Here is a 111,011-nt window from a genome sequence, read left to right on the forward strand (position 1 = left end):
ATGCTGAGCTGGAATAAGAGCCACTGTATATCCTAGCTCTTGAAATATTCTGCCCCAATGATGAGAAGTTGCACATGACTCCATTGCTAGAGCAGTTTGCTCTGGTAGTTGGCGGACAGTATCGAGAAGCTTATCTCGCTTTACCTTTCTGTTTGATAAAATTTGTCCATTTGTACCCAGAACACACACTTGGAAGAGATTTTTCGCTATATCAATACCGACAACTTTAATAGACATACTTGTTACTCCTGCTCTTAATGGTTGTACTATTAGTTTGGCACAACGACGCTAGAAGGGAGGTGCGTCCATCACATCAAAGCCTTTTAAATAAAATCCTTCCGGGTAGGCGGAATCAACAGGGTGATCAGCCGCTTGTTCAAAACGTTCGATAAATTTGACCTCCCGTTGTGCATCCAGCGCTGCATCGGCAATAATTTTCTGAAATAGAACTTGGTCCATCAAACCCGAACAAGAGTAGGTGAGTAACGTTCCGCCGGGTTTGAGTATCTGCATTGCCAGCATATTAATGTCTTTATATCCACGGCAAGCACCAGAAAGCTGAGCTTTAGAATCAGCAAATTTAGGGGGATCCATAATGACCACATCAAATTGTGTGCCTTGATCTCGATATTCCCGTAGCAGTTTGAAGACATCTGCGTTTAAAAAAACGGCCCGTTTTTTACTGATATCAAATTCATTGATTGTTGCATTTAGCTTAGCGGTATCAAGGGCTGGTTGTGATACGTCAGCATTGATCACCCGCTTCGCTCCACCTTTCAAAGCATATAGCCCAAAGCCACCTGTGTAAGAGAAACAGTTAAGTACCTCTTTATCTTTCACATATTTCATAGATTGATAGCGGCTGTCGCGTTGATCAAGGTAGAAACCAGTTTTGTGCCCACCTACGATGTCCACACTGATTTTGACTCCATTTTCTTCGATAACCACAGACTCAGGCGGCATTTCTCCATGGAGTATTCCCACTCGTTCTTCTAATCCCTCTTTCTTTCGTACGGCGACATCGGAACGCTCGTAAATCGAGCAGTCAGGAAAGCAGTGTTTGAGCGCTGCTATAAGGTTATCTTTGTGGTATTCCGCACCTGCACTGAGTAACTGGCAAACCAGATACTGTTGATATTTGTCGATGGTGATCCCAGGTAAACCATCTGATTCTGCAGCAATTAACCGATATCCAGTGACGCCGTCACGTAAGATGAACTCCTCTCGTAACTGCTGGGCTTTCTCAATACGGTTAATGAAGAAATGAGTGTCGATTGTTTGATTGTCAAAGCTCCATACTCGAGCTCGAATCTGTGAATGAGGAGAGTAGGCCGCTTTTGCTAACCATTGGCCACTATGGCTATAAACATCAACGGTTTCTCCTAACTGTGGAGCGCCTTCTACTTTGCTGATACCACGGGAAAAAATCCAAGGATGACGGCGGCGTAGAGATTTGTCACGGTCTTTGACCAAATAGATTGCAGGAGTCATAGGGCTACATACATGTTTCAGAAAAAAGGGCGCGTATTGTCATGTAACTGATGATGAAATGCAAACAAGGATCATCACTGCTATATATTATTATAAACCATGGTTACGATACTAAGCGTATCCATTAAGGAGAACACCATGACAGTACAGTGTGACAAATTTATCGTCTCAGGGATGGTTCAAGGGGTTGGGTTTCGTTACCACACGGCACATCAAGCGCTCAAGTTAGGGCTAACGGGGTATGCGAAGAATTTAAATAGTGGTGATGTTGAAGTGGTGGCTTGTGGTGACCAGACTAAGATCAAGGCATTTTTCGAATGGCTACAGAAAGGCCCTAAAAGCGCTCAAGTGGATCAGGTTGAGCGCAGTATAATTATGCTTGAAGCGTATTATCAGGGGTTTCAAATTCTTTAGCGGTGTAGCTATGCTGACTTACAAGCATTTCGCAGGCTTGGGTAACCCTGCGAGTTTAGTCGCTTGTTTCGCTGGGCCTTTGGGGAAGAGTTTAAAGAGATACTTGCTGTTTCCTTTTTCAGGGCCGTGTGCTTTTTCCATCGCTTTGACTAACATTCGGATAGCGGGTGAGGTGTTGAACTCCAAATAAAATTGGCGAACAAAATGTACAACTTCTAAGTGAGCATCACTCAGAACAATGCCTTCTTCTTTAGCAAGTGGTTCAATCATACCTTCTTCCCATATGGTGTGATCGAGTAAATAGCCTTGTGAATCTGTTTCGACGGTTTTACCGTTATATTCAAACATAGTGAGTTGCCTAAACCGAAAGAGGGCATAGAGTAATGGAGAGAAAGAAGAAGCTCAAGGAAAAATAAAAGCCCGAAAAGGGCTTTCGGGCTTAGTAAGAATGAAGTAAATGGCGAGGAATTAATTAGTCGCGCATAATACCAAGAATGCTCAGTAAGCTGATAAACAGGTTGTAAATTGAGACATACAGAGTCACTGTGGCAGAAATATAGTTTGTTTCTCCGCCACGTACAATTTGTTGTGTTGTAAGCAAGATAGCGCCTGTTGAAAACAATACAAACATTCCGCTCATCGCCAAATAGAGCATAGGCATTTGTAGGAAAATATTGGCAACCATACCCACCAATAACACAACAAAGCCCGCCATCAACATGCCACCTAAGAAAGAGAGGTCACGTTTTGTTGTTAGAGCATAAGCAGAAGCGCCCATAAAGGCGAGTGCCGTTCCTCCTAGCGCGGTGAGAACGATATCGCCCATTCCTGCGCCAATATACATGTTGAGAATGGGGCCTACGGTGTAACCTAAAAATCCAGTAAACAAGAAGGTAAAGACGAGGCCTAAACCGTTGTTACGGTTTTTCTCTGTCAAAAACAGTAGGCCATAAAACCCGACTAACATGATCAGTAAACCCGGTCTTGGCAGGTTCATTGCCATAGAAATTCCTGCCACGACGGCTGACCATAGTAAAGTCATAGAAAGCAGCGCATAGGTGTTTCTGAGCACTTTGTTGGTTTGTAGAGCACTGTCATAAGACGAGGTGCGCGAATACATAGGACTATTCATACTCTTCCTCATAGAAGGTGGTGATATTTATATAGACAGTTATGGGGGAAAAAGTTTCCAATTTCAATCCCATACCTGCCTTTTCCTTTCTCAGAATCATAATCCAATTAAAAGGGTTATGTGTGAACAAGTTGTAACGCAATATTACCAGCTTTCTCTGTAGAACACCTAGTGATGAAGAATTTGTGCTAAAAAGTTTTGTGTTCGCTCTGACTGAGGATGATGAAAGAAATTATGAGGCGTATTTTCTTCAATAATTTCTCCTCCATCCATAAAGATAACGCGATCCGCCACTTCTTTAGCAAAGCCCATCTCGTGGGTAACACAAAGCATGGTCATACCTTCTTGGGCTAGTTCAGTCATTACATCTAGGACTTCACGCACCATTTCTGGGTCAAGGGCGGAGGTGGGTTCATCAAACAACATTATCTGAGGGTTCATACATAATGAACGAGCGATAGCGACGCGTTGTTGTTGCCCTCCGGATAGCTGACCGGGATATTTATCCGCTTGATCTGGAATTTTTACCCGCTGCAAATATTTCATGGCTTCCGCTTCTGCTTCCTCTTTCGGTATCTTTTTGACCCAAATAGGGGCTAGGGTGCAGTTTTCTAATACGGTTAAATGAGGAAAAAGATTAAAGTGCTGAAAACACATTCCCACTTCTCGCCTTACGGTTTCAATATCTTTTAAATCTTCGGTCAGCTCATGACCTGACACGAAAATTTTCCCTTGCTGGTGTTCTTCGAGTCGATTAATGCAGCGGATCATCGTAGATTTTCCTGATCCTGAGGGCCCACAAATTACAATGCGTTCTCCCTTTTTTACATTCAAGTTAATATTCTTCAGTACGTGAAAATCACCGTACCATTTATTCATGTTTTGAATATCAATGACTGGGTGGTGTTGTGTCATCATGGTTTGAATCCTTTATTCTTTATTTAGTGTTTATGACCAGTATGCAGCTTTTTCTCAAGCCAAATGGAGTAGCGAGACATCCCAAAACAAAACAGCCAGAAAACAAAAGCGACAAAAACATAGCTTTCGGTGGCGAAGCCTAACCATTCAGGATCGGTGTTTGCTGATTGTCCAATTCCCAGCACATCAAACATGCCGATGATTAACACCAGGCTGGTATCTTTGAAGAGGCTGATAAAAGTATTCACAATAGAAGGAATGCTCACTTTCAATGCTTGAGGAAGAATGACGAGGCCCATTGTTTTCCAGTAACTAAACCCCAAAGCATCAGCGGCTTCATACTGCCCTTTGGGAATGGCTTGTAATCCGCCTCGAATCACTTCTGCCATATAGGCTGAGCTAAACATGATCACGCCCAGTAAAGCACGAACCAGTTTGTCTATTTCTGTTCCATGAGATAAAAACAGCGGTAACATAACAGAAGCCATAAAGAGGATGGTGATGAGTGGTACACCTCGCCAGACTTCAATATAGATGGTGGATAAACTGCGGATGATGGGCATGTTAGAGCGCCGTCCGAGTGCGAGTAATATCCCTATTGGTAGTGAAGCGATGATGCCCACTAAGGCAATGACTAAGGTAATGAGTAGCCCGCCCCAGCGGTGAGTTTCCACCACTTCTAACCCAAAGACACCTCCATAGAGAAGAGTAGCGATAAGGCAAGGATAGACGGTAATAAAGAAGGTCCAGATTCCTGCTTTCTTTGGCGTTTTCTCATAAGCCAATAGCAGGATCAGAATTGCCAGTGAGGCAAAAAAGAGACGGGGCCTCCACAGCCCTGCTTGTGGATAAAATCCATACATGAATTGTTCCCAACGAACAGAGATAAACACCCAACAAGCACCATCACTGCGACAGTCATCACGAGTTGAACCGACCCAATCTGCATTTATAAAAGACCAATCGAGCAGTGTCCAAGCGGCACTGAAAGCAAAGTAACCTAATAGCAGGGTAAATAGGGTGCTGAGCGGCCCATTAAACAGGTTTTTCTTGAGCCAATGGATGCTTGTCTCTAATTGACGACGTGGGGAAGTATTGGGCTGAAATGGATAGGTAGTCATCATTATTTCTCCACTAGAGCAACTTTGCGGTTATAAATATTCATTAATGCAGAGGTCAACAAACTGAGCGCCAGATAAACCCCCATCGTCATAGCGATGATTTCGATGGCTTGCCCAGTTTGGTTGAGAGTGGTTCCAGCAAAAACGGAAACGAGATCGGGATAACCGATCGCCATGGCTAATGATGAGTTCTTGGTCAAATTGAGGTACTGACTGGTGAGTGGTGGCACAATGATTCGCATGGCTTGGGGAATGATGACCAATTTCAGAGTTTTACTTCTAGGTAAACCCAGTGCCATTGCGGCTTCTGTTTGACCTTGGCTTATCCCATTAATACCAGAGCGAACAGTCTCAGCAATAAATGCAGCGGTATAGATGCTCAATGCAATTAATAGAGCGACCAATTCTGGGATGATGCTTACACCACCGCGGTAATTAAAGCCCCGTAATTCAGGATATTGAAATGAAATAGGCATCCCAGATAACCCGTAAGCCAGCAGTGGTAACCCAAGGCTCATTGCTAACACGACGCGAAAGATAAGACGTGATTGAGCGGTTTTTTGGGATCGTTTTTTTCTCCAAAGTATGATGCCTACTGTGCCAAATAGACCCAGAGTGAACGCAATCAAAACCCATAGACTTTGGGGTTCAAAGGTGATGGAAGGTAAGAATAAACCACGAACATTTAGAAATACGGCTCCGCCCAAACTCAGGCTCTCCCTTGGGGAGGGTAGGGCTTGTAATACCGCGAAATACCAGAAGAAAATTTGTAATAGTAGGGGAATATTACGGAAGGTTTCCACATAAAGTGCCGCTAATCGATTCACCAGCCAATTTGAGGAGAGGCGGGCAATTCCTATCATAAACCCTAACACGGTTGCGAAGAAAATGCCTAATAGCGAAACTAATCCTGTATTGAGTAAACCGACAATGAATGTTCGTCCATAAGAATGGCTTTCATTATAATCAATTAAAGATAAACCTATGCCAAATCCAGCAGGTTGATCCAAAAAGCTGAATCCCGTGGCGATGCCTCGGGCATTGAGATTGGAAAGTGTGTTGTTGATTATGGTATAGAACAAAAAAATCAGTGCGATGACCGCAAGCAACTGAAATAAAAAAGAGCGAACGGTTGGGTTATAGATAAAACGGATTTTTCTATGTGTAAGCCTGATTTTATCTGTATTGTCGCTTATTTTAAGCGCAGCAAGGGGCTCAGGTTTCATACAATGATAACCTCAAAATCGATAATAAATAACGGGGCGGGGGAAATTCCCCACAAGAGATGAGCAGTAACCCTTATTGGGTTACTGCTTGCTTTTAAGATTAGCGAATAGGGGGTGCGTACATAAAGCCACCTGCATTCCAGAGCGCGTTGGCACCACGAGCAATTTGTAATGGGGAACCTTTTCCGACCGTTCGCTCGAAACTTTCTCCATAGTTACCCACTTGCTTGATGATTTGATATCCCCAATCATCACGAAGACCAAGAGCTTGTCCTTTCGGGCCATCAACACCAAGAATACGCTTCACATCAGGGTTTTCAGATTTAAGCATTTGATCGGCATTGGCAGAAGTAATGCCATATTCTTCGGCATTGATCATGGCAAAAAGGGTCCACTTGGCGATATTGAACCAGCGATCATCATCTTGACGAACCACGGGCCCAAGTGGCTCTTTAGAGATGACTTCTGGAAGCACCGTTGCAGAGTCTGGTTTAGAGAGATTCAGTCGAAGTGCATATAAGCCGGAAAGATCATCTGTTAAAACATCACAGCGTCCAGAATCAAAACCACGGGCCGTCTGAGCGGTAGTATCAAAAACAACCGGTTTGTAGCTCATACCTTGCGTTCTAAAGTAATCGGCTAGGTTTAGCTCAGTCGTTGTGCCTGCTTGAACACATACCGAAGCCCCATCAAGCTCTTTGGCACTATGGATTCCCAGTTCTTTTTTGACCATAAAACCTTGGCCGTCATAGTAATTGGTACCAACAAAAGTCAGGCCAAGCGCGGTATCACGATGTAACGTCCATGTGGTATTGCGTGACAGAATATCCACTTCACCAGATTGTAAAGCTGTAAATCGTTCTTTGGCGGTAAGGGGAACATACTTCACTTTCGTTTTATCTCCCAATACTGCTGCGGCAACGGCTTGGCAATATTCCACATCAATACCTTCCCATTCACCCCTTGCATTGGGGTTAGAAAAACCGGGTAACCCTGTACTTACCCCACAACTTAAAGTTCCTTGAGTTAATACTTTATTTAAAGTACCACTAGCGGCTTGTGCACTATTTATGGTAAAGGTGGAGGCAACAATGGTTGCCGCGATAAGTGTCAATTTATATGCCATGATTATTTTCCTGTCTGTTCCATGGTGATAAGCGAGTGTTAATGGTCAATCTTTTATTCTTAGTCATTAATGTGCTTTTAAAGGGGTATATGACAATCACATTAATGCTTGACCTGAGATAAGCATGGCTAAATGTTATTTACTTGTAAATAGTGCAACGGAGAACGATCTTGGTGCAACAGAGCAGAGGAAATGGAAATGCCTTACTCTTGTTTTCATTATTTAATTTGTGGTTATTATTTGAAATAAAAAACTATAAACCTAGGTAAATTTGGTGAAAAATTATTTACCATCTGGTGATATTCTCTTTTGATGCACCTTTTTTGGTAGCATCTTCTAAATGGTGTAAAAGGTAGAGATATAATGCGTTATTTCCCCTTGTTTCTTGATTTATTGAATAAAGCGGTATTAGTCGTCGGTGGTGGTGAGGTGGCATGTCGAAAAATTGAAACCCTGCTGCGTGCTGGCGCTCATGTTACGGTGGTTTCTCCGCAAATCGCCTCACCGATTCAGGTGTGGGTGGAACAAGGGCGTTGCCAGTGGGTGAAAAATTTTTATTCTTCACAGTTTGTCACGAAAGAGTATCGTCAGGTGTGGGCGACCACCGATAACCCTGAACTTAATCATCAAGTTTATCGTGATGCGACTGCGGCTGGTATTTTAGTGAATGTGGTGGATGACCAACCTTATTGTGATTTTATTACCCCTTCCATCTTGGAGAGGGGGCGAATTCAGATAGCGATTTCCAGCGGCGGCGCTTCTCCGGTATTAATTCGTAATGTTCGAGAAACATTAGAAACGGTTCTACCACACAACCTCGCACTATTGGCCGATTTTGGTGCCTCTAAACGTAATTCGATTAAAGAATATTTACCTACCGTCAATCTCAGACGTAAATTTTGGGAACATTTTTTTGCGCAAAACACCGTGAAAAATGCGACGAGTCGTGAAGCCTTGGAAACGTGTTATCGAGCGGCTCTCACGGAAGAAATCAACGAACGTGGCGAAGTCGTTTGGATAGAATATGACACAGATGTCGAGCTCTTACCCTTGAAAGCATTGCGTTATATGCAGCAAGCGGAATTGGTGTTGTTCGAGCAAGCCTGTCCCTATGAGTATATTGATCTCTGCCGCCGTGATGCTGAGCGAGAAAGTTTTACTCACCCCGGGCAACTGAATGAACGTTTAGGGGTGGCTAAACAAGCGCAACAAAGCGTCGTGGTGATGGTTCCTTCTGGCAAGCATGACTATCTATTACTACAAGGGCAAGAACGGGTATTAAAACAAGGGAGAGAAGGGTAACGAAACGGCGTTACCCTATCTGTGAATACGGTTAGCGTAGAGCAAATTGTTCAATAGCGACCGCAACGCCATCTTCATCATTGCTCAAGGTAATATGGTCGGCAATTTTTTTCGTTGCTTCCATGGCATTGGCCATTGCAATACCAAGCCCAGCATACTGCAACATATGGTGATCATTTTCTGCATCCCCCATACAAATCACCTCTTTGGCATGAATCCCCAAATGGTCGGCTATCGCTTTGACCCCGATGCCCTTATTGCTGTTTGGATTTAGAAATTCGAGGAAAAAGGCTGCACTTTGTACAATGGTATAGTCTTGATGTAATGAAGACGGTAACTGACGGATGGCGGCGGTTAATGCTTCAGGTTCGGCAACCATCATCGCTTTGATAATCGGATGATCATCTTCTAATTGTTCAAAATCCATCTCGGTAATGGCCAAATCATTAATCGTGGCTTCGACTTCAGTGTATTGGCTGATTTTAGGGGTGATTAGCCCATGAGTTTGGCTGAAAGCATGAGCATTCACCCCGAGCTCTTTGGCTAAGCGAGCGACCATTTTCGCTGAGCGACCATCAATGATCTGCTGATAAATGATATCACCGGTCCCCACGTTCTGTACTACGGAGCCATTGTAGTGGAGAACGTAGTCATCCTGTGAAGTGAGGTTTAACTCTTCCAGTTTACTGCGCATACCAGCCAGCGGACGTCCAGAAGCAAGAACGATGTGAATTCCTTGTTCCCGAGCTTTTGCAATGGCCTGTTTGGTACGTGGTGAAATCTGTTTCTGGCTATTAAGCAGGGTGCCATCCATATCAAGAGCGATCAATTTATACATGTGTTACCTAAAGTGATGGAATCAGACCAATTAAAACATGACAAGATACGCGTTTTCTATGAAAACTAAAAGTAACCTTGTACAACAATCAAGCACTGGCTCAAATTATGAAGCTGTTTTTTTCTTTTATCCGCTCGGTTTTAAATTGACCTAACGAAGCGCATCTATTAAGGTCTGCGACCTGAAATTGATAACGATAGATTAGGCCGTTGACCTTGTATAAAGTAAACGAAATATTTGAGACCATTCAAGGCGAAGGCGTCTTTACTGGGGTTCCCGCTGTCTTTGTTCGCTTGCAATATTGCCCGGTTGGTTGTGCTTGGTGCGATACTAAACAGACTTGGCAGGCGTTCGAGCAAGATCAGCGCAGTATGGAGCAAATCATCGTAAAGCAAGGTGATAGCCCGACATGGTGTTCGGTGTCTGCTGATGAAATTATTTTGCAATATCATCGACAAGGTTATTCAGCCAAACATATTGTTATTACGGGCGGAGAGCCGTGCTTTTATGATCTTTTACCCTTGACGCAGGCGTTTGAAGCTATCGGCTGTCAATGTCAAATTGAAACCAGTGGTACTTTTGAGGTTCGAGCCAGTGAGCATACTTGGGTGACCGTCTCACCGAAAATTGCCATGAAAGGCAAATTACCTGTGTTAACGTCGGCGTTACTGCGAGCTAATGAAATTAAACACCCAGTGGGAACAGAAAAAGATATCGAGCAGCTAGAGGCTTTATTAAACCAAGTTCCGCTACCCGAATCGACGGTCATCGCTTTACAACCACTGAGCCAAAAGCCACGAGCGACGCAATTATGCATTGAAGCTTGTATTGCCCGCAACTGGCGGCTATCCATTCAAACCCATAAATATCTAAATATCGCGTAGAGGATGTCAATATGAACAAAGCTGTTGTGGTGTTCAGTGGTGGACAAGATTCAACGACCTGTCTCGTTCAAGCGCTAAAAGAGTACGACGAAGTTCATGCCATTACCTTTGATTATGGCCAGCGCCATCGTCTAGAAATTGAGGTGGCGAAAAAATTATCAGCGAAATTAGGCGTCAAAGCGCATAAAGTGATGGATGTCACTTTGCTCAATGAGCTGGCAGTTAGCTCTTTGACGCGTGATGAAATTCCTGTTTCGCATGAACAGCAAGATAATGGCTTACCCAACTCTTTTGTGCCTGGGCGAAATATCCTCTTTTTAACTTTAGCCGGTATTTATGCTTACCAAATCGGTGCTGACACTATCATTACCGGCGTCTGTGAAACCGATTTTTCTGGCTATCCTGATTGCCGAGATGAATTTGTCAAAGCGATGAATCAGGCCCTTATTCAAGGGATGGCGAGAGCATTAGATATTCGTACACCTTTAATGTGGCTCAATAAAGCCGAAACATGGGCACTGGCTGATCAGTATCAAGCTTTGGAATTGATCCGCCATGAAACCTTAACTTGTTATAACGGAATCATGGGCGATGGGTGTGGGGCTTGTCCCTCTTGTGATTTGAGAAAAGCGGGGTTGGAGCAATATTTGGCAGACAAAACCGTGTGGACGAAGTCGTTGCTTACTAAGCAATCCAGTAGAAATAAGTAATAGCAGAAGTCTGTCACGATAAATAACTCATTTCCCTGTATGTAAAAACAGTGTTTTTACTTGACAAAGAAACCAACTGCACTATGCTGGATATATAACCAGTGGTAAAGGAGGTCATCTATGTTGTGGGAGACATTAGAACGAGTTAACCGCCTGCGCCAACAGGCGATGTCTGATCCAGAATTTATGGAGTCAGCAAAAAATCATGAAGAAACCCTAAAGCAGGTCGAACAAGAGTTTGAGCCTAAACGTCGGCGTAAAACCAAATCTGCAAAAGATAAAAAGCTGGCCGATATTTATAAGCAAACGGAATTTAGCTACAACCCTTCTGGTATAAAACACTGAGCATTTTACGCCCCTATATCAATAATGGGGCGTAAAAGTCTTTAATGCCTCGATGAAAAAGAGGAAGTATAGCTTCGTCCATATTTTTCGTTGTTTGAATGGTTATTTTCATCTTGCCGCTTTATTTTCCATATTCTCTTTGAGTATTACTGGCTAAACTATAAGTAATATTGATTTATCCTCCCTGAATTAACGTGTTAAGTGAATGGGATAAATCAATGGAAGGAAAGGGGGTAAACCCTCCCATCCATGGGCGTAGGGGTGATAGAGATGAAAAATAGACTGTTCGGACTGAGAAGGTTTATTGTGGTCGGGATCCTAGTGTTAGCCACTATGATTGCTTCTGGCTATTTTTATTGGCGTAGCACAGATGTCGCATTCTTATACCTACTCATGAGTGAAAGCTTAATGATGAGTTAAAAATCAGCTTTAACCACGTAGTAAGGATTTGTTGGCTTTTTGATGTGACCAAGTTTAGAGCGAACTAACTGGTTCCACAACGTTTTATCAAAATGGCCTTTAGGGATTGAAGGGTAAAGCGTGTCAACTTCTTCATAAGCATAACGCATAAACTCTTTCTTTTTTGTTTGATTATACGCGTTGACCACCAAATTGTACTGTTTCATCCATTCTTGTTTAAAGGCTCGTAAAGCTGGTTCTGCTTGTTCAAGCGGAAGCCGAGAGAGATACACTCGTTTGTAGGCTACTTTTCTATCTATCATCGTCAGCATCGTCGTTTGAATATAGCGGCCGTGATGTGTGATAGAAATATCTTGCTCCGAAAAGGGTGTTAGGCACCAGCCTTTTGGTAAGAACGCATTTTTCTTATATTGCTTATTACGTACGGTTAGAGCTTCATGTAAAACAATATCCGATGTCCCTCGAAAAGTCGCTTGCCATTTTGCAATACGCACTTGGATCGACCCCGGTAGACGGAATACATGTATAAATTTATCTTGAGTCATAGTAATACGATGATCCAGTAAGTCTATTTAACGACAAATACATCTTACCCAGTATGGTTATAATCGGGTTTTGAAATACGTTAATACTGACCTAGCCAAACAGCGCACACTCGTGGACGATTTTTATAATATATCGAGCGCGGGGGAGCTATTCTACACTGAATCGGCCCCCATGCCCAAATAACTTTTAATGGCTTAATAAGATGAGCCCACTTGGCAAAGTATCGCCAAACATTCGTTTTGATTCACCGGCTGATAGTTCACCACGGCTGTCCATCAGATGGATCCATGATGTCGGTGCTTTACACTGTTTTAACTTCTCTGTGACTTGTTGGCGAATATCGTCTCGAATATCCAGCGTTCTATCTCCAGTCTTACGGCAAATCATCACACATGCAAAAGCGATCATTGGTTCACGTTGCCAATCTTGTTCAAGCAGTTTCGGTAACCATTGTTCGACGATGTCTCGTGGAATCACCGTGTGTTGGCTAGCGTAAAGCGGAGTACGAGAGGCTAGCCGTCCGACTGCCCACCAGTGGGCTTGTTCAAATTGGTGCTGATGGTAAGCTTTATTTAAAAACCACTGCGTTAACAGAATCTTATCTTCTACCTCTAAATGCTCAAGAGAGGCCGCAAGGCGAACCATAGCTTCATATCCCATCTCTTGAGCCGCTTTTGCTGTCTGTGGGTTTTTTGTTGCTCCCGGATGAAGGTATTTAGCGATATCCGCTAGAATCGTTTCTTGCTGCTCTTGATTGAGTCCACCGGCAATACGACGCCAGAAAACCCACCAGTCACTCCAGCCTTGATGATTTTGAAATTGAATGCCTTGCTGATAAAGCCCCCACATTTGTTCGATTCGCCATGAGTCCGTGGCATCACCAAAACCGGGGCGGAGGGTAAAACCGGCTAAGCGTAGCCAATTTTTTTCATGTTGTTTTGAGCGGCGGCGACGTTTACGTCCTTGTGCTAAGGTATCAAAAAGTTGACGTAGGGTAATGAAGTCCCACTCATCGCGTTTTCCTAACCTTTTTTCAAGATCTTTGGTGAGTGTTTTAATCTCATGGCCTTCACTGCTTTTTTTATTACCACTGTAGAGGCGTGAGATCAGTGATTGACACTCCACTAGGTGAGGGGAGAGTGCGGCAGGCTCCGTTTCCAGTGCCTTTTGGTGACGTACCTCAAACTCTAAAGCCCAGCGCTTTTGATCATCGTCGATGCTGACACATTCAAGTTTTAAGGTCCCGACTTCGGTTAATTGGCAGGCAAGCTGAACGGTAACCCGTTCTTTTTGGTTTGCCTCAAGCGTTGCCCCTTCACTATCTAAGGCCACAATATAGGGAGGAAGCGGTGTAAATATATCCGGATCCACCTTGACCACGACGCCATTTTGAATTGCGGTATCTTGCGCTATTGTGTCATGTGTTGAGGTGAGTAAGTTAAAACGAACTGGCTCTCCTAGCGTTAATGAGAATCGTCGTCCGGTTAAGCGGATTTCTTGTCCTTCCTCCGTCCCTTTGGCAAGAAGGCAAAGCGCATTACCCATTTTATTTTTTTCTTGTAGATGCAGAAAATAAGAGCGGGCAGCGCCTCCGCCAATTTTCAGTTGCGCACCTCGGCGAGCTTTAGCAAAGGCGACAGCACCAAGGGCTACTGACCAGTCAGGATGTGGGTTATCGAGTAAGGTAATGGGTGATTGTCGCCAGTTTTCTAGCAGTTGTAACAGGCGTTTTGTGATCCGTTCACTATTGAAAACTCCGCCATTGAGTAATAGGCCAACCGGTATCGCAGGTTGATTAGGCTCTTTATGGCCAAGCGCTGCTATAGACACAGGCTGATGTTGATGGAGAAATTCAGCAATATGTTTGCTTATCGCGGGATCGGCCGCATAAGGTAGGCCAAATTCGACCACCGCACTTCGCCTTTTATCAGGGCGTTGTGAAAAATCCGTTAAAGGAAAGAATCCATCCAGCGCTATGCGATGAACGTCTTGCTGACTCAGTGGAATGCTTTTTGTGCCGCCCAAGAGTTTCGAGCCGCTACCCAGCATCGTAATTTTTACCTCTTGTGGTGCATTCGCCGTCAGCAGATTCTCTTTCGCCTTACGAGTTTGTTGGATGAGTTTGGTTAAGTTGGCCGCATTCAATTTTTGGGTTTGGTTTAGTCGCTGCTCTGCGAGATGAGCTAATGCGAGGTCAAGGTTATCTCCCCCGAGCATTAAATGTTCACCGACACCAATACGATTGAGTGCTAATTCACCTTGTTGAAACTGTGCTTCGATCAAACTTAGGTCTGTTGTTCCTCCCCCTATATCGCAGACCAAGATGAGAGGTAGGGTTTGTAGCTCTTGGTGTGCTGTTTTCTGATGTCGGGCGTACCAATCGTAGCAAACGGCTTGTGGTTCTTCTAACAGCCGTATTTTTTTTAGCCCAGCCAATGCCGCGGCTTCAATGGTCAGTTTGCGAGCGGTTTCATCGAAAGAGGCTGGCACTGTCACGACGACTTCTTGATTTTCTAATGGATCACTGGGATGGCGATAGTTCCATGCTTGGCGAATGTGATTAAGATAACTGGCACTGGCAATGACGGGGGAGACTTTTTCAACATCATTAGCGCCTGCCCACGGTAATACATTTGCAGTGCGATCCACCGATTGGTGCGATAGCCAACTTTTGGCACTCGATACTTGACGTCCTGCGACTTTCGAGCCTAACTCTCGTGCCCACTCACCGATAATGACGGGGTCAATATCCCCATCAACCGCCTGATGTTTCCAAGGTAAAGTGAGATCAGCACTAGAAACTTGCCCGTGTGCTGGGTGGTAACGAAAAGAAGGCAGTAATGGCTTTCTGACGACTTCACCGGGACCCACTAATTGATCAATAGGAAACAAGGTGATTTCAGATTGTGACAAATTGTCAGTGATTTCACAGAAGGCGACGACGGTATTCGTTGTGCCTAAGTCAATACCAACCAGAAAACGAGGAGAGCCCATAAGACATACCTTTCATCAGTTAAAGAGCGACATGGGTGAAGAAGCGGTATTTCCCTGTTCGACTTATGAAGGAATATGGGTAAAGTTGGTTCGCCCCAATCACGCTATCTGTGATGAGGGGCGGCTTATCAACAATACCAACCGTTAAGCATCAAGTCGTGTGGGAAACGGTTATTTTAGTGTTGAATCGGAGATGAGCTCTCTTCACGAACATCAAACTCAACATGCCATTTTTGACCATTATCAGCAGCAATGGCTTCTAAGTAGAGCGTGCCTAATTCCGTTACTCGAGCCGCGAGAGTGACGGGCACGACGTCACCTTCACGACGCCCTTCTGAGACAGGAAGTGTGACTTGAATTTCTGGTAATTCTTCTAGCTCTCCGTCATTCCAGTAGTCAAGATGCACGCCTGCTTTATCTTCTCGGCGTACTGTTGAACCAAAAAATTGGAAATTCACGGGTTGGCCAATCACCAGACCAAATGCTTGGCTCGGCACATCAACACTGGAACCTTCTTCCATACCAAAAGGAGCCACACACAGCGCTTCCATAGGAGGAGCCATACCTGGAATCGCTGGCATCGCACTTTCAATACCGACATAGTAACTGGAAGCAATTCCACCACGGATACGAACACCTTGGCCTTGACGAACCTGACCGTAGTAAGCGGCCCCGCAGGCAACCGCAAGATCAAGATCAACGCCCGTTAAGCGTTTTGCCACTTGAACATTGGCATGTGTTAACCAGCCATTAATGGTTTGTTCAAGGCGGTTTGCTAATAGGGAGGATTTCAGTACCCCGCCATTAAATAACAGCACGCTGGGCTTGATGAAATTATTCATTGAACTCGTTGACTCATGTTCCATACCCGGAATCCCCCCCACAAATGGGTTGAATTCATCACTAGGCATGGCTTCATCTTGAGCCATCGCTTGTTTGGATAAAAAGGCGGCAATATGACGGGTGATCCCTGCATCTTGTGCATAAGGGAGGCCCATTTGTGTTAATGCCCCCCGGTTGCGTTGTTGTGGATGTTGATCAATCGTTACTGTAGGAAAGAAACCGTCAACCAAGATTTGCTGCACTTCTTGCTGGGTCAATTCCGTTTTCAACGTTGTGCCGAGCAGTTTAGAACCTCGGCTTGGTACTACGATAGGAACGGAGGACAATTCGGGGTCATTAAGTAATGCCTCTTTGGCATCTCGACAAGCATGGGTCATGGCTTGAATTTGCCATGGTTGTAACGTTTTCCCTTCTTTTGCCAGCTTTATTTTTAAATGGTAAGCGAGGGCAAGATCCATATTGTCACCCCCGAGCAGAATATGTTCACCGACAGCGATACGCTTTAAGCTCAGGTTGCCTTCTTCTTCCGTGACTTCAACTAAAGAAAGATCGGTGGTTCCACCACCAATATCCACCACTAGAACAATATCACCCACACTCACTTGATGACGCCACTGTTCATGACTGTTATCAATCCAGTTATAGAGGGCAGCTTGAGGTTCTTCTAACAGAGTCAGGTGTACAAAACCCACATTTCTGGCCGCTTCTGCGGTTAAATCACGAGCCGCAGGATCAAACGAGGCTGGCACTGTGATGGTCACGTCTTGCTCTGCTAACGGTGCGCTAGGATGCGCGTGATTCCACGCAGCTTGCAGATGCTCAAGATAAAACTCTGTTGCTTTAAGTGGTGAGATTTTCTCAACTTCTTCTGGGCTTCCTGCTGGTAGGAAGGCATCACGGCGATTGACACCGCCATGACATAACCAAGATTTGGCACTAGCGACTAAGCGAATCGGAGTTTTCGCCCCAAGATTACGCGCAATCGCACCCACTAAAGCTTTCGGTTCGTTCGTCCACGGCAGCACGCGGGCTGAGGTGTTCATTTCGTGTTCATGAGGCTGATAGAGAAAAGAGGCCAACTGAGAGCGCGACTCTACCGTTCCTGGTGCGGTTAATTGTGGAATGGGCAGCACTTGCACTCGAGCTTGTTCATCTTGAGTATCAATATATGACATCACGCAGTGAGTTGTTCCTAAGTCAATACCGACACTAAATTTTGCACTGGTTTGAGTGACTTCTGGGGTTAGATTGTTCATTACAACTCTACCTCGGCAGGAGCAATAACAGAGACATCATGATGTTCGGCTAATTGAGGTAGATTCATTGCCGTTGCTTTCCAGCCTTTATGAATTAAGGTTCCAGTAAAAGGGGCGTGTCCGGTAACATTTCCTACTAAGCGGATGGTTTGAGGGTTAAAGCCTTCTTCAATAGTAATCCGGCTCTCTTCTTCTTCCATTCGGATTGGTGTAAGAGTGAGATACTCTTTGAGGACTTTTTGACCGCCGGAATGAATCACGCGTGCGGCTGCGCCAACCTCTTCATCAGAAAAGGTGGTAAGGTCTTCTTGTAAAAAATCAATGAGCCGAGCTTCTTGCTGCATAATGGACAGCAATTGCATGGCAGAATCGGTTGCCGCGGTTGCCAATTGAGATTGGACTTCAACCACTTTTTCAATCACTTTCTCTACTTCAACGATCTTTTCAACCTCAACAATTTTCTCTACCGGTTTCTCAACCTCAATGATTTTTTCAACGGGTTTTTCAATGACTTTTTCTACGATCTTGGACTTTCTGCTGATAGAGACAATCAGTAGAAGTAGTGTGGATGCGGCAAGGCCGGCATGAAGCATATCGAAGGTGGTGGGAATCATAGCTAAATCGAAGTTCATGATGAATTCTCTGTCGTGTCCATAATCAACGATAAAAGAGAGGTTCTTTTATCTTCAATAGTCAGAATTAGGTAAAAACTTGGGGCTGATACTACCATATTCAAGGGTGATCACATGGATAAATACACGCTTATCTCCACTCGTTTATTTGTTAGTTGAACTTTTAATCAAATGGATCATGGGTTTCGTGAAAAATTCGTTTTTATTGTCAATATTTGGTTATGAACCCCGTTTGTTTTGCGCTACATCAAGGGAAATCGAGTGAGTTGTATTGACGCAGCCGAAGAGAGTCGGTAAAAACACTGCAAAATTTAGTTAAGGCGGAAAGATGCCCGATACGATAAAAAAACGTCTTCCTTTATTGGTTATGCTGGCGAACTTGGTGGTGACTGGGTTTATTGTTTCTATTGCGTATTTTGTCCAGCAAAGTTACAGCTCGGTTTTGTTTAATAATTTAGCCACTCGTCAGACTCTTCTAATACAGCAGTATATTGACAATGATATTCATTTGATTGGTTCGAGCGCGAATTTCATGCGGTCTACCTCTCTACAAGGGCAGGAAAACTTCCACTTCTTTGCTGAGAAAATTTTGCAAGATTCCGAAAGTTTGATTGGTTTACAGTGGTTAAGAAGAGTAGATAAAAAGGACTATCCGGCTTATGTTGACATGATGCGTATCCGTTATCCCAATTTTTATCTTTATACACAGATGGATAACAACGTCATTCTACCGGGGTATCATCTCAACGATCGGCCTATGTATGTTGTCGATAATATTTATCCGCATACTGCCACCAATCGATCACTGCTGGGGTTTTATTCCTCACATCCTCGTTTCCAAAAGATACTGTCGATGATCTTGATCTCAAAGCAACCGGGGGTATCCGATAAGATTCGCCTGCTGAAAGATGATCAGCGGGAGTTCTCTACCCATGATGGATTACTTATTTATTACCCGGTGTTTGATCTTCAAAATGAAACCCTCTCAGGCATGGTGGTCGGTGTTATTCGATTGTCTACCTATGTTAAACGCTTGATTAAGGCAACGGTATCGAGTGAGCTCTTCATGATGCGTGTGATTGATAAGGGGTTGGATAACGATACAGACAGCTTGCTTTACTCAAGCCCTAATTGGCGAGACGAGGGGAGAATGAAGGTTAGCAGGGTCATTAATTTACCCAATCGACAATGGGTGGTTGAATTTCATTTACCAGAAGCGTTAACTTCCAATGATCGTTGGGTACTGTTTGGTTTAGGCAGTGGTGGCGTCATTATTAGTTTACTACTTGGTGTGGTGACTCTTTTATTAACTCGTGAAAAAGCTGTTCTTAATGAGATGCTCGAAAAACGAACGGCCGAGTTAAAGTTTTTGGTAGAGCATGACAGCTTAACGGGGATATATAATCGTCGAGCATTTAACCGACTTTTTCCTCTTTATATTCGGGATAAAAAAGCGTTTTCTCTGGTGAGCTTTGATATCGATTATTTTAAGCAAATCAATGATAACTACAGCCATTTAGCAGGAGACAAAATTCTGCTCGATGTCGTTCAGGTAGTGAAGACGCACTTAAATATTAAAGACGTATTTGTTCGTACGGGTGGGGATGAATTTGTCATTTTGTGTTCCATCACAGATAACGTTTCTTTGTATGAATACCTTGAGCAGTTACGGCAATTAATCGAAAAAAGCCAGTTTGAATATAACGGCCATGAGATAACCTTATCGCTCAGTATTGGGGCGGTGGTGAATAACGCCTACACCGAGCAAGAACTATTGCAAAAAGTTGATGCACAAGTGTACAAAAGTAAAGCAAGAGGGCGGAATAGTGTTTCGATTGAAGAGTAATTCACCGCTTGATCGTCGAATTTTCACTAAAAGTTCGGTAAGATGGCGCGCTTTATGTTTGGTCAAATAAGCTGGATAGAGGCATGAATCATAACCGAGTGGTGTGTTTTGACTTAGAAATGTGCTGTTGGAACGAAAATGGCTTAGGCACAACAGGCGAAATCATTGAAATTGGTTTAGCAGAAATTGACCTGACCGCTAATAAAATAGTCAAGCGTGCCCAATATTATGTCAAACCAGTGAATGATGAGATATCGGCTTTTTGTGTTGAATTAACGGGGATCACACCGCGTAAAATCGCCAAACAGGGGCGACCATTAGCTGACGTTCTGCAATCGATGGTGAAAAATTTTGGGGGCAACAATAAGATCTACGCTTGTTGGGGAAGAGATGATCGCATCTTATATAAAGAGTGTAAAAGCAAAGGGTTAGCCATGCCTTTTCAAGAATGTTTAAATTTAGCGACACTTTACCGGATCCAGCACCGAATGAAAGACAAGCGTATAGGGCATCGAGCCGCTCAAGAAGCGAAAGGGATAGTATGGGAAGGTCGTCAGCATTCAGGGTATGTCGATGCCTATAACCTTGCCAAATTAGCACTTACCATGTTGTAAACAGAATGAAACCGTATTAACGGTTGGTTTGTTGATCGACAACCAGTAATTTTGCACGGATAAACTGGCTGTGATCGACGTAAAGGAGTTCTGCCGTTTTACGAATCACCGCATCTTCTAGCGGATCAATATCACCATCACTATGAGCCACCTCCCACATGGCTTTAATCAGATCAAAACGTGTTTCTTGGCTTAAACTACGGAGTTGAGAAGTGTATTCGTAGAGTGATGCCGACTGACGAATCTGCTGTTCTGATTGAGTCACTAGCTGTTGTGCTTCTTCGGCATTAATACCTAGTAACCGCTCTAGCAGTGCCCGTTTAGCTTGGCGTTCGGTTGAGCTAATTTGGTGATCGGCTCCGGCGACTTCGCTGAGTAAACAAGCCATTGCAAAGTTTGGGCTAGGTGCTTGCTGGCTGAGATCTTGCCCATCAAGTAATTGCTTAAAAAGGGTAGTGATTGTGTTAAACATGGTCGTCTTGCCTTTGCTTTCAGTGTCTTTTTGTCTATTGGATAGTTTTATTGAGACTCAGTTCCCATTTTTCAAGCTTTAAGAAGAGGCTCTTTATCAACACTGTTTTAGATATGTTCACCTATCATCTCGATAAACTCTGCGCTGGTATGTTCATGGGCGGCAAGAAGCAAGGCCAGTAAAGCTTCAACTTTTTCTCGTTGTAGGCTCTCTTCGCGTAGTATTTGCGCAAGTTGATAGCGGATGAGTTCAAGTTCATGCTCGACAAATCCGCGGCCTTCTTCTTCTCCTTCCTCTTCTTGTGGTGCATTGTCAAACTGCAAAAATAGCAGTTCGCCATCCAACTGAGTACCGACTAATTGTTCAGGTAGCCAAAGCTCACCCATAACAATGTCTGGGTCACAGTCGCTGGGGAGATCATCTAATCGTTGTTTGAGTTCAGAAGCTTTCACAGTCTTGTCTATTTAGTCATACCTAGGGTTATTCTAGCGGCCAATGGCAAAGAAAACTAAGCTTTCTATCATCAATCAAGCATAAGAGGGAAATAATTATCAAGTGGGTGGATTATTAAGAGGTGGTGCCCGGCTTGAATGTTGGCCCTCCGAGGGTGTTACGGTGTTTTTCTCAATTCAGGCAGGAAGAGAGGGTATGTTTCCATACCCTCTGGTCGCCAATTACAACACGATTTCAGTCAATTGGGATTTTGCTGATTCAATGCCTTTTGACGCGGAATCTTCACCCATATTTAGTGCTTCTGCATAAGCAAATTGAACATCGGTCATACCGACAAAGCCTAAAATGGTTTTTAAATAAGGCGTTACGTTATCTGTTGCACTGTCTTTATGAATGCCACCACGGGTGGTGATCACAACCACTTTTTTACCTGTAATCAACCCTTGTACACCTGCTTCAGTATATTTAAACGTCACCCCAGCACGAGCAATTAAGTCAAACCAGTTTTTGAGTTGTGTTGGTATCGTGAAGTTATACATTGGCGCGGCAATCACGATCGTATCTGCGGCATTGATTTCAGCAATTAACGTGTCAGATAACTCGACGACCTTTTGTTGTTCTTCTGAAAGGTCTTCCGTTGCACGAAGTGCCGTTGCGACAGAAAAGTCCAGCACTGGGAGCGGGTTTGCGGCTAAGTCACGAATCTGTAGATCGTCGGTATCAAATTGGCTTAAATAAGCATCCAGTAATTTACTTGATTGAGAATATTCACCAAGGATGCTGGATTTTAGAGCAAGTATACGAGACATGTTTTTTTCCTTTTCTGTTTGAGCACGTTGACGGCGTGATGCTCTGTCATCATGTTGATGTGGCTATAGTAAGCCCTACGTCTGGGTAATATAAGTCGGTAAATTTGCTTAACTCATTCAAAAAATTTGAAGATAAAAAATCACCTGTGGAGACCTAAAGGTGAAGAGGTCACTTGACGATAACTCTGTGATACAATTCGCACAGTATTATAGACAAATAAGAATAGGTAACGCTTTGACTCAGTCACAGCCTCACTCAGAAGCGCGTAGCGAAGCAAACAGCGCTCACTCACTGCAACAAGCCCTCAAACAATGCTTAATCAAAGACCGTTTTCGACTCAATAAGCGGATTGTGGGGGCGAGTAAAATCCGTAAAGAATCGGCTCGTCATGCGGTATTTGATGAAATCGCTTTAGATATTGCCCGCTCTATGTTGGTGGTTCAGCAGCGCATGGAGCAAAAGATGACGATTGATTACCCTGAACTTTTACCTGTCAGTCAAAAACGTGATGAAATAGCGAAAGCCATTGCTGACCATCAAGTCGTGATTGTTGCGGGGGAAACGGGGTCGGGCAAAACCACTCAGTTACCTAAAATTTGTGCCGAGCTCGGGCGTGGAAAATATGGGTTAATCGGTCATACTCAGCCACGCCGCTTAGCGGCTCGTTCGGTGGCAACTCGAATTGCTCAAGAGATGGAAACAGAACTGGGCGGTTTTGTGGGGTATAAAGTCCGTTTTAATGATCAAATTTCAGATAAAACCCAAATCAAACTGATGACTGACGGTATTTTGCTGGCAGAAATTCAGCATGATCGTTATCTCAATCAGTATGACACCATTATTATTGATGAAGCCCATGAGCGCAGTTTAAATATTGATTTCATTCTTGGGTATCTCAAACAACTCTTGCCTCGTCGCCCAGATTTAAAAGTGATTATCACCTCGGCGACGATTGATCCTGAACGCTTTTCCAAGCATTTTTCTAACGCCCCCATCATTGAAGTCTCTGGCCGAACTTATCCAGTGGATACCCGCTATCGCCCCTTAGTTGGTGATGATGATAGCGACCGTGATCAATTGGAAAGCATTTTTGATGCGGTAGATGAACTGTGCGCTGAAGGTTTGGGCGATATTTTGATCTTCATGAATGGAGAGCGGGAGATTCGTGATACGGCTGATGCGCTCTCAAAACGTCACTTACGAGATACGGAAATTGTGCCTTTGTATGCTCGCTTATCCGCTGGAGAACAGAATAAGATTTTTCAGCCACACACGGGGCGACGTATTGTTCTTGCCACCAATGTGGCGGAAACTTCGTTAACCGTTCCGGGGATTAAATATGTGATTGACCCGGGTACGGCCAGGATAAGCCGTTATAGCTACCGAACAAAAGTGCAACGCTTACCCATAGAACCCATTTCTCAAGCCAGTGCGAATCAACGAAAAGGTCGCTGTGGGCGTGTAGAAGCGGGGGTTTGTATTCGCCTTTATTCGGAAGAGGATTTTCTTTCCCGTCCGGAATTTACCGATCCTGAGATTCTGCGAACTAATCTGGCCTCAGTCATTTTACAAATGACTGCCCTTGGCTTAGGTGACATTGATGCATTCCCTTTTGTTGAAGCTCCCGATAAACGCAATATTCAAGATGGCGTGCGCCTATTGGAAGAATTAGGCGCAATCAATATTGATGCCATTGATCCCAAAAAACGCTTAACTGAAATGGGGCGTAAGCTCGCTCGTTTACCTATTGACCCTCGTTTAGCTCGGATGGTACTCGAAGCGCCACACTTAGGCTGTTTGAAAGAGGTAATGGTCATTGCTTCGGCATTATCTATTCAAGATCCTCGGGAGTGGCCGAGCGACAAGCAACAAGCCTCTGATGAAAAACATCGGCGCTTTGTTGATGAAGAATCCGACTTTTTAACCTTGGTTAATCTGTGGAACTACCTTCAGCAGCAACAAAAAGCACTAAGCAGTAATCCGTTTCGTCGTCAGTGTAAGCAAGACTACCTCAATTATTTACGGGTTCGAGAGTGGCAAGATGTTTACTTCCAAATCCATCAAGCGATGCGAGAAATGGATTATAAACTTAACGACGAGCCCGGTAGTTATCAAGCGGTACATAGCGCAATTTTGGTGGGTTTGCTGTCACATATTGGTAGCAAAGATGCAGAAAAAAATGATTACCAAGGGTCGCGTAATGCCCGTTTCCATATTTTCCCCGCCTCAGGACTCTTTAAAAAACAGCCCAAATGGGTGATGAGTGCAGAATTGGTGGAAACGTCGAAACTGTGGGCAAGAATGGTGGCGAAAATTCAACCAGAATGGATTGAGCCTTTAGCAAAACATTTGATTAAACGCAGTTATAGCGAGCCCCATTGGTCGAAAAAACAAGCCGCGGTGATGGCTTATGAAAAAGTGATGTTGTACGGCATTCCCATTGTGGCAAAGCGGTTAGTCAATTATGGTCATATTGATGCGACTTTAAGCCGAGAAATTTTTATCCGTAGTGCTCTGGTGGAAGGCGATTGGGAAACAAAACATGCGTTTTTCAAACAAAACCGTTCACTGTTGTTGGAAGTCGAAGAATTAGAACATAAATCTCGTCGCCGAGATATTTTGGTTGATGATGAAGAGCTGTTCCAATTTTACGATCAGCGAGTGGGAACGGAAGTCGTTTCTGGTCGTCATTTTGATGCGTGGTGGAAAAAAACTCGCCAAACTCAGCCAGACTTACTCAGTTTTGAAAAAGAGATGCTCTTTAAAGGGGATGCCAGCCATGTGACTGAGCTCGATTACCCTAACTTCTGGTATCAAAATGGCATTAAGTTGAAATTGAGTTACCAGTTTGAACCGGGAGAGGACAGTGACGGCGTCACGGTTCATATCCCACTGCCTATCCTTAACCAAATTGAAGCGGCGGGCTTTGACTGGCAAATTCCGGGATTACGTCATGAATTGGTGGTGAGCTTAATTAAGTCATTACCTAAAACGTTACGTAAAAATTTTGTGCCTGCGCCTAACTATACCGACGCATTTCTAGCACGAGTTACCCCAATGGAGTTACCTCTGCTCGATGCATTAGAGAAAGAGCTGCGCCGGATGACAGGCGTAGCGATTCAACGTGAAGATTGGAACTGGGCACAAGTTCCAGATCACTTAAAAGTGACGTACCGCGTTGTTGATCATCGCCATCGCAAATTAAATGAGAGCAAAGATTTATATGCACTTAAAGAGGCTTTGAAAGAGAAAGTGCAACAAACCCTTTCACAAGTGGCGGATGACGATATTGAGCAGAAAAACTTACATACTTGGTCATTTGGGGCGTTGCCTCAGGTATATCAACAAAAGCGAGGAGGCTTTGACGTTAAGGCTTATCCCGCATTAGTGGATAATAAAGAGAGCATCGAGATCAAGTTATTTGAAACCGAGCATGAGCAGCAGCGAGCGATGCAAGCTGGACAACGGCGATTAATTTTGCTTAACGTCCCTTCACCGATCAAGTATTTGCACGCGAATTTGCCTAATAAATCTAAACTGGGATTATATTTTAATCCTTATGGCAAGGTATTAGACCTGATTGACGACTGCATTGCTTGTGGCGTTGATAAGCTGATTGAAGAGCAAGGTGGACTTGTTTGGCAACCGGAAGCTTTTGAAGCCTTAAAAGAACACGTTCGGGCTGAACTAGGGGATACGGTTGTTGCGATTGCTCAGCAAGTGGAAACGATTTTAACGACGGCTTACAACATTAATAAGCGGCTTAAAGGAAAAATCGATTTTACGATGGCATTTGCACTATCAGATATCAAAGCTCAAATGGAAGGGCTAATTTTTAAAGGCTTTGCGACAGAGTGTGGTTATCAACGCTTGCCTGATATATTGCGCTATATGAAAGCGATTGAACGGAGAATGGAAAAGTTACCGATTGATCCGAATAAAGATCGACTTCATATGTTAAAAATTGAATCGGTTAGCCATAGTTATAAAGCTTTGCTCAATAAGATACCGAAAGGGGGCGTGGTCCCTGATGCGGTGAAAGACATCCGTTGGATGATTGAAGAATTGAGAGTCAGCTATTTTGCTCAGCAATTAGGCACACCTTACCCGATTTCGGATAAGCGGATAATACAGGCGATAGATGCCTGCTAGTGGTACTTATGGTGTGTTTAATGATAAATGTATCTTTTAGGGACCTTGTTTCTTGAGGTCACTAGGGGATGACTCTATAATTTGTCGAAGGTGGTGTATCCTCCTAACTTGAAGCAGCAAGAGAGGGTGCTATGCTTACTTGTGCCACTTCAAGTTATTAGGATAGAAATAGGCTAGCATGATGCAGCCTTATAATGATAAAAGGTTTATTATGAAAAAAACTCTTCTTGCACTGGCATTGATTGGTGCATCTTCAACGGCGATGGCAGATGCACTGATTTATGCGGGAGCTTCTGTGGGGCAGTCAGACTATCGTGGTGATACCAGCACCGCTTACAACTTCCACGTGGGTACGGGTATTCTGCCTTTTTTTGCTGTTGAAGGTGGCTATAGTGACTTTGGTGACTTTAAAGTCGGCGGTCTTAAAACTTCGGCATCAACCATGTATGCTGCATTAAAACCTAGCATCGATCTTGGACCTTTACATGTTTATGCCCGCGGTGGTGTCCACTCTTGGAAAACTGAAATCGGTGGACGAAAAGATGATGATGGTATCGATGTAATGTACGGTATCGGTGCTGAATATCATGTGATGGGGCCTTTCTCTATTGGGGCGGGTTACCATCGATATACGCTTGATAAGCACGATGTTAAAGTGCTCTCTTTTAATGCGACCTTTCACTTTTTATAAAGACATGGCTTAACGCTTTTTCTCCTCAGTATTGGTTTTCTCTACCGATACTGAGGGTTTCTCATTCATCACGATTTCGTTATGTTAACCAGTGGCTGAAGGCAACTCTTGACCAGTGGGTAATAATATAGTCAATCAACGCTTGTGTTCTTTCGGGTAAAAAACGCCGTTGAGGATGTAACAAGTACACATCAGCCCCTTCCATTTGCCATTCTGGGAGTAATGGGACCAATTTACCGAGGTTCACTTCTTGGGTAATCAACCCTTTGGGTAATCGAGCTACGCCCATATCCATCAGTGTCGCATTGATGATGGTATCCAGTTCTTCAGAGCCAAGCCTAGGTTTTGGCATAAACTGAAATCGTTCGCCACTCTGGGTATGTAAAAATACCCATGCCTGTTTAGTATTAAGTGTGAGTAACGGTAAGCTAAGTAACTGTTCAGGGTGCTGAAGGTTGAGCGAGTGAGCGTAGGCTGCCGAAGCGCATAATAGAGAAGGATTACTGGCCAGTTTTCTGGCTACCCATTCAGATTGAGGTTGCGGGCCAAAGCGTAGAGCAATATCGAGATCGTGTCGTGTGAAATAATCCATACCGGCTCCGACTTGAATGTTGATATTGACTTTAGGGTGCTGTTGACAAAATTCTAAGGCGAGTGGGCTGAGTTGATGACGAATAGGAATAATCGGTGCGTTGATCACTATATCTCCCCGGTATTCACGCTTCGCCCGCAGGGCTTGATCTTGTTTGTTTTCCAGTTCGGCAAAAAGTTCAGCATAAGTATCAAACAGATGCTCTCCTTCTTTTGTCAAAACGATTTCTTTACTGTTACGAATCAATAAAATACTGCCAATATCTTGTTCAAGTTGCTGGATTCGCCGACTTAAGGTACTGCTAGAAATTGTTTTTTGCTTTGCCGCTAGGGTAAAGCTACCACAGCGAACGACCGCGAGAAAAAGTGCAAGATCATCAAGTTTCATTCTTCATCCCATTATTGCAATTAACTATCCCATTCTATCCTATTTTAGAGATATTGCGATTAGGGTATCTTGTTGGGTCTATCTCATTTTATTAGCCTAGAGGGGAATATGCCAAGCGACTCAACCTATACCGATAAGCCCAAAATTATTTTTGCTAGTGTGGCGCTGGTGATTGCTTTAGGTTCATTGGAGAAAAGTATTGTAACGACACCTCTGGCTTTAATTGGGGAAGAATTATCTGCGGGCGAATCACTCACTTGGGTGATCACTGCTTATTTATTATCTGCGACGGCTGTATTACCCGTCTATGGTAAGTTAAGCGATCTGTTTGGTCGTGTTCGTATGCTTAATACCAGCATTCTTATCTTTATGCTGGGTTCTGCGCTATGTACCTTTGCGTTTGATCTACCTACCTTAATTGGTGCTCGCGTTATTCAAGGTGTCGGAGGGGGTGGGTTAATTGCTTTGGCTTTTACTGTTATTGCCGATTCGATTCCTCCGCGTGAAGTCGGAAAATATCAAGGCTATATCTCGGCGGTTTATGCAGTATCGAGTATTGCGGGGCCTTTATTGGGTGGGTATTTTGCTGAGCATTTGACCTGGCGTTGGGTTTTTGGCATCAACTTACCTTTAGGCGTGCTAGCGCTGTTTATGGTTAATCGATATCTGCGCCACCTTAATCGACGCCGACAGAGTCGTTTTGACTGGATGGGAGCAGGCTTACTGATGATAGCCACGACCATGTTGTTATTACTGCTTTCTTCACATTCCTTTATGCCAAGTGGGTGGGGGGCATTCATCCTCCTTGTCAGTGTGTTGGGATTAATTGTGGTGGAAAGGCAGGTGAGTGATCCCATTCTTCCCGCTAGGTTGGCTCGTTTGCCAAACTACTTAATATCGATTGTGCTCATTATGGGCTCACAGATGTTGATGTTTGCACTGCTAGTCTATTTGCCGCTACAGCTTCAATGGCAGAAAGGTTTCTCGCCATCGCAAAGTGGTACCATCATGGTGGTATTTATGTTTTGTATCACGGCGGGGGCTTATGTGGGAGGGAAGCTTGTTTCAAAGCATGGACGTTATAAGTTGCAAGTCACGCTTGGTTTTGTCTTGGCAATGGCAGGATTATGGCAGATTCATTACGATGTATGGGTGAAATTTGCCCTGGGTTTTGCGGGGATAGGACTTGGCTTAACCCTACCTGCGCTGAGTGTGGTTGTTCAAAGTGTACTTCCTGCACGAGATCGCGGCATTGGTATGTCACTGTATAACTTTGGACGTGAATTGGGTGGGGCATTAGGCGTGGCATTTTGTTCTGCTCTGTTTTATTGGCGTGTTCCACAAGAAGTGATTGTTAGTGAGCAAGGGGGGAAATTAGGTGATGCTAGTTATCCTATTCTGGCTCAAGGGTTTAGCTTGGTGTATATCGGCATGAGCTTATTAGCTTTATGTGCCGTGTTATTGACACTCAGTCGTTTGAGTAAAGATGCCTTGATGGTGACTGAAAAATCGAGGTGACTTCCTCGTTTCATGTGACTGGCTCGATGAGCATGAGCGGGCTTTCCCTTGTTTTCGTTGAGCCTTTACTTGCGTTTTGGCTACTTATCAGCTTATCACATGTGGTATTTCCTTTTGCTTCGCCATGGATGGCGATATTTTCATCACTCCTTCGATCTTTACGCTATCTGGAGCATATGGTGGTGTTCTTTCATTCGCCATTCCGATAGAATTGCAGCACGATATCTTAATTAATATGACAACAATGTCTTCTTTTGTGCTAGCTTCCGCTCAATTGAGTGATTTAGAACAGCTTAATCAATTAATGTACGAGCTACATGATGAGCATCACCAATCTTCTCCAGAATACTTCAAAACAGCACAAGAAATAGAACAAGAAAAGAGTATTGCTCGTTATCTTGATGATCCTCAATGTTTGGTCTACGTAGCGAAACGCGATGAAAAAATTATTGGTTTTATCACTGGACATTTTTGTGAGCTGATTTCAACCGTCAGTAAACCTATTCTAATGGGAAGCCTTGATGAACTTTATGTTGATCCTGTTTATCGTCAACAAGGGGTTGCCCGTGAGTTGCTTCTTCATTTAGAAAAGACGTTTATTCTTTATGGGGTGAAAGAGATTTTTGTTGAAGTCTGGGCGTTTAATCAAGCAGCGCTGCAGCTTTATCAAGCGACAGGGTTTGTCCATCATATCCATTGGTTACGTAAATCTGTGCCACATGACCAGTAAAACTCACCCTATCACTGCGATTTATCATGAGAAGAGTCATGAGCCAGAAAGAAAATAAGTGTTATCAAATGGATTGGTCATGGTCTTTATTGAGCGTTATCTTTTTCCTTGTCACCTTTACCTATACCTCTGAGGCTTTTGCTTCAGAGGCTCCTCGAGGGGCTTTATGTCTCATTCGGGCAAACGATAAAATGGTGATCACTCATGAGATCATCACCCAAAAACTATCACTGCCAGGAGGCACTATCGAAAAAGGGGAGACGCCAGAGCAAGCGGCTCAACGTGAAACGTGGGAAGAAACGGGGCTGGTTGTCACCGTGGGTGAACGGCTGGGAGAAACGCCGACGGCGATTGTTTTTGATTGTGTCAGTGATTCAGAGATTGTTAAATTTCGTTATGTCAACGCGTTAGGTGGAGAGGTATTACCGTTATGGTTTGCGCCCGATTATGGGGTGGAAGTATCGGATGCTATGCTCATTCATCCTTCTCGTATCTCGGCTAGCCAATATCGCTATCCCGAACAATGGTCATTCATTGGAGAGTTTTTTACCAAGGCCACTCACCAGTCAACCCGAACGGTTGATGAATTGATTAAAGCGGCCCCTTCTTTTCATCAACTTGAGTTAGGTTGGATGCGCAGTGTGCAATATTGGTCGGCAGCATGGCCGCATTCCGTCAAAAGTGGTTTTGATTCAATATGGGTGTTGATTGCGAGCTTAGCGTCTCCGTTGCTCGGTATTGCGCTTTTTCCTTGGCTGTATTGGAAAAATGGAAAGGTATTCTGTTATAAGGCTTTTTTTTCTGTCGCCACCACTTCTTTGCTGTGCTTAGTCGCGCAGCAAGGTTTTTCTTTACCCGGTCCGTACGCGTATGCGCCAGATGTTCTGAAAGTCGCGCATTATGGTTTTGGCTTCCCAAATTTGTCGATTGCCGTTTGGACAAGCTTGGTGGTGCTTTGGTTATTAGAAAAAGACCAAGTACAAATCAACAGCACAACGATCCTTGGTGCTTTCTCTATTTTAGGGCTCGGTTTTGCTCAGTTTTATTTAGGTCGTGCGTTCATCACGGATATGTTAGTGGGAGGGGTATTAGGGCTTTTGGTTACTTGGCATATTGTGCGATTTTATAGCCAACCCGAGGTGAATATTAATCAGCTACTATGTTCGCATAAGGTTTGGTTTTCAATGACCTTGTGTGCCGCCTTATTTGTCTATCTTTGGTCTCACCCTATTTTTTTAGCCTGGCTATTGGTGCTTATTGCGGTCTCTCTCTTGGTGGTTACCGGCCATAAAGAACAAACCGAGGTCAGTCGCCCGTTTCTTATTTTGATCGCTATTATCTTATTGCTGACCAGCCAGTTACTCTCTTTGCTTGCTCATTTCGTTTCATCAAGTGGTATCGCATCGTTATTGGTACAAGTCTTTTATTATCCTATTTTAATTATGACGTTTACGCTTTTACTAAGGGTTGGTCAGTTTTTGAATAAGAGAACCTGCTAATGTTTAGAGGATAAGGTTGGCGAACAAGCAAACAATTCTTTGAGACAAAGAGGCTTCGCATAGTAATAACCTTGGTGTAATTTTACTCCTTTTGCTTTTAGGTATTCAGCCTGATAAGCGTGTTCAATGCCTTCGGCAATGATTTCAACATTTAACTGATGGGCGAGCTCAATAATGCTATTTAAGACAGGGGCATTAATGGAATCCACACCTATGGTATCGGTAAAGCATTTATCGATTTTTAGGCAGTCGAAGGTAATATCTTGCAATACAGAGAGTGCAGTACGCCCTGTACCAAAATCATCGATAGCGATAATAATTCCTGCGTTGCGTAGTGGCTTGAGCACTTGTTTGCCTTGTTCATCCAAGAGTTGACGCTCTGTTATCTCAACCGTGAGTTGGAGCCCTTTTTCAGAGAGGGTGTTTGAGCACTTAATCAATCGCTTAATATGATTTTGAGATGATAAATAACTGGGTGGAACATTAATACCGATATGCAGACCCAGCGCCGTTGGGAAAGAAGAAATATCTTGCTCGACCTGTTTCAACACATAATCGGTGAGTTTATTAATCAAACCATATTCTTCTGCTATGGGGATAAAGCTATCTGGGGTAATAAAGCCTAACTTAGGGTTAACCCAACGAATGAGGGCTTCATAGCCATGAATTTCTCCTGAATCTGTCATGACAATGGGTTGATAAACCAAAAATAATTCATGTCGTTCTAGCCCTTTTTTCAAATCATCTAACAGACTGGTTCTTCGGTTTTGAAAGTAAATAATGGAGAAAATCAACAGAGAGAGCGCGAAAAACACCGGGATAGCACTTAAAAGATAAAAAGTGATTTGCTCAGAAGCAAATTGATTACTGGCAACAACTTGTAAGGAGAAACGCTGTTGAGGAGAGGAAACTAACACACTGTGACGCTGCGTTACAAAATGGCTGTTTGGCGGGTAATAGTCATCGCCAACTTTAACAATCAGCTTTTCAATTCGGTTGTCAGCCTGATAACCCAAGTAGGCTTCTATATATTTTTGGTCCACAACCGACACCGCCCCTCGATAGGGGGTGTGTTTATCAGAATCGATGACGAGTAAGGTGCGTTTCCATGAGTTATTCGGCAAGTCAAAGAAACGCTCTTTTGTCGTCACAATACCATCTGGATAGTATTGGCTGACATCAGATTGCATTTCTCCTCGCTTGGAAGAGCAAACAATCTGTTGGTTTTCTATGATAAACATTTCACGAAGTAAGCTTTCAAATAGCAGTTCCTCTTGGATTTGATCGCAATTCTTGCTGCCATACAGAGCTTTCTTGTTCTCACTGTGCAGATCGAATATTAACGTTTCAATACGGGCAGCATAGGCATTGGCGATATTGTGTAACTGATGTTGAATACTGTCTAAACTAGAGCAATAAGCATAAATAAAGAGGAGAGGGAAAGGCAAAAGGCAAGTGATGAACACTTTTAGAAGCCATCGTTTTTTACTATTTTGCAATCCCTTTTTCATTTTTTTGTTCCGAGTTCTTAAAAATGATACGTTTTGTGTATAGGTTGCGCAGTATAGTGGATGAACCCACGAATAAAAAGCCTAATAAATGAATAGAATGCCAGATTTTATATATCTACCGGCGAGGAAATTGGAGGAAATGGCAGTGAGTCAGGCTAGAAGCGCTCTCTGCTCAGGAATATCTCAGTTTCCTTCAACACTATTCATTGCATACCCACTCGTCTAATTGCATAATCAGCGATAATTTTTAGAGGTGGGTCACACATTGTTGGGACTGAATGTAATGAGAGCATTACCGTGTTAGATGCGATGAAAACACTATACCGAAAGTTATTTGAGCTAGAACAGTGGCGCATCGGAGTGGTTGATCAGACCTTAGCTGAGGTTTTTCAACGGGGTATTCGTTCTGAGCAAGTGACATGGTTTCCTTGTCATCAATATGATTTTGTTGCCGATCCTTTTCTCTTCTCCCTCAAGGGGAAGCCTTATCTTGCTTGTGAAATTTTTAATTACTTCTCTGCTAAAGGGAAACTGAGATGCTATGACCTTAATGGACAAGAATATCCTTTTTTTGATGAGGTGAATCGAGTCAAAGGCCATAAATCTTATCCATTAGTTTTTGAACATGATGGGGAAATCTACTTAATCCCAGAAACGAGTGATCTAAACGCGGTCTCTCTTTACCAATTTGATGATCAGAAGCAAAGGTTTATCTGGCAGCGGCATTTGATTGAAGGTAAGGATTTTGTGGATACTTCTATTGTTCAAGAGGATGGCTATTGGTATTTATTCACCTCATCGGCGCAAGATCCATATACTCAACGTTTATTCGTCTCAGAAGCATTGACGGGCGTTTTTTCTGAGCATCCTCAGTCTCCCATTTGTTGTCACCGCTTAGGTGGCCGTAATGGAGGCGCCATTTTGCGGGATCATCATCAACTTTATCGGTTTGGACAAAATGGGGTGGGAGGGTATGGAAAAAGCTTGTTGGTGATCAAAATTGAGCGGTTGACGCCCACACAGTATCAGGAGTCGGTCGTTCGTGAGTTAACCGGAGTGAGCCCTTATGCTGACGGCCTACATACGTTTGCTTATTCTGGTGAACATATGGTAGTTGATGCGAAAAAGCATACCTATTTTTTGAGTAATCTTTTTAAGAAAATCGTGTTTAAATGCTTGGAACGATTGAATATTGAACGTCGCTACCACTGATCTCAATGCAGGAGTCGTGGTAGCGTTATTCTCAATCGATGAATCGGCTTGGCCAATCTGAAAAAATCGCATCCACCTGTTTGAGATGAGCAAATGCACTTGGCTCATTGACGGTATAGCACCAAATTTGATAGCCATGCTCCCGCAAATAATCAATATGTTTTTGGGTTATCCAGCGATAGTTGAGGTTGGCACTAAAAGCATTGACTTCATGCAGTACATCCTTGTCTTTGTGAGAAAGACGCTCACTCAGTACGCCGAGCCTGTATCCTGGGCAGTGTTGATGCAGTTCGCGGATAATGTCATGGCTAAAACTAGAAAGCAGCAGTTTTTCTTGGGATAAGGGGCTACGATCCAGTTGTACTTTAAGCTGGCTAGCGACTTGAGCCACGTCATGCTTATCCACTTTGACTTCAATATTGAGCCCTAGTTGGTGAGCGGCCGACAGTTCCAGCAGCTCTTGCAGTGTCATAATGGATTCACCACTAAATTGAGGTTGGAACCAACCACCAAAATCAAATTGACGTAGCTCGGCTAACGTGTAGGCATCAACCCGTCCTTTCCCATTACTACAGCGGTTAATGGTATGATCATGGCAGACAACCAAAATGTTATCTTTGGTTGGTTGAACATCAATTTCTACCCAAGACAGTCCCAAATCAATCGCCGCTTGTACGCTAACTCGGGTATTTTCGGGATGGCTTCCGGCCACACCTCGGTGGCCGACAATAATAGGAGACATAATGCATCCTTAAGCTGTTAACATCGTTGATGAAGGAACGACCATTTCGATGTGGTGATGGTGAGTTAACCGAGTGAGATCTGCCGTCACCTGATCTACAAATAGACGTTGTATTTCAGACAGTTTACCACTAACTACGGGAGCATAACGTCCTAATTTACTTTTGTCTGCCACTAACCAACATTGCTGACTTTGCTCAATAATAGCTCGAGTTAAACACGCTTCTTCTGGCGTGAAATCCAGCAATTGCCCTTTATCATTAAGCCCGCCTACACCAAAAATACCAATTTTAAGATTAAATCGACGATAAAAGTCAGTGGCGGACTCTCCAACCGTATCTTCATCCGAAGGGCGGACGGCTCCACCAGCTAAATGAACAGAAATATTGGGGTTTCGGCTCAATATTAAGGCCGCATTGAGGTTATTGGTGACTACCGTTAACCCTGGATGATCTAATAAAGCATGAGCCACATGTTTTGGCGTGGTTCCAATACCTAGAAAAATGCTACAGCCTTCAGGCAGTTCGCTCACCACTTTTTGAGCAATGCTTTGTTTAGCGGATAAATGAATAAGCTCACGATTGGTAAAAGAGAGATTATCATTGGCGCTCGGCAGGGATATCCCCCCATGCACTCGGCGCACCATTCCTTTGTCACTGAGATCATTCATATCTTTGCGAATGGTTTGCACAGAAACATCAAAATGTTTTGATAGTAATGTGCTGGATAGAACACCGTGTGCTTGTTGCAAGTATTCTAGAATTTGTTTTTGTCGGGTCGATAAGCTCACATCAATCCTTATGCAATGGCACGTTTTGTAAGAGAGGTTGGACACAAACGCTTGCCTTGCTCATCAAAGAGGTGCAAGTGGTCAAGGGCGATTGATAAGGTGAGGGGTTCATGCAGGTTTAATGGCATTTCAGGGGTGACGGCAATAAAGCCAGCTTGAGTATCTAACCCGATAATGTGTCCGTGCACTAATTGATTTGGCCCTAATGGCTCGATAACATGAATCTTTAAAGCTAGGGCCAGCTTATCTTGAACATGAGTCAGTTCCGCATGTTCAGGGCGAATCCCTAAGGTTAATGACTGTGCACTAAGCCCTTGGTATTGGGGAAGATAAACGTGTTGGCCGGCAATGTGTAAGTGACCATTTTTTAGCTGAGCGGGAAGAAAGTTCATGGCCGGACTTCCGATAAAACTGGCAACAAAGGTACTGGCTGGTTGGTGATAAACCTCCGAAGGAGTACCGATTTGTTCAATATTGCCTTGTTTGAGAACGACAATACGATCAGCCAGTGTCATCGCCTCTACTTGATCATGGGTAACGTAAACACTGGTGACCCCTAATTTACGTTGCAGTTTCTTGATTTCTAGCCGCATATGAGCGCGCAGTGCGGCATCCAAATTAGATAGCGGTTCGTCAAATAAAAAGAGTTGAGGATCTCGAACAATCGCTCGGCCCATGGCGACTCGTTGCCGTTGTCCTCCCGAAAGCTTGGATGGTTTACGGGATAAATACTCTTCAATTTTGAGGGTTTTGGCAACGTGATGAATCTTTTCTTCAATGGTTTTCTTATCGACACCGCGATTTTTTAATCCATAAGCGAGGTTATCGTACACACTCATATGTGGGTAAAGTGCATAGTTCTGAAACACCATCGCAATATCTCGTTTGGCGGGTTTTTCTGTATCGACGCGTCGGCCTGCCAAATGAATCTCACCATCAGAGATGGGCTCTAGCCCTGCAATTGATCGTAAAATCGATGATTTTCCACAACCGGATGGGCCAACAAGTACGATAAACTCACCTTGTTGGATAGAAAGATCCACACCTTTTACGGCACGGTGACCATTTTCGTAGGTTTTGACCAGTTGTTTAATTTCAAGCATCATGTTATTGGGTTCCTGAGCGGGAGTGCTTGGTACTAAATGAATTGCGGTATTATTTTTCACTTTCGATGAGTCCTTTGACAAACCAACGTTGGAAGATAACGACCACCAAAACGGGCGGAAGCATGGCTAATATGACCATGGCAAAAGCGTAGTCATAACGCGGTAAATTGGTTTCATTGATGTTATTCAGAATTTGTTTTATGCCCATCACGATGGTGTTGTAGTGTTCATCAGTGGTCATCATGATTGGCCATAAATATTGATTCCATCCCACCACAAACATAATGATGAAAATGGCGGCCATCATGGTTTTGGATAGGGGGAGTAAGATGTCGATGAAAAAGCGAATCGGCCCTGCATTATCAAGCTGTGCGGCCTCCATGAGCTCATCGGGAATGGTTTTAAAAAATTGACGGAAAAAGAAGGTCGCGGTTGCCGATGCGATCAAAGGTAGAATTAACCCGGTGTAACTGTTGAGCATCCCTAGGCTGGAGACGACTTCATAAGAAGGAATAATCCGTACTTCTAAAGGTAAAAGTAAGGTCACAAAAATCAGCCAAAACCAAGCCGTGGCATAGGGGAGGCGAAAATAGACGAGGGCAAAGGCGGCCATTATGGAGATAATGATTTTACCAATAGCAAATCCCAACCCCATAATCATAGAGTTTGCGATCATCGTACTCGCGGTAACATTTCCAGCGAAACCTAAACTTTTATTCCATGCCTCTTCGTAAATGGCTGCGGTGTGATGACCTAACCCCCATTGCAGCCCTTCACTGATAATGGTGTTTGGATGATGGGTTGAGCTGGCGAAAATCAACCAGATGGGGATCAGCATAAACAAAGCACCTGCGATCAGTATCAAGTGGTCTGATAATTTATTACTTTTCATGATCAAGCCCTGTGTTTAGTAGTGGACACGTTTTTCAACAAATCGAAATTGAATGAAGGTCAGCGTGAGAACTAACACTAACAACACCACCGATTGTGCGGAACTTCCGCCTAAATCGGCACCGACAAAACCATCCCGATACACTTTATAAACTAAAGAGGTTGTACTCCCACCAGGGCCACCATTGGTCATGGTGTCGATAACACCGAAGGTGTCAAAAAAGGCGTAGGTGAGGTTAATTACCAGTAGGAAAAAACCCGTTGGCGCTAACAGAGGGAAGGTGATGGTCCAAAAACGTTTCGTATCACTGATGCAGTCTAATGTAGCGGCTTCTTTAACCGCGTAAGAGATAGATTGCAGCCCCGCCAGAAAATAGACGAAATTCACTGCGACTTGTTTCCAGACAGAGACCAAAATCAGCGCAACAGTGGCATCAACAGGGTCGGTTTGCACACTGAATTGCCAACCAAGCTGAGCAAAAAGCTCGGTCAAAATACCGATGTGCGGATTAAACAAAAAGCCACCGATGATCCCTGCGACAGCAGGGGCTACAGCGTAAACCCACGTTAATGTCACCTTATATGAGCCTTGGCCGTGAATAATATTATCGGCTTTGACCGCCAGTAATAGAGCGATAGCGAGAGACAAAAAAGACACCAAGATGGAAAACAGCACAGTAAAACCGAGTGATGATAAGTATTCTTTGGATTGAAAAAGCATCTGATAGTTTTCAAACCAAACAAAAGTCGAGGATATTCCCCAAGGATCTTCTAACATAAAAGAGAGATAAATCGCTTTGGCCGCTGGGTAAATAAAGAAAATTGCAATGATCACGATCTGCGGTGCCAGCAAGAGATAAGGCAAAGGCGAGTGTAGAAATTGTTGTCGACGTTCCACAAGTTTTTCCATTAATAAGCCATCAGGAATAACCCCACAGAGAGCTCTGCGGGGCAATCAATATCACTGCATAGTGCGAGCAAAGCGGTTAAGCAGCCTCTCACTTTCAGTTTTCACTTTATTTAAGCTTTCTTTAACAGAAGAACGCCCCGCGAAGATATTGTCGAATTCACGATGCATCACTTCTCGAATTTGTGGGTAATAACCTAAGCGATACCCTTTGGTCCATTCCCCGGAAGGTAAACTGAGTTGTTTTACACCGACTTCAGCATCGGGGTGATCACGGTAATAGCCTGACGCTTTTGTCATTTCATAAGCGGCATTGGTGACAGGAACATAGCCCGTGGTTTGATGCCAATACATTTGAACTTCTGGGCGTGTTAAGTAAGCAAAGAAGGCGGCAACGGCTTTGTCTTCCGCTTTTGAATGGCCATTTAAAGCAAACAGAGCTGCGCCACCAATAAAGGTATGCGTGCCGTTTTTATTTAAGGATTGCCAGTAAGGTAAATAAGTGGTGCCAAAATCAAAATTGACGCGACTACGTAAACCCCCGAAAGAACCTGATGAACCCATCCACATTGCGACTTCTTGACGCTCAAAGGGGGTTTGGTTTGCATCCCAATTGCTGCCGTAATATTTAAAATAGCCTTTGTCTGACCACTCTTTCAATTTCCCAACATGCATTAACATATCTGGAGTATTCACCATAACGGTTGAAGACAGTGCTTGATAACCATTCTGCTGATCAGAGAGTGGAAGGTTATGACGAGATTTGAAGTTTTCGAACATGATCCAAGGCGTGAGAGACTGTGAAAATGCCGCATACCCTTGTGATTTGAGTTTGACGGCCAGCGCTTCAAGCTGTTCGTAGGTTTGTGGAGCATCACCTCCGACTTTCTTGAGAATATCTTTATTGTAATACAGCACAGGGGTTGAACTGTTAAAGGGCATTCCTACCATTTTTCCATTATTGTCCGCATAGAAGTTACGAACTCCCGCCAGATAGTCTTGGGAATGAAAGGAGTAACCCGAGTCAATCATAATATCTTGCACGGGCTTCGCCACACCCGGAGCATTCATGATGGTTGCTGCGCCCGCATCAAACACTTGTAAGATATTCGGGGATTGTCCTGCACGAAAAGCGGCAATGCCGGCGGTTAACGTCTCAGTGTATTCCCCTTTGTAAATAGGAGTAACCTGATAGTCATTTTGTGAGGCATTAAAATCAGTCGCCAGTTTATTGACCGTTTCTCCTAGCTGCCCACCCATTGCATGCCACCAAGTAATATTGGTAGCGGCGAAGCTAGTGCCTGAAAAGGAGACCGACAGTAGGCTCGCTAACCATAGCTTATTCATTTTTATTTCCCTTAGTGAGTTTCGAACGAGGCTGTTCTTGTTTCGTTTGATGCTATGGTGGCGGCAAAATGTGTCACATCCGTGGCTATTCCGTTGCATTGTAATGAAAGATTTATGTCACTAGGCGGTGTGGTTTATCTTGATTTTTACACGGCGAATGTCGGATGAGATAGCCTCGGACGAAAGTGGTGGGGAGTGGAACAACCGCTTCATTTGTCATTCATACTAGGGAGAGGATTGCCTTTAGTCCTTCTGTGACGTTATTAATAGATTAAATATTATTTTATTCGTCCATTTGCCTACTCGATACCTGACTGCTACTTTTTAAAATAGGCTTATATTCATTAATTCTCATATAGGCATTTCAAAGATTAAGAATGTAGCCAAATCTAATTATTAGAATAACGTCCGTTAGGCATAGGAAAATGATCAATGTTAGTGATTAGGCTTATCCCTCTGTTTATGCCTGTGCTCGTCTTGTCCGGCATAGGAATGGTTTACTCGGATCTCTCACTGTCAACCAGTGTCACTCTTTTTGTGGCTTCAATACTTAGCCTTAGCTATGCCGCTTGGAATTACGAAGCGTATATTCAGACAGTCAAATTGCAAAAAAAGCAAATTGAACATTTTTCCTCACAACAAGAGTCAGAGCTGGAATCTTTTCATTCTCTTGAACCTCTTTTTATTGAGTCTTTGCCTATTTGGTCTCGGCATATTGATTCTGCAAATCATCACTTAACGGAGTCGGTGGCTGAGTTGAGTGAGCAATTCACCCAGTTGGTTGAACGACTTTCTCATGCCTTATCATTAAAGGAAACAGGAGAACAAACACAAGATCACTCGATTCCACAAGAGATCAATCAATGTCGAATCATGCTCAATGGTGCGGTAGAAGCATTACGTTCAGGGCAAGTATTACGCCAACAAGTACTCGGTGAAATGAGAAATTTGGCTCAATACACCAGCGCACTGAAAAAAATGGCGAGTGATGTGGTGGGTATTGCCGAGAAAACTAACTTACTAGCGCTGAATGCGGCCATTGAATCGGCGCGAGCTGGGGAAGCCGGAAGAGGGTTTGCCGTTGTTGCTGATGAAGTTCGAAGTTTATCCCACCAATCCAGAGAAACCGCTAACCATATGACCGAACAAGTTAATACGATCAATTTAGCGATAGAGAAGGCTTGTGACATGGTGCATCAAGTCAATAAGGATGAAAATGATCAGATGAACCATACTGAGCAGTGTGTGGATGAAGTAATGAGCCATTTTCAGCATATGCTGCATACCTTAGAAGGGCAAACTCAAAGGTTAACCGAAGAAACCCACCAAGTTAAAGAGACGGTAACCCTCGTCATCATTCGTTTGCAGTTTCAAGACAGAGTAAGCCAAATTTTAGAGCAAATTAGCCTTAACTTGCAGGAATTGAGTGAGTCCATTGCGCTTGCTCAGCAGGATCGTAACCACCCAGTGGTCGGACAGCTCTCTCCCAAAAAATGGCTTGAAAAGATGAAAGCTAGCTACACCATGGTAGAGCAGCATCACGTTCATGGAGGAAAAAATCACCCCTCGAATGAGGAAAAATCCGTTCAATCAGATATTACCTTTTTCTAAGTAATTGAAGCCACCAACAAGGAGGTTTGAACATGAGTAAAACCATTTTAGTCGTGGATGATTCCGCTGCTATTCGGCAAGTGGTGAGCTTGTCTCTAAAAAGTGCTGGATACCAAACCATTGAAGCCATAGATGGTATCGATGCTTTGCGAAAAATTCAGGGTGTCAAAATTCATTTAGTGATCAGTGATGTCAATATGCCCAATATGGATGGTATTACGTTACTCAAAGAACTGAAGAAACAGCCTTCTACCAAGTTTACCCCCGTGATTATGTTGACGACAGAATCTGAAGCCACCAAAAAAGATCAGGGACGCCTAGCTGGGGCGAAAGCGTGGGTGGTGAAACCTTTCGTTCCTGAGCAAATGTTAGCTGCTGTGAATAAATTGATGCCAGCCTAGGAGGTGATGCATGCAGCTACTCAAAGAAAATGCCGAGCAGGTTCAGATTGCTTTGTCTGGTGAATTAACCATTTATCAAGGACAGGCATTGTATGAATTTCTTACTCCTTGGATTGAAAAAAACTGTGAGTTAGTGCTCGATATTGATCAGGTTACCGACCTAGATACTAGTATCCTTCAACTATTGCTGATGATTAATAAGGTGAAAGGGCAGCAACAGCAACGCTGTGTACTGAAAGGGGATAACCCATTACTGCACCAAGTGATTGAGACATTAGGGGCCAATAACATGGTGAGTCGGTTGGTGGTGCAATCAAATCTAGAATAAGGATAAGCGTATGGCGATGGATACGATGCTGTTAGCTGCTTTAGAGACTTATTATACCGAAAGCCGCGAGTTACTTGAGGCGATGGAACTTGATCTACTCGAGTTGGAAGCGGGGAATCACGATGATCTTTCAGAAAGGCTCAACGCGATTTTCCGAGCTGCTCATACGGTAAAAGGTTCAGCCGGTATTTTTAATTTAGATTCGATTGTCCACTTTACCCATAAAGTGGAAAGCTTATTAGAGCAATTAAGAACAACGCCATCATCACTTTCTGATGAGGTCATTGGCTTATTGTTTCGATGTCGAGATCATATGCTGCGTCTATTAGATGAAGCGCAATATCAGCAAGTTGATCATCAAGATAATGCACAAATCAGTACACTCTTAATGGCCGAACTTGATCAGCATCTCACGCCCTTTTCGGGGACGAATACGATTGAAGAGGAGAATATTGAACCGACAAACGCTCATTCTCCCAGTGCAACATCATTATCCACTTACTTCCTTTTTATCCGATTTCCAATGACCGCTTTACAAGATGGCATGGACCCGCTCTCTTTTTTCTCCTATTTGGCAAAGTTTGGGGAAATCGAGAACATTGTTCTAGATGACAGTAGGCTCCCAGATGAATGGCAAGCATTTGATCCAGAAAACCACTACTTAGCTTGGCAGTTATCTTTGGTCACCCACGCATCGGTCACTGAAATAGAGGAAGTCTTCGAATTCATTCGTGATGAAGGTGACGTCTGGGTTTTTACCGCAGAACAGTATACCCCTGAATGTATGGCAACGTTGCAACAACGAAGCCCGTGCAACCCATCGCATCTTCATTATTGTGGCCTATCTGAATTAGGTCCATGTCAGCCAACGGTGGTGATGACGCTAGATCCAACATCGCCTGTCACGGCTTTATCGAATGAAAAAGAAAAAAACAGGACGCCTAAAGCGCTTAGAGATACAAACCATCGTGATTCACAAAGCTTACGAGTTGATGCTGAAAAGCTGGATACACTGATTAATCTTATTGGAGAGCTGGTAACGGCAGGTGCTGGATGCGCTTTACAGGCCAGTCATTATGCTGATAGTGCAATGCAAGAATCTGTGTCATGTCTAAATGGGTTATTAGAAGAAGTCAGAGATGCGGCACTCAAACTCAGAATGGTGCCTGTTGGGACCACCTTTATACGTTTTCAACGTGTGGTGAGAGATGTATCGAAAGAATTAGGGAAAGAAATTCAACTAACCATTCATGGTGCGGAAACCGAGCTAGACAAATCTGTAATTGAAAAAATTGGTGACCCCTTAATGCATCTTATTCGTAACGCCATGGATCATGGTATTGAATCTCCTGAACAGCGAAAAGCATGTGGCAAACCGAGTACAGGGAATATCACCTTAAATGCTTATCATGATTCAGGAAATATTGTGTTAGAGATCAGCGATGATGGAAAGGGGCTAGATACAGAAAAACTGCGTCATAAAGCGGTGGAAAGAGGCTTAATTGATGAACAGAGTGTGCTTAGCCGAGAGGAAATCTACCAACTGATATTTGAACCGGGTTTCTCTATGGCAAAAGAAGTTTCAAATCTCTCTGGGCGAGGGGTGGGAATGGATGTTGTCCGTCGAAATATTCATGAACTACGAGGTCGGATTGAAATAGAGAGTGACGTGTTAGTGGGAACCACCATGAGATTAATTCTACCGCTGACCTTAGCGATTATTGACGGTTTTTTGGTGGAAGTGGGGCAAGAAGAGTTTGTGGTGCCGCTAGATTCTGTCAAAGAGTGTGTGGAGCTGAATCATCGTCTGGAAAAAACGAAGGAAAAAGTGAGCCATCACCTCAATTTAAGAGGGCATGTTTTACCGCTCATCGACTTACGTAAACAGTTCAATTTAAACCTTGGCGCACCTCGAAGACAAAATGTGGTTGTTGTACAAACTGGGGGGCAGATGGCGGGATTAATTGTTGATCGATTACTGGGGGAATTACAGACGGTGATTAAACCGTTAGGCCCTATTTTTAGCAATATCAAAGGGATCAGCGGTTCAACTATCTTAGGTAATGGCGATATTGCCCTTATTTTAGACATTCCGACGCTAACGCAACAAATCATTCAGCAAGAATATCAAAGATTGACCGCTTACTAGCATAAGGCTGTGGCGTGAAAGTACAGAAAACTATTTCTATCAGAGTAAGAACATGATGGTCATCACCTAAGTAAGGAATCTGGCAATGTTTAAGGATCTCTCAGTAAAAATTAAGCTCAGTTTATTAATTGGACTATTAGGCTTTTTATTAATCGGTGTTGGAGCCGCAGGATTACATGGCATGGGGAAAATGGTTGATGGACTACAAAGTGTTTATCAAGACAGAACTATCCCTATTGGTCAGTTAGGAGATATTAAAGCCCGATTTTTAAATAACCGTATCGCATTAGCGTTTGCTCAGCTTTATGACGATCAAGAAAATATCACCGCGCAAATTACGTTAGTAGAAAATAATCTAAAGCAAATTGATACTATTTGGACACAATATGCCAGTACAACGTTAACACCGGAAGAATCTCGTTTGGTTGCTCAGTTTGAACGGGATAACCAAGCTTTTGTTACTCAAGCGATTGAGCCGACCTTGGTTGCATTGCAAGCGAATGATATCGCTACGGCCACCTTGCTCGCCGCGCAGAAAGTTCGTCCTCTTTATACACCTGTGGCGCAAGTGCTTGATCAATTAATTGAACTACAAATTCAAGAATCGGCTAATGAGTACCAAAGAGAAACCGTTCTCTATGCGACGTTGCGAATGGTTTCTATCTCATCCATTGTCATTGGCCTCTTATTAGCGCTGGGGTTTGGTATTGCTCTTATTCGAGGAATATGTGTTCCTTTGGAAAGCGCTGTCAGATTATCTCAACGATTGGCTGAAGGGGATTTGACCGCAAGTATTGAAGTAACAAGTAAAGACGAAATGGGGCGGCTACTGAACGCCATGCAGCAGATGGTTAGAAAAATTTCGCAAATTGTTGGCGAAGTTAATGGAGCGAGTAATGCGTTAGCCTCTGCTTCAGAGCAAGTTTCTGCAACCGCGCAAAATTTAAGCCAAGGGGCGAGTGAACAGGCCGCTAGTGTGGAAGAGACGACATCATCCATAGAGCAGATGTCTGCTTCTATTGCCCAAAATACTGAAAATGCCAAAGTAACCAATGGTATTGCCAGTAAAGCAGCACAAGAAGCTAAAGAAGGTGGGGATGCAGTAACTAAAACAGTGGCGGCAATGAAATCGATAGCGGAAAAAATCAGTATTATTGATGACATTGCTTATCAAACCAATTTATTGGCATTAAATGCAGCGATTGAAGCGGCCAGAGCTGGTGAACATGGCAAAGGGTTTGCGGTGGTTGCCGCTGAAGTACGCAAACTGGCTGAACGTAGCCAAGTGGCTTCGCAAGAAATTGGCGAGGTGGCTAAAAATAGTGTGGCACTAGCAGAACAAGCCGGAATGTTGTTGGAAGAAATTGTCCCTTCTATCCAAAAAACGGCCGATTTAGTCCAAGAAATAAATGCGGCATCCATGGAACAAGCGACAGGTGCTTCGCAAATCAATCAGGCAATGGAACAGTTAAATAGCGTGACTCAGCAAAGCGCTTCCGCATCAGAAGAACTCGCCTCGACCTCTGAGGAAATGAGTAGTCAAGCTCAGCAGTTGCAACAATTAATGACTTTTTTTACTACAGAAAATTCTCGTGATATTCCAACCGAGAAAAAAACCAACAAGCAGTTAAAACCACAGCACGTTGCATCACTAAAGGATGATGACGATGCGGATTATGTTCGTTTCTAGGAGGCAGACATGAGTGTAGCAGCTGTAACGGTCAATGGTGAGAAGCAAAACAATGATCAGCAATATTTGACGTTTTTACTCAATGGTGAAATGTATGCGTTTGCCATCTTAAATGTCAAAGAGATTTTGGAATATGGGAAAATCACCCCCATTCCTAGAATGCCTAAATTTATTCAAGGTGTTATCAACCTTCGTGGTGAAGTGGTTCCGGTGATTAATCTTGCTCATCGCTTTAATATTGAAGTACAACCAATCACGAAACGATCTTGTATCGTGATTATTGAAGTGGAAACGGAAAATCAGCGTCAAGACCTAGGTGTCTTGGTGGATAGTGTCTCTGAAGTGCTTGATATCCCTAGTGCAGATCTCAGGGCTGCTCCTTCTTTTAGTTGCCAAATACGTATCGATTTCATTCGAGCGATGGGGCAGTTGCAAGATAACTTCGTCATCATTCTTGCTGAAGATAAAGTTCTTTCTGTAGAGGAGTTAGCCATGGTGACCAATGAATTAGTGGCGAGTTAGAGAGGAGAGTGTTTTATGCCGTTTCTTGAATCGGTTTCTCGAGAATGTTCTCTGCCTCAGAATCTCTCTGATCAGACATTTGTTCGCTACCAACGTTGGTTGTATGAAAAAGCCGGTATTTACCTCAATGACGGCAAAAAATCATTGGTGATAGGGCGGTTGAGCGCTCGTCTTCAGCAGCTTGGATTGTCTGATTGGAATGACTATTTTGATTTTTTTGCCTTATCTGCCCCAAGTGCTAGCAAAAAAGCAGAACAACAAGTGGTCATTGATTTACTTACGACTAATGAAACTTACTTTTTTCGTGAAGAGGCGCATTTTTCCTTTATTCAACAGTCCGTGATTCCGGAGTACATTGAAAAACCTCTCCGCTGCTGGAGTGCGGCTAGTTCCTCTGGAGAAGAAGCTTATTCACTGGCGATGTTATTAATGGAGCACTGTTATCAGCCTTGGCAAATTTTAGCAACGGATATTAGTAGCCGTGTATTGGATATTGCTCGTCGTGGTGTTTATCCCCTCAGCAGAAGCACCAATATTCCTCTTCATTATCTACAGAAATATTGTCTTAAAGGGGTTGGAGATAAAGCCAATGGTTTTAAAGTGAGCCGAACATTGCGCGAGAAAGTGAATTTTCAATCGGTTAATTTACAAGATAACTTAGCGCGTTTTGGTCACTTTGATCTCATTTTGCTCCGTAATGTCATGATTTACTTTGATGCACATTCTAAGCAACGGGTGATTGAGAATATTCAGCGCCAACTGAATGTCGGCGGATACTTATTTATTGGACATGCTGAAACGCTTCAGTCGGTTCGTTCTTCCTTGAAACTGCTCTCTCCTTCTATTTACCAAAAAGTTTAGTGCTACCCCAGCGTGACGATTGAGGCAGAAACACGGCTGATAAAAAATAAATGAGGGAAGTACGATGACATCTAAAAAGATAAAAGTGTTAATTGTTGATGACTCCGCTGTCGTTAGGCAAGTACTTAGCCAAATATTATTAGGGCAGCCGGATATTGAATTATTACCAGCAGCGGCCGATCCTATTTTTGCGATGAAGCGAATGCAGCAAACATGGCCGGATGTGATCATTCTGGATGTGGAAATGCCAAGGATGGATGGCATCACTTTTCTCAAAAAACTCATGGCAGAGCGTCCTACTCCCGTGATTATTTGTTCGACACTCACTGAACAAGGCGCACAAATTACCTTAGAGGCCTTACAAGCCGGGGCGTTAACGATCATTACAAAACCTAAAATGGGCTTGAAAGGATTTCTTGAAGAGAGTAGCAACCAAGTGTTGCAAGCGGTTCGTACGGCAGCCAAAGCACAATTAAAAAATTTATTCACTCTTCGACCTTCTCATACTCTTCAACCTCCGGCATTCGTTTCTGCTGGTTCTCCTTCCTCCATTAATTCATTGCTAAGCAGCGAAAAAATTGTCGTGATTGGAACCTCAACTGGGGGAACACAAGCATTAGAGTATGTATTAACTCACTTGCCAGCCCATGCACCGGGCATCGTGATTGTTCAGCATATGCCAGAAAAATTTACCGCAATGTTTGCTGAACGATTAAATAGCTTGTGCCAAATTACCGTGAGTGAAGTCAAAACGGGAGATCGTGTATTAGCAGGAAGTGCTTTGATTGCACCAGGTGGAAAGCACACTAAGTTGGTTCGAAGTGGAGCGCAATATAAAGTTGAAGTGTTTGATGGACCACCGGTAAACCGTCACAAACCCTCGGTGGATGTCTTGTTTCGCTCAGCGGCTCAGCAAGCCGGGAAAAATGCACTGGGAATCATCATGACGGGGATGGGGGATGATGGGGCGAGAGGGTTAAAAACCTTATTTGATGTAGGGGCGATGACGATTGCTCAAGATGAAGCCACCTGTGTAGTGTTTGGCATGCCAAAAGAAGCCATTGCCTTGGGGGCCGTTCGACAAATCAGCCCATTATCAGGAATCGTCAAACATATTTTGGTGCGAGAAGTGAAGAGCTTGGTATGAGAGATGGCTGAAAAATAGTGATCTACCGAAAATACAGTTGATAATGAGAGTTTTTATCAATAACATGTCACCATTCTTTCGTGGTAACAGATGATGATGATGAATTTGATAAAATCCAGCCTAATACTGCTTTCAGCGGTGTTCGTGCTGCCTTCTAACGCAAGTACACTGGATGACGCTAAAGCGATACAAAACCGCACGAATAGCCATTCAGCAACAAGTCAGAAAAAAATCGATAAAAGTTCAGCGCAAACTTTAGCCTTACAATCGGAAATTGAGCGCCTGAATGAAGAAGTGAATAATCTCACTATTTATCGAGATCACCTATCATCTTTGGTGGTTAGCCAAGAAAGTGAAATGGTCAGTCTTGAAGAACAAATTACTGAAGTCCACCAAACCCGGCAAGGTATTGTACCTTTGATGTATCGGATGATTGATGGATTAGAAACCATTATCGATCAAGATAAGCCGATTCGTCTTTCTGCCCGTCAAGAACGCTTAGCTCGCTTGAAAGCTTTGATGCCTCGCGCAGATGTCAGTGATGCCGAAAAGTATCGTCGTATTTTAGAAGCTTATCAAATTGAAATGGACTATGGCTCAAAGCTTGGTGTTTATCAAGATACCATCACGCTCACAGAAAATGATCGCATTGAAGCGGATATCCTCTATTTAGGTCGAGTGTCTTTAGTCGCTCGCAATCTTAATGGCACGCGTTATTGGTCTTGGAATCAAAACATGAAGCAGTGGCAAACTCTGCCTTCAAAAATGAAAGGTGACATTGATACGGCTTATCAATTGGCCTATCAACAAATTGCACCTACGCTACTTAATTTACCGGTATCACTTACAGCAGCGGAGGTGAAACAATGAAACTGACCCATTGTGTTTCTATGTTAGGGCTGGCGGCCGCTTTCATTTCACCGGCTTTTGCTACAACCGGGCTAGTTGAAAAAGCGCAGAGTGAAAATCGAGTTCAACGTTCGCATGACAGCCAACGTGAATCGACATTTATAAAAACAGAACAGTCACTGAGAGAGCAAAGAAATGCACTTCTTGCTCAACGTGATCGATTGCAAGAGGAAGCGGATAAACTGTCTGCTCGCTTTAGCAAAAATGAAAATAGCCTCGCTCGCTTAGAAGAAAAATTACGCCTAGAAACCGGGAGTTTAGGCGAAATATTTGGTGTTGTTCGTCAAAATGCAAAAGAGTTACAAGCCACTCAAATGACTTCAGTAACGGGAGTGGATCGCCAACATTATGCCGCTCTTGTTGACACGATTGTTGCTGCGAAGTCGCTTCCGTCGATGAAACAACTCCTCGGCTTATGGCAAGCGATGGAAGAACAGATCACCGCCAGTGGTGAAGTGAGCCACAGCTCCGTTGCGTTTATTGATGGGGAAGGTCGCCAGCAGCAAGTGGAGGCGATTCGTTTAGGGGCATTAGGGCTTGTGACCGAGCAAGGATATGTGAGTTGGAATTCCCAGCGCCAGGATGCGGTTGCGTATCAACAGCAACCGGATAATGGCCCTCGCTACTCTTCTTTACAAGCGCTACAACAAGGCAATATGGAAAACGTACTGCTTGATCCCTCTCGTGGTTTGTTATTAGAACAGCTGGCTTTTGCACCAACCATGAAACAACGACTCGAAGCGGGAGGGGTGATAGGTAACATTATCCTACTCTTACTGGGTGTAGGTTTGATTATAGCGATCTATCGTGGTATCACGCTTGCCGTGGCTCGGCAAAAAATCCAGCAGCAATTGAAAAATCCACATCAGGTTGGCAACAATCCGCTCGGTCGTGTGCTTTCGGTCTATAACAAAGAACAAACGCGTAGTGTCGAAGCATTAGAGCTGCGTTTATTAGAAGCGGTGGTCGATGAACAAACTGGGTTGGAAAAAGGGCTTTCCATGCTCAAGCTGCTGGCTGCATTAGCCCCAATGTTAGGACTACTCGGTACTGTAACAGGGATGATTGAAACTTTTCAGGTCATTACTCAGTTTGGTAATGGTGATCCTAAAGTGATGGCTGGGGGGATCTCCATGGCGCTAGTCACAACCGTTTTAGGGCTTGTTGCCGCCATGCCTTTATTGCTAGCGCACAATATGCTCAGTTCACAGGCGGAAAATATTCGTACTATCTTAGAAAAACAAGGCATTGGTTTGGTCGCTGAACAAGCCGAGCGTGAAAGTATGAATGCTGATATGAACAAAGCCGTCAGTCATGCTGCGTAAGGAATCAATATGAACCAAGCTGATAGATTCTTTTCTTTTGAAAGCCTATTTCTGCCTCTTTCGGAGTTTATGGCGCAAGGGGGAACCGTCCTTTGGTGGTTGGCTGTGGTTGTTGCCATTTGTTGGTTGTTGGTCATTGAACGCATTCTTTACTTGGCTTTTACTTTCCCGAAACAGCGTAAGCAGTGGATTGAGCAGTGGCATCAACGTAGTGACCATCACTCTTGGTATGCGCACGCCATCCGTTCTAGATGGATAGGGCAAGCGCATATTCAACTCACCCAATACTTAAACATTATTAAAGTATTGGTAGCGATTTGCCCCATGCTGGGATTATTAGGCACAGTCACTGGCATGATCTCTGTTTTTGATGTGATGGCAACACAAGGCAGTAGTAATCCAAAACTGATGGCTTCAGGTATTTCATTGGCCACATTACCCACCATGGCCGGTATGGTTGCCGCTTTAGCCGGTATGTTCATTTATGCTCGCCTTGCGAAAACCTGCCGTCTGTGTGAACTAAAACTTGAAAAATCATTAAGGAGTCAGTGATGAGACTGGGTCGACGTTCATCGAATCAAGAAGAAGCGCAAGTGGATCTCACTTCGATGTTAGATATTGTTTTTATCATGCTGATTTTCTTCATTGTCACCAGCTCTTTTGTCCGAGAATCCGGCGTTGAAGTGAATAGACCATCGGCAGCAAATGTGGCTGCGCAAAAAGATGCCGGTATTTTTGTGGCCATTACGGCCGCCAATGATATCTACATTGATAAAAGACAAATTGATGCGGAAAGAGTACAAGCCACATTAGAACATTTATTGCTTGAACAACCGGAAGCCTCACTGGTCATTCAGGCTGATGAACATGCCTATAATGGGACGGTGGTAAAAGTGATGGATGCGGCAAAAGGCGCTGGTGTAAAAAATATAGCCTTAGCGGCGGAGAAACGCGGATGATGCGTTTATTACTCGCCACGCCTTTCGCTGCGGCGATTTCCGTCGGTTTATTTGCGTTTATGGCTTGGATGGTGAATAACGATGGTCTGCGTTCGCCCCAACAGAATCAGTCACTGAGTTTTAATATGGTGATGGTTGAGCAAGAGCAAGAAGTACAGCGTCGTCAACGTGCGGTTCCCGAGCAACCCAAGGCTCCGGAGCCACCGCCGAAAGCGCCTGTTTCTAAACAGCAAAGTTCGGTAGCCAATACGTTAACTCCAACCAGTGTACCATCATTGGGGCTGGATACGGCCATTAATGGCATTGCGATTAACGCCCCAACCTTTGGTGATTTTGGTGCCAATCAGCAAGCCTTACCTCTGTATCGTGTTGAGCCGACGTATCCTGCTCGCGCTTTACAACGTAATATTGAAGGTTACGTTGTCTTGCGTTTTACCATCGATGAAACCGGCAGACCCACTGAGATTGAAGTGCTCGACGCCAACCCAAGACGAATGTTTGAGCGCGAAGCGATGCAAGCATTACGGAGTTGGAAATATCAGCCCAAACTGTTAGATGGCAGTGCAGTTACTCAGCCTGGTCAAACAGTAAAACTGGAGTTTAAGTTAGCCAAATGATCAGACGATTTATCCTTTACCTCATGTTGCTGGGTTCAACTTCATCATTAGCGACTGAGCTTAGCCCTTATGCTGCAAATAAAGCCTTGCAAGCAAACCAGTTTGCTCAAGAAGAGCGCTTTGGCGAGGCGATTCGTTTATTAGAGGAAACCCAATTCAGTCGCGCTTATGATAAGGCTTATTTAGCCCGAATGTTGGGCGTGTTTTACTGGCAAAATGAACAGCTAAAACCGGCGATAAAATCACTGAATAATGCTGTCAATAGCGGTGAGTTACAGGATGAACAGGGCTGGACAACCAGACGCATGTTGGCTGATCTTTTATTGATGGATCAACAATATCAACAAGCATTGTCTCATTATTATCAGCTCACTAAACAGGTTCCTGCCGATCAAAAAGCGCATGAATTGTGGCTAAGAATTGCTCAGGTTCATTACCAGTTACAGCAATGGAAAAAAACCTTAGAGGCGATGGCGCATTATGAACGCTTTAAACGCCCTGATGAGATCACCCCATTATCCGTCAAGTTAGGGGCCCAATTACAATTAGAACGTTGGTCTCCTGCGATTGATACACTGAAACGATTAATTACGTTAGAGCCCACGAAAAGTAGTTGGTGGTTGCAGTTGGTGAGCCTTGAACTTCGCACTGGTCAGCAAAAAGAAGCGTTAAACAGCTTAGGGCTGGCTAAATTACAAGGTGTTGAGCTTAGTCAGCAAGAATTGAGATTGTTAGCCCAATTGTATGCTCAAAATGGCATTCCAGAACGAGCGGCGCAATTACTCGAGCAGCTAGCGACGACAAACAGTGATCTTGACCTGATCACTGAGCGTGCAACTTATTGGCAAAGAGCGAAAGAGTGGGATAAAGCCATTGAAACTTGGTTGATCGCCGCTAAGAGAGAAAGTCAATATTACTGGAATGTGGCATTACTGCAGAGCCAGCAAGGGGAGTATCAACAAGCATTAGCTTCTTTAGAGCAAGTCAAAGGTCAGCAACGCCAACCAGAGATGGCCCTTGCCAGAGCGAGAGTCCTATATAAGCTTAATAAACTGGATGATGCCTTAGCACAAGCAAAGAAAGCGCATCATCTAGAGCCTTCTCAAGAAAGTAAAGGGTGGGTTAATTTCCTCTCTCAGCTTAGGGCGATCAACGCTCGGCAAACGTCTTAATGATAAAAAGGCGCAACTTATTGGGTTTGCGCCATTCTTTCCTATTTGATCAATAACTAAAACCCATTAGCGGTTTATTTCTTTTCTCTCTATTCTTGCTCTAACTGATTCATGCAGTAGAGCGATGCTCGGTTTTCATAAGATCGAATCATAGATAAAGAGGAGGCGATGGTGTCAGGTAAAAAAGCACTGGTTGTAGAAGGGGGAGCCATGCGCGGCATTTTTGCCAGTGGGGTGTTAGACGCATTTATGGAACAAAACTACCGCCCTTTTGATTTTGTTATGGGCGTATCTGCGGGGGCCTCTAACTTAGTCGGTTATTTAGCTCATCAACCCAAACGTAGCTATCAAGTGATTACCGAACTGGCTACCAGCAAACGTTTTTATAATCCGGGGAGATTTTTACGGGGGGGAAGTCTCGTTGATGTCCGATGGCTTATCGATGAAGCGAATGAGCATTATCCTATTGATGAAGAGCGTTTATTTTCATCGGTTCCTTTCTTTGCTGCGGCAACAAACATTAACACAGGTAAAGCCGATTACTATCAAGTCACACGGGAGAACTTTGTAACGGCCATTGAAGCTACCTCAGCGCTCCCTTTGGTGTATAAAAATACGCCATGTTTTTCTGGTGGGTGTTATACCGATGGTGGTGTAGCTGACTCTATCCCAGTCAAAGAAGTATATCGGCGTGGAGCCCGTGATATTACAGTGATCTTATCTCATCCTCTGAGCTATACCATGAATAAACCCAAAAGTGAGTGGATGATGAAAAAGCTTTTTGCTCGTTATCCGCAAGTCGCTAATTCCGTTGTACATCGGGCAGAAAAATACAATGGATCTCTACAATTTATTCATCATCCCCCAAAAGATGCCAATATTGAGGTTATTGCCCCGCCTGAAAATTTTGCGGTGAAACGGTTAACGATGAAAAAACCGCTATTGCAGCAGGGGTATCAGATGGGCCTAAATGCCGGGAAGCAGTATTTACAATCTATGGAGAAAAAATATGAGTTTATTTGACAAGATCATTATATTTACTTGTGATATCAATAATTATCAATCCGTTCTTGCGGGTTTAGATGCTCGCTACCAAGAAGATCGTGAACAGTGACACAGTTATTCAATGATTGAGGAACAAACAAGTCTTATCTGGTGAGAGAAGGCTCGTGGCGTATCATAAATCATAAGATCATCGCCGCATGATTTCACATACTTTTCCTTATGTATCACCAGACATTCAGTCAGAAGAGGAAAAGAAACGTGCATTTAAAACTCTCACTCATCACGCTGTCACTATTGGCTGCAACTCCAATATATGCGGCTGATGTTCAGGCTCAACGGATACCACTTCTTCAGGCCAATGAGTATCGGGAGGGGGTAGAGCTGGAGCAATACTGGCAAAGTGAAAAATTAGATGGAATTCGGGCTCTATGGAATGGCACACAGTTAGTTACCCGCACAGGTCATCCGATTTATGCTCCGAAATGGTTTACCGCTGGGTTACCTGAGTACCCCGTAGAAGGGGAGCTTTGGGCCGGTAGAGGACGATTTTCTCTGGTTCAACAAACCGTACTGGATCACCATCCATCCGATGTAGCATGGCAGCAGATAAGGTTCATGTTATTTGATTTGCCGACTTTCGAGGGGCATTATCCAATGCGTTATCAAAGATTAATTGCACTTACATCTGCCATTTCTCAAGAACACATTCAATACATTCAACATCATCCCATTACATCAGAAGCGGTACTACTTAACGATCTTGAGCAGATTTTTGCTTCAGGAGGTGAGGGGTTAATGCTCAGAAAAATAACCTCTTTCTATACGGCGGGAAGAAGTGACGATTTGTTAAAACTTAAAATACACCAAGATAGTGAAGCGCGAGTTATAGGGTATAGGATGGGAAAAGGTAAATATCAGAATATGGTTGGATCACTGATAGTACGTAATGAAGAGGGTGTTGAGTTTGGGTTAGGGAGTGGGCTGAGTGATTTTTTACGCCAACAACCACCAGAAATCGGTTGTGTGATCACCTATCGATTTAATGGGGAGACGGATTCAGGTAAGCCGCGTTTTGCTCGCTTTATGCGAGTTAAAGAATCTTGTGCCTACACTGAGACTTTTACCTTCCGTTAAGCGTTATTTTAAGCAATGCCGCGATTTATTGAGGATAATCGCGGCGTTACTTAATCATACCGCCTATTATTTGGTCGCATAGTGCATTTGAATATCATCATCTTGGTGTTGCATCCAATATAATCGTAACCCTAGCATGAGCGCAGCCGAGCTTAGCCCAACAATGAAACCAATCCAAAAGCCACTGGCACCCATTGGCTCGACGATCCAATCTGTCATGGCTAATAGATAACCCGTTGGCAGACCTAATATCCAATAAGCAATAAAGGTGCGGTTGAAAATGGCTGCCATATCTTTATAGCCACGTAGAGCTCCTGCTGCAACAACTTGAATGGCATCCACACACTGATAAATACCCGCTAAAATCAACAATTGCATCGCCATGGTAATCACTTCAGGGTTATGAGTATAAAGTAAAGCGATCTCTTCTCGGAACCAAATAGTAAACGTTGCGGTAAATAAGGAGGCGACAACCCCCACAAGCAATCCCACATTGGACGCAACCGCTGCGCCTCGTAAGTTTTCTTCGCCCAGGGTATGCCCAACGCGTATAGAAACTGCCGCGCCAATGCTCATGGGTAAAACAAAAACCAGTGAAGAGAAGCTTAAAGCCACTTGATGTGCAGCTACGACCAATGGACCTAATGGTGCGACCAGTAACGCTACTGCTGCAAAAAGCGTGACCTCGAAAAAGAGTGCGGCAGCTACCGGAAAACCGAGCTTGAATAAGCGGCGCTGAGCTTGCCATTGAGGCGGATGGAAGGCCGCGAATAGCTGAATACGAGCGAGTCGGTTCGAGGTGATCACATAAAAGAGCAACATGAGGAACATTAACCAGTAAACGATGGTGGTTGCGACACCACACCCTACGCCACCCAGTGCTGGTGCGCCAAATTTGCCATAAACAAAAATCCAGTTTAGCGGAATGTTAAAAAGTAAACCTAAAAAGCCAATAACCATGGCAGGTTTGGTCAGTGACATTCCATCGGTAAAGCTGCGTAAGGTCTGGAAAAGAAGGAAAGCAGGGACAGCAAACATCACAGCGTGCATATAACCAATGGTTTTTTCAGCCATCAATGCTTCCACATCCATCAAACCTAAAATGGTTTTTGTTTGGAATAGAACCAGAATAATGGGGATAGAGATCCATAACGCTAGGCTTATTCCCTGTTGGATTTCAAATGGAATACGTTCTTGTCGGCCCGAACCATTTAGCTGTGCAACAACAGGGACCAGCGCCATCAGTAGGCCTATACCAAATAAAATAGAAGGTAACCAGATACTTGCTGCGATAGAGACTGCGGCCATATCGGTTGCACTCACCCCGCCTGCCATCACCGTGTCGACAAAACCCATCCCGGTTTGTGCAATAGAGGCAATTAATACCGGCGTCGCTAATTTAATTAGCGTCGACGCTTCTTTTTTATAACGTTGCACTGTTTTCTCCGCAAAAACGACGCGCTGAACCATAGAAAAGGCTCAGGGTTTGGTTATATAGCTAATGAAAATGCCATAATATTATGTAGTACTAGAGAGAATGATAAAGAAATGTCACACTAAGCACCACGAAAATCTATCGGAATCACAAAATGTTTACAGGTATTGTACAAGGGACGGCGAAAATTGTCTCGATGGATAGAAAAACACAATTTCAGACACATATTATTGAATTTCCTCAAGGGCTTAGCGAGGGTTTAACCCTTGGTGCTTCTGTGGCTCATAATGGGTGTTGCCTGACAGTGACTCAAATTGATGGTCAACGGGCCGCTTTTGATTTAATGCAAGAAACATTGGCGGTCACCAATTTGGGAGCGCTTCAAGTTGGTGATGAAGTGAATATCGAGCGTGCAGCAAAATTCGGTGATGAAATCGGTGGTCACTCCATGTCTGGCCATATCAGTGACATGGCAACATTAGTTGAGATTATTGAATCAGAGCATAATAAAACACTTTGGTTTGAATTGCCGACTGACTCAATGAAGTATGTGCTAACGAAAGGCTATATTGGTCTTGATGGTTGCTCATTGACCATTGGACAAGTAGAAAAAAATCGTTTTAATGTTCACCTTATCCCAGAAACGTTACAGCGCACATTATTTGGACGACGTCAGGTCGGAGATAAAGTGAATGTTGAATATGACCCTCAAACTCAAGCGATTATTGATACGGTTGAGCGTGTCTTGATGGCTAAGTTTGGTGACAAATGAGCTTAAAAGCTTGTTCATGGACCATGTCAAACGGATGGGGAATAAGAGGGCTCTTATTCCTAGTGCCGATCAGTTAAGACTTTAATCGGCAGATCAGTTGCCTGATCCTACCTGTATGTAAGAATCCGATACATTTTGTTTATCGGATTTTTTTATGCACGTTTCTCAAGCCCTCGACATCATCAACAGCTATAAACCCAATCACGTTGAAACACTCGCAGACCTCCTGCATCAATAGTGCTTATGCGCACTGATACTGTGACGCTAAGAAAGGACGACCTTTGTGAGCATCTCAGCATCCCCCGTCAAAAGTAAGCGTAGATCCATTTTTTCACTCATTATTCATCACCAAAAATAATGATTGTCATTAAGCCTTAATGATGTATTCACATAAAAGTCACCTTCACCTTCTACCGTGTACGGACTTGTTTAAGGATGACAACCTGAGGTTTTATCAATGAAACTGCTAGCTCAATGCGTTGCACTGGCGTTAATCGCCACACCACTTGCTCACGCACAATTCTCTCTCGACTCCCGTTATAAAGATAATGATGGTGATCTGGTCGCAGATATTCCCACTAACTCATCAGCATGGATAAACCCATCAACTCTGATTTTTGCTTATACGCCAGTCGAAGATCCTGCGGTTTACGCGGATGTCTGGAAACCGTTTTTAGACCACATGGCGAAAATAACAGGTAAACGTGTTCAATTTTTTCCGGTCAATTCTAACGCTGCGCAAATTGAAGCCATGCGTTCAGGACGTTTACATATTGCGGGATTTAATACTGGTTCAAACCCATTAGCGGTAGCGTGTGCAGGATTTCGTCCTTTTGCGATGATGGCTAGAGAAGACGGCAGCTACGGTTATGAAATGGAAATTATTACCTACCCAAGCTCTGGAATAGAAAAAATTGAAGATCTGCGTGGTCGCACCTTAGCATTTACTGCAGAAACCTCTAACTCGGGATTTAAAGCGCCACAAGCGCTACTTGAAGCGAGTTACCAATTAACCGCAGGTAAAGATTATACCCCGGCCTTCTCGGGCGCTCACGATAACTCCATTTTAGGCGTGGTTAACCGCGACTACGATGCCGCTGCTATTGCTAATTCTGTTGCCAAGCGCATGATCGCAAGAAACGTGATTAACGTAGACAGCTATAACACGATCTTTAAATCTGATAGCTTCCCTACCACAGGTTATGGCGTGGTTTACAACCTACACCCTGATTTACAAGAAAAAATCCGCCAAGCCTTTTTCAGTTTTGATTGGAAAGGTACAGCGATGGAAAAAGAATTCTCTCAGTCGGGTGAAGCACAGTTTATTCCTATTACCTTCAAAGAACACTGGTCTGTGGTACGTGAAATCGATCGAGCCATGGGTGTTCAATACACCTGTCGTTAACCCTGAAACGCAAGATGATACTGATTCATCTTGCGTTTTTTATTATCAAGGCGTGGATTCATGTTGACCATCAATGGATTAACCAAAACTTATCAAACCGGTGATAAGGCCCTCAATAATGTTTCATTCAGTGTTCCCAAAGGACAAGTTGTTGGCTTAATTGGCCCTTCTGGGGCAGGAAAATCAACCTTAATTCGCTGTATCAACCGTTTAGTCGAACCCAGCGATGGGGAAATTACTCTAAATAATTTAACGGTCAATCAGCTTTCTCAAACTCAGTTACGACAAGCCCGACGCAAAATTGGCATGATATTTCAAGAATATGCCCTCGTGGATCGCTTAACGGTGATGGAAAACGTCCTTTCAGGGCGATTAGGTTATGTTTCGTTTTGGCGTAGTTTTTGGCGGCAATATCCGGGGCAAGACATTAGCAACGCTTATCGACTCTTAGATCGCGTTGGTTTAATACAACATGCCGATAAAAGAGCTGACGCCCTATCAGGTGGACAGCGCCAACGAGTCGGTATCGCTCGTGCCTTAGCTCAAGATCCAGAACTGCTCTTGATTGATGAGCCAACCGCTAGCTTAGATCCTAAAACCAGTCGCCAAGTGATGCGTTTATTAGTTGAAATGTGTAATGAACGTGGCTTACCTGCGATTATTAATATTCACGATGTCGTCCTCGCCCAGCAGTTTACTGACCGCATTATTGGTCTGAAAGCGGGTGAAGTCGTGTTTGATGGCTCTCCACAACAACTGACAGAAAGTGTATTGACCCGAATTTACGGTGAAGAGGATTGGACCAGCATGCGCCAACCCGAATCATCCTTTGATACCGAACAAACCTATCAAGCTCATCGTTCATTGGTGAATGCATGAATCAAGCACCTTATTCAACTCAATGGAGTAAACCACCGCAGATCATTAAAAGTAGCATTTGGCGATGGATAATGGGTCTTTTTTGTCTGGCCTATTTATGGCTCGCTATTGGCAGTATAGAGATTAACTGGCTACGTATTTATGAAGGTTTAGAGCGGGCACAGCGCTTTATCGCCGGCTTCTTACAGCCTGATTTTTCCACTCGCTGGCGAGATATTTCCGCTGGAATGGTCGAAAGTTTAACCATGACTTTAACTTCCACAGTGGTAGGTATTGCTTTAGCGATTCCAGTTGGGCTTGGCGCCGCTCGCAACTTAAGCCCAACTTGGGTTTATATGATTTGTCGCGCTTTTATTGCCCTTAGCCGCTCTTTACAAGAAATTATCGTCGCAATCTTTTTCGTCGCTTTATTTGGCTTTGGTGCTTTTGCTGGCTTTTTGACCTTAACTTTCGCCACGATGGGTTTTATCGGTAAATTGCTGGCCGAAGAAATAGAAGGGATAGATCCGACACCGATCGAGGCAATCCAAGCCACTGGAGCCTCTTGGCTGCAGCGAGTGAATTACGCTATTCAGCCTCAGGTATTACCACGTCTACTTGGGTTGTGTTTATACCGACTCGATATTAACTTTCGTGAGAGTGCTGTAATCGGAATTGTTGGGGCCGGTGGCATTGGTGCCACTCTAAATACTTCTCTCTCGCGCTACGAATATGACAGCGCTGGAGCCATTCTCTTACTGATTATTGCTATTGTGATGCTCAGTGAATATGCTTCTGGCTATCTACGGAAATACGTGAAATGAATCCTCTCAACTCAAGTCTAACTTGGCAATATCGTACGCCAAAGGCTCAATTATTACTTTGGGTGGGTTGGATGTTACTGCTGGCTTTGTTTATTTATTGCTGGAATATCATGACAGAACATACCATGTGGGTGTTTGTCTACGATGCTCCTCAAACCGCTGCTGATTTAATAGACAGAGCCTTTCCTCCCCGTTGGTCTTATATGGAGCGCTTGTGGTCACCATTGTGGGACACGCTCAATATGGCAACCTTAGGTACCTTATTGGGTGTCATTTTAGCTACACCACTGGCATTTTTGGCCGCCAGTAATACCACGCCCTCTAGAGTATTGGTGAGGCCGATTGCGTTGTTTATCATCGTCGCTTCCCGCTCAATTAACTCTTTGATCTGGGCATTGCTACTGGTTTCGATTCTTGGTCCTGGTCTACTGGCTGGTATTTTGGCCATTGCACTACGCTCAATCGGTTTTGTCGGTAAATTATTGTATGAAGCGATTGAAGAAACCGACCTCACTCAAGTTGAGGCCATTACGTCTACAGGAGCAAGTCGAGTTCAAGTATTAAATTATGCGATTGTGCCGCAAGTTCTACCGACATTCTTTGGGATTAGTGTTTTTCGTTGGGATATTAATATCCGCGAAAGTGCCATCTTAGGTTTAGTTGGGGCTGGAGGCATCGGCATGCAATTACAATCGAGTTTAAATGTCCTCGCTTGGCCTCAAGTCACCTTGATTATTTTAGTCGTCTTGGCAACGGTAGTCGTAAGTGAATGGATATCTGCCAAGGTCCGTCAAGCAGTGATTTAATGGGGTTAGCTCTTAATATTCAACGTTAGGGCAATAAAAAAGTGGAGAGTTCTTCTCTAATGCCGCTCACCTTAAGTGAACGGCATTAGCTCTTATTCTCTGCTCTAAGTATCATTTCAACACTAAAATATTTGTTCATCATCAGCATCGATACTAAGCTCGACGGTGTTTTTTAGCTCATTAACCGTCATATTTAAATGTATCGCGTGACAGCAAGCGGGACAGTCATCATAAAATTCTTGGCTGCCATTACTCGCATCTAAAGTGATACGAATAGAATGTCCACAATGAGGGCACAGCGCCGTTCTTTCCGTAAAATTTTTCATCTCTCTTTCCTTACTTCTGTGGGAGATAAACTAATAGTAAGCAGGTAAGTTACTTAAAGTGGAAAATTAAGTGCAAATTTTGAAGAAGAACATAGAATTCGGTAAATATTCAAATCATTAAGAGATCATATCAATGATATATACGACGACAGAAACTATCCCTGGACAGGAAATTGTCGATATTTTAGGGGTTGTGATGGGCAATGTTGTTCAATCTAAGCACGTTGGCCGAGATATTATGGCGAATTTAAAAGGTTTAGTCGGGGGGGAATTAAGAGGTTACACCGAAATGTTAACTGAAGCCCGCAATGTCGCTATTGAGCGATTATTGACGGAAGCAAGGCTCCTAGGTGCTGATGCCGTTGTTGCTGTACGGTTAACTACCAGTGCGATTACTGACGGTTCATCAGAAGTCCTTGCTTTTGGTACGGCTGTAAAGCTAAAAAAATAAATTTAGTAAGAGTGAAGCCCTATGGGTATATACACGCTTCACTCTTACTCAACGAAAAACAAGAGGTTAATTAGCCAGTATGTTTTTGATCATTGCATCTGCTTGGGCTAAATAGTGGCCACCAAAATGGTTGCAGTAATTGAGTATTAGGTAAAGGTTATAGATGTGCTTTCGTTCTTCATAGCGAGTATCTAGAGGATAGACACTCTCATAACCTTGATAAAACTCGGGTTTAAATCCACCAAATAGTTCTGTGGCCGCGAGATCACACTCTCTGTCCCCCCAATAACAAGCGGGATCATAACCGATAGGGCCTGTCACGGATTGAGCGACATTACTGGACCACAAGGCGCCATGCAGTAATGCTGGCCTTGGCATATGTGGGCCAAGTTTTTGTTTGATCAACTCGACAAATTCATCAATATCAACCAGAGCTATCCCTTTTTCTTTGAGCAATTGCAGTTGCCAGCCAATACGTTGCTCAGCAAAAAAGAGCCCCCATTTCTTATGCCAAGGGTTAGGTTGTATTACGGTGCCTAAATGATTTTCTACATCAAATCCATATTCTTTTTGTTCACCCCACTGGTGGAGCTTTGCTAACTGTTGTCCAAACAGATAACTCTGTTCGGGATCATCGAGAGGTTTAGTCGGTAGGTAGTTGAGGATAATAAAAGCGTGGTTTTTGGTTGTCCCAACGAGTATAGGAATGGGAACCGTGATGGACTGACTTTCAGCCAAAAGCCTCAAGTTATCAGCTTCCAGCTCATAGTGATGGATAAAATCACGTTGGTTAACCTTCACAAAGTAGCGTTCAGCGTCATCGGAAATTACATAGCAGTCGTGAAGTTCGCCACCTTCTAATCTCTCTTTTTCAACGATACGATAGTGGATTGATAAGGTCTCTGAAAGTTGTTGCGCAATAGCTTGCCACATAGCGATCTTCCCATCCCTATTAACGTATATCTAGTGTAGGCGATCGAATAAAAGATTTCCGATGCTAATGCACATAATTTCATCTAATTGTTGATTCCGTCGCCCTAAAACATATAAATGTGATAATTATCAACTTTCTAAGTGGGCCTTAAATACACTTTTCCTTGTACACTGAGTTTGAGATGCAATAATGATGTTTCTTATAGAGAACCGCGTCAATGGGACATAAAAGAATCTGACTGTGAGTAACTGTTCTTGTTTGGTCGAGAAAACAGTTTGTCTTCAAAGATTCTGTCGCATAAATCTGTGAAAAAGGTCGTTCATGGCTTAGTATTACTTAAGAGAACGTTGATTCTGGCAGTAAGCGGTAAAGCGGAGAAAAAAAGTGGTTGTAGATACCGACGGTTATTCAGCTCTAATTGAACATTTAGCGATGAACATGGACATTTTTACTCGTGATGGTTACACGGGCAAAGAGAGTGTTGAAGATGTCATTACTGATATGGTTGCCAGTAATATTATGGCCATATTCGAGCAAAACCCTGAACTGCATTCAAGTGTACGCTTTCAGTTACTGAAAGAGGCGGATCTTGTGGTGGATGATTTAGGTGAAGTACTGGCTGGCGTTTGGTCAAAACCAGCGACCAATGATCAGATCTTATTTCTAGATGAATATATTGCGTTGGTAAAAAATCTGTTTGACTCTGCCGTGAGCAAATATGACTGAGTTTTGATAATTTACCTCCTCACTTCTGTCGGATTATTCATCACCACCGCTGGCGGGTTTTCTATCCGCCTGAATTGCCATAGTTTAGATGCCCAATAAGGGTTATCCAGCCTCGATATGATCACACCCTGTGAGGTGGATGCATGCATAAAATATTGATTACCTAAGTAGATCCCAACATGGCGGGTTGAACGGGATGTCTTGAAAAAAACCAAATCACCATACTGAGCATCTTGATAACGAATCACTTGGCCTTGCTGGCTCTGTAAGCGCGTCGTTCTTGGTAACGAGTGTTGCCACGCTTCTTGAAATGCAATTTGTACAAACGCAGAACAATCAATTCCTGCTTTGTTCGTACCGCCAAGACGGTAAGGAACCCCTTGCCACTGTTGATAGACGGAAAATAGCGATGTTTCTGGCCATTGTGAAGGTTGCTGCCAAGTTTGATGTTTGGGGGAATAATTGGGCTGGGTCGTACACCCAATAGTCATAAACAGGGTTAATAGACTGAAATAATAATGTCTCTTCATTTTCCTACCTAAATGATTGAATCAGCGGAGCCTTATTTCTGCTTGTATCGGCGTTGAAGCTTTGGTCGATGGGCCATTTTCTTAAAAAACTAGCCAGTGGAAGAGCAGAGCGGTAGAATCGCCGCTTATTTTTATTTTCCGTGATGGTTATGAGAATTCACGCTTTTCACCGTTTGTATCAGGATCGCTTGCAACGATCAACCAAACCTTTTTTAGCCCGCGGCTCAAAAATAGCGCGTTGTTCATTTTGTCATGTCCCTTGTGAACACTGTTTATGTGAATACCAGCCAGATATTGAGACAGCCGTTGCGGTTATGCTGCTGGTGTCTGAAAACGAAGTCTTTAAACCCAGCAATACTGGGCGATTGATTGCGGATACGGTCAAAGAAACTTATGTGTATCAATGGCATCGTACGGAGCCTGATCCTCAGATGTTAGCTTTGATCTCCGATCCCGCTTTTTTCCCTGTACTGGTTTTCCCTGCGCAAACAGAGCAAGATAGAGCTCGTCAACTGAGCGCACTGCCTAAGTTTAGTGACGGTAATAAAAAGCCGTTATTGATTTTTATTGATGGCAGCTGGCGTGAAGCCAAACGCATTTTTCGTCGTTCTACTTACCTTGCTTCGCTTCCAATATTGTCTATTGAGCCTGAGCAGTTATCGAGTTATTTGATGCGAAAAGCCAGTAATGAACAATATTTGGCCACCGCAGAAGTGGCAAGTTTAGTGCTGTCATTATGTGGTGAGGAAAAAGGGGCAGAAGCATTGCGCATCTGGTTTGAAGCCTTTAAAGAAAGCTACTTATTGGGGAAATCTCGGCTTAAACCCGTGCTTGATAGACCGGCACTTAAGAGATGGCAAGCGTATCAACAAACCGTGTAAAGTGACGTGACTCGCTATATCGACGTATGGTGAGGTTTTCAGATGTAAACCCTATCGAGAAAAGAATAAACTCGGGGTTGGTCACGGACAGGTTACTGAGCAATATGGATAATATTGCCGTTTTTATTTTTTGATGATTTAACCCAAGGCTGGGTATTTTTAAGGAGAGATGAGCATGTATTATGGCTTTGATGTCGGCGGCACAAAAATTGAGTTTGGCGCTTTTGATGAAAATTTACAGCGTGTTGCCACCGAACGAGTACCGACACCCACGGATGATTATGCCCTGCTAGTGGATACCATTGCTGGCTTGATAGCAAAGTATGATGCTCAATTTGGTGTAGAAGGAAAAATTGGCCTTGGCTTACCGGGTATGGAAGATGCTGATGACGGTACCGTTTTAACCGTTAACGTTCCGGCGGCGAAAGGAAAGCCTTTACGTGCAGATCTTGAAGCAAAAGTTGGGCGCAGCGTGAAAATTGAAAACGATGCGAACTGTTTTGCGCTCTCTGAAGCATGGGATGAAGATCTGAAAGAAGCGCCTTCTGTCATGGGGTTAATCCTTGGAACAGGTTTTGGTGGCGGTTTAGTCTATGATGGAAAAATTTTCTCTGGCCGTAACCATGTCGCGGGGGAAATGGGACATATGCGTCTGCCGATTGATGCTTGGTTTCATCTTGGCAGTGAAAAAGCGCCCTTATTAAGCTGTGGTTGTGGTAACAAAGGTTGTCTTGATAACTATTTGTCTGGCCGTGGTTTTGAACTGATTTATGAACACTACTTTGCTGAAAAGAAAGCGGCGATCGATATTATTACGGCTTATCAGCAAGGGGAAGCGAAAGCGATGGAGCACGTTGAGCGCTTTATGGAGTTATTAGCCATCTGCTTTGCGAATTTATTTACCGCGAACGATCCGCATGTTGTGGTATTAGGTGGTGGCTTGTCTAATTTTGATCTGATCTATCAAGAAATGCCAAAGCGGATTCCCAAACATCTATTGTCTGTCGCAAAATGTCCAACAATCATTAAAGCTAAACATGGTGATTCTGGTGGCGTTCGCGGTGCGGCTTTCTTGAATATTAAGTAATTGGTATTTGTAAAGGTAAAAGGCTTACTAAGCAGTAAGCCTTTTTTGTGAACGAATGCTAGATCCTAATTTAAGCTTTTGGCTTTTTACCGACACCATGATTTTCTTTTGCTTGCAACGTTATCAGTCCAAAGCCTAATTTCTTAAAATAGTTGTCTCGATAATTACGGACCGCTTTCGTATCTGAGACGGCTTCTAGCTGTAATTCCATCTTCAGATACTCGGAAAGATCAATCCCTTCTGCTTCAGCAACGGCTTCATGAATATTGCGGTGTTTTTCATAAGAAAACGTTAATGTTTTCTGTTCATCTTTGTAGCTGTAAATAATGGTACGAGCCATGGGGTTCTCTATTTGCTCTTATTAATGGGCTAAATTCTGCCTTGAAGTGGGATGATTGTCACGCTTTCACCGACACTAACCTTATCAACGGCGGGTTCAATCTCAATTAAACAGTTGGCTTGGCTCATGGAACGTAAGATTCCAGAACCTTGTTTTCCTGTCGTTTTCACGACAAGTTGTCCCGATGCATTCGTGGAGTAAATACCACGGCTAAATTCTGTTCTTCCATGGCGTGATCGTAACTCTTCAGTAGCGATCGCTCGAACTTTTAATGGTTGCCAATCACTCTCACCTTGCATCTTTCGCAAGGCAGGTTCAACAAAGTTGATAAACGATACCATGACAGCCACAGGGTTTCCTGGCAACCCAAAGAAGGGGCAATGACCAATGCGGCCAAAGGCTAACGGACGGCCCGGGCGCATATTAATCCGCCAAAAATCGACCTGACCAAGCTTTTCGAGGGCTGATTTAATAAAATCTGCATCACCCACAGATACCCCACCAGAGGTCATGACCACATCCGCTTGTTGGGTTGCTTGCTGTAATGTGGTTATCATTTTATCTTCATTATCTTCGATAATACCGAGATCAACTACCTCACAACCCAGTTGGGAGAGTAGTCCGATTAATGAAAAGCGATTGGAATCGTAAATAGTATGATCGGAGGGTGAGGTGCCAGGGGGTTGTACTTCATCACCCGTTGAAAAAATGGCCACTTTGAGAGGTCGTATGATATGAACATGGCTCATTCCCAGAGAAGCAAGCATGCCCATTTCTGCTGACTGTATCCGTTGGCCAGAATGAAAGACCATTTGACCTTGGGCGAGATCTTCGCCCGCTTGGCGAACATTTTGCCCCGCTGTAATGGTTTTCGTTGTAAAAGAAACAGACAAATGGCTTTCAACGGCTTGCTCTCGCATGACGACAGTATCTGCGTTATCTGGCATTGGGGCGCCGGTCATGATTTTTACGCTTTCCCCTAATGCGAGTGGTTGTGAATAGGGGTGTCCCGCTAAGATCTCTCCCACGAGCGTGTAGTGTGAACGTCCAAGATCATCACTACGAATCGCGTACCCATCCATGGCTGAGTTGCGATAGGCAGGAACTGAAATCGGAGAGGTAATAGGGCAAGCAAGTACGCGCCCATAAGCATCTTTGATGGCAACCTTTTCTTGCTCGTGAATAGGATTAACGGCTGCTAGGATTCTCTCAATTCCTTGACTGACAGAAAGAAAAGCCGGAGAAAGCGTATCGCAGCAGACCGTTGTTGAAGGCTGACCCGAATCGCTTTTTACATAGTCTAAAATAAACTGCCCAATGGCCTCTAAATCATTGATAGACATCTGGGGAAGGGCGGTTTCGACAGGCTCGTCTGCTGCAATAGCAATAATATTGGGGTCATTTAAGTATAACCAAGGTTTCCCGACTTCTGCTCGGTGTAACTCAATTTTAGGGAAAGCAATATTTTTACATCCTTCGACTAAAATTAAATCTAGCTGTTGGCTGTCAAAGCATTGCAGTAATTCATTGAATTCAGTTTCTGAATCCGGAGTTTCAGTCATCAAAGCATATCGGTTACGAGAAGCAACCAGCATTTGTGAGGCTCCTGCCTTACGTAGGCGATAACTGTCTTTGCCGGGAATGTCAACATCAAAATCATGGTGAGCATGTTTTAGTACCCCAATACGCAGTCCAGCATGGGTTAACTTAGGTAGTAAGGCTTCAAGTAAGGTGGTTTTACCTGTTCCTGAATAAGCGGCAAAACCGAGCAAGGGAAGGGCTGGACGCTGAGTATTCATGAGTGTAATGCTCCAAATTGGGCGAGTTCTTGGGGGGTGTTCAAATTGAAAAAACAGGATGGGCTATCACTAAAATCGACATACTCTGTATGGCACTCATCGTAGAGCAAAATAATTTTACGATCGCCACGCATTAAAAACGCTTCTAATTTAGGTAAGACTCGACGATGAAAAAGGGTAAAAACGGGTTGTAGATGATGACCATCATGAGCCACTAATATTTCACTCTCTGTACTAACCGCATTGCAAAAACGTGTGACAAAATTATCACTCAGTAAGGGGCTGTCACAGGGTATAAAACCGACCCAGTCGGTTTGCGCATAGGTTAAACCGGCATGAATACCACCAAGTGGGCCTGGGTAGCGCTCAAAGAGATCGCTAATCACAGGGGCGTATTGAGCATAAAAGGCGTGGTTGCGGTTGGCGTTGATCAACACATGTTCGGCTTGAGGGGAAAGCCGCTCAAGAACATGTTCAATCAGTGGTTTTTCATTAAGCATGATCAACCCTTTATCATTCCCCCCCATGCGGCTTGCTTGTCCGCCTGCTAAAATAACCCAACTAGTTTGAGATGGAAGTAACATAAATGGTCTCTGATGGTTCGGGGATGACATGCAGTAACGGCGATTCAACTAACTGGTGGTCTTTGATCCACCACTGTTTATGACATAAATCGGTTAGTGCATTGGTTTGGTGACTGGTGATCACTAAACTGGATCCACGGTTCAATAAATCTTTCGCCATTATAACCAATCTATCGATAGATTCCTGATCTAATGAAGCGCTCGGCTCATCCATTAATAAAATCGAAGGGCTTAAGATCCAAGCTCTCGCCATGGCAACGCGCTGTTTTTCTCCACCCGATAAGACCGAGATATGTTCATTTGCCAAGCTTTCTAAGCCAACCATACGCAATGCATTGATGACCTTGCTGCGTTTTTCTTTCGCTGGCAAAGGAGAGAAACGAATGCCATAAGCAACATTACGATAAACGGTATCATCAAATAAATAAGGGGTTTGGTGTAGATAGACAACATGTTTATGGGCTCGACTGCGCAATATACGTTGCCACCACACTTGATGATGGGAGACAACGCCAGTGGTTGGTGTTAACAAACCCGCAAGAATTTTGAGTAGTGTGGTTTTTCCAACGCCATTATCGCCCTTAAGGTAGACCGCATCATTAGGGCCAAGCTCTAACGACGAGATATGAAATAAGCCTCGTTCATTAAAACGCATAGATAGCTGACTGGCAGTAAGTTTTATCGACATGGAATATCCTTTCTATCGTTTTAAATTAGGTTCGTAGATAACCTTTACCACGTAGACTTGAGAGTAAGAAGTTGAGCAGCAGTGCTAAACAAAGTAGGACAATGCCAAGTGCGACGCCTTGAGCAAAAGCGCCTTTTTGACTTTCCATCGCAATGGCGGTAGGAATGTTGCGCGTTAACCCCATAATGTTGCCTCCCACCATCATCGAACAACCCACTTCAGTGACAATCCGTGAAAATCCAGCAATGATAGCCGCACAGAGGGGAAAGCGCGTTTCCCAAACCATTGTTATCGCAATACGTGGTACGGATACTCCTAATGTCATGGCGGTTTCAACCGAACGTCGATCGCTGGATTGCAGTGCACCGTGCATCATGGAGACTAAAATAGGAAAACCGATCAGCATTTGCCCTAGAATCATGGCTTTTTGCGTAAATAACATTTGCCAATCACCCAGTGGGCCAGAGCGCGATAGCAACATATAAAGCAGCAGACCAATCACAACCGTTGGGACCGCTTGCAGGGTATTGATTAATGACAACAGTAGCCACTTTCCTCGAAAGTGACTGTAAGCAAAGAGAAAAGCAAGTGAAATCGCCGGCAGTAAAACAAGCCCAACCGCCGCTAAAGAGACACTAAAGGAGACCGCCACGATCTCCCATAGCTCAGCATCAAAGCTGAGTAATAAGGCTAAGGCTTCTAAGGTGGTTTGCCAAAGACTCATCAATAATTACTCATTCGCATTGGCCACAAAGAGTGCTTGCCCCTGAAGTTGAAAGGCGTTGATTAATGCTTGGCCTTTAGAGGTCACTAACCAATCACTGAAGATTTTTGCCCCCTGATAATTAATGCTAGGGTAACGCTCAGGATTAACTAGAATCACTTGATATGGATTAAAAAGTAGTGCATCACCTTCATATAGCATGACGAGATCCAGTTTGGTTTGATAAGCCAGCCAAGTTCCACGGTCTGTTAACGTATAAGCTTGCATTTCTGAAGCCATATTTAGGGTTGGCCCCATTCCTTGCCCTACTGAACGGTAACCTGAAAAATCGGTTTTTATTTGACTCTTCTCCCAAATATTCAGCTCCTTCTTATGGGTTCCGGAATCATCACCACGGGAAATAAACGGCGTTTGGCTTGCCGCTATGTGAGCAAAAGCTTGTTGCACATTGGGTTGGGTTGCCACATGGGCTGGGTCAGTTTTCGGGCCAACAAGAATAAAATCGTTATACATCAGCTTACGGGGCAATACTCCATGGCCTTGTTCAACAAAAAGGGCTTCCGCTTCTGGAGCATGAGTCATCACGAGATCCACATCGCCATTTTCACCCATTTTTAACGCTTTTCCCGTACCAGTGGCAATGACATCCACGGTGTAGCCTGAATCTTTTTTAAATTCAGGAAGAAGATAGTCCAACAAACCGGAGTGGTAGGTACTGGTTGTGGTGGCTAAGCGAATGCGAGGGGTGTCAGCAGCGCTTAAGGCATAACTACTACTTAACAGTAGGCAACTTGCCATCAGGCGCACGAATAACTTTTTCATTCTATCTGTCCGTTATGATTGAAAAGAAAGGAGCGACGTAGGAATAGCAAACTCAATGCCAAGATCTTTACGACAATTTTCATGTAAAAACAAAGAATAACCATGAAGAGTGGAGTGAAACCGTGACAATTTCACGCCACTAAGACAAAATGTCCCAACTTAACCTAATGGCTTATCTTACCTATTGGGTCATAATGTCCATATGAGATCGACAGAGAGCAATATGTCTTATTTAACCCACAATAAACAACCTCAGCATTATCAAGCTTTTTCCGTATTAGTGGTGGATGATGAAGTCGGTATGCAGTCCATTTTACAAAAGGCATTAAGTAAATGGTTTTCGAAAGTTGACTGTGCGGGCTGTATTGATGAAGCAGAACGATTACGCGCGACAACGCATTATGACCTCATCATTCTAGACATTAACCTTCCTGGACGTTCAGGGATTGAATGGGAAACAATTTTTATCGACCCTGATCAAAAACCTGACGTTATTTTTATGACCGGTTATGCAGATTTAGAGACGGCAATTCAAGCATTAAAACTTGGCGCCGCCGATTTTATCCTTAAACCGTTTAACCTTGATCAAATGTTGCAGGCCGTTGAGCGGTGCATGGATAAGCGCTTAAATCAGCGTATGCAATATGCATTACAGCGTGATTTTCAACGCCACAGTACCACTCAAATTTTAGGTCAGTCAGAACAAACGGAGCAGCTTAAGCAGTTGATTGTGCAATTTGCGCCCTCAAGAGCTTCCGTATTAATTGAAGGCGAATCAGGTACTGGGAAAGAGCTGGTCGCCCGTAGCATTCATGAAGCTAGCCAGCGCCAAGGGCCATTTGTACCAGTTAACTGCGGTGCGATAGCCCCTGAATTATTAGAAAGTGAGTTATTTGGACATACCCAGGGTGCATTTACGGGGGCGAAGAAACATCGAGAAGGATTATTTCGAGTTGCCAATGGCGGCACACTATTTTTAGATGAGATTGGTGAAATGCCGCTGAACATGCAATCTGCACTATTGCGAGTGTTAGAGCAGAAAGCCATTCGTCCGGTGGGCTCTGAAAAAGAGTTGCCAATTGATGCTAGAGTTGTGGCTGCGACCAACCGTAATTTACATCAAGAAGTTGAAGAAGGGCGCTTTCGTGCCGATCTTTATTACCGACTGAACGTATTAAAAATTGATGTTAGTCCTTTACGTCAACGAAAAATAGATCTTCAAGCGTTGGTCCCTTTCTTTACCCAAAAACTCTGCGCCGAACTTGCGATTCGCCCTCCTAAATGGGCCCATGAGGATATTTTAGCACTGCATAATTACGACTGGCCGGGAAATATTCGAGAGCTGAAAAATCTGATTGAGCGTAGCTTATTGCTGGGGAAGCCATTGGCGCATTACTGGCATGAGAAAGAAAACCTACTTGTCCCATCTGATGTGACAATGTCACCTTTAACCATTTCCGGCTCGACGACATTAGATGAAAACTCAAGCTCGGTGTCCCATGGCTACCCAAACCATTGGCGTTTAAAGCAGGTAGAAAAAGCGCACATTGAGCAGGTCGTTTCTCTGCATCAAGGAAATAAATCGGCGGCGGCTCGAGATTTGGGGGTCGCTCGCAAAACCTTAGAACGCAAATTCAAAGAATGGGAAAATGATGAACAAATCATGCAATGAGGATTTCTGGTGGCAGAAGTGGCAGCATCGATTCAAAACCATGGTTCGTTATCGTTTACTTATTTTAACTTCCCTGCCAATCGGCTTTACACTGATTGCTCTCATTGCGATTAGCCTTTATTGGTCTTTGCATTACACATGGCAAAGTGCACTAGTCGATGTTTCAGAACGGTTAGGGGTTGCACAAAATAGCATTACTTTACTTCAGCAAAAACAAGCGGGGTATGTTCATGCTTTTGCCGATTCTTACGATTTTCGTCAAAAGATCAAGCAAGGTGATCTCTATCATGAAACCTTCACCGAGTGGGTTCAGCAGCAGAAAAAACGCTATGAACTGGATTTTCTTTCTTTTCATGCTGTCGATACGTTAGAACAGCAGTTTCGTTATTTAGACCTGACTCGCCAAGAGTCTTTTTTTGATATTCTCAGTGAACCCGAACTGAAGCAGTTGGACTCTTCGCTAGCAATGCGAGCCCAAATCCCCATTCTTCGTCACCGTGAAATAGAGCCACGAGGTTTAGTTAGCCGAACGGTCATCCCCGTAAGAGATGATCAACAGAGGAGCATCGGCTTTTTAGATGGGGGATTGCTGCTCAATAACAGTACTCGGTTAGTTGATCAACTCCGTGATTTAATCTATCCCACCAAGTCGAATATTTTGGGGCAAACCGGAACGGTAACCCTTTTTCTGGATGATTTACGGGTAAGCACCAATGTTCCGTTAGACAGCCATGCTCAAGCGGGTAGAGCCATTGGTACTCGTGTCTCTCCTGAAGTTGCCGCGCAGGTATTGCAGCAAGGCCAGCTGTGGGTAGACAAAGCTTATGTTTATGATGCTTGGTACATTAGTGCTTATCAGCCGATTCGAGATCAATACAATCAAGTTGTTGGGATGATCTATACGGGGTATTTACTGTGGCCTTTTATTCAAACCTACCTTACTAACATTGTTGAAATGGGCAGTATGACGCTCATTTTACTGATGGTTTCAGGGCTTTTTGTCTACCGAGGATCACGAGATCTTTTCCGTCCCATTGAACGTATTCATCGAGTGGTAAAACTAGTACAGCTAGGCAAAAATCAGCGAATTGGCTCACTTGGGCTAGATGAAAAACATGAACTTGCCCAACTGGCGAAACAGTTCGATACCATGCTGGATCTATTACAGCAGCGCAACGAGCAGATTCAGCATGCTGCTCAAGAACTTGAAGAAAAAGTCCATTCCAGAACGGCCAGTTTGCACGAAAAAACACAGCAACTAGAGCATCATATCCAGCTTCTAAATCAGACGAGAAATAAACTGGTTACGCATGAAAAGCTGGCCGCACTTGGCGAATTAACCGCAGGGATCGCTCATGAAATCAATAACCCCACGGCGGTTATTTTGGGCAATACAGAATTAATCCGCTTTGAGTTGGGAGAAGAGGCAGAACGTGTCAACGAAGAAATTGAGGCCATTTTACTGCAAGTGGATCGGATTCGTCACATTACCCGCAGCTTATTGCAATACAGCCGTCATGGTGGTGTTCAAGATGAAGTCACTTGGCAGCATGTCAACCCAATCATCGAAGAGAGTATGACCTTAGTCAAAGCGGGGAGTAAGAAACGAGACGTTGAGTTTATTACTCAGTTACAAGCTCAGTGCTCAGTCGAAGTGAACCGCCACCATTTACTGCAAATTTTGGTGAATTTACAAATGAATGCGATTCATGCGATGCAAGGGCACGGGAAGCTAACGATTCGTAGCGAAGATTGGATTGAAGCAGAACAGATCCTTGGTTCAGTGATTCATGTTCAAGATGAAGGGTGTGGGATTAAACCTGAACATTTAACCCGTATTTTTGATCCTTTTTATACCACGAGAAGAGAAGGAACTGGTCTTGGACTTTCCGTTTCACAAAGCTTATTAAGCCGTGTCGGAGGTGAAATTCGAGTTCAGTCAGTGTACGGTGAAGGCAGTATATTTAGTATTTATTTACCCGAGAAAGCTGATAGCCACTTACTGATCACCAAGGCCAGTTAATACCGATAAAACCTGATTAGCAAAGCATTCGGCCTTCACTAAGAGCGAATGCTTGTTGAGCGCTTATTGATTTCCTTTTACATCAAAATCAATTTTTTCTGCACCGCTGTAAATTTCGAACCGCAATCCTTTTGCTCGAGCAATGGTGGTAATGCCAAATTGATTAGCGAGATCTAACCCCATTTGAGTGACACCAGAGCGTGAAAGTAGAACGGGAATTCCCATCTGCGCTACTTTAATCACCATCTCTGAGGTTAAACGCCCCGTGGTATAGAAGATTTTATCTGCACCAGTGTCACCTTTTAACCACAACTCCCCAGCTAAAGTATCGACAGCATTATGACGGCCAACATCTTCAACAAATGAGATCACCTGATCAGCCTGACAAATAGCACAACCGTGTACCGCTCCAGCTTTACGGTAAGTATCATTGTAGTGAGTTAGCGCCTCTAAAGCAGCGTAAATTTGCGATTGTTTCAGGCGAGTTTGCGGCACTTGATACCCTTCAAGTTGCTGCATGACATTGCCATACATCGTTCCTTGACCACAACCAGAGGTCACGGTTTTTTTCTTGAGTGCGGACTCAACCCGTTCAATGTTTTCTTCAGTAAGTACCGCCGCTGAGTGGGTTTGCCAATCAATAATGACCGATTGCAGTTTGTCTCGCTTAGAAATAAAGCTTTGATTTTTTAAATAGCCAAGCACTAGCGCTTCTGGGCGTGAGCCAAGCGTCATCAATGTGACCACTTCTTTCCAGTTTAACAACACCGTTAAAGGGCGTTCACAGGCGATAGATTTATTGAGTGGTTCACCATATTGATCGTACACAACCACATCCATGGTTTGCTGAGGATTTTCACTCGGTTTAATAATTGAAAATGTGTTGGGCACTGTTGATTCCTATCTATTCTGTTTTGGGTGTTTACTGGGGTAATTCATCGTATGCGAAGTTAAGGCAAATATCATTCCATGATGACTCTCGATGCCTTTTGCGTAGTGTGGCTCAATAATTGCTACTTTCCCTATTATACTCATTTCTTGTTATTTACATGAGGTACTGGATGACGATGTCCGTGAAACCATCACCCACAGAGAGGCCACTCAAAACCGACGTTCAATGGCCGATGGGTTGCCAACTTGTTTTACAAGAAGTCAAAGCGGGACGCTGGTTAACGATGCAATGGCAGTTAACCGGGTTTGATTTAGCGCCAACTTCTTCCCATATTGCTTGGTTTAAACTGGAATTATTTAGAGATGAACGGACAGATTATCGTTTTAACCTTAGTTCTCGGGAGCCCAAACTGTTTGTTATCTTAGAAAACATCACTGAGCCAGAACCGAAATTAGTTCGTATCACCGCTTCACAAAATGTCGCTGCTCGCTATATGGATGGTGACTATGTTGTGCTTTCTGCGCCAATGCCCCTTGCCGTACAAGCTTGGATGGAAGCGTATATCGGCCGGGAAGGTGAGTTGTTAGAATTTCGCACTAAAAAGCGCAAGGGCGCGGGGAGAGCCAGTGGCTACTGATTCTTTTTTCCATCGGTGGTCCAAACGCAAATTACATCAAGCGGAAGAAGAAAACTCTTTACCATCGACGCTTGAAAATAATCTTTTTTCGCCGCTGCCGATTGAAGAGGATGAAGTGAGGGAAACGATAGAAGCTTTGCGTGAACCCGTATCAAGTCCACCGAATGAAGAGACACTCTCTGCTCTATTACTCTCACAAGCGTCAAAAGAGATAAAGAAAAGCGCACTACGTACTCTTTTTTTCAATGGTGAATTTAACGAGCGTGATCGATTGGATGACTACGATGACGATTACCATAGCCAAACGAATTTAACGAATGAGCTCTCACAATCATTAAGAGAATGGTTTGATGATTCACAAGCTTCCCCTAAGGCTCTTACTCAGGCTCCTTGTGATAACACAGTGGCTTATCCGCAGGAAAAAGATGAGGATTCATCATCAGTTTCTCCGTTATCCTCGAACGAGGAGAGAGATGGACAGAATGTCACATGATCATTAGGGACATTTTGACCTAGTGTTCGATATCCTAGTGCGACAAAATGTCTCAGTTCTTATTTCTCGTCGGTGTAACGTTTAAAAATTAATATAAATCATAGTGTTATAGATAGTTTTTAGTTGGAACGCTATTTGCTAAATCCATGTAATAACTAAGGGCAGGCCAACGAGCCTGCTTATACATGGAAATGAGCAATGTTAAATGACTATCTACAACAAGCCACGTCACTTGCTGGGCAAGCGCGTTGGTATGCGCTACAAAATACGGTAGAGCTCAATAACTTAATTCCGCCCACGGTCAGTTATCAAAGTGGGGGACATACCTTGATTATTGGGCCAACGAGCCTCATTGAGCGTTCTGCTCAGCAGTTGTCATCCATGAATTCTCTCACTTTGCTTTCCATTGATGGTGAAGCGGGTAACTCGCCATCCCTATATTATGCCGATGCCGTTGAGATCAGTGGTTATCTTGGTGCTTTTCAGGTTCAAGTGAATAATGATGGTCAACAAGGTAACTTAGCCCATGCCGCGATTTCGCAAGATCACTTTGATATTGTTCTGGATCTATCATTAAGTGGGGTGATGAATGAAGAAGTCCCTGTACCGGGCTATTTTCCTGTGGGTAGAGGCGAAACCAAACTCGCCGAAACTTTAGAGACCATTCCGACCTTAATGGGGACTTTTGACAAACCGAAATATTTCCGTCTTGATACCGATTTATGCGCACATAGTTCCCGTGGCGTGAAAGGATGTGAACGTTGTGTCGATGCTTGTCCTGCGGGCGCATTATCAAGTGAGGGGTCGCCACAAACAGGGCATCATATACAGATTAACCCTTATCTATGCCAAGGTATTGGGACATGTGCGACGGCGTGTCCAACCGAAGCGATTCACTATGCGTTGCCAAACCCAACGGATACCCAAAAATTTATTGAGCGGTTACTCAAACACTATTTCCAAGCTCAAGGTGAAAAACCGGTTGTACTCTTTTGCAGTGAACGCCACGAAAAATACAACCTTATGGCGTTACGAGCGTTACCGGATAATGTGATTCCCGTATTTTTGGAAGAACTTCCTTCGGTGGGAATGGATACTTGGTTTGCTGCATTAGTGAATGGGGCGACTCAAGTCTTGTTCGCGGCCAGCCGTCATATGCCTGAAACGATATTGCGAGTTCTGAATCAAGAAGTCGCATTAGCCCAAGCCTTGCTCGAATCATTGGGGATAGCCAAAGAAACCATCGATATTCTTTATTTAGAATCTTTGCGTGAAAGCGCTCCCACATTATATGACCTTGATTTTGGATTGCGATTAGGTGAACTTTCGGGGAATAAACGTCAACGCTTATACCAAGCTTTAGATGCATTCGTAGAATTATTACCACAGCCGCCTGAAACCTTACCACTTACTCATTCAGCCCCTTTTGGCCGTATTGAATGTGCTACTCAGGATTGCACTCTATGTATGAGCTGTGTGGCCGTTTGTCCTACTCGTGCTCTACACCATAGTGGTGATATCCCTTCATTACATTTTATTGAGCAAGATTGTGTGCAGTGTGGGTTATGCATTTCTGCTTGCCCAGAGAAGGCGTTAACCGCCACACCAAGAATTAACTGGGATGCAAAAGAGCGCCAGTCTGCTCTGGTTTTACATCAGGAAGAGCCGGCTCGCTGCCTACGTTGTCAAAAGGCTTTTGCTCCGCAGTCGATGATCTCAATGCTACAAGATAAGTTACGTGGTCACTCTCACTTTTCCGATCAAACAGCGATTAACCGCATTGCCATGTGTGAAGACTGCCGAGTGATCGATATTTTTGAATCAATGGCAGAAAACCCTGAGCAACAACTCAATTATTAAGGTCGTGATGATGGAACAAGCAGATGCAATGCGCGCAGAAATTTATCTTCTTTTAGCTTCATTATTTCGCCGTGCTCCTAACCAAGAACAGAAAGCCTTTCTGGCGGAATTAGCGGTTGAAGAGAAGGGGGGGGCAATGAGTCAGGCATGGCAGAATGTGGTCGATGCGGCGCGTCAAGCCAACCTCAATCAATTAGAAGAAGAGTACCAAACTGTCTTTATTGGTATTGGCCGTGGCGAAGTCGTGCCTTTTGCCTCGTGGCACATTACTGGCTCTTTAATGGAAAAGCCACTGGCTGAGCTTCGTCAGCATATGGCAGAACTTGGCTTGTCACGCAATGAAGCGGTAAAAGAACCGGAAGATCATATCTCGGCATTGTGTGAATGTATGGCCTTGTTAATCACCGAAACCTCTGATCAGCAACAAGTTTTCTTTCATCGACATATTACCCCTTGGTTTGAAAAGCTAGCGACACAAATTGAACAGGCTCAACATGCCTATTTTTATCGCTCGATTGGGGCGTTAATGCAGGCTTTTTTCCGACGAGAACAAATCGCAATGACGCCATCAATGAGTATGAGTAAACACAATACTCACACCATGCGGGTAAAGAATTTAGTTAAGTAATGAGCCGTATCAGATAACGGCCAGCAGACCAGCTCATGGCGGACGACACCTTCGCCACTGAGAACGGGAAAAGGAAGCAAAGAATGAAAAAAGAACAACCTACCAATACCAGCAGACGAGATATGCTTAAAAGTTTGGCCGCTGCTACCGTCGCCGGAGGCGTCATTGCCACAGTAGGGCAATCCGCTGTGGCTGCTGAGCCACAGCCTGAAAGTCAGCCAAAACTCAAAAAAGGATATCACGAAACTCAGCATATCCGCGATTATTACGACACTTTATAGGAGAGCGTGATGAAACTGACGAAACGTTCTGAGCAGATAGAAAAACAGCCTAATACATTAGGCCTTAGCCGCCGATCTTTCATGAAAAATAGTTCACTCGCTGTGGGTGGTGTCGTCGCTGGATCTGCCCTTTTTGCTCCTAGCATGATCAAAAAAGCCCAAGCAAACACGGTTAAGCATGATGTAAAAACAGAAATTAAACGAACCATTTGTTCTCATTGTTCTGTGGGTTGTGGGATTTACGCTGAAGTACAAAATGGCGTATGGACTGGGCAAGAACCGGCTTTTGATCACCCTTTTAATGCCGGTGGTCACTGTGCTAAAGGGGCAGCATTGCGTGAACATGGTCATGGTGAAAGGCGCTTAAAATACCCAATGAAACTGGAAGGGGGGAAATGGAAGCGCCTTTCTTGGGAGCAGGCCATTAATGAAATCGGTGATGAAGTTCTAAAAATTCGTCAGCAATCGGGTCCAGATTCCGTCTATTGGTTAGGTAGTGCTAAACACAGCAATGAGCAAGCTTATCTCTTTAGAAAAATGGCTTCCTTATGGGGAACCAATAACGTCGATCACCAAGCGCGTATCTGTCACTCAACGACGGTTGCCGGAGTTGCAAATACTTGGGGCTACGGGGCGATGACTAACTCATTTAATGATATGCATAACTGTAAATCGATACTCTTTATTGGTTCCAATCCAGCTGAAGCACATCCTGTAGCAATGCAGCATATCTTGATCGCTAAAGAAAAAAACAATTGTAAGATTGTGGTGGCCGACCCTCGTCGAACTCGCACCGCAGCGAAAGCCGATCACTACGTCTCTCTACGCCCCGGAACCGATGTCGCCTTTATTTGGGGTGTGCTTTGGCATGTATTCAACAATCAATGGGAAGATAAAGCATTTATTCGCCAGCGAGTTTTTGGTATGGATGAAATTCGCCAAGAAGTGGCGAAGTGGAATCCAAAAGAAGTTGAGCGTGTAACCGGGGTGAGTGAAGCGGATGTTTATCAAACCGCGAAATTACTCTCTGAGCATCGTCCTGGTTGTGTGGTTTGGTGCATGGGTGGCACACAACACACCACAGGTAATAACAATACGCGAGCTTACTGTGTGCTTGAGTTGGCTCTGGGGAATTTAGGTAAAGCAGGGGGCGGTGCCAATATTTTCCGTGGGCATGATAACGTGCAAGGCGCAACGGATTTAGGGGTCTTGGCCGATTCTCTTCCTGGCTATTATGGTGTAGCTGAAGGCGCTTGGCGTCATTGGGCCCAAGTATGGGATTTAGATTTCGATTGGATTGCAAATCGATTTGATAATGGCACTTATGGTGGCAGTAAGCCAATGAATACCTTTGGTATTCCGGTTTCTCGCTGGATAGATGGCGTACTGGAGAATAAAGACAATATTCAGCAACGAGAAAATATCCGCGCGATGTTCTATTGGGGCCATGCCGTTAACTCTCAAACTCGCGGCGTTGAAATGAAAAAGGCGATGCAAAAGCTGGATATGATGGTAATTGTTGACCCGTATCCAACCGTCGCCGCCGTAATGAATGAACGCAGTGATGGTGTGTATCTACTCCCTGCGACTACACAATTTGAAACTTATGGCAGTGTGACGGCATCAAACCGTTCTATTCAATGGCGAGATCAAGTGATTGAACCTCTGTTTGAGTCGAAACCTGACCATGAAATTATGTATCTACTCAGTAAGAAATTGGGTTTTGCTGAGCAGCTCTTTAAACATATTCATATCGAGAACGATCAACCTTTAATTGAAGACATTACCCGAGAATTCAATAAAGGGATGTGGACCATTGGTTATACCGGCCAAAGTCCAGAGCGTTTAAAAGCCCATCAACAGAACTGGCATACTTTCCATAAAACGACGTTGGAAGCAGAGGGTGGGCCTATTCATGGTGAAACTTATGGTTTACCTTGGCCATGTTGGGGAACCCCAGAGTTGAAGCATCCAGGAACACATATTCTTTACGATACCTCCAAACCCGTTGCCCTTGGTGGTGGGACATTCCGAGCTCGTTATGGCGTTGAATTTGAAGGTCAATCATTACTGGCAGAGGACAGCTTTTCTCAAGGCAGTGAAATTGAAGATGGTTACCCAGAATTTACTGACAAACTTCTGAAGCATCTGGGTTGGTGGGATGATCTCACTGAGGTTGAAAAAGTAGCCGCAGAAGGTAAGAACTGGAAAACAGACTTATCTGGTGGTATCCAGCGAGTGGCCATTAAGCATGGATGTATTCCCTTTGGTAATGCAAAAGCGCGAGCCATTGTTTGGACTTTCCCTGATCGTGTTCCCCTGCACCGTGAACCCCTTTATACCCCACGCCGAGATCTGATTGCTGATTACCCGACGTGGGATGATAAAGACGCTATTTTCCGCATGCCAACACTGTATAAATCGATTCAGGCACAAGACAGATCCGTCGAGTATCCTATTATCCTAACTTCTGGTCGTTTGGTTGAATACGAAGGTGGGGGTGAGGAAACCCGCTCTAACCCTTGGTTGGCTGAGCTACAACAAGAGATGTTTGTTGAAGTGAACCCGAAAGATGCCAACGATCTTGGTTTCAAAGATGGCGACATGGTGTGGGTTGAAGGCGCAGAGAAAGGGCGTATTCATGTCAAAGCCATGGTTACTCGTCGGGTGAAACCGGGAATGGCTTTTATTCCTTTCCATTTTGGGGGCAAGTTCCAAGGTGAAGATCTACGCCATAAATATCCAGAAGGCACTGATCCATATGTAATAGGTGAATCAGCCAACATTGCAACTACCTATGGCTATGATCCGGTGACTCAGATGCAAGAAACCAAAGTGACTCTTTGTAACATTCGCAAAGCGTAAGGAGCGAACAAATGGCTAGAATGAAATTCCTTTGTGATACCAAGCGCTGTATTGAGTGTAATGGGTGTGTCACGGCTTGTAAAAACGAAAATGACGATGCGTTAGAGTGGGGGATTCAACGCCGCCGCGTTGTCACACTCAATGATGGCGAACCGGGTGAAAACTCCATTTCTGTGGCTTGTATGCATTGTACGGATGCGCCTTGCATGGCGGTTTGTCCTGCCGATTGCTTCGTACATACGGAAGATGGCATCGTACTGCATAACAAAGATCTCTGTATTGGCTGCGGTTACTGCCTCTTTGCCTGCCCATTCGGGGCTCCGCAATTTCCTAAACAAGCGGCATTTGGTGAACGCGGAAAAATGGATAAATGTACTTTTTGTGCCGGAGGGCCAGAAACTGAACCCGGCTCAGAAGAAGAACGCCGTAAATATGGTGCGAATCGTATCGCGGAAGGGAAATTACCGATGTGCGCCTCGTTATGTTCAACCAAAGCGTTACTGGCTGGTGATGCACAGAAAGTCTCAGATATTTTCCGTCAGCGTGTTGTTGAGCGTGGGGCAAAAGAGGCAGGTTGGACAAATGGTGAAGATCTCGCCTTTGATGCAACAAGGAGCTAATGAGTTATGCGATACGGGATATTGCGCGCTAAATATAGAATGCTCCCCCTGCTGGTGGCCTTATTGGGCTTATTTTCTTTCTCCGCACTGGCCCATAAAGAAGCGTCCTCTGATGTTGCGCAAAGAGAGATGACTCAGTTAGCGGGCGCTGATTACTGGCGGCAAGTTCGACAAGGGCAAGAAGGATATACCACTTCTACTTCTCCTGAACATGGCATATTGATCAGTACACCGGGAGAAACTTGGTTTATTCTAAAAGAGAAATGGATGTCACCAGCCGGAGCGATCGCCATTTTTGGTAGTATCGCTATGGTAGTGATGGCCTATTGGCTATTAGGGCCATTAATGCTCAGTAAACCAAGAACAGGGAGAAAACTAACCCGTTGGTCTCGCTTAGATCGAGCTTTGCATTGGAGTATGGCTTTTACTTTCCTCACATTAGCATTCAGTGGCTTGATGCTGGTTTATGGTAAACATTTCCTCAAACCCTATATGCCAACGGATTGGTGGGCAATGGTGATTTATGCCGCCAAGCAATACCACAATTATGTTGGACCTTTATTCTTTATTTTATTGGTATTTGTATTACTGAAATGGTGGCGAAAATCGTTGTTGAATAAGGTGGATATTCAGTGGTTTCTTAAATTGGGGGGAATGGTTGGAAAATATAAAGGAACCCATCCTTCTGCGGGCTTTTCGAATGGCGGAGAAAAGGCCATCTACTGGTTATTAATTGTCTTTGGAACGTTTGCCGCGATCAGTGGGCTTATCCTTGATTTCCCTATTTTTGGCCAAACTCGACGAGACATGGAGCTCTCTAACCTAATCCATATGTTTTCTGCACTGATTCTGATTTGTGGGTTTATTTTCCACATCTATATAGGGCTATTTGGTATGGAAGGGGCGCTTGAAGGGATGGTGACTGGAAAAGTCGATGAAACGTGGGCGAAAGAACATCACGATCTATGGTATGAAGAGATGAAAGCACAAGGAAATATCGAACCCGCTAACCAGAAGGGAGGGGAGAGTGATGTTACTCGCCAATAAGAATAAGTCGGTCTGGTTCGTTTACATCGCCAGCTTATTAACTCCGCTCACTTGTTTATTATCGGGTGTCATTGCCATTATCTATGCCGGATATCGACTTGATAAAGACCAAGATGGAGAGGTCGCCAATTCCCATTATTATGGGTTAATTCGAAGCTTTTTTCTTTTCCTCACCTTCTTTGTGGTGTTGATTGTCACTGTGGCGACCGCCAATGGGGTGATCATGGGCGTGAATCGTTATTGGTTTAGTAATGCTTGGCTTGCTGCGATAGGTCATGGAATTCCTTATCTCGGGGCATTGATGGCCGTCGGGGCTATCACTCTGTGGATTTTTCGGATGATACAAGGCATGAAACAGCTTCAAGCCAATATTCCCCATCAGCCGTCAAAGGGGCCAAACCTATAGTCAATCAGTGAAAAAAATGGCATAGATTCCGGTAATGACCTCTTTGAAACACCCAGTATATCTGGGTGTTTTCACTCATAAACGTGAGGTGAATAGACAAATGTTCGACCATTGTCTACCCCTGAAAACTAGGGGCCGGTGTTTATCAATGCTAAGCTGGTTCTAATATCATAGACAGAAGAAGGAAGATGGTATGAATTTTCCCTATCAAAATATTGTGGTACTAACGGGAGCGGGAATTTCTGCCGAATCAGGTATCCAAACGTTCCGAGCTCAAGATGGTTTATGGGAAAACCATCGAATTGAGGAAGTCGCTACACCAGAAGGGTTTGAGCGAGATCCTGAACTTGTACAAGCGTTTTATAATCAACGCCGTCGAAAGTTACAGTCTGAGACCATACAACCCAATGCGGCTCACTTTGCCTTGGGAGAGCTCGCACAGAAACTTCATGGTCAAGTCACCATCATTACGCAGAATATTGATAACCTTCATGAACGAGGAGGAAGCCACAATGTCATCCACATGCATGGTGAACTCTTAAAAGCACGCTGTAGCATCTCTAACCAAGTGATAGAACAAAAAGACGATTTGAACACTGGGGATCTGTGTCACTGCTGCCAAATTCCGCACCAGTTACGCCCACACATTGTTTGGTTCGGTGAAATGCCACTGCGTATGGGCGAAATCTATAGCGCATTAGAGCAAGCCGATCTCTTTATTTCTATTGGTACTTCAGGGGTTGTTTACCCTGCTGCTGGATTTGTGCATGACGCTAAAATGCATGGTGCACATACCATAGAAATTAACCTTGAACCCAGTGCTGTCGAAAGCGAATTTGCAGAAAAACGTTATGGCAAAGCCAGTGTAGAAGTCCCTCGCTTAGTGCAGGAATTATTAGCCTTACAAACTGAACCTAAACTTGCTTAAGTTTACCGACGTCATTTTTGATAACTTGTTAGGAATGGGTTGATTACTGATAGGTTGCTTTTACATGGTGGAAATGACGTATTCAGTAATAAAAAAACAGCGATGTGATATCGCTGTTTTTTTATTTTCTTCCAAGGCCTATTATTTATTTTACTTTTAGGCGTTGGAAGTATTCGTCGTAAAGAACACTGGCTTCACCGACTTCGTCTTGCCATTCACCACTATCCATGACCGACTGAGGTGGGAAGATACTGGGATCGTTAGCAAAGTCTTCGGGTAAGAGCTTATGAGCGGTTTTTACGGGTGTTGGATAGCCAATTTCTAACGCAATTTTTGCTGCATTTTCTGGGCGCAATAAGAAATCGATCATTTTATGGGCGGCTTCAACGTTTTTTGCACCCGCAGGAATGGCGAGGCTATCCATCCAGAAAATAGCGCCTTTTTCAGGCCAAATGATATCAATAGATGCACCTTCCTGGCGTGCCATATAAGCGGAGCCGTTCCACAGCATTCCTAAAGAGACTTCTCCAGCTAAGAATGGGTTAGCAGGAAAATCTGAGTTAAATACCAATACGTTGGGCATCAACTTGGTTAATTCACGGTAAGCCGCTTCGATCTCTTGTGGATCGGTTGTGTTAGGTGAATACCCCAATTTACTGAGTGCCATGTGGAAAACTTCACGAGAGTCATCCATTAACATCAGTTGGCCTTCCCATTTAGTATCCCATAGGTCCGCCCAGTTTTTAATCGAGCGTTTGTCTAACATGTCGGTATTAATACCGATACCGGTTGCCCCCCAAATATAGGGAATGGAGTAGTTATTATCAGGGTCAAAGGGCTTATTTAAAAAGTTAGAGTCTAAATCGGCAAAGTGACTCAGTTTAGATTTGTCGATATGACGTAACATTTCTTCTTTGCGCATTTTAGAAACAAAGTAGGTAGAAGGGACCACTAAGTCATAGCCTGTACCTTGTGTTTTTAATTTCGCATACATGCTCTCATTCGATTCATAGGTCGAATAAATGACTTTGATTCCTGTCTCTTTGCTAAAGTTCTCCAGAACTTCACTAGGAATATATTCAGACCAGTTGTAGAAATAGAGTTCAGTGTCGCTAGCCATTACTGAGGAGGTGAATAGCGCAGCTGCGCATAAAGCGCCAGCATACAGTTTACTTTTCTTCATTACAGTTCCGTATTCTTTGTAGCAAGAGCCTAAATTAGGCAAAAGGTTAAGCTAATCAGCGGCGAAGTATAGCAGATCACAAAAAAATAGGCAGCTTATGCTGCCTATTTATCAATAACGTTTAGCTTATTGGCCCGCTTTTAGCTTCATGAAGTAGTCTTCATACTTCACGGTTTTATCTCCAACGGCGGCTTGCCATTCAACACGATCCAAATCTTCTTGTGAAGGGAAGAGGGGTTCAATGTCTTTAAATTTAGCATTGGATTGGGCAACCCCGGTGAGGTATCCCGTATCTCGTGAGATCTGCTCTGCTATCTCAGGGCGTAATAAAAAGTCGATCATTTTATGAGCCGCTTCGACATTCTTTGCACCAGAGGTGATAGCAAAGTTGTCAACCCAACCAATGCCGCCTTCTTTCGGGAATACCAGTTTAATGGGTAATCCTTCTTTTTGAGCCGCAGCCGCTGAACCATTCCATAGCATTCCAAGGCCAACTTCTCCAGAAAGATAAGGAGCCGCTGGGTTGTCAGAATTGAAAAGCAGGACATTTTTCATAAGGTTACGCAATTCTGCATAAGCTTCATCAATCTGTTTATCATCCGTTGTGTTACCAGAGTACCCCAGTTTGCGTAGCGCAATATGGAAAACTTCACGAGTATCATCCATCAACATCAGTTGGCTGGCTAATTCCGGCTTCCACAAGTCGCCCCAACTTTGAAAGTCGTTGGGATCATACATGTCGGTATTGACCGCAAGACCAGTAATCGCCACGACATGAGGAATTGAGTAATCGTTGTTTGGATCGTAAGGCTTATTGAGATAGTTAGCATCTAAGTTAGCAAAGTTGCTTAACTTTGATTTATCGATCTTCTGTAGCATTCCTTCATCGCGCATTTTTGACACAAAATAGGTAGAAGGCACAACAAGATCATAGCCTTGGTTATGGGTTTTTAGCTTGGCATATAAAGTTTCATTTGACTCATAAGTGGAATAGATAACTTTAATACCGGTTTCCTTAGTAAACTGTTCCAGAATGCCACTATTAATGTATGGCCCCCAGTTCATAAATACCAATTCTTTATCCTGCGCGACAGCTGTATTCGATAACAGAGAGAGCGCACATGCACTACCAGCTAATAAAGTAGCCCATTTTTTCATTGACGTTAGCTCCAAACCAAACGTTGCCCATAAGGGGCGTTGTATAGAAAAACAGAATGACCAGCGCCATTCTGTTCCGTGTTATATCGTCTTAAATATTACTTCACTTTTTCCCTTGCTAACAACTGTGATGTGATAACAAGTAATAAAGAAACTACTAACATCACAGTAGCAAGCGCATTCACTTCAGGTGAAATGCCAACCCGAACCATAGAGTAAATCTTCAATGGCAGGATTTCATAGGTAGGGCCAGTCACAAAGGAACTAATGATCACATCATCTAAAGATAGGGTAAAGCTCAATAGCCAACCTGCGGCTACGGCCGGTTTTGCTAAAGGAAGAATGATTTTTTTCAAAATCACCCACTCACTTGCCCCTAAATCTTTGGCGGCTTCTAACATTTTTACATCGAAGCCGTTAAGACGGCTGTAAACCGTAATAACAACAAACGGTAAACAAAACGTAATGTGAGCGATTAAAAGCGTGAAAAAGCCAAGTTGTGCTCCTAACACTAAAAAGAGGGCTAATAGGGAGATAGCCATAACGATATCCGGCGACATCATGACCACAAACAGCATGCCATTGACCATTTTTTTACCTTTAAACTGGTAACGAAATAGAGCAACAGCGGTTAAACTGCCAATGATCGTGGCCGCCGTCGCTGAAAAAACCGCGATATTAATAGAATGCCATGCCGCCTGCATCAGGCTATCGTTATTAACTAAAGCGTGATACCACTTGGTGGTAAAGCCACCCCAACGAATTCCGAATCGGTTGTCGTTAAAAGAGTTGACGATCAGCACTATGATTGGAAGGTATAAAAAGAGATATACCAAACTCATAAAGCTAAATCTAACTGTTCTTCCCATTAGTCTAGCTCCACTTTTCTATTTAATAATTTTCCAGCGCGATAGTAAGCGTACAGCATAATGGCCATCGCTATCGTCAGGGCAATACTGGTTGCAGCCCCAAATGGCCAATCCCGAGCATTCAGCACTTGGCTCTTAATGACGTTACCGATCAACAAGTTTTTCGCTCCACCAAGCAGATCGGAAATGTAGAACATTCCCAATGCAGGAAGGAGAACCAGTAAGCAACCGCCAATAATTCCAGGCATCGTCAAGGGGAGAACAACCCGAATCAGTGTTTGTAACTTATTCGCACCGAGATCTCGTGCCGCTTCAATATAGGTATTATCGAGTTTTTCGATAGCAGAATAGAGAGGCAAAATCATAAATGGTAGTAAGATATAAACAAGACCAATCATGACCGCCGCTTCTGTGTACATAATACGTAATGGTGCATCAATGATACCCACACCCAGTAGAAACTTATTTAAAATTCCCTGTGTTCCTAGCACAACTTTTAACCCGTAAGTACGGATCAGTGAGTTTGTCCAAAACGGTACTATGATCAAAAATAACATGATGGGTCGCCATTTTTCTGGCATTTTCGCTACGATATAAGCAAAAGGGTAACCAACAACTAAGCAAATCAGTGTTGCTACAATCGCCATATAAAACGAGTGCAACATGACTTTGGCATACAAGGGATCCATCAAGCGTAAATAGTTGTCAAACGTGAAAGTAAAGTCGATCAAATTCGACTCATCACGAGTGAGAAAACTCGTCGCAATAATCATTAGGTTAGGGACAAGAACAAAGAGAGCTAGCCAACCAACAATTAAAGCAATAATCGAATTTTGCAGATTAATCTTGTTGCTTATCATTGAGGACTACCTCCCAACTTTCAACCCAAGTAATAGCGACTTTTTGGCCGATAGAGTGGTCTACGTCTGGATCATCTTCGTTGAAGAATTCACTCACCAATACCCGCATACCCGAATCGAGCTCAACAATGGACTCAAGTGTCATCCCTTTATAGGTGCGGTCGGTAACGTGGCCGACAATGCCTCGGGTCTCTGACTCTTTAATTTCTTCGATACGGAGATCTTCTGGGCGAAGAAGGACTTGCAGCTTTTCGCCTTTTTCTACCGCTTGATCGTAATAAACAACTGCCGGAACACTATCGATATCGACTTGTATCCGCTTGTCATCAATGCGTTCTTGCACTTCTGCATTGAATACGTTGATTTCACCAATAAAACGAGCCACAAAGAGATTCTTAGGTTCTTCATAAATTTCACGTGGAGAACCATCTTGTTCAATCACCCCGTCACGCATCACAATAATACGATCTGACATGGATAAGGCTTCTTCTTGATCGTGAGTAACGAAAATAAAAGTAATACCTAATTGACGTTGTAACTGCTTAAGTTCAATTTGCATCTGCTTGCGTAGTTTGTAGTCAAGGGCAGATAAGGATTCATCAAGCAGTAGAACTTTGGGTTTATTCACTACAGCACGAGCAATCGCAATGCGTTGCTGCTGACCACCAGATAACTGATGGGGCTTACGTTGCGCCATTTGTTCCAAACGCACCATACGCAGTGCTTCCATCACTCGAGGTTCGATATCAGCTTTAGGTACTTTCTGCATACGCAAACCAAATGCCACATTTTCGAACACCGTCATATGAGGAAATAAAGCATAACTTTGGAAAACCGTATTCACATACCTCTGTTCGGCAGGTACTTGAGTAACATCTTGATTATCAAGTAGGATCTGACCTTTATCGACGGTTTCAAAACCCGCGATCATTCGTAATACGGTGGTTTTACCACACCCTGATGGGCCAAGAATGGTTAAGAATTCACCGTGATTTACATCTAAATTCAGGTGAGAGATAATCTCTTTTCCATCAAAGCTTTTGCTAATGCCAGATAGACGAATAACTGGCTTTCCTACCGAGTGTTGTTTGTTCAACGTCTGTTTTTCTCCCACTTGTAGTCGTTATACGCTTATCCTACTCCTTATCCTGTTGAATGCATCATGGATGTAATCACAGTAGAAGGTCAGGAAGCCGCGCATCGGAGTGTGATATAAAATATATTGTAGTGATACAACCAAATAAGTCGATAATGACCATTCATAGAATGAATATTCAGCCATCAATAAGAAATTTGGTTATGCTCTATTAAAGGGCGCATCATAATTACCATAAACTCTGAAATCAAAGTATTTTCACCTCTTGAAACAGAAAAATTTTTGCATAGAAATGCCAATAATCTTTAACATCGTCGTTTTGCTTAGATCCAACGCTTTCAATCGGTTAATTATTGACCGTGTAAAACATAAAGCAAGCAGAGTTTGGGATTGAGATTTTAGACTGCGCCGTATTTCAGTATAATGACCAAATATTTTTCATTTTGGTATGTTCGTGTTTTGACCAGCCAACCTAGGGCAAACTATGAGTAATAATTTAGAAAAAGACTTCAACTTAGGCGGAACGGTTGATCAAGCCCTTTCGGGGCAATATCAACTAAAAATGGGGGAGGTGCTTAGGGAAGCTTGGGATTGTACATTAAAGCATTTTCTCTCTTTCTCGCCCGCTATTGTCATGCTGATCATCATTCAGGTTGTTATTTTCTTTATTGCACTAAAGTTGATGATTGGCGATCCTTCCATGATTCTCACTGCATTAACACAAGCGGATACATTTCCTCAAGAGGTGGTACAGGGCATTCTTATCGCTAATTTTAGTTACGAAGTGGTGAGCGCTCCAATTTACGCGGGAGTGAGTTTGATGGCGATGAGCCATGCGGCAGGGCTAAAAACCAAAACTAGCCAAATAACGAAAGGGTTACAATTTACTATTCCTGTCATAATGGCAACTTTGCTCAGTTTATTATTACAAGGCATTGCTGGAATGATCTTTCCATTGTTGTCTATGTATTTTTCGTTAGCATTCAGTAGCGCGATTCTTCTTATCTGTGAAAAACGTGTTCCTCCCATTCAATCGTTATGGATTTCATTGCGAGCCGTTAATAAAAAGCTACTCCCATTGGCCGGGATCTATGCTTTGCTCATGTTGATGTTTGTGGCTGCTGTCTTATTTTATGGCATCGGGCTTATTTTTGTGTTGCCGTTCTTTTTTCATGTTAAAGGAATCATTTACCGAAATATGTTTGGTATTCGTTTAAAAATTATTGCCACTCACAGACCCGACAATAAAGACGATAATGATTCAAATTCACAGGTGTTCAATGCGTAAAGTTATTCTTATTGCTCTTGCTGCCGTTTTCATTGCATGTATGAGTATTTATTTTTATCAAAAATCTGATGATTTCGATATGGGTTTAAAGGGGCAGGCGGTATCGACAGCACCAGACTTTCGTATGATGACTGACATATCAGAAAAAAAACACGCTTTCTTTTCTTATCTAAAACCAGGTATTGAGTTTGAAAATGCTCGAATTTTAAAGGAAAGAGAACAACTTACTCTTTTACAAGAAGCATGGTTCAAAGGGAGATTGTCTGCTCATGCTCAAAGCCAAATCATTCAACTAGAGGAAATGTATGGTGTTGAGTGGGAAGAAGAACAAGCAGAAGCATGGTTTAACGCTATGCTACACCGAGTCGATGTATTACCAGAAGCGCTGGTGTTAACTCAAGCTGCCAATGAATCAGCTTGGGGAACCTCACGTTTTGCTCGAGATGCGAATAATTATTTTGGGCAATGGTGTTACTCTCAAGGTTGTGGTCTCATTCCTTTAGCTCGTAGCGAAGGGATGAGCCATGAAGTGGCAAAGTTCACATCGGTACAAGAATCTATCCATCGCTATTTTATGAATGTAAACCGGAATGCGGCGTATCACGATCTTAGAGAAATCCGGTTCCAGCTACGTCAGCATGATGCTGATCTTTTTAGTGTCGACACCGCCCTAGCATTGAGTCATGGTTTACTGAAATACTCGGAACGTGGTGAAGATTATGTTAATGATTTACAAGCTATGATGCGTCATAACCAATCTTACTGGCAGAGTGAATAACAACATGAGGTTACCGATAGCGCTTCTCTTAACTTGCCTATCTTTGGGAGCTTCGCTCCCTACGCAAGCACAAGAGTATATGTTTACCTATTCAAAACTGTTTTCTCAGCTAAAACACAACACGAAAGAACAGTATCCTGATGTGAAAGTCGGCATCTTTTTTGTTAATGCCGAAAGTAAACAGCGTTGTACTATTGAAAAGGCATGGATGGAAAAGGAAGCGCATTATGAATTGTTGTCTTCGAATGAGACTCATGAGCTATTACTGCCACTCGATAACCATTTACGTCAAGCTAATCCATTGGTTTTTGTAAATACGCCCAGTGATCAACGTTGTGATTTCTCTGTTGTGGTAATGGCTCGACAGCCATTAGAAGGGCGGGTTGATTACCAAGAGCTTGAACGTCTTTTACCTCAAATGCAAAGTTTATTGCAAGAGTTAGGTGGCATGTTTGCTCGTTGGTTTACTCCCCACGTTGCCGGTGTGACGTTAGAGTTTGCGAAGGACATACACGGGCAGGTAACGTTGAGTAGTGGAGAAAGGCTACCCATTATTGATGGAAAAGTTCAAATTACGCTTGATCAGATAGGTAAAGAGGGTTGGATACGTTTGCCTGCATCGACTCAACGAGTACTCCCTTTTCTACCAGCCGCAGGAAAGTAGTCCCCCTTCATCATAAAAAAGGCTGCATAACCTATGCAGCCTTTCATCTCAGAGAGCGATTACAGATTAGTGACATCCAGCATTAAGCTTGGATCAAACTCTGTCACTATATCTTCATCCGCTATACTTGGCTGAGGTAGGGGCTCTTTATCAAAGCCGATATCTCCACCATTAATGACACCAGAATCACGGTTGATTGATTTAAAATCAAAAAGTTCAAAGTCGGCTAAATGGCTTGGAACGACGTTTTGCATCGCTCTAAACATAGTTTCAATTCGACCTGGAAATTGTTTGTCCCATCCGTTAAGCATCTGTTTAATGTTTTGTCGCTGTAAGTTCGGCTGAGAGCCACATAAATTACAAGGAATAATGGGGTAGCCGCGCATATCTGCATACTTAATAATGTCTTTTTCTCGGCAATAAGCGAGAGGACGAATGACGACATGCTCACCATTATCAGAGACCAATTTCGGCGGCATTCCTTTCATCTTGCCCCCATAAAACATATTTAAAAACAGAGTTTCAAGGATATCGTCTCGGTGATGTCCGAGCGCAATTTTTGTTGCTCCTAATGCTTTTGCTGTGCGATACAAAATGCCTCGGCGTAAACGCGAGCAGAGTGAACAGGTGGTTTTACCCTCTGGAATTTTATCTTGTACAATTGAATAGGTATCTTCTTCAATAATTTGGTATTCCACCCCTAAACTTGCAAGATATTCAGGAAGAATATGCTCAGGAAAGCCGGGCTGTTTTTGGTCTAAATTGACAGCAACCAAAGAAAAAGAAACCGGGGCACTTTTTTGCAAACTCATCAAAATATCCAACATGGTAAAGCTGTCTTTACCACCGGATAAACAGACCATGATCCGATCGCCATCTTCAATCATGTTAAAGTCAGCAATCGCTTGGCCAGTATTACGACGAATACGCTTTTGCAATTTATTAAAATTGTAGTGTTGGGCTTTCGTTAATGCTTGAGTCTGCTCTATCATTAGCTTGCGGTCTTTAATCTTCAAAACAAAATGAAGTGCGTATGATACGGATATATGGTTGAGATGCTAGTAGTTCACTCAAATAAAAACGCCCAAAGTTCGCACTTGGGGCGTTATTAATGATGAACCACAAAAAGAGGTTAGCTTGCGATTTTGGGATCAAGTGGGCTGATATAGCCTTTAGGTTTGAGTGCTAATACATCACAATTAATTTTATCAATGACTTGTTCTGCGGTATTACCAATAAAGACCGCCGATAGCCCAGTTCGCCCGGTTGTTCCTAAAATTACCATCGCAGCATTCAGTTTTTCCGCGGCTGCAGGAATAACGTCTTCCGGCAATCCTTGTTGAACAATGGTCTGTTCTTCATTCAATCCATGTTTTTGCCGTAATGCTTTCATGGCAGTGAGATGATGGCCTCGCACTGCATCGGTATAAGTCGTTGGATCAAATTCAGGTAATTCAATGGTGATATTGGCTGGCGTTACCGGATAAGCATTCACTAAATAAGGTGTGGCATCTAACCGAGCGGTTAAGTTGAGTAATTGATCAACCATAATATCGTTCAACTCAAGGTGCGTTTCAACTTCTGACCCCACATGTACAGAAGCGAGAATATTGGCCTGCTCAGGCCAATCAGCATTCTTAACCAGTAAGACCGGGGTTGGGCATTTACGTAATAAATGCCAGTCAGTGGGAGTAAAAATGACCGATTCTAAAATATCATGTTTGCGGGTGCCTTTGATAAGAATGTCATGTTCGCCAGAGAAGACTTCAGCAATGATCGCTTCATAAGGGCGGTTATGCCAAACGACTTTCACAGAAAATTGGATAGAAGAATCCACATAGGCTTCGGCCACTTTCTTCATCCACTTTTCTCGTTGGTGGATAACCCCCCGGCGCATGGCATCACGTTCATCTATCGAAAGCATAGAGGTCATATCATAAGAAAAATCATAAATCGACATGAAGAAAGTGATTTGGCTAGGTGAGCGACTTTTGGCTGCTAACTGAACTGCTCGTGCAAGTGCAGGTTGCTCATCATGATTAATATCTGCAACCACTAATATTTTATTGTAGATGCTCATAACAGACTCCTTATGTGTGGAGGCGGTTTTAGGACTCACCAACCTTAGAGTTACTTTAGCGCAGTTAGAGCAAGAGTTTTAGCGAATAAGAGAAGATTTTTGGGAAAAGTATGATGTAGCTCATTAAAGAGCTACATCATTGAAGTTATTTAGATTCTTTTGATACACCCGCTAATTGCATGAGAGCATCATGGTCTAAGATAGTGATGTATTTACCTTTTACGCTCAAAATTTCAGACTTTTGAAAACGACCTAATAAACGGCTGATGGTTTCAACCGTTAAACCTAAGTAGTTACCAATATCGCCACGAGTCATCGTTAAGCGAAATTCACGAGGGCTAAAACCACGTTGAGAAAAGCGAGTTGATAAATTATACAGAAAAGCCGCTAGACGTTCTTCCGCATTCTTTTTAGAAAGCAGGAGAATCATTTCTTGATCACCTTTAATTTCATTACTCATCAAACGCATAATTTGCTGCCGTAACTTTGGCATTTTTCCTGATAAGTCATCAAGAATTTCGTAAGGGATTTCACAAACCATGGACGTTTCTAACGCTTGAGCAAAACTAGGATGGGAGTCTTCGGTAATCGCATCAAAACCAACCAGATCTCCCGCAAGATGAAAGGCAGTAATTTGCTCATCACCTTGTTCGGTAATGGTGTAGCTTTTAATGGTTCCTGAACGTATCGCATAAAGTGAGCGAAGAACATCGCCGGCTTTAAACAACTCTTGCCCTTTTTGAATTGGCTTCTTACGCTCAATAATTTGGTCAAGCTGATCTAACTCTGACTCGTTTAAGGTAAACGGAATACAAAGCTGACTAATGCTACAGTCTTGGCAGTGAATAGCACAACCACCAGATTGAATACGCTTTGCAGCAGGCTTATCAGAAATCATAGCAACCTTTCACTAAATTGATATACATCAAGATTCTAACATCCATTAACTCTAAAGGATAGTCTAAAAGCAACGCTCACTTTTCGATTAAGAGAGAGAACGCAATATTTCTACCGCCCCATAAGCGGTATAAAAGCCATATAATATAATCGAGATTGCAGCTAGCTGGCGAAAAAGAAGGGATTGCTGGAACTGTTTTAATTTTGCCATGCTGGTTCCCATGAGCAACATAGCCGGGAATGTCCCAATGCCAAATGCGCCCATAATAAAGGCTCCGGAAAGGGCACTACCGGAAACCGCGGCCCAAGTCAGTATGGAATAAACAAGCCCACAAGGTAACCATCCCCAAATAAATCCAAATGGGAGAGCTTGCCAACGGTACTTTAGTGGTAAAAACTGACGACCTAATGGTGAAAGGTACTGCCACAGTTTTTGCCCTAAGATTTCTAGCTTTAATAATCCAAACCACCAACGGCCAATGTACAGGCCTAACATGATCATGAAAACAGCAGCCAGTAAACGCAACCAAATTAGAGATTCGTTGATGCTCGCTAACTGAGAAATGGAAGCCGTTACCCCACCAATCAGTGCACCAAATACCATATAGCTCGTAATACGGCCAAGATTATAGAGAATCAGTGTGGGCAATACAGAGGTAGAGGAGGGGTAACCTATGGTTAATAATGAACTTAATCCACCGCACATTGCCACACAGTGTCCCGTTCCCAGAAGGCCAATCACGAATGCTCCGAGAAAATCAGGCGTGATCATTGCTGATTTTCCGTCTGTTCTGGCGTTTTTCCTTCTTGTGAATGAGCGGTTTCTTCTTGCTTTTGAGCTTCATCATCAAACAAAATATTGTGTCCTTGACGTTCAAGATCTTCAAACTGATCATGTTTGACTGCCCAGATGAAGATCGCACAGGCAAGTGCGGTAAATAAAATGGCTGCCGGAACCAATAGAAAAAAACTATCCATGAAACTTCAATAACCTCATCGAGTTAGCTATCACCACTACCGAGCTGACGGACATTCCCAAAGAAGCGATATAGGGGGGGACATAACCCATTATGGCTAGAGGTAGAATGAGTAGGTTGTAGAATAAGGAAAGCCATAAGTTTTCTTTGATGATTTTTCGAGTTTTAAAAGCAAGTTCTCGAGCTTTAAGCACATTACTGAGTTTATCATTCAACAAAACCATATCGGAAGAGGCTTTTGCTACATCCGTTCCTCCTCCCATCGCTACGGAGAGATGGGCTCCAGCCAAGGTCGGAGCATCATTGATACCGTCTCCGATCATTAATGTAATGCTATCATCCGGAAGAGAGTGTAGATAGTGTAATTTTTGTTCTGGTGATACATTAGCAATAACCTCTTCAATGCCCATTTCATCCGCTACTCGTTGAGCATTAAGTGCGTTGTCTCCGGATAAGAGGGTTAAATGAATCCCTGATTTTTTAAATGCGCTAACCATCGCTAAACTGTCGCGGCGAATGGGGTCTTGATAATAGAAAGAAGCAATCAACTGCCCATCATAACTGAGGTAGAGACAGTCGGGTTCTTGCTTTTGATTGGCGAAGTCTAATGCAGATAAAGCAAATGTTGCTGAACCTAAACGAATTGGCAATCCTTGATATATTCCTTGAAGACCACTGCCTATCACATTTTCCACCTGTTCGACTTGATACTCCGAATCTGAAAATGAAGTAAAGGCTTTGGCTAAAGGATGATTGGCATACTGTTCCATGCTCGCTGCCATCGCTTGGCACTGTTGAGGGGTAAAACGTAAATCATGAACTTGTGTACGGGATATTTCGACTCGACCTTCTGTCAGCGTACCCGTTTTATCCATAATAAAATGGTTAACACGGCAAAGTGTTTCAAAAACGTGCCCTTTACGAAGTAAAATACCAAAATGACTGAGGCGAGAGGTTGCACAGGTAATCGCGGTGGGGGTTGCTAAGGCAAGGGCACATGGGCAGGTTGCGACTAACACAGAGAGCATGATCCAAAAGGCATCTTCAGGACGGTAGAAATGCCAAAATAACCAAGTGCCAGCCCCAATGACTAATGTCGCAATCACAAAATAACGTGAAATAATATCAGCAATTTCAGCAATGCGTGGCTTACTCATTTGAGCGTTATCTTGCATTCGCACAATATGAGAGATCATAGAATCGGCCTTATTTTTGGTGACCTGCATGTCAAAGGATTCGTCTCCATTTAAAGTCCCAGCAAAAACCACATCTCCTCTCGCTTTTGCTACTGGAACGGATTCGCCTGTGAGCATCGACTCATCCACATAGATCTGGCCTGAAATAATTTCTCCATCAGCAGGGATACTTTCTCCTGGTAGAACGCGTAGCTTATCCCCAACCTTGAGTTCTCTTACAGGAACTTGGGTTCCATCAGATAAAGCGGCAAAAGTGGGAACAAGTTTGAGAAGATTGGCACTATGAGCGGAAGCTTCACGTCGAGCTTTCATCTCAAAATATCGTCCAAGTAATAAGAAGAAAGCGAACATGGTGACCGCTTCATAGAATACTTCGCCCGATTGATTAACGGTAGCCACAATACTTGCGACATATGCCATGATCATTGCAATTGAAACGGGAATATCCATGCTAGGCGCCCGCGCTTTCACACTCCTCCAGGCATTTTCATAGAACGGCCATGCCGAATAAAGCATCACTGGGGTCGCAAAGAAGAGGCTAACGATTCGAAAATAATGTTTAAAAGCTTCATCTAAATCAGAAAACACCTCTAGATAAAGAGCGACGGCAACCATCATCACTTGCATAGATGCGATTCCCGCAACACCAATACGATATAAATATTGTCGAGTCGCGCGATGATATGCTTGCTCTTGAGCATCTTGCTCAAAAGGTGAGGCTTTATAGCCTAAACTTTGGAGTTGGGTGATCAGTGAGCTCAATTTAGTTTTTGTGGGATCCCAAATTAACCGAGCTCGGTGGGTAAGCGTATTAACACTGACTTCCGCAATACCCGATTGCTTAAGCATATGTTTTTCAATTAGCCAAGCACAGGCGGCACAAGAAACACCTTCAAGGCTTAAGGTGACTTCATGGTATTGGTTATGTTTAAAGACAAACTCATCTTGAATGCGTTCATCATCATAATGTACTAAGTTTTTGACCGCATCAGGGACGAGGTCCAACTTTTCTGCGGTTGTTTGCCGATATTGATAATAGGAAGAGAGCCCACTTTCTAAAATGGTTTGTGCAATAGCCTGACACCCGGGACAACACATCTCCCGAGGTTCACCTAGAATCGTTACTATAAATTGGGTATCGTCTGGGACATCTTCACCACAGTGATAACACGCTTTATTCATGGGTTTAATTCATTAATTGAGTTTCAGAAACAACAGGGAAATCCACTCGGCCTTGAATTAACCATTCATTATCATGAGGGGATAGCTCTAGAAACCACGGCCCAGAAAGTGTTTCATCTAACTTGACACGGTAGCGACCTTGAAAATCAGCCGTGATCAATTGGGTGAAATCTCTATCAGGAAGGGTTCGGTGGGCAAACATGGCGTGTATCGCAGGATAATGGGTTAACTTGCCTTTATCTAGCTGTATGAGTACATCATTACCATCAGAGCGGATCTCTGCATATAATTCATATTGCTTGGCGATATTGACTTTAGAGAGATCGATATTAATACCTTTCCCTTTTTTATAGTAATCTTCAGTGACCATATCAACCGAATTTTGATAAAAAATAAACACAACAATTAAAGTCCAGACAACAACAGATGCCGGAAGAATGATGAGAAACCAAGGCCAGAATTGTTTATACCAGGGCTGCTGCATAGATAGCCTCTCTACTACATGAAGAATATTAGAAAGAATCAGCCCCGAGAAGGGGCTGAATAGAGGAGTTACTTCATCGCGTCTGAATTACTCAGGCTCCAAACATAGGCTGAAACCAATTGAACTTTATCTTCACCTAAAATATCGAGCCATGCGGGCATAACGCCGGAACGACCATACATGACGGTTTCAGTCACCTCAGCTCGAGAGCCACCAAATAACCAGTTTTGATCGGTTAAATCTGGAGCACCTACAGCAGGGTTACCTTTACCATCAGTGCCATGACATGCGGCACAGACAACAAAGCGAGTTTTTCCTGCTTCAGCTTCACGAGCATTGACAGAGCGTCCAGACAGGCTCAGTGTGTAACTAACGACTTCCTTAACGCCTTGCTCACCTAATGCCTCTTTCCAGCCAGGCATCTCACCAATTCTACCGTGGCGAATCGTTGTAATGATTGCTTCAGGTTCTCCACCATATAGCCAAGCATTATCGGTGAGGTTAGGGAATCCTTTTTGGCCTCGCGCATCGGAACCATGACATTGTGAACAGTTCTGTAAAAATAACCGCTGTCCGACATTTAAGGCATCAGGATCATTTGCAATGTCTGGTAAAGAACGTAATTCATTTTTACCCTCTTGATAAGCTAGACGTTGAAAGGCTTTACCAAAATGTCTTTGAGCATCATCCAATTCCTTAGCATATTGTACCAACACACGATTTTCTTGTGCTTTAGCGATAGATGCTTGGGACTCACTCAAAGAGCGAACGGTTTGATCTGAACTTTGCCATCCAAGTAACCCTTTGAAATTACCTAAACCGGGATACAGTGCTAAGTAAATGGCAGCAAAAACAAACGTTCCAATAAATAAATATGTCCACCACTTAGGCAGTGGGTTATTGATTTCTCGGATGCCATCATACTCATGGCCCATATCCTTGCCTTCTTCTATGCCCATTTTGTCTTTTAAACACCAAATGAGCAGAGCAGCACAGCCAAGCAGTGTCCCTACAGTAATGACAATTATCCAAAGACTCCAAAATGTGGTCATTGCTTGGTCTCTCCTTGTTTAGTCGAGGAAGATGACTCTTCATCAGCAAAAATAAGGTTAGCGGCTTCTTCAAAACGAGCTTTGCGTTTTTTTCCATAAGCCCACCAAACCACGCCGATGAAAGACACAAACAGCACTATGGTCCAAATACTGTGAATCGTACCGATATCCATAACGATTTCCTCTATTTCATTGCATGCCCAAGAGATTGAAGATAAGCGATGATGGCTTCCATCTCGGTTTTACCTTGGACCTCTTGTTGAGCATTAGCGATTTGTTCATCAGTATAAGGAACCCCAAAACGGTCTCTAAAGAGTGTCAGTTTCTTCGGAGTATAAGCACCATCTAGGATATTAACCGCCAACCATGGATAAGCAGGCATATTGGATTCAGGTACTAATTCACGAGGATTAATTAAGTGAATACGGTGCCACTCATCAGAGTAACGCCCTCCAACACGAGCAAGATCTGGCCCTGTTCGTTTTGAACCCCAGAGAAAGGGATGTTCCCAAACCCCTTCACCAGCTACCGAATAGTGACCATAACGCTCTGTTTCAGATCGAAAAGGGCGAATCATTTGACTATGGCACACATGACATCCTTCACGAATATAGATATCACGACCTTCCATTTCTAATGCGGTATACGGCCTTAAATTATCAACAGGTTCGTTGGTTTGTTGTTGAAATATGAGAGGGGTAATTTCAACCAAAGCGCCCAAACTGATAGCAAATACAATTAAAATAGCCAGCAAGCCTACATTGCGTTCAACAATTTCATGGCGGTTTTTAGAGTTGTGACTCATTCTCTCAATCTCCTTATACCGGCTGAGGAATAGCTTTTAAGCTATCTTTTGGAGCGGCAATGGTTTTATAGGTGTTATAAGCCATAACAAACATACCTAATAAGAAAATAAAACCACCGATAAAACGAACGGTATAGAAAGGGTAAGAGGCCTGAACCGATTCAACAAAGCTATAGGTAAGTGTGCCATCTGAGTTAACCGCTCGCCACATCAAACCTTGCATGACCCCAGAGATCCACATTGCTACGATATAGAGCACGGTTCCAATCGTCGCTAACCAGAAGTGCATATTGACCAAACCGACGGAATACATACGGTCTTGCCCAAACAGGCGAGGAATAAGGTGGTAGACCGAACCAATCGACACCATAGCAACCCATCCCAATGCGCCAGAATGAACATGTCCTACTGTCCAATCAGTGTAGTGGGAAAGCGCATTGACCGTTTTAATTGACATCATTGGCCCTTCAAAAGTTGACATTCCATAGAATGAAAGTGAAACAATTAAAAAGCGCAAAATAGGATCATAGCGTAATTTATGCCAAGCTCCGGATAACGTCATAATACCATTGATCATTCCTCCCCAAGAGGGAGCAAAAAGCACCAATGACATCACCATTCCCAGTGACTGAGTCCAGTCCGGCAGCGCAGTATAATGGAGATGGTGAGGACCAGCCCAAATGTATAAAGAAATCAAAGCCCAGAAGTGTACAATGGATAAACGGTAAGAATAGACAGGACGCTCAGCTTGCTTAGGGACAAAATAGTACATCATTCCTAGAAAACCGGCGGTTAATAAAAATCCAACCGCATTATGCCCATACCACCACTGTACCATGGCATCAACCGCTCCTGAATAAATGCTGTATGACTTCATCATGGATACAGGAATGGCCATACTATTTACTATGTGTAGAACAGCCACGGTGATAATGAAAGCACCAAAGAACCAGTTTGCGACATAAATATGTGATGTCTTACGCTTAACGATCGTTCCAAAAAAGACCACCGCATAAGCGACCCAGACGATAGCGATCAAGATATCGATAGGCCACTCTAATTCAGCATATTCCTTACTGGTGGTATACCCTAAAGGTAAGGAGATAGCGGCTGCAACAATAACTGCCTGCCATCCCCAAAAGGTAAAGGCCGCAAGTGGACCACCAAAAAGACGAGTTTGACAGGTGCGTTGCACCACATAATAAGAGGTGGCGAATAGGGCACTAGTACCAAACGCGAAAATTACCGCATTCGTATGCAGAGGACGTAACCGGCTGTACGTCAACCACGGCGTATCAAAGTTGAGCTGTGGCCACACTAATTGAGCGGCTATCAAAACACCCACAGCCATACCGACAATACCCCATAAAATGGTGACTAGGGTAAATTGACGAACGACTGTATAGTTGTAGTTTTGTTCAAGCTGCTGTTCTTGGCTCATTTGCATGCTTCCAATTTATAATTAACTACACTTTACTTCCAACACGACTCATGTCGTAATGCCACCAAGTCCACAACAAAATTAATGGTTATCAACACTTTAATAATAGTTGCTGACTTTATAAAAAAGTGGCATTTTCCGGACGTAACTATACTGCATTTAACAATTCAATGACAGAGTTGTAACCTTACTATTGTTCAGGGCTTGCTTTTTTATTTAAAAAGTTTGAAGTTTGTTACATGGAGAACATAAAACAATGCCACCAGAAACACTTACAAAACACAGGTTTGCTCAAATAATCATCACCTTAGCTATTTTGGTTGCCGCTTTTACTTGGCGAACGTTAACGCATAGTGACGTTGTCACCATGCATTGTGTTGCTAACCCAACTTGTTCTTTAGATGTAAATGGAAAAACATTGACAGTAACAAAAGGAGACACAAACTATGATGGCTATCTCCTCTACCCTGTACATAATGAGTGGACAATAAAACCGGAAGGACAAAGAGTGGGAGATGGAAAAACAGTACTGATGAATAAAACCACACAAGAAATCACTATCCTTGAGTTAGGCATCAAAATACGGATCTTATGATAAGAGATAAGTATAAAAATTATCATCTCAAGTGAAGATCATGTATAACAAGCAAAGAACTTTTTAAGCCCATTTACTGATGCGATTAATTACCGCTTATTCTCACCAAATTATCCCCAAACAGGCGATCAACCATCTAAAAGAAGAGGTTAGTCAAGAAGGGCTATCTAGCCTTATTTGCTACTATTCCGAAGAATATTCAAGCCATGAAATACAGTACGCCCTAACACAGGCTTTTCCAGGAATACCAATGATTGGTTGTTCATCTTGTTTAGGGGTCATGACAGATAAAGGTTATCATCCTGGCCCAGTCATTGCTCTTATGGCTATTTATGACTCTTCGTTTAGTGCCTATGGTACAGGGCTGGTTGAGCTTGATGATTGCTGTGATTATAAAAAAGCGACCCAGAAGGCGATTCAACAAGCCTTGATTGCTTCCAATCGTGTCGGAGAGGTTCCAAGCCTCATCATTTTACATTCAACTCCTGGCAATGAAGAGCTTTTTATTGATGCTATTGATGAAACATTCGGCGCACAAGTCCCCATTATTGGAGGAAGTTCAGCCGATAATCATATCCAAGAAAAGTGGTCGATTATCACTCAAGAAGGGTGGAGTCAACATGGTATTGCTATGCAACTTTTCTTCCCTTCAAAGCCCCTAATTACAGGGTTAAGTGCTGGATATTCACCCACTGAATTTGAGGGAGTTGTGACGAAAGCGGCCGGCCGTTGTATCGAGCAGATTGATGGAGAAAGAGCCGCTGACATCTATAAAGAGTGGATAAGTGATCATTCTAGCCTACAAATTAATGATGAATACCTTTTCCAACACGTCACTCGTTTCCCTATAGGACGGATTGCTGGTTATGTTCACCAACAAGCCTATTATAAATTATCGCATCCGATACGAATGACAAAAAATGGAGGGCTTGAGCTATTTTCAACCATTCACCAAGGTGAAACGATCACTTTAATGAGTGGTTCTAAAGATCAGCTGGTCAATCGAGCTTCAAAAGTTATCAAAGATGTAAATACGCAAAATTATCATGAATCACTTCTGCTTGGCGCTGTCATAATTTATTGTGCAGGGCCAATGCTACAATTAGGCCACGAAATATTGACCGTCTACCAACAATTGACTAAAGACATGCGAGGTCAACCTTTTATCTGTCCTTTTACCTTTGGAGAACAGGGGCGTTTTGTAAGTGGTGAGAACGCACATGGCAACCTGATGATAGCCTCGGTTATTTTTTATGAATCAGAATAACGATCAATGATGGAACAAGATAGAGTTGAACAGTTAAATGAAACGCTACTAGAGCTCGAACGAAGTAAAGAACGAGAACTTAGGCTAGCAGAAGAAAACAAAGTCATATTAGCGGCCATTTCTGCGCTAAGCCATGCTGATAATAAGTATCAGATATTCGAAGAATTAAAAAACGTTCTTCACCGATACATTAAGTTTGATGATTTTGTTGTTATCTCTAAGCCCAAAGAAAACATCACCTTTGCTACTTTTCTTGCGTCAAACCAAGCTTTTCAAGAAAAAAACTGGTTGAATGGTGATAAATTTCAACGGGTATTAGAAGGTGAATGCATTATTCTTTTTGAGCCAATTAAACTTGACGAGTTTCGTAGCCTTAATCCTTTTCTTAAAAATCAAATAAAATCCGCACTATTTACTGGCATTCGCACCCAAACGAGTGATTCTATTTTACTACTCTTAGGCAATAGAAAAGGGCAGTTCAGTTTAGAAACAAAAGCGACACTGCAACGTTTTCGTCCATTACTTGAACGAGCGATCAACGATATTGAGCATAAAGAAGAATTACAGCGCCTCGTTGAACTAAAAACACGAGAGTTATTTGTCGCCCAACAGCAAGCAGAGCAGGCTAACCAAGCGAAATCTCAATTTTTAGCGATGATGAGCCATGAATTAAGAACCCCCCTCAATGCCGTTCTTGGTTTAATTGACATTCTACGTAAAGACTCTAATCGTTATCAGCAAGATTTACTTGAGCAAATGGAAGACTCTGCGGAACTTTTATTGGTGATAATTAATGATATTTTAGACTTAAGCCGTATAGAATCGGGGCACTTCAAGTTACACTGTCACTGGGTGCAGTTACATAAACGATTAATGCATGCTCTCGAATATCATCACAAAGCAGCAGAAAGCAAAGGTATTCGCTTTAATGTTCGCACCTCAATCTGTGATCACTATGAATATTGGGTGGATCCTGTCAGGCTCATACAAATTTTATTCAATATTATTGGTAATGCTATAAAGTTTACCCACATTGGTCGAGTTGACGTTTCATTGATCACCGCTCGAGATCAACTCCTGATTGAAGTGAAAGATACCGGAATTGGCATTGATAAGCATAGGCTTGAGCATCTGTTTTCACCTTTTATTCAGGCAGACAGTTCTATTACACGTATTTATGGTGGCACTGGGTTAGGGCTCGCAATAACAAAACATCTAGTTAAGCTAATGGGGGGGGAAATATCCGTACAAAGCATCCTTGGTGAAGGTAGTCATTTCACTATTTTATTACCCGTGCAATCCCGTACTAGTTGCAACGAGAGTAAATCTTCTTCAGATGTCGTTCTGCACCAAAGAAACATGCCACAATTAACGGCTAAAAATATTCTTGTTGTAGAGGATACAAAAACGAATCAGGTAGTGATTCAGCTTATTCTATCACAAATGGGTTACAACGTAACTATTGCAGACCATGGATCTCAGGCGATAGAACTGATTAGAAATAACCGTTCCTTTGATCTGATTTTTATGGATATTTCAATGCCCATTATGGATGGAATACAAGCAACCAAACAATTAAGATCTAACAATATTCAGACACCTATCATTGCACTTACGGCTCATGCACTGCAAAGCGATCACCAAATATTTCTAGAGGCGGGTATGAATGATGTCATTTTAAAACCAATACGAAGCCAAGAATTACAGCGCCTGGCTCAGTTTTATCTACATCAGAACTGATGAGCGTTCACTTGAAGATGTTTTCCTAATTAGCTTAATTGGTCAGTGATGACACAATTAAGCTAATTATATACTTTATGGTAAATTGATTATGTTTAATCAAAGTATCGTAAAAGAGTAGCGTTTCCTATAAAAGCATACCTGTAATGGTTCCTGTATTTAACATAACCTACATAATGCGCACTAATTCACTAGAGTTTGGTTAGTAGTATCGGCTTTAAATGACTGGCGTAAGTTTCATTGCAAAAGTCACAACCACACATTTGACCGCCGCATTCACAGAACTCGTCTTCATTATGCAACTCAGCGGTAAAAGGAACAATCGCGCTACAATCACCACAAATACAAAAACGAATCTCTTTAAGCTGGCTCATAAGAAAACGTCCTTTCATTAATGCTTAAACGTCAGTTTTAAGCGAGAACGATAGTTAACAATATTAGCTACATGGGATGACGAAATTTCAAATTTTTCGGCTATTTGACGGCATGTTAACCCCTCTTCAAAAAGCGTTCTAATCAACTCTACATCATCATCAGAAAGCTTAGCCATATGGGAGTTCTCTCCTGAATAACGATGTTTAAGATTCAGTTTTTTAGTTGCTCTATCAACCAAAGACGTCACAGAGACACCGAGATGAGCAGCCATTGTAGATAACGATTTTTGACCATAGTAACGACGGATATAGAAATCTTCCTGACGATTATAATAATGGTACTTCGAAAAACAAAGGCGGCTCAATTTGCTACGAACGGCATCATGTGAACGCCCCATTGCAATGGCAATTTCAGAAGATCTTAAGCCTTGCAAATAGAGCGATTTTAGCCGAGAAATATCGTCCTTAGTCCAAAGCCTATGACCATTTTTTTTTGCTAAGTTTTGTCCTAGCTCTATTCTCTTATCGAGAGATATTTTGCAAAGATCATGAATAGACATAATAAAGCCTGAATATAAAGAAATAAGAAATGGCCATAGGCGACGTTGAAACCTAAAGCCACTAATAAACGTTAAATATCAGTAAGTTCTAATGGCTCAATCAACATACCGTAACGTTTCAACTCCAAAGCACCGTACTTATTAACAACAAAGCTAGAGGAATGTAATGTATAGAATCCTGCGACATACGGGGGTTGTCCTTCTTCAAGTTGTAGTTTCATTTCGACAGGGAACTTACCACCTAGATAGGCATAGGCTACTTGTTCATAGATAGTTCGAGCTGGCTTATCTTCTTTGGCTGGAAATGTGCGTATTTCAAACTTGACATTTTCCGGAAAGATTTCGATTTTTAGCATAATATTTCCTTGTTATTCAGTGAAATAGTTGAAATGCGAGAGGCTCTAGTGGCTATGTGTGCCTACCGCCTTGCAGGCAGCAAGCACACATAACCACTAGGCTACCGCTCGGAATGGCAATACATTTGACTGAGCAACAACAGGAAGTTGATACCAGTCAGGAATAGAAAGAGGTTTAACCTCAATGACTTCTGAGCGCTTTAAGATTGGACACATACGGCTTACATCGAAAGGGCGAGAAATATCGATGCCAATTTGTTTCAGACGAGCCTTATGTTCATAAAACTGTGACTGATTTAAGATTTCTCGTAAATCGGAGCCATGTTGCCACATGGTGAAATAACTTAGCGTCGTATTAGCTTTACGAAGCGTATCAACCGCACCCGCCTCAACAAGCTGATGCGCTATGGATTGGTGAGTGTCATGCGTTGCGTGTAGTGTCTTCATGGCGTTCTCTATGTCTGTTAAGTGTGCGTGAAAGTCTTGTTCGGTTACCAAGCCATAAAACTGTAAATTGTGACGTTTTAATAATTTCTGTCTTAAACTGTGCTCTTCTCGTACTACGCCTTGCTGTTTGCAGTAGGCTATGAGTTGTTCCACATATTGAAGTTGTTCTAGTGTTGTTCCGTCTTTTTTACGCTTGTTCTTTTTAAGGTGTTTAGTTAGTTCAAAAGCTTTGCAATAGAGTTTTGTCATTGCCCATTCTGAAGCTTCGCCCCAGTTGCAGGTCATACCATTTGGGTAGAGTTTGGGCTCGCGGCCTCGCCCTATCTGCATAGAGGACATTCCGCGGATGAAAGATGCCTCCTTCCCCTGTCCCACCATGTAATTTCGTGTCCAGTCAATAAGTGTAATTTCGGCACCGTTACCAACCAGAGAGGAGGATTTTCCATCTGGTGATTGGCGATGGAAAAGACGAGTATTTTTAGTGAATGGTGGTAATTCGTATTTAGCTAAAACGTGATTATAAATATCTACACATTCATCAAGAGTCTTTAAACCAAAGAGATTATCCATCCGCTGCCAACGCGATGGGTTTCCCTCAACCCTGACCCGGTTACCATTACAACGAATCGTTAATTTTGTACTGTAAGAGCCCTCTAAAACCTTCTGATTAACATTTGGTGGTAACTTCTCTCCAGTTTCCATATCGATGCGCTCAATAACATGCATCCCAACGAATGGTAGCCCACCGTCAGGATAATCTTGTTGCATGAAAAGCTGGTCGATAAAGAACACTAAAAAAACCTGTCAAGTATGATTTTTCATACTTTAAACTATACAAATGCACATGTAAACTCTAGGTGTCAAAAAGTAGATATATAATCAAACAAAAGGATACCTAGGAATAAAAATAATGCTTAAAGATGTACTAAAAGAAATGCGTGAGCGTAAGCAGTTAAAGCAAAGTGAAGTAGCGGAACACGTAGGTGTAACGGCTCAAACTTATATGAAATGGGAAAATGGT

At 43.4% G+C, this 111,011-nt stretch carries 113 protein-coding genes; 58 read left to right on the top strand and 55 right to left on the bottom strand.

Going from position 1 to position 111,011, the window contains the following annotated elements; translation table 11 throughout:
* Together B5D54_RS12965 and B5D54_RS12970 are read right to left on the bottom strand one after the other, a co-directional pair.
* Nucleotides 1–237, bottom strand: a 237-nt coding sequence (locus B5D54_RS12965) for an IS110 family transposase (protein WP_139364785.1), incomplete at its 3' end; no start/stop codon positions are given.
* A 51-nt stretch (nucleotides 238–288) separates the two neighbouring features.
* Nucleotides 289–1,491, bottom strand: coding sequence for a class I SAM-dependent methyltransferase (locus tag B5D54_RS12970; RefSeq protein ID WP_078926981.1), 1,203 nt, complete (start codon nucleotides 1,489–1,491; stop codon nucleotides 289–291).
* 138 nt (nucleotides 1,492–1,629) lie between these two features.
* On the opposite strand from B5D54_RS12970, the gene yccX reads away from it, so the two are divergent.
* Nucleotides 1,630–1,905, top strand: coding sequence for an acylphosphatase (gene yccX, locus B5D54_RS12975; RefSeq protein ID WP_078926982.1), 276 nt, complete (start codon nucleotides 1,630–1,632; stop codon nucleotides 1,903–1,905).
* Nucleotides 1,906–1,923: 18 nt separating this feature from the next.
* On the opposite strand, the gene B5D54_RS12980 is transcribed toward yccX, so the two are convergent.
* From B5D54_RS12980 to B5D54_RS13005, 6 genes are all read right to left on the bottom strand, one after another.
* Nucleotides 1,924–2,253: a TusE/DsrC/DsvC family sulfur relay protein gene (locus B5D54_RS12980; protein ID WP_078926983.1), complete on the bottom strand. Its 330-nt coding sequence runs from the start codon at nucleotides 2,251–2,253 to the stop codon at nucleotides 1,924–1,926.
* A gap of 124 nt (nucleotides 2,254–2,377) precedes the next feature.
* Nucleotides 2,378–3,037, bottom strand: coding sequence for a Bax inhibitor-1/YccA family protein (locus B5D54_RS12985; RefSeq protein WP_078926984.1), 660 nt, complete (start codon nucleotides 3,035–3,037; stop codon nucleotides 2,378–2,380).
* A 168-nt stretch (nucleotides 3,038–3,205) separates the two neighbouring features.
* Nucleotides 3,206–3,955: an amino acid ABC transporter ATP-binding protein gene (locus B5D54_RS12990; RefSeq protein WP_078926985.1), complete on the bottom strand. Its 750-nt coding sequence runs from the start codon at nucleotides 3,953–3,955 to the stop codon at nucleotides 3,206–3,208.
* Between the two features lie 23 nt (nucleotides 3,956–3,978).
* Nucleotides 3,979–5,076 carry an amino acid ABC transporter permease gene (locus tag B5D54_RS12995; RefSeq protein WP_078927075.1) on the bottom strand — a complete coding sequence of 366 codons (1,098 nt, stop codon included), beginning with the start codon at nucleotides 5,074–5,076 and terminating at the stop codon, nucleotides 3,979–3,981.
* 2 nt (nucleotides 5,077–5,078) lie between these two features.
* Nucleotides 5,079–6,272, bottom strand: a complete 1,194-nt coding sequence (locus tag B5D54_RS13000; RefSeq protein ID WP_411292381.1) for an amino acid ABC transporter permease — start codon at nucleotides 6,270–6,272, stop codon at nucleotides 5,079–5,081.
* Between the two features lie 130 nt (nucleotides 6,273–6,402).
* A complete protein-coding gene (locus B5D54_RS13005; protein WP_078926987.1) occupies nucleotides 6,403–7,428 on the bottom strand; it encodes an amino acid ABC transporter substrate-binding protein in 1,026 nt (341 codons plus the stop codon).
* Nucleotides 7,429–7,791: 363 nt separating this feature from the next.
* On the opposite strand from B5D54_RS13005, the gene B5D54_RS13010 reads away from it, so the two are divergent.
* A complete protein-coding gene (locus B5D54_RS13010) occupies nucleotides 7,792–8,730 on the top strand; it encodes a precorrin-2 dehydrogenase/sirohydrochlorin ferrochelatase family protein (protein WP_078926988.1) in 939 nt (312 codons plus the stop codon).
* 31 nt (nucleotides 8,731–8,761) lie between these two features.
* On the opposite strand, the gene yidA is transcribed toward B5D54_RS13010, so the two are convergent.
* Nucleotides 8,762–9,568 (bottom strand): sugar-phosphatase, encoded by an 807-nt coding sequence (gene yidA / locus B5D54_RS13015; RefSeq protein ID WP_078926989.1) that lies wholly within the window; start codon nucleotides 9,566–9,568, stop codon nucleotides 8,762–8,764.
* A gap of 215 nt (nucleotides 9,569–9,783) precedes the next feature.
* Here yidA and queE point away from each other — a divergent pair, with 215 nt between their 5' ends.
* The 4 genes from queE to B5D54_RS17235 all read left to right on the top strand — a co-directional run bounded on the left by queE (nucleotide 9,784) and on the right by B5D54_RS17235 (nucleotide 11,927).
* Nucleotides 9,784–10,452, top strand: coding sequence for a 7-carboxy-7-deazaguanine synthase QueE (queE, locus tag B5D54_RS13020; protein WP_078927076.1), 669 nt, complete (start codon nucleotides 9,784–9,786; stop codon nucleotides 10,450–10,452).
* 11 nt (nucleotides 10,453–10,463) lie between these two features.
* On the top strand, nucleotides 10,464–11,162 hold the full coding sequence (gene queC, locus B5D54_RS13025; protein ID WP_078926990.1) for a 7-cyano-7-deazaguanine synthase QueC: 699 nt from the start codon (nucleotides 10,464–10,466) through the stop codon (nucleotides 11,160–11,162).
* A gap of 120 nt (nucleotides 11,163–11,282) precedes the next feature.
* Nucleotides 11,283–11,507, top strand: coding sequence for a hypothetical protein (locus tag B5D54_RS13030; RefSeq protein ID WP_078926991.1), 225 nt, complete (start codon nucleotides 11,283–11,285; stop codon nucleotides 11,505–11,507).
* Between the two features lie 270 nt (nucleotides 11,508–11,777).
* Nucleotides 11,778–11,927, top strand: a complete 150-nt coding sequence (locus tag B5D54_RS17235; protein ID WP_176129402.1) for a hypothetical protein — start codon at nucleotides 11,778–11,780, stop codon at nucleotides 11,925–11,927.
* Here the strand turns inward: B5D54_RS17235 and B5D54_RS13035 are convergent.
* From B5D54_RS13035 to B5D54_RS13050, 4 genes are all read right to left on the bottom strand, one after another.
* On the bottom strand, nucleotides 11,924–12,472 hold the full coding sequence (locus B5D54_RS13035; RefSeq protein ID WP_078926992.1) for an MSHA operon transcriptional regulator: 549 nt from the start codon (nucleotides 12,470–12,472) through the stop codon (nucleotides 11,924–11,926). The two genes, B5D54_RS17235 and B5D54_RS13035, sit on opposite strands and share 4 nt — an antisense overlap.
* Before the next feature lie 187 nt (nucleotides 12,473–12,659).
* A complete protein-coding gene (locus B5D54_RS13040) occupies nucleotides 12,660–15,467 on the bottom strand; it encodes an Hsp70 family protein (protein WP_078926993.1) in 2,808 nt (935 codons plus the stop codon).
* Nucleotides 15,468–15,643: 176 nt separating this feature from the next.
* Nucleotides 15,644–17,566, bottom strand: coding sequence for an Hsp70 family protein (locus tag B5D54_RS13045; protein WP_078926994.1), 1,923 nt, complete (start codon nucleotides 17,564–17,566; stop codon nucleotides 15,644–15,646).
* The gene (locus tag B5D54_RS13050; protein WP_078926995.1) at nucleotides 17,566–18,198 is read right to left on the bottom strand and encodes a DUF2760 domain-containing protein; all 633 of its coding nucleotides are present in this window, start codon (nucleotides 18,196–18,198) and stop codon (nucleotides 17,566–17,568) included. Before B5D54_RS13050 ends, B5D54_RS13045 begins: the two co-directional genes overlap by 1 nt.
* 328 nt (nucleotides 18,199–18,526) lie before the next feature.
* Between B5D54_RS13050 and B5D54_RS13055 the strand changes: the two genes are divergently transcribed.
* Both B5D54_RS13055 and B5D54_RS13060 read left to right on the top strand, forming a co-directional pair.
* The gene (locus B5D54_RS13055; protein WP_078926996.1) at nucleotides 18,527–20,044 is read left to right on the top strand and encodes a sensor domain-containing diguanylate cyclase; all 1,518 of its coding nucleotides are present in this window, start codon (nucleotides 18,527–18,529) and stop codon (nucleotides 20,042–20,044) included.
* Nucleotides 20,045–20,127: 83 nt separating this feature from the next.
* The gene (locus B5D54_RS13060) at nucleotides 20,128–20,658 is read left to right on the top strand and encodes a 3'-5' exonuclease (protein WP_078926997.1); all 531 of its coding nucleotides are present in this window, start codon (nucleotides 20,128–20,130) and stop codon (nucleotides 20,656–20,658) included.
* A 16-nt stretch (nucleotides 20,659–20,674) separates the two neighbouring features.
* Here the strand turns inward: B5D54_RS13060 and B5D54_RS13065 are convergent, their stop codons facing one another.
* The 3 genes from B5D54_RS13065 to B5D54_RS13075 form a co-directional block, all read right to left on the bottom strand.
* On the bottom strand, nucleotides 20,675–21,130 hold the full coding sequence (locus B5D54_RS13065) for a tellurite resistance TerB family protein (RefSeq protein ID WP_078926998.1): 456 nt from the start codon (nucleotides 21,128–21,130) through the stop codon (nucleotides 20,675–20,677).
* A gap of 107 nt (nucleotides 21,131–21,237) precedes the next feature.
* Nucleotides 21,238–21,582 (bottom strand): VC1380 family protein, encoded by a 345-nt coding sequence (locus B5D54_RS13070; RefSeq protein WP_078926999.1) that lies wholly within the window; start codon nucleotides 21,580–21,582, stop codon nucleotides 21,238–21,240.
* A 222-nt stretch (nucleotides 21,583–21,804) separates the two neighbouring features.
* Nucleotides 21,805–22,392 (bottom strand): FMN-dependent NADH-azoreductase, encoded by a 588-nt coding sequence (locus B5D54_RS13075; RefSeq protein WP_078927000.1) that lies wholly within the window; start codon nucleotides 22,390–22,392, stop codon nucleotides 21,805–21,807.
* A gap of 235 nt (nucleotides 22,393–22,627) precedes the next feature.
* On the opposite strand from B5D54_RS13075, the gene hrpA reads away from it, so the two are divergent.
* Nucleotides 22,628–26,545, top strand: coding sequence for an ATP-dependent RNA helicase HrpA (gene hrpA, locus B5D54_RS13080; RefSeq protein WP_078927001.1), 3,918 nt, complete (start codon nucleotides 22,628–22,630; stop codon nucleotides 26,543–26,545).
* A 211-nt stretch (nucleotides 26,546–26,756) separates the two neighbouring features.
* Nucleotides 26,757–27,236 (top strand): outer membrane beta-barrel protein, encoded by a 480-nt coding sequence (locus B5D54_RS13085; RefSeq protein WP_078927077.1) that lies wholly within the window; start codon nucleotides 26,757–26,759, stop codon nucleotides 27,234–27,236.
* A 79-nt stretch (nucleotides 27,237–27,315) separates the two neighbouring features.
* Here the strand turns inward: B5D54_RS13085 and B5D54_RS13090 are convergent, their stop codons facing one another.
* A complete protein-coding gene (locus B5D54_RS13090; RefSeq protein ID WP_078927002.1) occupies nucleotides 27,316–28,215 on the bottom strand; it encodes a LysR family transcriptional regulator in 900 nt (299 codons plus the stop codon).
* A 108-nt stretch (nucleotides 28,216–28,323) separates the two neighbouring features.
* On the opposite strand from B5D54_RS13090, the gene B5D54_RS13095 reads away from it, so the two are divergent.
* From B5D54_RS13095 to B5D54_RS13105, 3 genes are all read left to right on the top strand, one after another.
* Nucleotides 28,324–29,733 carry an MDR family MFS transporter gene (locus B5D54_RS13095; protein WP_078927003.1) on the top strand — a complete coding sequence of 470 codons (1,410 nt, stop codon included), beginning with the start codon at nucleotides 28,324–28,326 and terminating at the stop codon, nucleotides 29,731–29,733.
* Nucleotides 29,734–29,977: 244 nt separating this feature from the next.
* Nucleotides 29,978–30,463, top strand: coding sequence for a GNAT family N-acetyltransferase (locus tag B5D54_RS13100; RefSeq protein ID WP_078927078.1), 486 nt, complete (start codon nucleotides 29,978–29,980; stop codon nucleotides 30,461–30,463).
* A 38-nt stretch (nucleotides 30,464–30,501) separates the two neighbouring features.
* Nucleotides 30,502–31,962: an NUDIX hydrolase gene (locus B5D54_RS13105; protein WP_229601056.1), complete on the top strand. Its 1,461-nt coding sequence runs from the start codon at nucleotides 30,502–30,504 to the stop codon at nucleotides 31,960–31,962.
* On the opposite strand, the gene B5D54_RS13110 is transcribed toward B5D54_RS13105, so the two are convergent.
* A complete protein-coding gene (locus B5D54_RS13110) occupies nucleotides 31,959–33,473 on the bottom strand; it encodes an EAL domain-containing protein (protein ID WP_229601057.1) in 1,515 nt (504 codons plus the stop codon). The genes B5D54_RS13105 and B5D54_RS13110 overlap by 4 nt on opposite strands.
* 309 nt (nucleotides 33,474–33,782) lie before the next feature.
* Between B5D54_RS13110 and B5D54_RS13115 the strand changes: the two genes are divergently transcribed.
* Nucleotides 33,783–34,685, top strand: coding sequence for a glucosamine inositolphosphorylceramide transferase family protein (locus tag B5D54_RS13115; protein WP_242004489.1), 903 nt, complete (start codon nucleotides 33,783–33,785; stop codon nucleotides 34,683–34,685).
* A gap of 31 nt (nucleotides 34,686–34,716) precedes the next feature.
* On the opposite strand, the gene B5D54_RS13120 is transcribed toward B5D54_RS13115, so the two are convergent.
* The 6 genes from B5D54_RS13120 to B5D54_RS13145 form a co-directional block, all read right to left on the bottom strand.
* On the bottom strand, nucleotides 34,717–35,427 hold the full coding sequence (locus B5D54_RS13120; protein WP_078927005.1) for a glycerophosphoryl diester phosphodiesterase: 711 nt from the start codon (nucleotides 35,425–35,427) through the stop codon (nucleotides 34,717–34,719).
* Between the two features lie 9 nt (nucleotides 35,428–35,436).
* On the bottom strand, nucleotides 35,437–36,216 hold the full coding sequence (locus B5D54_RS13125; protein ID WP_078927006.1) for a DeoR/GlpR family DNA-binding transcription regulator: 780 nt from the start codon (nucleotides 36,214–36,216) through the stop codon (nucleotides 35,437–35,439).
* An 8-nt stretch (nucleotides 36,217–36,224) separates the two neighbouring features.
* Nucleotides 36,225–37,319 (bottom strand): sn-glycerol-3-phosphate ABC transporter ATP-binding protein UgpC, encoded by a 1,095-nt coding sequence (gene ugpC / locus B5D54_RS13130; RefSeq protein ID WP_078927081.1) that lies wholly within the window; start codon nucleotides 37,317–37,319, stop codon nucleotides 36,225–36,227.
* Nucleotides 37,320–37,371: 52 nt separating this feature from the next.
* Entirely contained in the window at nucleotides 37,372–38,214 is an 843-nt protein-coding gene (gene ugpE / locus B5D54_RS13135) for a sn-glycerol-3-phosphate ABC transporter permease UgpE (RefSeq protein ID WP_078927007.1), read from the bottom strand.
* Between the two features lie 15 nt (nucleotides 38,215–38,229).
* On the bottom strand, nucleotides 38,230–39,111 hold the full coding sequence (locus tag B5D54_RS13140; RefSeq protein ID WP_078927082.1) for an ABC transporter permease subunit: 882 nt from the start codon (nucleotides 39,109–39,111) through the stop codon (nucleotides 38,230–38,232).
* A gap of 63 nt (nucleotides 39,112–39,174) precedes the next feature.
* Nucleotides 39,175–40,467 (bottom strand): extracellular solute-binding protein, encoded by a 1,293-nt coding sequence (locus B5D54_RS13145; protein WP_078927008.1) that lies wholly within the window; start codon nucleotides 40,465–40,467, stop codon nucleotides 39,175–39,177.
* A 432-nt stretch (nucleotides 40,468–40,899) separates the two neighbouring features.
* Here B5D54_RS13145 and B5D54_RS13150 point away from each other — a divergent pair, with 432 nt between their 5' ends.
* The 16 genes from B5D54_RS13150 to B5D54_RS13225 all read left to right on the top strand — a co-directional run bounded on the left by B5D54_RS13150 (nucleotide 40,900) and on the right by B5D54_RS13225 (nucleotide 56,297).
* Nucleotides 40,900–42,078, top strand: coding sequence for a methyl-accepting chemotaxis protein (locus B5D54_RS13150; RefSeq protein ID WP_078927009.1), 1,179 nt, complete (start codon nucleotides 40,900–40,902; stop codon nucleotides 42,076–42,078).
* 32 nt (nucleotides 42,079–42,110) lie between these two features.
* Nucleotides 42,111–42,479, top strand: a complete 369-nt coding sequence (locus tag B5D54_RS13155) for a response regulator (RefSeq protein ID WP_078927010.1) — start codon at nucleotides 42,111–42,113, stop codon at nucleotides 42,477–42,479.
* Between the two features lie 10 nt (nucleotides 42,480–42,489).
* A complete protein-coding gene (locus B5D54_RS13160) occupies nucleotides 42,490–42,807 on the top strand; it encodes an STAS domain-containing protein (protein WP_078927011.1) in 318 nt (105 codons plus the stop codon).
* A gap of 16 nt (nucleotides 42,808–42,823) precedes the next feature.
* Nucleotides 42,824–44,956 (top strand): chemotaxis protein CheA, encoded by a 2,133-nt coding sequence (locus B5D54_RS13165; protein WP_078927083.1) that lies wholly within the window; start codon nucleotides 42,824–42,826, stop codon nucleotides 44,954–44,956.
* Between the two features lie 85 nt (nucleotides 44,957–45,041).
* Nucleotides 45,042–46,646, top strand: coding sequence for a methyl-accepting chemotaxis protein (locus B5D54_RS13170; protein ID WP_078927012.1), 1,605 nt, complete (start codon nucleotides 45,042–45,044; stop codon nucleotides 46,644–46,646).
* Nucleotides 46,647–46,655: 9 nt separating this feature from the next.
* Complete coding sequence (locus B5D54_RS13175; RefSeq protein ID WP_078927013.1) at nucleotides 46,656–47,168, top strand: chemotaxis protein CheW; 513 nt, start codon at nucleotides 46,656–46,658, stop codon at nucleotides 47,166–47,168.
* Nucleotides 47,169–47,183: 15 nt separating this feature from the next.
* Nucleotides 47,184–48,029 (top strand): CheR family methyltransferase, encoded by an 846-nt coding sequence (locus B5D54_RS13180; RefSeq protein WP_078927014.1) that lies wholly within the window; start codon nucleotides 47,184–47,186, stop codon nucleotides 48,027–48,029.
* Nucleotides 48,030–48,093: 64 nt separating this feature from the next.
* A complete protein-coding gene (locus B5D54_RS13185) occupies nucleotides 48,094–49,176 on the top strand; it encodes a protein-glutamate methylesterase/protein-glutamine glutaminase (RefSeq protein ID WP_078927015.1) in 1,083 nt (360 codons plus the stop codon).
* 99 nt (nucleotides 49,177–49,275) lie between these two features.
* A complete protein-coding gene (locus tag B5D54_RS13190; RefSeq protein ID WP_172459897.1) occupies nucleotides 49,276–50,046 on the top strand; it encodes a DUF3450 domain-containing protein in 771 nt (256 codons plus the stop codon).
* Complete coding sequence (locus B5D54_RS13195) at nucleotides 50,043–51,410, top strand: MotA/TolQ/ExbB proton channel family protein (protein ID WP_078927016.1); 1,368 nt, start codon at nucleotides 50,043–50,045, stop codon at nucleotides 51,408–51,410. The genes B5D54_RS13190 and B5D54_RS13195 overlap by 4 nt, the downstream gene beginning before the upstream one ends.
* Nucleotides 51,411–51,419: 9 nt before the next feature.
* The gene (locus B5D54_RS13200) at nucleotides 51,420–51,962 is read left to right on the top strand and encodes a MotA/TolQ/ExbB proton channel family protein (protein WP_078927017.1); all 543 of its coding nucleotides are present in this window, start codon (nucleotides 51,420–51,422) and stop codon (nucleotides 51,960–51,962) included.
* Nucleotides 51,962–52,369 (top strand): ExbD/TolR family protein, encoded by a 408-nt coding sequence (locus tag B5D54_RS13205; RefSeq protein ID WP_078927018.1) that lies wholly within the window; start codon nucleotides 51,962–51,964, stop codon nucleotides 52,367–52,369. The genes B5D54_RS13200 and B5D54_RS13205 overlap by 1 nt, the downstream gene beginning before the upstream one ends.
* Nucleotides 52,366–52,986 carry an energy transducer TonB gene (locus tag B5D54_RS13210; protein ID WP_078927019.1) on the top strand — a complete coding sequence of 207 codons (621 nt, stop codon included), beginning with the start codon at nucleotides 52,366–52,368 and terminating at the stop codon, nucleotides 52,984–52,986. The genes B5D54_RS13205 and B5D54_RS13210 overlap by 4 nt, the downstream gene beginning before the upstream one ends.
* On the top strand, nucleotides 52,983–54,158 hold the full coding sequence (locus tag B5D54_RS13215; protein ID WP_078927020.1) for a tetratricopeptide repeat protein: 1,176 nt from the start codon (nucleotides 52,983–52,985) through the stop codon (nucleotides 54,156–54,158). Before B5D54_RS13210 ends, B5D54_RS13215 begins: the two co-directional genes overlap by 4 nt.
* A 168-nt stretch (nucleotides 54,159–54,326) precedes the next feature.
* Nucleotides 54,327–55,181, top strand: a complete 855-nt coding sequence (locus B5D54_RS13220; protein WP_078927021.1) for a patatin-like phospholipase family protein — start codon at nucleotides 54,327–54,329, stop codon at nucleotides 55,179–55,181.
* A 240-nt stretch (nucleotides 55,182–55,421) separates the two neighbouring features.
* Complete coding sequence (locus B5D54_RS13225; protein ID WP_078927022.1) at nucleotides 55,422–56,297, top strand: DNA ligase; 876 nt, start codon at nucleotides 55,422–55,424, stop codon at nucleotides 56,295–56,297.
* A 66-nt stretch (nucleotides 56,298–56,363) separates the two neighbouring features.
* Here the strand turns inward: B5D54_RS13225 and B5D54_RS13230 are convergent, their stop codons facing one another.
* Nucleotides 56,364–57,734 (bottom strand): MATE family efflux transporter, encoded by a 1,371-nt coding sequence (locus tag B5D54_RS13230; RefSeq protein WP_078927085.1) that lies wholly within the window; start codon nucleotides 57,732–57,734, stop codon nucleotides 56,364–56,366.
* Nucleotides 57,735–57,886: 152 nt separating this feature from the next.
* Here B5D54_RS13230 and B5D54_RS13235 point away from each other — a divergent pair, with 152 nt between their 5' ends.
* The 5 genes from B5D54_RS13235 to phnE (B5D54_RS13255) all read left to right on the top strand — a co-directional run bounded on the left by B5D54_RS13235 (nucleotide 57,887) and on the right by phnE (B5D54_RS13255) (nucleotide 62,397).
* Nucleotides 57,887–58,504: a riboflavin synthase subunit alpha gene (locus tag B5D54_RS13235; RefSeq protein WP_078927023.1), complete on the top strand. Its 618-nt coding sequence runs from the start codon at nucleotides 57,887–57,889 to the stop codon at nucleotides 58,502–58,504.
* Nucleotides 58,505–58,961: 457 nt separating this feature from the next.
* Nucleotides 58,962–59,909 carry a phosphate/phosphite/phosphonate ABC transporter substrate-binding protein gene (gene phnD / locus B5D54_RS13240; protein WP_078927024.1) on the top strand — a complete coding sequence of 316 codons (948 nt, stop codon included), beginning with the start codon at nucleotides 58,962–58,964 and terminating at the stop codon, nucleotides 59,907–59,909.
* Between the two features lie 60 nt (nucleotides 59,910–59,969).
* Entirely contained in the window at nucleotides 59,970–60,788 is an 819-nt protein-coding gene (gene phnC / locus B5D54_RS13245; RefSeq protein ID WP_078927025.1) for a phosphonate ABC transporter ATP-binding protein, read from the top strand.
* Nucleotides 60,785–61,591: a phosphonate ABC transporter, permease protein PhnE gene (gene phnE, locus B5D54_RS13250; RefSeq protein ID WP_078927026.1), complete on the top strand. Its 807-nt coding sequence runs from the start codon at nucleotides 60,785–60,787 to the stop codon at nucleotides 61,589–61,591. The genes phnC and phnE (B5D54_RS13250) overlap by 4 nt, the downstream gene beginning before the upstream one ends.
* The gene (gene phnE / locus B5D54_RS13255) at nucleotides 61,588–62,397 is read left to right on the top strand and encodes a phosphonate ABC transporter, permease protein PhnE (protein WP_078927027.1); all 810 of its coding nucleotides are present in this window, start codon (nucleotides 61,588–61,590) and stop codon (nucleotides 62,395–62,397) included. Before phnE (B5D54_RS13250) ends, phnE (B5D54_RS13255) begins: the two co-directional genes overlap by 4 nt.
* Nucleotides 62,398–62,519: 122 nt before the next feature.
* On the opposite strand, the gene B5D54_RS13260 is transcribed toward phnE (B5D54_RS13255), so the two are convergent.
* Nucleotides 62,520–62,723 carry a CPXCG motif-containing cysteine-rich protein gene (locus B5D54_RS13260; protein ID WP_078927028.1) on the bottom strand — a complete coding sequence of 68 codons (204 nt, stop codon included), beginning with the start codon at nucleotides 62,721–62,723 and terminating at the stop codon, nucleotides 62,520–62,522.
* 133 nt (nucleotides 62,724–62,856) lie between these two features.
* On the opposite strand from B5D54_RS13260, the gene B5D54_RS13265 reads away from it, so the two are divergent.
* Complete coding sequence (locus tag B5D54_RS13265; RefSeq protein ID WP_078927029.1) at nucleotides 62,857–63,174, top strand: heavy metal-binding domain-containing protein; 318 nt, start codon at nucleotides 62,857–62,859, stop codon at nucleotides 63,172–63,174.
* A 66-nt stretch (nucleotides 63,175–63,240) separates the two neighbouring features.
* Here the strand turns inward: B5D54_RS13265 and B5D54_RS13270 are convergent, their stop codons facing one another.
* On the bottom strand, nucleotides 63,241–64,107 hold the full coding sequence (locus B5D54_RS13270; protein WP_078927030.1) for a fructosamine kinase family protein: 867 nt from the start codon (nucleotides 64,105–64,107) through the stop codon (nucleotides 63,241–63,243).
* A gap of 385 nt (nucleotides 64,108–64,492) precedes the next feature.
* On the opposite strand from B5D54_RS13270, the gene B5D54_RS13275 reads away from it, so the two are divergent.
* Nucleotides 64,493–64,834, top strand: a complete 342-nt coding sequence (locus tag B5D54_RS13275) for a DUF3802 family protein (RefSeq protein ID WP_078927031.1) — start codon at nucleotides 64,493–64,495, stop codon at nucleotides 64,832–64,834.
* Nucleotides 64,835–64,845: 11 nt separating this feature from the next.
* Here the strand turns inward: B5D54_RS13275 and B5D54_RS13280 are convergent, their stop codons facing one another.
* The gene (locus tag B5D54_RS13280; RefSeq protein WP_078927032.1) at nucleotides 64,846–65,364 is read right to left on the bottom strand and encodes a C40 family peptidase; all 519 of its coding nucleotides are present in this window, start codon (nucleotides 65,362–65,364) and stop codon (nucleotides 64,846–64,848) included.
* Nucleotides 65,365–65,513: 149 nt separating this feature from the next.
* Between B5D54_RS13280 and B5D54_RS13285 the strand changes: the two genes are divergently transcribed.
* Both B5D54_RS13285 and nagK read left to right on the top strand, forming a co-directional pair.
* On the top strand, nucleotides 65,514–66,245 hold the full coding sequence (locus B5D54_RS13285) for a tRNA-uridine aminocarboxypropyltransferase (protein ID WP_078927086.1): 732 nt from the start codon (nucleotides 65,514–65,516) through the stop codon (nucleotides 66,243–66,245).
* Between the two features lie 175 nt (nucleotides 66,246–66,420).
* Nucleotides 66,421–67,332 carry an N-acetylglucosamine kinase gene (gene nagK, locus B5D54_RS13290; RefSeq protein ID WP_078927033.1) on the top strand — a complete coding sequence of 304 codons (912 nt, stop codon included), beginning with the start codon at nucleotides 66,421–66,423 and terminating at the stop codon, nucleotides 67,330–67,332.
* Nucleotides 67,333–67,402: 70 nt separating this feature from the next.
* Here the strand turns inward: nagK and B5D54_RS13295 are convergent, their stop codons facing one another.
* From B5D54_RS13295 to B5D54_RS13320, 6 genes are read right to left on the bottom strand one after another with little or no spacing between them, the layout of a single operon-like run.
* A complete protein-coding gene (locus B5D54_RS13295) occupies nucleotides 67,403–67,672 on the bottom strand; it encodes a DUF2960 family protein (protein ID WP_078927034.1) in 270 nt (89 codons plus the stop codon).
* A 29-nt stretch (nucleotides 67,673–67,701) separates the two neighbouring features.
* Nucleotides 67,702–69,471, bottom strand: a complete 1,770-nt coding sequence (locus B5D54_RS13300; protein ID WP_078927035.1) for a bifunctional molybdopterin-guanine dinucleotide biosynthesis adaptor protein MobB/molybdopterin molybdotransferase MoeA — start codon at nucleotides 69,469–69,471, stop codon at nucleotides 67,702–67,704.
* The gene (gene mobA, locus B5D54_RS13305; protein ID WP_078927036.1) at nucleotides 69,468–70,055 is read right to left on the bottom strand and encodes a molybdenum cofactor guanylyltransferase MobA; all 588 of its coding nucleotides are present in this window, start codon (nucleotides 70,053–70,055) and stop codon (nucleotides 69,468–69,470) included. Before mobA ends, B5D54_RS13300 begins: the two co-directional genes overlap by 4 nt.
* Nucleotides 70,033–70,743, bottom strand: a complete 711-nt coding sequence (locus B5D54_RS13310; RefSeq protein WP_078927037.1) for an energy-coupling factor ABC transporter ATP-binding protein — start codon at nucleotides 70,741–70,743, stop codon at nucleotides 70,033–70,035. Before B5D54_RS13310 ends, mobA begins: the two co-directional genes overlap by 23 nt.
* Nucleotides 70,744–70,768: 25 nt before the next feature.
* Nucleotides 70,769–71,467, bottom strand: coding sequence for an ABC transporter permease (locus B5D54_RS13315; RefSeq protein ID WP_078927038.1), 699 nt, complete (start codon nucleotides 71,465–71,467; stop codon nucleotides 70,769–70,771).
* Between the two features lie 6 nt (nucleotides 71,468–71,473).
* The gene (locus B5D54_RS13320) at nucleotides 71,474–72,289 is read right to left on the bottom strand and encodes an ABC transporter substrate-binding protein (protein ID WP_078927039.1); all 816 of its coding nucleotides are present in this window, start codon (nucleotides 72,287–72,289) and stop codon (nucleotides 71,474–71,476) included.
* 223 nt (nucleotides 72,290–72,512) lie between these two features.
* Here B5D54_RS13320 and B5D54_RS13325 point away from each other — a divergent pair, with 223 nt between their 5' ends.
* A complete protein-coding gene (locus B5D54_RS13325; RefSeq protein ID WP_078927040.1) occupies nucleotides 72,513–73,961 on the top strand; it encodes a sigma-54-dependent transcriptional regulator in 1,449 nt (482 codons plus the stop codon).
* On the top strand, nucleotides 73,942–75,984 hold the full coding sequence (locus B5D54_RS13330) for a sensor histidine kinase (RefSeq protein ID WP_078927087.1): 2,043 nt from the start codon (nucleotides 73,942–73,944) through the stop codon (nucleotides 75,982–75,984). Before B5D54_RS13325 ends, B5D54_RS13330 begins: the two co-directional genes overlap by 20 nt.
* 63 nt (nucleotides 75,985–76,047) lie before the next feature.
* On the opposite strand, the gene fdhD is transcribed toward B5D54_RS13330, so the two are convergent.
* A complete protein-coding gene (gene fdhD, locus B5D54_RS13335; RefSeq protein WP_078927088.1) occupies nucleotides 76,048–76,824 on the bottom strand; it encodes a formate dehydrogenase accessory sulfurtransferase FdhD in 777 nt (258 codons plus the stop codon).
* 227 nt (nucleotides 76,825–77,051) lie between these two features.
* Here fdhD and B5D54_RS13340 point away from each other — a divergent pair, with 227 nt between their 5' ends.
* The 10 genes from B5D54_RS13340 (at nucleotide 77,052) to cobB (ending at nucleotide 86,641) form a co-directional block, all read left to right on the top strand.
* Nucleotides 77,052–77,513: a DUF3305 domain-containing protein gene (locus B5D54_RS13340; protein ID WP_078927089.1), complete on the top strand. Its 462-nt coding sequence runs from the start codon at nucleotides 77,052–77,054 to the stop codon at nucleotides 77,511–77,513.
* A complete protein-coding gene (locus B5D54_RS13345; protein ID WP_078927041.1) occupies nucleotides 77,503–78,006 on the top strand; it encodes a DUF3306 domain-containing protein in 504 nt (167 codons plus the stop codon). The genes B5D54_RS13340 and B5D54_RS13345 overlap by 11 nt, the downstream gene beginning before the upstream one ends.
* Nucleotides 78,007–78,204: 198 nt before the next feature.
* Nucleotides 78,205–79,866 (top strand): 4Fe-4S binding protein, encoded by a 1,662-nt coding sequence (locus tag B5D54_RS13350; protein WP_078927042.1) that lies wholly within the window; start codon nucleotides 78,205–78,207, stop codon nucleotides 79,864–79,866.
* Nucleotides 79,867–79,873: 7 nt separating this feature from the next.
* Nucleotides 79,874–80,494: a TorD/DmsD family molecular chaperone gene (locus B5D54_RS13355; RefSeq protein ID WP_078927043.1), complete on the top strand. Its 621-nt coding sequence runs from the start codon at nucleotides 79,874–79,876 to the stop codon at nucleotides 80,492–80,494.
* A gap of 83 nt (nucleotides 80,495–80,577) precedes the next feature.
* Nucleotides 80,578–80,775: a twin-arginine translocation signal domain-containing protein gene (locus tag B5D54_RS13360; RefSeq protein ID WP_078927044.1), complete on the top strand. Its 198-nt coding sequence runs from the start codon at nucleotides 80,578–80,580 to the stop codon at nucleotides 80,773–80,775.
* A 9-nt stretch (nucleotides 80,776–80,784) separates the two neighbouring features.
* The gene (locus tag B5D54_RS13365; RefSeq protein WP_078927045.1) at nucleotides 80,785–83,640 is read left to right on the top strand and encodes a formate dehydrogenase subunit alpha; all 2,856 of its coding nucleotides are present in this window, start codon (nucleotides 80,785–80,787) and stop codon (nucleotides 83,638–83,640) included.
* Between the two features lie 11 nt (nucleotides 83,641–83,651).
* Nucleotides 83,652–84,260 (top strand): formate dehydrogenase FDH3 subunit beta, encoded by a 609-nt coding sequence (gene fdh3B / locus B5D54_RS13370; RefSeq protein ID WP_078927046.1) that lies wholly within the window; start codon nucleotides 83,652–83,654, stop codon nucleotides 84,258–84,260.
* Between the two features lie 6 nt (nucleotides 84,261–84,266).
* Nucleotides 84,267–85,307: a formate dehydrogenase subunit gamma gene (locus tag B5D54_RS13375; RefSeq protein ID WP_078927047.1), complete on the top strand. Its 1,041-nt coding sequence runs from the start codon at nucleotides 84,267–84,269 to the stop codon at nucleotides 85,305–85,307.
* Nucleotides 85,291–85,713: a hypothetical protein gene (locus B5D54_RS13380; RefSeq protein WP_078927048.1), complete on the top strand. Its 423-nt coding sequence runs from the start codon at nucleotides 85,291–85,293 to the stop codon at nucleotides 85,711–85,713. Before B5D54_RS13375 ends, B5D54_RS13380 begins: the two co-directional genes overlap by 17 nt.
* A gap of 193 nt (nucleotides 85,714–85,906) precedes the next feature.
* Nucleotides 85,907–86,641 (top strand): Sir2 family NAD+-dependent deacetylase, encoded by a 735-nt coding sequence (gene cobB, locus B5D54_RS13385; protein ID WP_078927049.1) that lies wholly within the window; start codon nucleotides 85,907–85,909, stop codon nucleotides 86,639–86,641.
* A gap of 145 nt (nucleotides 86,642–86,786) precedes the next feature.
* On the opposite strand, the gene B5D54_RS13390 is transcribed toward cobB, so the two are convergent.
* The 5 genes from B5D54_RS13390 to potA all read right to left on the bottom strand — a co-directional run bounded on the left by B5D54_RS13390 (nucleotide 86,787) and on the right by potA (nucleotide 91,825).
* Nucleotides 86,787–87,824 carry an extracellular solute-binding protein gene (locus B5D54_RS13390; RefSeq protein ID WP_078927050.1) on the bottom strand — a complete coding sequence of 346 codons (1,038 nt, stop codon included), beginning with the start codon at nucleotides 87,822–87,824 and terminating at the stop codon, nucleotides 86,787–86,789.
* Between the two features lie 126 nt (nucleotides 87,825–87,950).
* Nucleotides 87,951–88,982, bottom strand: a complete 1,032-nt coding sequence (locus B5D54_RS13395) for an extracellular solute-binding protein (protein ID WP_078927051.1) — start codon at nucleotides 88,980–88,982, stop codon at nucleotides 87,951–87,953.
* 98 nt (nucleotides 88,983–89,080) lie between these two features.
* Nucleotides 89,081–89,851, bottom strand: a complete 771-nt coding sequence (gene potC / locus B5D54_RS13400) for a spermidine/putrescine ABC transporter permease PotC (protein ID WP_078927052.1) — start codon at nucleotides 89,849–89,851, stop codon at nucleotides 89,081–89,083.
* A complete protein-coding gene (potB, locus tag B5D54_RS13405) occupies nucleotides 89,851–90,711 on the bottom strand; it encodes a spermidine/putrescine ABC transporter permease PotB (RefSeq protein ID WP_078927053.1) in 861 nt (286 codons plus the stop codon). Before potB ends, potC begins: the two co-directional genes overlap by 1 nt.
* On the bottom strand, nucleotides 90,692–91,825 hold the full coding sequence (gene potA / locus B5D54_RS13410) for a spermidine/putrescine ABC transporter ATP-binding protein PotA (RefSeq protein ID WP_078927054.1): 1,134 nt from the start codon (nucleotides 91,823–91,825) through the stop codon (nucleotides 90,692–90,694). Before potA ends, potB begins: the two co-directional genes overlap by 20 nt.
* A gap of 466 nt (nucleotides 91,826–92,291) precedes the next feature.
* On the opposite strand from potA, the gene B5D54_RS13415 reads away from it, so the two are divergent.
* The 3 genes from B5D54_RS13415 to B5D54_RS13425 are packed head-to-tail and all read left to right on the top strand — an operon-like array spanning nucleotide 92,292 to nucleotide 94,537.
* Nucleotides 92,292–93,095, top strand: coding sequence for a DUF2189 domain-containing protein (locus B5D54_RS13415; RefSeq protein ID WP_078927055.1), 804 nt, complete (start codon nucleotides 92,292–92,294; stop codon nucleotides 93,093–93,095).
* Nucleotides 93,088–93,873 carry a glucosaminidase domain-containing protein gene (locus B5D54_RS13420; RefSeq protein ID WP_078927056.1) on the top strand — a complete coding sequence of 262 codons (786 nt, stop codon included), beginning with the start codon at nucleotides 93,088–93,090 and terminating at the stop codon, nucleotides 93,871–93,873. Before B5D54_RS13415 ends, B5D54_RS13420 begins: the two co-directional genes overlap by 8 nt.
* A 4-nt stretch (nucleotides 93,874–93,877) precedes the next feature.
* Complete coding sequence (locus B5D54_RS13425) at nucleotides 93,878–94,537, top strand: DUF2987 domain-containing protein (RefSeq protein ID WP_078927057.1); 660 nt, start codon at nucleotides 93,878–93,880, stop codon at nucleotides 94,535–94,537.
* A 59-nt stretch (nucleotides 94,538–94,596) separates the two neighbouring features.
* Here B5D54_RS13425 and ttcA read toward each other — a convergent pair whose 3' ends face one another.
* The 11 genes from ttcA to ccoN form a co-directional block, all read right to left on the bottom strand.
* Complete coding sequence (gene ttcA / locus B5D54_RS13430) at nucleotides 94,597–95,529, bottom strand: tRNA 2-thiocytidine(32) synthetase TtcA (RefSeq protein ID WP_078927058.1); 933 nt, start codon at nucleotides 95,527–95,529, stop codon at nucleotides 94,597–94,599.
* Nucleotides 95,530–95,669: 140 nt separating this feature from the next.
* Complete coding sequence (gene uspE / locus B5D54_RS13435) at nucleotides 95,670–96,617, bottom strand: universal stress protein UspE (protein WP_078927059.1); 948 nt, start codon at nucleotides 96,615–96,617, stop codon at nucleotides 95,670–95,672.
* Nucleotides 96,618–96,762: 145 nt separating this feature from the next.
* Nucleotides 96,763–97,515 carry a fumarate/nitrate reduction transcriptional regulator Fnr gene (gene fnr / locus B5D54_RS13440; protein ID WP_078927060.1) on the bottom strand — a complete coding sequence of 251 codons (753 nt, stop codon included), beginning with the start codon at nucleotides 97,513–97,515 and terminating at the stop codon, nucleotides 96,763–96,765.
* Nucleotides 97,516–97,602: 87 nt separating this feature from the next.
* The gene (locus tag B5D54_RS13445; RefSeq protein WP_078927090.1) at nucleotides 97,603–98,283 is read right to left on the bottom strand and encodes a sulfite exporter TauE/SafE family protein; all 681 of its coding nucleotides are present in this window, start codon (nucleotides 98,281–98,283) and stop codon (nucleotides 97,603–97,605) included.
* A complete protein-coding gene (ccoS, locus tag B5D54_RS13450) occupies nucleotides 98,283–98,492 on the bottom strand; it encodes a cbb3-type cytochrome oxidase assembly protein CcoS (RefSeq protein WP_078927061.1) in 210 nt (69 codons plus the stop codon). The genes B5D54_RS13445 and ccoS overlap by 1 nt, the downstream gene beginning before the upstream one ends.
* Nucleotides 98,485–100,869 (bottom strand): heavy metal translocating P-type ATPase, encoded by a 2,385-nt coding sequence (locus B5D54_RS13455; RefSeq protein WP_078927062.1) that lies wholly within the window; start codon nucleotides 100,867–100,869, stop codon nucleotides 98,485–98,487. Before B5D54_RS13455 ends, ccoS begins: the two co-directional genes overlap by 8 nt.
* 4 nt (nucleotides 100,870–100,873) lie before the next feature.
* Nucleotides 100,874–101,353 carry a FixH family protein gene (locus B5D54_RS13460; RefSeq protein ID WP_078927063.1) on the bottom strand — a complete coding sequence of 160 codons (480 nt, stop codon included), beginning with the start codon at nucleotides 101,351–101,353 and terminating at the stop codon, nucleotides 100,874–100,876.
* A gap of 68 nt (nucleotides 101,354–101,421) precedes the next feature.
* On the bottom strand, nucleotides 101,422–102,405 hold the full coding sequence (gene ccoP / locus B5D54_RS13465; protein WP_078927064.1) for a cytochrome-c oxidase, cbb3-type subunit III: 984 nt from the start codon (nucleotides 102,403–102,405) through the stop codon (nucleotides 101,422–101,424).
* Nucleotides 102,402–102,578 carry a cbb3-type cytochrome oxidase subunit 3 gene (locus tag B5D54_RS13470; protein ID WP_078927065.1) on the bottom strand — a complete coding sequence of 59 codons (177 nt, stop codon included), beginning with the start codon at nucleotides 102,576–102,578 and terminating at the stop codon, nucleotides 102,402–102,404. Before B5D54_RS13470 ends, ccoP begins: the two co-directional genes overlap by 4 nt.
* Nucleotides 102,579–102,589: 11 nt before the next feature.
* A complete protein-coding gene (gene ccoO, locus B5D54_RS13475) occupies nucleotides 102,590–103,210 on the bottom strand; it encodes a cytochrome-c oxidase, cbb3-type subunit II (protein WP_078927066.1) in 621 nt (206 codons plus the stop codon).
* A 13-nt stretch (nucleotides 103,211–103,223) separates the two neighbouring features.
* The gene (ccoN, locus tag B5D54_RS13480) at nucleotides 103,224–104,651 is read right to left on the bottom strand and encodes a cytochrome-c oxidase, cbb3-type subunit I (RefSeq protein WP_078927067.1); all 1,428 of its coding nucleotides are present in this window, start codon (nucleotides 104,649–104,651) and stop codon (nucleotides 103,224–103,226) included.
* Between the two features lie 256 nt (nucleotides 104,652–104,907).
* Here ccoN and B5D54_RS13485 point away from each other — a divergent pair, with 256 nt between their 5' ends.
* From B5D54_RS13485 to B5D54_RS13495, 3 genes are all read left to right on the top strand, one after another.
* Nucleotides 104,908–105,246 carry a hypothetical protein gene (locus tag B5D54_RS13485; protein ID WP_078927068.1) on the top strand — a complete coding sequence of 113 codons (339 nt, stop codon included), beginning with the start codon at nucleotides 104,908–104,910 and terminating at the stop codon, nucleotides 105,244–105,246.
* Between the two features lie 79 nt (nucleotides 105,247–105,325).
* On the top strand, nucleotides 105,326–106,513 hold the full coding sequence (locus tag B5D54_RS13490; RefSeq protein ID WP_078927069.1) for an FIST signal transduction protein: 1,188 nt from the start codon (nucleotides 105,326–105,328) through the stop codon (nucleotides 106,511–106,513).
* Nucleotides 106,514–106,522: 9 nt separating this feature from the next.
* Nucleotides 106,523–108,253: a response regulator gene (locus B5D54_RS13495; protein WP_078927070.1), complete on the top strand. Its 1,731-nt coding sequence runs from the start codon at nucleotides 106,523–106,525 to the stop codon at nucleotides 108,251–108,253.
* Between the two features lie 191 nt (nucleotides 108,254–108,444).
* Here the strand turns inward: B5D54_RS13495 and B5D54_RS13500 are convergent, their stop codons facing one another.
* From B5D54_RS13500 to B5D54_RS13515, 4 genes are all read right to left on the bottom strand, one after another.
* On the bottom strand, nucleotides 108,445–108,627 hold the full coding sequence (locus B5D54_RS13500) for a hypothetical protein (RefSeq protein WP_078927071.1): 183 nt from the start codon (nucleotides 108,625–108,627) through the stop codon (nucleotides 108,445–108,447).
* A 17-nt stretch (nucleotides 108,628–108,644) separates the two neighbouring features.
* Nucleotides 108,645–109,187 carry a hypothetical protein gene (locus B5D54_RS13505; RefSeq protein WP_139364786.1) on the bottom strand — a complete coding sequence of 181 codons (543 nt, stop codon included), beginning with the start codon at nucleotides 109,185–109,187 and terminating at the stop codon, nucleotides 108,645–108,647.
* Between the two features lie 71 nt (nucleotides 109,188–109,258).
* Nucleotides 109,259–109,543, bottom strand: a complete 285-nt coding sequence (locus tag B5D54_RS13510) for a single-stranded DNA-binding protein (RefSeq protein WP_078927073.1) — start codon at nucleotides 109,541–109,543, stop codon at nucleotides 109,259–109,261.
* A 96-nt stretch (nucleotides 109,544–109,639) separates the two neighbouring features.
* Nucleotides 109,640–110,782, bottom strand: a complete 1,143-nt coding sequence (locus B5D54_RS13515) for a phage/plasmid replication protein, II/X family (protein WP_078927074.1) — start codon at nucleotides 110,780–110,782, stop codon at nucleotides 109,640–109,642.
* 109 nt (nucleotides 110,783–110,891) lie between these two features.
* Here B5D54_RS13515 and B5D54_RS13520 point away from each other — a divergent pair.
* On the top strand, nucleotides 110,892–111,011 hold a 120-nt coding region (locus B5D54_RS13520), incomplete at its 3' end, for a helix-turn-helix transcriptional regulator (protein WP_139364787.1).

The sequence above is a fragment of the Vibrio cincinnatiensis DSM 19608 genome (assembly GCF_900167345.1).
GTDB lineage: Bacteria > Pseudomonadota > Gammaproteobacteria > Enterobacterales > Vibrionaceae > Vibrio > Vibrio cincinnatiensis.

Bases quoted from the DNA above. Each gene is read 5' to 3' on its own strand.
- B5D54_RS12970 (WP_078926981.1), bottom strand. From the start codon at position 1,491: ATGACTCCTGCAATCTATTTGGTCAAAGACCGTGACAAATCTCTACGC.
- yccX (WP_078926982.1), top strand. From the start codon at position 1,630: ATGACAGTACAGTGTGACAAATTTATCGTCTCAGGGATGGTTCAAGGG.
- B5D54_RS12980 (WP_078926983.1), bottom strand. From the start codon at position 2,253: ATGTTTGAATATAACGGTAAAACCGTCGAAACAGATTCACAAGGCTAT.
- B5D54_RS12985 (WP_078926984.1), bottom strand. From the start codon at position 3,037: ATGAATAGTCCTATGTATTCGCGCACCTCGTCTTATGACAGTGCTCTA.
- B5D54_RS12990 (WP_078926985.1), bottom strand. From the start codon at position 3,955: ATGATGACACAACACCACCCAGTCATTGATATTCAAAACATGAATAAA.
- B5D54_RS12995 (WP_078927075.1), bottom strand. From the start codon at position 5,076: ATGACTACCTATCCATTTCAGCCCAATACTTCCCCACGTCGTCAATTA.
- B5D54_RS13005 (WP_078926987.1), bottom strand. From the start codon at position 7,428: ATGGCATATAAATTGACACTTATCGCGGCAACCATTGTTGCCTCCACC.
- B5D54_RS13010 (WP_078926988.1), top strand. From the start codon at position 7,792: ATGCGTTATTTCCCCTTGTTTCTTGATTTATTGAATAAAGCGGTATTA.
- yidA (WP_078926989.1), bottom strand. From the start codon at position 9,568: ATGTATAAATTGATCGCTCTTGATATGGATGGCACCCTGCTTAATAGC.
- queC (WP_078926990.1), top strand. From the start codon at position 10,464: ATGAACAAAGCTGTTGTGGTGTTCAGTGGTGGACAAGATTCAACGACC.
- B5D54_RS13030 (WP_078926991.1), top strand. From the start codon at position 11,283: ATGTTGTGGGAGACATTAGAACGAGTTAACCGCCTGCGCCAACAGGCG.
- B5D54_RS17235 (WP_176129402.1), top strand. From the start codon at position 11,778: ATGAAAAATAGACTGTTCGGACTGAGAAGGTTTATTGTGGTCGGGATC.
- B5D54_RS13035 (WP_078926992.1), bottom strand. From the start codon at position 12,472: ATGACTCAAGATAAATTTATACATGTATTCCGTCTACCGGGGTCGATC.
- B5D54_RS13040 (WP_078926993.1), bottom strand. From the start codon at position 15,467: ATGGGCTCTCCTCGTTTTCTGGTTGGTATTGACTTAGGCACAACGAAT.
- B5D54_RS13045 (WP_078926994.1), bottom strand. From the start codon at position 17,566: ATGAACAATCTAACCCCAGAAGTCACTCAAACCAGTGCAAAATTTAGT.
- B5D54_RS13050 (WP_078926995.1), bottom strand. From the start codon at position 18,198: ATGAACTTCGATTTAGCTATGATTCCCACCACCTTCGATATGCTTCAT.
- B5D54_RS13055 (WP_078926996.1), top strand. From the start codon at position 18,527: ATGCCCGATACGATAAAAAAACGTCTTCCTTTATTGGTTATGCTGGCG.
- B5D54_RS13060 (WP_078926997.1), top strand. From the start codon at position 20,128: ATGAATCATAACCGAGTGGTGTGTTTTGACTTAGAAATGTGCTGTTGG.
- B5D54_RS13065 (WP_078926998.1), bottom strand. From the start codon at position 21,130: ATGTTTAACACAATCACTACCCTTTTTAAGCAATTACTTGATGGGCAA.
- B5D54_RS13075 (WP_078927000.1), bottom strand. From the start codon at position 22,392: ATGTCTCGTATACTTGCTCTAAAATCCAGCATCCTTGGTGAATATTCT.
- B5D54_RS13085 (WP_078927077.1), top strand. From the start codon at position 26,757: ATGAAAAAAACTCTTCTTGCACTGGCATTGATTGGTGCATCTTCAACG.
- B5D54_RS13090 (WP_078927002.1), bottom strand. From the start codon at position 28,215: ATGAAACTTGATGATCTTGCACTTTTTCTCGCGGTCGTTCGCTGTGGT.
- B5D54_RS13095 (WP_078927003.1), top strand. From the start codon at position 28,324: ATGCCAAGCGACTCAACCTATACCGATAAGCCCAAAATTATTTTTGCT.
- B5D54_RS13100 (WP_078927078.1), top strand. From the start codon at position 29,978: ATGTCTTCTTTTGTGCTAGCTTCCGCTCAATTGAGTGATTTAGAACAG.
- B5D54_RS13105 (WP_229601056.1), top strand. From the start codon at position 30,502: ATGAGCCAGAAAGAAAATAAGTGTTATCAAATGGATTGGTCATGGTCT.
- B5D54_RS13110 (WP_229601057.1), bottom strand. From the start codon at position 33,473: ATGAAAAAGGGATTGCAAAATAGTAAAAAACGATGGCTTCTAAAAGTG.
- B5D54_RS13115 (WP_242004489.1), top strand. From the start codon at position 33,783: ATGAAAACACTATACCGAAAGTTATTTGAGCTAGAACAGTGGCGCATC.
- B5D54_RS13120 (WP_078927005.1), bottom strand. From the start codon at position 35,427: ATGTCTCCTATTATTGTCGGCCACCGAGGTGTGGCCGGAAGCCATCCC.
- ugpC (WP_078927081.1), bottom strand. From the start codon at position 37,319: ATGCTTGAAATTAAACAACTGGTCAAAACCTACGAAAATGGTCACCGT.
- ugpE (WP_078927007.1), bottom strand. From the start codon at position 38,214: ATGAAAAGTAATAAATTATCAGACCACTTGATACTGATCGCAGGTGCT.
- B5D54_RS13145 (WP_078927008.1), bottom strand. From the start codon at position 40,467: ATGAATAAGCTATGGTTAGCGAGCCTACTGTCGGTCTCCTTTTCAGGC.
- B5D54_RS13150 (WP_078927009.1), top strand. From the start codon at position 40,900: ATGTTAGTGATTAGGCTTATCCCTCTGTTTATGCCTGTGCTCGTCTTG.
- B5D54_RS13155 (WP_078927010.1), top strand. From the start codon at position 42,111: ATGAGTAAAACCATTTTAGTCGTGGATGATTCCGCTGCTATTCGGCAA.
- B5D54_RS13160 (WP_078927011.1), top strand. From the start codon at position 42,490: ATGCAGCTACTCAAAGAAAATGCCGAGCAGGTTCAGATTGCTTTGTCT.
- B5D54_RS13165 (WP_078927083.1), top strand. From the start codon at position 42,824: ATGGATACGATGCTGTTAGCTGCTTTAGAGACTTATTATACCGAAAGC.
- B5D54_RS13170 (WP_078927012.1), top strand. From the start codon at position 45,042: ATGTTTAAGGATCTCTCAGTAAAAATTAAGCTCAGTTTATTAATTGGA.
- B5D54_RS13175 (WP_078927013.1), top strand. From the start codon at position 46,656: ATGAGTGTAGCAGCTGTAACGGTCAATGGTGAGAAGCAAAACAATGAT.
- B5D54_RS13180 (WP_078927014.1), top strand. From the start codon at position 47,184: ATGCCGTTTCTTGAATCGGTTTCTCGAGAATGTTCTCTGCCTCAGAAT.
- B5D54_RS13185 (WP_078927015.1), top strand. From the start codon at position 48,094: ATGACATCTAAAAAGATAAAAGTGTTAATTGTTGATGACTCCGCTGTC.
- B5D54_RS13190 (WP_172459897.1), top strand. From the start codon at position 49,276: ATGAATTTGATAAAATCCAGCCTAATACTGCTTTCAGCGGTGTTCGTG.
- B5D54_RS13195 (WP_078927016.1), top strand. From the start codon at position 50,043: ATGAAACTGACCCATTGTGTTTCTATGTTAGGGCTGGCGGCCGCTTTC.
- B5D54_RS13200 (WP_078927017.1), top strand. From the start codon at position 51,420: ATGAACCAAGCTGATAGATTCTTTTCTTTTGAAAGCCTATTTCTGCCT.
- B5D54_RS13205 (WP_078927018.1), top strand. From the start codon at position 51,962: ATGAGACTGGGTCGACGTTCATCGAATCAAGAAGAAGCGCAAGTGGAT.
- B5D54_RS13210 (WP_078927019.1), top strand. From the start codon at position 52,366: ATGATGCGTTTATTACTCGCCACGCCTTTCGCTGCGGCGATTTCCGTC.
- B5D54_RS13215 (WP_078927020.1), top strand. From the start codon at position 52,983: ATGATCAGACGATTTATCCTTTACCTCATGTTGCTGGGTTCAACTTCA.
- B5D54_RS13220 (WP_078927021.1), top strand. From the start codon at position 54,327: ATGGTGTCAGGTAAAAAAGCACTGGTTGTAGAAGGGGGAGCCATGCGC.
- B5D54_RS13235 (WP_078927023.1), top strand. From the start codon at position 57,887: ATGTTTACAGGTATTGTACAAGGGACGGCGAAAATTGTCTCGATGGAT.
- phnD (WP_078927024.1), top strand. From the start codon at position 58,962: ATGAAACTGCTAGCTCAATGCGTTGCACTGGCGTTAATCGCCACACCA.
- phnC (WP_078927025.1), top strand. From the start codon at position 59,970: ATGTTGACCATCAATGGATTAACCAAAACTTATCAAACCGGTGATAAG.
- phnE (WP_078927026.1), top strand. From the start codon at position 60,785: ATGAATCAAGCACCTTATTCAACTCAATGGAGTAAACCACCGCAGATC.
- phnE (WP_078927027.1), top strand. From the start codon at position 61,588: ATGAATCCTCTCAACTCAAGTCTAACTTGGCAATATCGTACGCCAAAG.
- B5D54_RS13260 (WP_078927028.1), bottom strand. From the start codon at position 62,723: ATGAAAAATTTTACGGAAAGAACGGCGCTGTGCCCTCATTGTGGACAT.
- B5D54_RS13265 (WP_078927029.1), top strand. From the start codon at position 62,857: ATGATATATACGACGACAGAAACTATCCCTGGACAGGAAATTGTCGAT.
- B5D54_RS13270 (WP_078927030.1), bottom strand. From the start codon at position 64,107: ATGTGGCAAGCTATTGCGCAACAACTTTCAGAGACCTTATCAATCCAC.
- B5D54_RS13280 (WP_078927032.1), bottom strand. From the start codon at position 65,364: ATGAAGAGACATTATTATTTCAGTCTATTAACCCTGTTTATGACTATT.
- B5D54_RS13285 (WP_078927086.1), top strand. From the start codon at position 65,514: ATGAGAATTCACGCTTTTCACCGTTTGTATCAGGATCGCTTGCAACGA.
- nagK (WP_078927033.1), top strand. From the start codon at position 66,421: ATGTATTATGGCTTTGATGTCGGCGGCACAAAAATTGAGTTTGGCGCT.
- B5D54_RS13295 (WP_078927034.1), bottom strand. From the start codon at position 67,672: ATGGCTCGTACCATTATTTACAGCTACAAAGATGAACAGAAAACATTA.
- B5D54_RS13300 (WP_078927035.1), bottom strand. From the start codon at position 69,471: ATGAATACTCAGCGTCCAGCCCTTCCCTTGCTCGGTTTTGCCGCTTAT.
- mobA (WP_078927036.1), bottom strand. From the start codon at position 70,055: ATGTTACTTCCATCTCAAACTAGTTGGGTTATTTTAGCAGGCGGACAA.
- B5D54_RS13310 (WP_078927037.1), bottom strand. From the start codon at position 70,743: ATGTCGATAAAACTTACTGCCAGTCAGCTATCTATGCGTTTTAATGAA.
- B5D54_RS13315 (WP_078927038.1), bottom strand. From the start codon at position 71,467: ATGAGTCTTTGGCAAACCACCTTAGAAGCCTTAGCCTTATTACTCAGC.
- B5D54_RS13320 (WP_078927039.1), bottom strand. From the start codon at position 72,289: ATGAAAAAGTTATTCGTGCGCCTGATGGCAAGTTGCCTACTGTTAAGT.
- B5D54_RS13325 (WP_078927040.1), top strand. From the start codon at position 72,513: ATGTCTTATTTAACCCACAATAAACAACCTCAGCATTATCAAGCTTTT.
- B5D54_RS13330 (WP_078927087.1), top strand. From the start codon at position 73,942: ATGAACAAATCATGCAATGAGGATTTCTGGTGGCAGAAGTGGCAGCAT.
- fdhD (WP_078927088.1), bottom strand. From the start codon at position 76,824: ATGGATGTGGTTGTGTACGATCAATATGGTGAACCACTCAATAAATCT.
- B5D54_RS13340 (WP_078927089.1), top strand. From the start codon at position 77,052: ATGTCCGTGAAACCATCACCCACAGAGAGGCCACTCAAAACCGACGTT.
- B5D54_RS13350 (WP_078927042.1), top strand. From the start codon at position 78,205: ATGTTAAATGACTATCTACAACAAGCCACGTCACTTGCTGGGCAAGCG.
- B5D54_RS13355 (WP_078927043.1), top strand. From the start codon at position 79,874: ATGATGGAACAAGCAGATGCAATGCGCGCAGAAATTTATCTTCTTTTA.
- B5D54_RS13360 (WP_078927044.1), top strand. From the start codon at position 80,578: ATGAAAAAAGAACAACCTACCAATACCAGCAGACGAGATATGCTTAAA.
- B5D54_RS13365 (WP_078927045.1), top strand. From the start codon at position 80,785: ATGAAACTGACGAAACGTTCTGAGCAGATAGAAAAACAGCCTAATACA.
- fdh3B (WP_078927046.1), top strand. From the start codon at position 83,652: ATGGCTAGAATGAAATTCCTTTGTGATACCAAGCGCTGTATTGAGTGT.
- B5D54_RS13375 (WP_078927047.1), top strand. From the start codon at position 84,267: ATGCGATACGGGATATTGCGCGCTAAATATAGAATGCTCCCCCTGCTG.
- B5D54_RS13380 (WP_078927048.1), top strand. From the start codon at position 85,291: ATGTTACTCGCCAATAAGAATAAGTCGGTCTGGTTCGTTTACATCGCC.
- cobB (WP_078927049.1), top strand. From the start codon at position 85,907: ATGAATTTTCCCTATCAAAATATTGTGGTACTAACGGGAGCGGGAATT.
- B5D54_RS13390 (WP_078927050.1), bottom strand. From the start codon at position 87,824: ATGAAGAAAAGTAAACTGTATGCTGGCGCTTTATGCGCAGCTGCGCTA.
- B5D54_RS13395 (WP_078927051.1), bottom strand. From the start codon at position 88,982: ATGAAAAAATGGGCTACTTTATTAGCTGGTAGTGCATGTGCGCTCTCT.
- potC (WP_078927052.1), bottom strand. From the start codon at position 89,851: ATGGGAAGAACAGTTAGATTTAGCTTTATGAGTTTGGTATATCTCTTT.
- potB (WP_078927053.1), bottom strand. From the start codon at position 90,711: ATGATAAGCAACAAGATTAATCTGCAAAATTCGATTATTGCTTTAATT.
- B5D54_RS13415 (WP_078927055.1), top strand. From the start codon at position 92,292: ATGAGTAATAATTTAGAAAAAGACTTCAACTTAGGCGGAACGGTTGAT.
- B5D54_RS13420 (WP_078927056.1), top strand. From the start codon at position 93,088: ATGCGTAAAGTTATTCTTATTGCTCTTGCTGCCGTTTTCATTGCATGT.
- B5D54_RS13425 (WP_078927057.1), top strand. From the start codon at position 93,878: ATGAGGTTACCGATAGCGCTTCTCTTAACTTGCCTATCTTTGGGAGCT.
- ttcA (WP_078927058.1), bottom strand. From the start codon at position 95,529: ATGATAGAGCAGACTCAAGCATTAACGAAAGCCCAACACTACAATTTT.
- uspE (WP_078927059.1), bottom strand. From the start codon at position 96,617: ATGAGCATCTACAATAAAATATTAGTGGTTGCAGATATTAATCATGAT.
- fnr (WP_078927060.1), bottom strand. From the start codon at position 97,515: ATGATTTCTGATAAGCCTGCTGCAAAGCGTATTCAATCTGGTGGTTGT.
- ccoS (WP_078927061.1), bottom strand. From the start codon at position 98,492: ATGGATAGTTTTTTTCTATTGGTTCCGGCAGCCATTTTATTTACCGCA.
- B5D54_RS13455 (WP_078927062.1), bottom strand. From the start codon at position 100,869: ATGAATAAAGCGTGTTATCACTGTGGTGAAGATGTCCCAGACGATACC.
- B5D54_RS13460 (WP_078927063.1), bottom strand. From the start codon at position 101,353: ATGCAGCAGCCCTGGTATAAACAATTCTGGCCTTGGTTTCTCATCATT.
- ccoP (WP_078927064.1), bottom strand. From the start codon at position 102,405: ATGACCACATTTTGGAGTCTTTGGATAATTGTCATTACTGTAGGGACA.
- B5D54_RS13470 (WP_078927065.1), bottom strand. From the start codon at position 102,578: ATGGATATCGGTACGATTCACAGTATTTGGACCATAGTGCTGTTTGTG.
- ccoO (WP_078927066.1), bottom strand. From the start codon at position 103,210: ATGAGTCACAACTCTAAAAACCGCCATGAAATTGTTGAACGCAATGTA.
- ccoN (WP_078927067.1), bottom strand. From the start codon at position 104,651: ATGAGCCAAGAACAGCAGCTTGAACAAAACTACAACTATACAGTCGTT.
- B5D54_RS13485 (WP_078927068.1), top strand. From the start codon at position 104,908: ATGCCACCAGAAACACTTACAAAACACAGGTTTGCTCAAATAATCATC.
- B5D54_RS13490 (WP_078927069.1), top strand. From the start codon at position 105,326: ATGCGATTAATTACCGCTTATTCTCACCAAATTATCCCCAAACAGGCG.
- B5D54_RS13495 (WP_078927070.1), top strand. From the start codon at position 106,523: ATGGAACAAGATAGAGTTGAACAGTTAAATGAAACGCTACTAGAGCTC.
- B5D54_RS13500 (WP_078927071.1), bottom strand. From the start codon at position 108,627: ATGAGCCAGCTTAAAGAGATTCGTTTTTGTATTTGTGGTGATTGTAGC.
- B5D54_RS13505 (WP_139364786.1), bottom strand. From the start codon at position 109,187: ATGTCTATTCATGATCTTTGCAAAATATCTCTCGATAAGAGAATAGAG.
- B5D54_RS13510 (WP_078927073.1), bottom strand. From the start codon at position 109,543: ATGCTAAAAATCGAAATCTTTCCGGAAAATGTCAAGTTTGAAATACGC.